Genomic DNA, 115,343 nt, shown 5'->3' with positions numbered 1-115,343 from the left:
AACAACGCTGTTTACAACGCTTCTGCTACTGGCACAATTAGCAAGATTGCCAAAGAAGAAGATGGAGACGGTAACGTTAAATATCTAGTCAACATCCAACCTGAATCTGGTGATGTTGTCGTTGATACGATTCCTTTAGGGCCAGAACTGATTGTTTCCGAAGGGCAAGCGGTTAAGACTGGTGAAGCTTTGACCAGCAACCCGAATGTCGGTGGATTCGGTCAACATGATGCAGAAATCGTATTGCAAGACGCTTCTAGAGTTCAATGGTTGATTGCGTTCATCGCTCTTGTAATGTTAGCTCAAGTTATGCTGGTGCTGAAGAAGAAGCAGGTTGAGAAAGTCCAAGCTGCTGAGATGAATTTCTAAATTCTTTGCTAAATCATTATTTGTAGGACAGGCATCTTGCCTGTCTTTTTTATATGTTATTTACACGAACCCTAGAATTTTGGGACTTAACTGCTAGTAAACTTTGAGCGTAAATGCTTTAAAATCACAAACAAAATAGACCTTTGTCAAAAATAATTTATAGGATAATAAGTGTTTATAAAAAAATCTGTTGATAAGTCAATGTAATTTGCCAACTAACTATGGACGCTAGGGAACTAATTCAACGTTATGCTGCTGGTGAAAGAGACTTCACAGGAATTAGCATCGAAGGAAACGATCTAGAAAATTCTGATTTACCAGGAATTATTCTCAGGGATGCTATGCTATACACCATCAATCTACGGAATGCCAATTTAGAAGGTGCTGTTCTAGATGGTGCGCGATTGGATCTCGCTGATTTAGAAGGGATTAATCTTGAGGGTGCTAGTTTAGTTAAAGTTGATTTGGGTGAAACAATTCTGTCAGGAGCAAATTTATGTAATGCCGATTTGAGGGGTGCAGGATTACTGGAAGCCAGTTTGAACGATGCTGATTTGAGAGAAGCCAATCTTGAAGGTGCAACAGCTTTCTCTGCTTTGTTTAGTCATGCAAACCTCCGAGGGGCAAACATGAAGGGGATTAATCTCACATCGGGGTCTTTGGAGAGAGCTACGCTCAGAGGAGCCGACCTAAGTCAAGCTGATCTGAGCTATGTGACATTGAATGGGTGTATCTATGACTCAGAGACAATATTCGACAATTGTATTTTTCCACCAGATCCAGTACAGTCTCCAAGAACTTTGTCTAGCGATGAGATTTACCCAATATTAGTAGCTCAAGGAGCTATACAGATTGCTGCTGGCGCTCAACTGCAAGGGTTGGATCTAAGAAATACTGATTTAAGCGATGCCGATTTGAGTACAGCAAACTTAAGCCAAGCTAATTTGAATGGTGCTGACCTCAGTGGTGCGTCCCTCTTTCAAGCCAATCTCGAAGGTGCAGATTTAGATTATGCGGATTTGACCGACGCAGACGTTGAGCAAGCTAGCCTAATTGACGCCCAGACGAGAATGGCTATTTTTTGTAATACCACTATGCCTGATGGGACTATACGCGATGATAGTTGTGCGGAAGAAGAGGTTGAAGACGAAGAAACTATGCATGAAACTTAGATATTTATATCCAAATTACCTTTGGCAGGATATGTACTTAGTCAAAAATATTTATATTAACTTATGGAAGTCCCTAATAGACATCTCCGAAAAAGAATGTAGAGACGTAGCAGTGCTACGTCTCTACAAGGGTTCTGGGTAACGCATATTTAATTTATGGAGATGTCTAATGTTTATGAAGCTAATGAAGATGAAGGCATTATCATGAGCCTTTTTCTTGACTTTCTATTGCTCTTGTGATGTTAGCTCAAGTTATGCTGGTGCTGAAGAAGAAGCAGGTTGAGAAAGTCCAAGCTGCTGAGATGAATTTCTAAATTCTTTGCTAAATCATTACTTGTAGGACAGGCTTGTTGCCTGTCTTTTTTAATGTTAGTTACACAAAACCTAGAAAATTGGGGCTTAACTGCTAGTATTTGAGCGTAAATGCTTTAAAAACACAAACAAAATAGACCTTTTTCAAAAATATTTTATGGAAGAATAAGTGTTTAAATAAAATCTATTAATAAGTAATCTACTAGTGTTTTAAACATCCTGATGTATGTCAATTAACATTCTGCATATATTCCAGCCAGCAGCTTTTTTGGGCGACTTTCCCAAGCAATTTTATCCAGAATTTTTCCGTTTAATATTCTCTCTAAGGATGTTGTACATAAAAATAAAATTCTGCATAACACCAAAGATTATATGGAATTTTTCCCTATAATCACCCTCTAAAGAGTAGTTATATGGAAAAATTTTGTACAATATCCAAATCTGCATGTAACATATAGCAGTCCTAAAGGATTCGTGAACTTCTTTCCTTCTTCTCTTGGCGCTCTTCTCTACGAGAGGCTGCGCTGTTTACCTAGTGTCTCGAAGAGAAGGCGGCTTCTCTTCGAGACGCGAAGCACGAAGGCGGTTCGATAATTTTTACAACTTCAATAGGATTGCTATAGAAAATTTCCGTACTGGAGACACGACATGGATGGAACAGCCTTAGTTGTGGGCGCGAGCGGCATCATCGGCAGCAATCTTGCCAGAGAACTGATCGCCAATGGATGGACGACCTATGGGTTGGCCCGAAATCTTAAAAAAGGGGTGGAAGGGTTACGTCCTGTTGCTGCCGATCTGCTCGATCTAGCTAGCCTGAAAACTGCGCTGTCAGACATTGCCCCGACGCACATCTTCATCACGACGTGGATGCGTAATGCGACCGAGGCCGAGAACGTCAGGGTCAACGGCACGATGGTTCGCAATATACTGGATGTTCTGTCACCGAAGGACTCAGTGCAGCACGTCGCCCTCGTCACCGGCCTCAAGCACTATCTCGGGCCATTCGATGCATACGCCAGGGGCGGATCGCTGCCAGAAACTCCATTGCGCGAGGAGCATCCCCGGCTCGACATCGAAAATTTCTATTATGCTCAGGAAGATGAGGTCTATGCCGCCGCCGCCCGTGACGGTTTCACCTGGAGCATTCATCGCCCTCACACTGTGATTGGAAAGGCGGTCGGCAATTTGATGAACCTCGGCACGACGCTGGCCGTGTATGCCGCGATCTGCAAGGAAACCGGGCGCCCGTTCCGTTGGCCAGGTTCTGAAGCGCAGTGGAAGGGCATCTCCGACATGACCGACGCGCGGGTGCTGGCGAAGCATCTAGTATGGGCGGCGAAGACCGAAGCGGCCCACAACGAGGCGTTTAACGTCGTCAATGGCGACATCTTCCGCTGGATATGGTTGTGGGGGCGGCTGGCTGACTGGTTCGGCATCGATCCCATCGGGTTCGACGGCACAACCCACCCGCTCGAAGCCGAAATGGCGAATGAAGATGCTCTCTGGCGCGAGATCGCAAAGCAGCATGACCTCGCCGAGCCGGATCTGAGCCGTCTGTCGTCTGCATGGCACACCGATCTTGATCTTGGGCGTCCGATTGAGGTCATGACCGACATGTCGAAGAGCCGCAAACTCGGCTTCTCCATATACCAGAAAACGGACGAGTCGTTTTTTGACCTGTTCGAGCAACTACGCGCAGATCGGTTGATTCCGTAGAACCTCGGTGGATGGCACTGGTAGCGTTTTATGGGTGCCGAACGACAGGAACTCCGACTAACCAGCGGTTGCAGCGAACCTGCCGCGCGGGCCGCTGAACCTCGAATTCAAGAACTAATGCCGCCAGGAACCTCAGAAGTCAGACATTATCACCAGCGATGTCTACGACGGGCGTAGCTGCGGCACCAGTTTTTCTTTATCTTGTCTGGAAAGGCAACCTTAGAAATCGATGGTTCCCGCCAAGTGCTTTCCCAACACGAAGGTGTAGAAGTTCCACCTAATGTTCCTCATCAGATGCTCAATGAAGGAGAATCTAATTTAGAATTTCTAGTGATTTCACAACCTCCCAGTTATGGCGACAGGATTTTGAGCGATAGTATTAAATCTAGCCCTAGTTGAGTTGAGGTATTAGCCCGTGACAGTCTCAATAGAGTATATCCCCGTTACCCCGATTGAGTACCCACATGAGGACGGTAAGCCAATGGCTGAAGGTGATTTACAGCGCAAGTGTCTCGTATACGCTACCACTGTGCTGGAAATTTATTTTCAAAATCACCCAGATGTATACGTCGCTGGTAATCTATTTATTTACTACGAAAAAGGTTATCCAGAATCGGTTGTCGCACCAGATGTATTTGTAGTCTTTGGCGTAGAAAACCGTGACAGACGCTCTTACAAAACCTGGGAAGAAAATAATCAAACCCCAGATTTTGTTTTAGAGATTACCTCAAAAACCACCCGCAGCAAAGACCAAGGTGCAAAGAAAGGAATTTACGCCTTTCTGGGAGTGCGTGAATATTTTCAATATGACCCCACAGGCGATTATCTCAATCCCCAACTCCAGGGTTTACACTTGGTCGATGGGAATTATTTCCCAGTAGCAGCCAATACCCTGCCAAATGGTACTGTATCCCTACTCAGTCAAGTTTTGGGGTTAGAGTTACGCCTGGAAGCGGGAAAACTCCGTTTTTACAATCCAGCTACGAGTCAAATACTCTTAACCCATGAAGAGGAAGCAGCTGCACGACAAGCCGCAGAAGAGAAAGCGCAAAGATTAGCTGCTAAACTTCGAGAATTAAATATTGATCCAGATAACCTTTAGCTAACCGACAGTGTTAATAAAATAATCGGGTGAGTATGATTTACCCACCCTAATTATGATTACTGAAGTTAGACAATAATCTCAAAGCTCTTTGTTAATCTTGCGCCTGATGATTTGCATCTGAGCTTGCATATCAGCTTCTGTTAAAGGCATTGAATAGCCTTTAGAATTAGGGTCACGTTTGCTCATCAAAAAACGTAGAGCTTCGATGTCTTCGTGGTTTTCCACAACGTAAGCTCTCAACTCTGTAAAACTCATTTGCTGATAATTCTGGTTCATGGACAAACTTCCATTCGCCATTCGGGATAAACAATAATTTGCAGTTCTTCCGCAGATAGAATCTAAACTTCTCCGGTTTTGCCGTCAAATCGAAATAAGCAGATAGCTAAACTGTTCAGAGAAATTTTAAAGCAAGATCAGTATCTTTGCTGTATCAGTGTTTAAGAGCAATAAAGTATAAATGAAGTAACAACTTTTATTCTACTAATCAGTATTTTTTATGAAATTCTCGTATAAAGTTTTGGCAGTTTTAACTTCTTCTTTAGGTTTATTTTCAATCAATTTTGCTGTTTCTCTGCCTGCTCAAGCGTCAGTTGTATGTGAAGCTGGGACAATTAGTAATTATGAAAATGGTTCGTTGGCAAGTTGCATTCTTGGCCAAGATATGAACGTACAGGTTTCCAGCCCCAGTTCCGGGTCATCTAATTTTGAGTGCCAAGCCGAAAAAGGTATATCTTTTGATGATAAAGCACAGTTTACAAGTTGCCAGCTTTCACAGGAAATCAAACTTATAAAAGGTAACTCAATTGAAATATGCCCAGCAGAATATAAAGTAAATGTTTCAGTTTCAACTAATGGTATTCAATCCATTAGTTGTAGTCGTTAAGAGTATATTTTAAAATTGTGGGGTTATGGGGTACTCATTTAACCCCTATAAGGTGGGCATTGCCCACCCTACTTTTTGTGAAACTATAACGGACGGTAGACGCGATAGTTGATTTCCGGGAAGATATTGTCCATTAACTCGACTTTTTCTAGCCAACCACTGTCAATTTTGCCGATTTTAACGTCTTCGTAGAGCTTATTGAACCGCATCAGGTGCGATCGCGTCCGTCTAACTGCATAGGGTACCATTGTTCCCGTCCGCATAATAAATGCCCAGTCAGAAGATTGTGCTAATAACAATTCCCGCGCCGCTTGGTTCAATGCTCTCCACCCCAATTCATCCTCTGGTTCCAGGTGCGAGATTTCAATCATGCGTTCTGCGGCTTTGTGCAAATGGGGGTAAATCCACGCATTCGTTTCATTCAACCAATATTCGTGGAAACCCTTGAAACCCCAACTCGACTGCGAAGGACGACAGACTTGCTGATTTGGCTGCTCTCGCAAATAGTCTGCTAAATGGGTCATTGCATAGGTTCCTTGGTCATACCACGACTTGCGGAATAGGTAATCGATGAACCAAGGGCCTTCATACCACCAATGTCCAAATAACTCTGCGTCGTAAGGCGAAACGATAATTGGCGATCGCCCCATTAAAGCATGGAGATGCTCAGATTGCTGCTCTCGGTTATACATAAAGTTAGCAGCGTGTTCTGCTGCCTTTTCCTTAGCCCAATAAGGATCGTAGAGTGCCTTATCTGACAGTCCTAAGCCGCGTCCAGTAATTTTGTGATACTTAATGCCCGTATTTTTTCGCTGGCCATTGGGCATGATGTAGGGTTTGATGTACTCATATTCTGCTTCCCAGCCCAAATCTTTGTAAAATTCCCGATATTCCGCCGCCCCAGGATAGCCCACCTCAGAAGACCATACCTGTTGGGAAGATTCATGATCTCGACCAAAGACAGCAACACCAGTTTCTGTATAAATTGGGGCATAAGTGCCAAAGCGCGGACGCGGACGGGCGTAAAGGATGCCATGCCCATCAGTGAGGAAGTAGCGTAACCCAGCATCAGCTAGCATCCGGTCTAGACCTTCATAGTAGGCGCATTCAGGCAACCAAATGCCTCTGGGTGCTTGTCCAAAATTCTGCTCGTAATGTTCGCAAGCTACCTGAATTTGCGCCCACACTGCTTCTGGATACATTTTCATCAACGGCAAATAGCCGTGGGTAGCGCCGCAAGTGATGATTTCCAGGTTGTTACTGTCTTGGAACTGCTTAAAAGCTGTCACCAAATCACCTTTGTAGCGTTCCCATAGCTGACGCGCTTCCTTAAACTCAGTAGCGTAATGTTCGGCTAAATAACGAAGATGTCCGTTATTGACATTATGTTCTGCTTCTAGTTGTATAAGTTGTTCTAGTTGAGCTAAGTGTGCGTCATAGCGTTCTTGCAGCAGAGGGTCACGAAGCATCGACACTAGAGGTGGTGTCATACTCATCGTGATTTTAAAGTCGATACCGTCTCGCTTTAAGCCTTCAAATACTTTCAATAGGGGGATGTAGGTTTCTGTGATGGCTTCATAGAGCCATTCTTCCTCCAGCACGTAGTCACTTTCCGGGTGACGAACGAAGGGCAGATGTGCGTGGAGTACAAGCGCGACGTAGCCGATAGCCATAGTGATTTTGGGGTGATACTTGTAAGTTGAAGGTCGAGAGGTTGGGCAGAAATTAACAATATTTTAAGACTTTATGGGGATCGTGAAGATACGAGTGTCAACTTTTCACATGAAAGGAACGCTTAAGCTGCTGCTTCATGTTAACTGTTCATCTCTAACCAAATCAATTTGTAGATTTGACCCTTTTATCTCTATGTTGATCAAGTTCATTTCGTGACGTCTATGATTACCCCTACTATTTTTTGATCAGCGATGCCTACGGCGGGCTACGCCTACGCCAGAATTATCCAAAAAAATGCTGAACTCGAACGCCAAAACCTGGTAACAGTGGTGATGTGATTTCGTCATCAGCCAGCAAGGTTGCAATCAGTTTTAATTGGGCAGCTTCTCTGCGATAAATTTCTAGCTGCTGTAATTGCCAATTTGCAATCCAATATTCTTGCACTCCTGTGGATGAGTATAGTTTAAGCTTGGCTTCTCGGTCTCGACGTTCGTTGGTTGTCCCAGGAGAAAGCACTTCTACAATCAGTTCTGGCGCTCCTCTCAAATGCCCTTCATCATCTAGCAATTGTGCTAAACGCTCATGACTAATCCAAACTACATCGGGTATGACATTATCGGCATCTGTAAAAATTATGCCGGGAGTTGTAATAGGTTCACCTAATTTACTGGAACGAGACCAAATTTCTAATTCTAAATGAATATTACCAGCAGTTCGCTGATGTTTCCAGTGAGGCGCTCTAGTCACAAATAGTTCTCCATCAATAATTTCATAGCGCTTCCATTCGTCAGTTTGGAGTAGTTCTAAGTCTGAGGTTGTCCAACGGACTTTATCGGATATTGTTTGGTTCATAGCACTATTTTTTCATGCCTAGTTTAGAGATAAAATTCTATTTTTCAGAATATTTGCTCAGGATCAATACCTGCGGCTCGCAAGCGTTCTGCCAATATTGCAGCCCGTTGACGTTCTTGTTCGAGTTGTTGATTTGCTTGCTGTAACTGTTGATTTGTTTGCTGTAACTGTTGATTTGCTTGTTGCAACTGTTGGTTTGCTTCTTCTTCTGGCAAGATTACCAGATGCCCATCTGGGGTAAAAAAACGTAATTTACCAGATTCAACTCCTAAATACAAATCTAGCTGCTGACTCCACAACCAACCTGACTCAGTGGGTACAAGTTCTTGGTATTGCCCATCAACTATGTGAAATCCCTGTAATTCTAGGTTATTTGGGTCAAACCAGAAATAATCTGGAGTGCGAAATGTATTCTGGTAAATTTGCTTTTTCAAACCTTTATCAACCGAGGCAGTGGAATCAGATAACATCTCAATAATCACATTGGGATATTTGCCGTCTTCTTGCCACACAACCCAGCTTTTGCGGTCTTTTTTTTCTGTATCTAAAACCACAAAGAAATCAGGGCCTCGAAATTCTTCTGATTTTTTCTGGTTAGGGAGGCAGCGCTGTGCGGGGGTTCCCCCCGTTGAGGCGACTGCCGTACTGAAATAAATAGTCAGGTTGCCGGTAGCATAAAAATCCTGACGATCGCGCCACCACCACTTAATCAAGCGGATAAGTAAATCAATTTGTTCGCGGTGTAAGTCAGATTCCAACGGGGGTTCGTCACTATAGATATCACCTGGTGGGAAAATTATACTCTCAGTGACAGCTTGTAAACTAGGGGTGGTAGCAAGGGGCTGAGACATAGAAGATAGTTTTTCTATTTGTATCCATGCTATCGTGACCTACTTCTTGTGGGGTGGGCCGAAAAGCCCGCCCATAGTCAAAGGCGGACAAGATGTCCACCCCACAAGATTAGATAATTTATTTGTTGGAAATCCCTTATTCTTCATCCCGATATAATTCCTGCAAGTCCTGTAACTGAGTCTTTCGGGAAATCCGGCGATATTTTTTACTTTCTAACTTGGGTTCGTATTGACTCTGCCCTTTGCCTTTGCTTTTGCTTTTTAACTTCATGGTAGATTCAGGATCAGCTTGTTGGTGCAGCTGGGTTTGATGAGCGATCGCAGCGTCCAAAAATTCTAAATAATGTTCATATCGTTCCCAGTCTCCCCGCACCACACACTCAGGCTCGTCTCGATGCAGACAATCACTAAACCGACAGCTAGCAACTGCTAGCCGCTTTCTTGCTTCTGGGAAATAATGGATTAATTCTTCTGGGTTACAATCCATGTCAGGCTGATTAAAACCGGGGGTGTCTGCAAGCAAACCACCGCTAGGTAACTCAAATAATTCTATATGGCGAGTGGTATGACGACCACGAGCCAGTTTGCCAGAAACTTCTCCCACTCGCAGCTTGGCAGAATCAATCAGCGAATTGATCAAGCTGGATTTGCCAACGCCGGAAGGCCCAGCGATTACGGTAATTTTATTGCTCAAATATCTGGCTGCTTGGTCGGTATTTATACCATCTTTGACGCTGATAAATATCGGTTCATAGCCCCAACCAAGTAGGCGATCGCTAACTTGTTGCTGTTCTTGCGGTGAAATTAAATCACTTTTATTCAAGCATAAAAGTACATCCAAGCCAGTAGACTCAGCTTTAATTAGAAACCGACTCAGTTGATAAGGTTCTAAAGGCGGATCGGCAACAGCAAATACTAAGAGGATTTGGTTGACATTAGCGATCGCTGGACGATCTAATTCACTTTGGCGGGGTAAAACTTCAGAGATCGCTCCGCGTCCCCCAGCCCAATCTGGCTCTTCTACCACAACGCGATCGCCTACCATCACCTGTTGCCCGATTTTTTTCAGGCGTGTTCTCCGGGTACAAAGCAGGAGGGGGGGATAAGGAAGATGAGGAGGATTTTGCTCCCCCATCTCCCTTATCTCCCCATCCTCTTGATCCAGCTGTACTCGGTAAAAATTAGCCTGTACAGCAACTACCGTACCCAATAACTGTCCAGTTGCGGCAAAATTTTCCCCTGTCATTGGTCAGCAACTGGACGGCGCACTAACAGAGAAAAATAACTAGTGCAGTCTGTAATTTGTTCCACCTGATAACCTGCCATTGTCAGACTATCAGGAACTTGCTCAATTGGCTCACCTGGGTCTAGCCAAACTTCTAGCAAACCTCCCAATGGCATTTTCTCCAGACGTAGTTTTGTCCGCACGAAATTAATTGGGCAAGGGGTGCCGCGTAAATCCAGTTGAGCATCAGGAGTTAAAACAGAAGAGGGCTTCATCACTTAAATAGATTTCCCAAGAATCCTTCTAGACCACCTTTACCAGTGCGATCTCCCTTAATTTTAGCCAGCTTCTCCAACAGTTCCCTCTCCTCTGGGGTGACTTTGTTAGGAATATCAATTAATACGTTCAGCATATGATCCCCACGACTGACGGGATTACCCAAACGGGGTACGCCGCGATTTTCCAACTTCATCACCGTATTGGGCTGGGTTCCAGCTGGAATAATCAGTTCCACCGGCCCATCTACCGTATCTACCTCTAACCGACAACCTAAAATCGCTTGCAGGTAGCTAACTTTGATTTCCGAGAGAATATTAATACCATCCCGTTGGAATTCCTCGTCCTCATTCACAAACAAGTAAACGTACAAATCCCCAGGAGGGCCACTACGTTGACCAGCATCTCCTTCACTAGAAATCCGTAAGCGAGTGCCATTATCCACTCCAGCCGGAATGGTAATTTTGAGTTTCTTGGTGACTTGATTTGCGCCCTTACCATCACACGCGTCACACTTATCTTCAATTACCATCCCTGTTCCATTACAGGTGGGACAAGTCGAGACTTGAGTGAAACTGCCAAAGGGTGTTCTAGTGACACGGCGTACTTGACCCGATCCGGTACAAGTCGAACAAGTCCGAGGGCGGGTTCCAGGTTTAGCACCAGAACCGCTACAGACTTCACAATTTTCTAGATGGGAAATGCGAATTTCTTTTTCACCGCCAAATACCGCTTCCCGAAAGTCTAACTTCAGGTCTAACCGCAGGTCATCGCCTCTGGCAGGCCCACTGCGCCGTCTTTGCTGCGTGGGACTTCCCATACCGCCAGCAAAGCCACTAAAAATGCTTTCAAAGATATCGGCAAAACCGCCCATATCGCCGACATCTTGGAAGCCCGCGCCAGCAGCACCTGACACACCCTCTGGCCCAAAGCGATCGTAACGAGCGCGAGTTTCTGGTTCCGAGAGTACCTCATAAGCGCGGTTAATTTCTTTAAAGCGATCCTCCGCCCCCGGTTCTTTGTTCACATCTGGGTGATACTTCCGGGCTAAACGGCGATAGGCTTGTTTGATTTCTTCTTTGTCGGTGTCACGAGAGACACCCAGGATTTCATAATAGTCGCGGGCCATATAGCAAAGGTAAAAGTTAGAAGGAAGAAAGCAGAAGGCAGTAGAACGCTACTCACGGTCACTTGCTACCCTACGGGAAGGCGTTATGCCTAAAGCTCTGGAAGAGCAACGCAGTGTCCTTCAGAGGGCGGCTTGCCGGAGGTCAGGCAGAAGATAAAATTAATTTTTGTTAATAACTGATTTTACCCTTTACCTTTTACAAAAATCACCAACCAATCTTGAGCAACAGCTGCTTTCCTCGTGCAAGACGACAAAAGCTATAGAAGTTAGGAGCTGGTTGTAAGCCTCTGCTCAGACTTCTCACTGCCGAGTCGGCTGTCTCTTTTACAATTGTGCTACGTAGCAGAGGAAAACCCCGCCCATCAACCAGAGGGGCTAGCCGCACCATTAGGTGTGGAAAACCACCCATATGCAATGGAAGTGCATTTGAACTGGCACACTGCCTAGCCCAAAGTAATTTGCTTCTACAATCTAGCAAACCGCCGGGGTCTTGTGAAACTTCGCAAAATTTCTAATCAATATATTTATATTAGATGGGGAGTGAAAAGTGGGGAAGGTGGGGCCCCCCTATGGGGATAAGGGAAGGTGGGGCCCCCTCTGGGGATAAGGGATAAGGGGTAATGGGGAGTAAGAATTTTAGATTTTAGATTTTGGATTAAAGAATTGAAATTTAATCCAAAATCTAAAATCCAAAATCCTTGCATTGAATTGCCCAATCCCTAATCTATCGCCTCATAATCAGCCTGTGCAGTACTTTCTTCGTCAAAATCAAAGTTGAATTGTGGTATTAGTGTGCCATTCATTGGTGAGTCCATTTCTGGGGTCAAGAGATTAGCTGAAGCCTCCTCAATCTCATCACTTTGGCTGTTAGCTCGATTGTAGACATCAGCACCAATTGCAAGCAGGGTTTGTTGGAAGTCGTCTAAGCGCTGCTTAAATTCCACTGTGGAAATACTGGAGTCAATCATGGCAGCTTGGAGTTGTGAAACTTTTTCACTGGCCAAGGTTTTCATCTGCTCGCCGATAAAGCTGCCATTCTCCTTGATGGTGGATTCGTAACTAAACAACAGATTATCTGCTTGATTTTTGATATCAACCAATTCTTTACGTTTCCTATCTTCTTCGGCAAACAGTTCGGCCTCTTGGCGCATCCGTTCGACTTCGTTGGTACTCAAGCCACCTGTATTGGTAATTCGGATACTCTGTTCTCTACCTGTACCTTTGTCTTGGGCAGAAACCTTCAGGATGCCGTTGACATCGATTTCAAAGGATACTTCAATTTGCGGTACACCACGGGGAGATGGGGGAATTCCTGCTAGCAGAAACTTGCCGAGACTCTTGTTATCTCGTGACATTGCCCGTTCACCTTGGAGGATGTGAATTTCCACTGAGGTTTGCCCATCAACTGCTGTGGAAAAAACTTGTGACCTACTGGTAGGAATTGTGGTGTTGCGTTCAATGATTTTGGTGAACACTTCACCCAAGGTTTCAATTCCCAAGGACAAAGGGGTGACATCCAATAGTAAGAGATTATCGACTTCGCCACCCAACACACCTGCTTGGATAGCTGCTCCCAATGCTACGGCTTCGTCAGGGTTGATGGAGCGATCGGGGGCTTTGCCATTAAAAAACTTAATTAGCGCGTTTTGAACTGCGGGAATACGGGTAGAACCACCTACCAAAATAATCCGATCTATGGCTGGTGGTTTGAGATCCGCATCTTTGAGCGCTTGAATCATTGGTTCGATGGTCGCTTCAATTAGTTTCCCTGCGAGTTCTTCAAATTTAGAGCGGCTGAGTTCCATCTCTAGATGCTTTGGGCCGGTGTCATCAGCCGTGATAAACGGCAAGTTGATGGAGGTATTCACCATGCTAGAGAGTTCGATTTTTGCCTTTTCTGCTGCTTCCCGCAGGCGTTGCAGTGCCATCTTATCTTGGGAAAGGCTGATTTTTTCCTCTTGCTGGAAGCGTTCCATCATCCAAAGCACGATCGCATTATCAAAGTCGTCTCCACCCAAATGGTTGTTACCACAAGTCGCCTTAACTTCAAAAACGCCATCCCCAAGTTGCAGGATCGATACGTCGAAGGTACCGCCTCCCAAGTCAAATACTAAAATTAGCTGCTCTTGGTCTTGCTTTTCCAATCCGAAAGCTAAAGCCGCAGCTGTTGGTTCGTTGATGATTCGCAGGACTTCTAGTCCAGCAATCGTGCCAGCATCTTTAGTTGCTTGTCTTTGGGCATCTGTGAAATATGCTGGTACGGTGATCACTGCCTGAGTGACTTCCTCACCCAAGAAGTTTTCCGCATCCTGCTTGAGCTTTTGCAGGATCATCGCGGATAGTTCTTGTGGCGTGTAATTCTTTGAGCGAATTTGGACATCAACAGTATCATCTCGTCCTTTGACACAGTTGTAGGGAACACGATCGCGTTCTGTTTCAGTGTCTTCCCAACGCCGCCCGATGAATCGTTTAATACTGTAAATTGTGTTTTCGGCATTGGTTACGGCTTGGCGCTTTGCCAATTGACCAACCAAGCGATCGCCACTCTTCCCAAATCCCACAATACTTGGAGTAGTTCGTCCACCTTCGGAACTGGCGATCACAAGTGGTTGACCGCCTTCCAAAACTGCGACGCAACTGTTAGTAGTGCCTAAGTCGATCCCAATAACTTTTCCCATATTTAGCAGTATTTTTACTGAGTCTTTCTACTGTAATGTATCGCGGGCTAACTTTTTTGCTATGAACCAAGGCTAGGGGATAACCTCTGTGGAACCCCTGTTGCTGGTAGCAACGTCAGAAGTTGAAACACAGAGAGTGTTGTTGTTACCCAAAGCCTTGTCCAAGTTTTAGGTACGCGATGCTCGTCCTTGCTAGAACCCAGGCACTTTGGGTCAGCGAGGCGAGCGACTACAGCTTAACTGAAGGCTTGACTCGACTGATCTTCTGGTGCAGTAGGGCTATCTTCCTTGGGAGCAGCTACTTTGACCATTGCATGGCGCAGCACGCGATCGCCCAAGTAATATCCGCGCACTAACTCTTCTAACACTCTTCCTTCAGGATGTTCATCCGTAGGTTCCCGCATTACTGCTTCGTGCAGGTTAGGATCAAATTCTTCACCTTCAGGACGCATTGGTGATACACCCAAGCGCTTCAGGCTATCTACTAGTTGTTTGTAAACGCCTTGGTAACTTTTGTGCATTGTCATTTCGCCATCAGATTGCGGTTTGAGGTGCGCTCGCGCCCGCTCAAAATTATCGACCACTGGCAGCAATTCCAAAATCGTGTTCCGCTTCATCTGCGCCTCTAGCTCTTCTTTTTCTTTGCTAGTGCGTTTCCGGTAATTCTCAAAATCAGCGGCAATCCGCATATATTGAGTACTACGCTCTTCTAGTTGCGTTTTTAGGGATTCGATTTGTTGAGTCAGTTCTGCCAAAGCTGCGGTTTTCTCGGTTGCAGCGACGCTATTTTCGGAATTGAAAGTAGCCGTATCTCCCGATACATTTGTTTGGGCTGCCACTTGCTCTGTAACCTCGCTACCAGATTCATTGAAATTAATTTGGGCTGGGGAGTCACTCTTCATTGCTTGCTTTACCTCTGTTGGTTCACCCAATTGCTGGCTTGTATTGTTTATCTGTTTATTTTCATTCATCATTGTCCACTCATTCCAGATGCTATTTATGGCAGTGTATCTCCACAGCTTGCAACCGTCGTCATCCACGACTTGCCACTGAGGCTGATTTTTTGCCGACAAGCTCCTGGAAGTCATGTCACCGTCTTCTTATTGTGACAAATGGTGAACACGTTAGCCCAGACGCAACTAAGGTGGGAACCCGAACAGTTACGCCCACTTGTGTTGAAACAATTCACCGGGGTATTTCCGGCTCTGAGTGGGTACTATTTGAAAACAGTTTACATATGCCTCATTTGGAAGAGACAGAACGATTCTTACAAATCTTGGGCGAATTTTTGAATCGTGTCGAAACAGCCCGCTACCGCTAACAGCATTGTTTCGATAAAGGTGAGACTGTACATTAATTCTCAATACACTTGGGTTAAGAATATTTTAGGACTTACGCATTGACAAGAAATACCAAATATGAATCAAGGTTAAAAACCATATCTTTCGTAAGGGCACAGCAATGCTGTGCCCCTACAGCATGATCTATTTACGTAGTTTACCGCCGTAGGCATCGCAGGATAATTAAGAAAAGCCTGAAAACTTCCTCAAGATCGTTAATTCACATCACGATGCATTTGTACAGTGCGTAAGTCCTAGTTTTGAGCATGAAGTTTTAAGTTCTAAAGACAAAGTTCTGAGTTCTGAAGCTCAAGTTCCGAGTTTTTAGCACGAAGTTCCGAGTTCTGAAGCTCAAGTTCCGAGTTCTGAACACGAAGTTTCAAGTTTTTAGCACGAAGTTCCAAGTTTTTAGCACGAAGTTCCGAGTTCTGAAGCTCAAGTTCCGAGTTCTGAACACGAAGTTTCAAGTTTTTAGCACGAAGTTCCAAGTTTTTAGCACGAAGTTCCGAGTTCTGAAGCTCAAGTTCCGAGTTCTGAACACGAAGTTCCGAGTTTTTAGCAGGAAGTTCCGAGTTCAGAACACGAAGTACGATAAATAATCATGCACTACTCATCGCTACAGCCGGGTTAGTGCGAGATTAAGCGGAGGTTTAGTAGTGTTTGAAATCAACAGGCGGCGGAGTAACCCCAGGTGGAACATTACAGAAGACTTGGCTGGGTATATGTTCATGATGCCCACCATTCTGGTTTTGGGAACTTTTGTAGTCTTACCCATTCTCTACGCCATTTTTCTTTCCTTGCAAAAAGTTCAACTCCTTGGCGGTATTGAGTACGAGTTCATCGGTTTTCGGAACTTCACGCGATTAGCTGAAGATGAACGGGTTTGGATTGCTTTGAGAAACACAGCAGAATATGTAGCCATTGTTGTGCCAACTCAAACTGTCCTAGCTTTAATTCTGGCGGTAACTCTGAATTCTGGGATTGGCGGTAAAAACTGGTGGCGCATCCTTTATTTTTTGCCCACAGTCACTTCTTCAGCAGTGCTGACGCTGATCTTCATGTGGATTTATAACACCGATGGGTTACTAAACGATTTTCTCGCTTTTGTGGGGCTACCTACTTATAACTGGTTGGGTGATCCAGCAGTTGCGCTCAAAGGCATTATGATCATGAACATTTGGTCAACCGCGCCGTTTTTCATGGTGATTTATTTGGCGGCGTTGCAAGATATACCCCAAACACTTTATGAGGCGGCACAACTCGATGGCGCAAATGGGTGGCAGCAATTTATCCACATTACTGTTCCCTTGCTGAAGCCTGTAACCTTCTTTGTGGTAGCAGTGGGGGTGATTGGGACTTTTCAACTTTTTGACCAGTCTTACATCTTCTCTGGCGGTACTGGCGGGCCAAACAACGCTACCTTAACTTTGGTGCTGCTAATTTACCAAGCTGTGTTTCGGAATTTACAAATGGGATATGCAGCTGCGATCGCATTTTTGTTAGCAGCAGTGATCATTGCCATCACTTTGATTCAGCAACGACTTTTTGGAGGCGAACGGATTTGACTAACATCTCTGGCTTATCCTGGCTCAAAGTCTTGTTATACGTCTTGCTGACACTGTATGCGATCGTCACCCTAATTCCCTTTCTCTGGGCACTTTCAGCATCATTTAAGCCGCTAACAGAGATTGTCAGCGCTCAACCCAATTTTCTCCCCAAGAATTTTACTCTCGATAACTACAGGCAAATCTTTCTCCAAGAACCGCTATTTTGGCGCTGGTTGTTCAACAGTGTGGTGATTGCCGTCAGCGTTACGCTTTTAAACTTGTTGTTAAATTCAATGGCTGGTTATGCTTTGGCGAGACTGCGTTTTCTGGGCAAACGCTTTTGGTTCTTCCTAATCTTGGCTGTGCTGGCAGTACCGACGCAAATCACCCTAATTCCGACATTTTTGATTTTAAAAGCGATCGGCTGGCTGAATTCTTACCAAGGCATGATTGTTCCTAGCATGGTCAATGCCACTTTCATCTTCATGATGCGGCAGTTTTTTGTTAATTTTCCTAAAGAACTAGAGGAAGCAGCTCAACTCGATGGCTTAAATCCCTTTGGGATATTCCGGCATATTGTCTTACCTTTGGCGAAACCAGCACTAGCAGCGCAGGCGGTTTTTATATTTATGGGGAGTTGGAATAATTTTTTATTGCCTATAGTTATCCTCTTTGACCCAGAAATGTTTACTCTCCCTTTGGGGCTGAACACCTTCAAAGGTCAATACATCAGCTATTGGAACTACATTATGGCGGCTTCTATGGTCTTTACCCTGCCAGCTTTAGGCATTTACGCCTTTTTTAATCGTTACTTTATTCAAAGCGTCACCTTTACCGGAGGAAAGGGTTAATAAGCATTGGGCATTGGGCATTGGGCATTGGGCATTGATTATTCTTCTTATCTCCCTTATCTCCCTCATCCCCCCACTCCCCACTCCCCACTCCCCACTCCCCTCCTAATTTGGGCAACAAATTGCACTCCTAACGTGATATTGGTATTACAGCGACTCAATCTCTATCTATCAGTTAATAAGCATTATGGGTTTTGCAGACCTATCGATCGCAGAGATAGCAGCCGACTACAGCATTCCTGTAGAAAAAGTGTTTTCTCTGTGCAACCAACTGGGAATCGCCTACAAACACCAAAAGACCCGTTTGGCGTTAGAAGATGCAAAGGCAATTATTTCCCAAATATCGTCTGAAACACGCCCAAAAAGTACTAGCGACTTGGAGGGTGATTACGAGGTCATCTGAACGGTGATCTCGGAGCTTTGGCTAATCACTGATAGCTAATGACAAAAAACAATGAGTCATTAGCAATTAGCAGCTTGGAGATTGAGAATCGCTTTCTTAGCTGTGTTGAGCGTCATAAATTTTTAAGGGGAAACATGTTTAGAAGACTAATTGGCGTTGTTGTGGCTACTGTTTTACTCTCGTTTCAGTTGATTGTCGGTAGCGCGACAGCAGTGGAACTGGACGAAGCTACCCGAACAGTGCCATTAAATACTCAAGGTGATACCGTCGTACTCAGCCTTAAACAAGTCAAAGAAGGCAAACGCTTATTTAATTACGCTTGCGCCCAATGTCATGCTGGTGGAGTTACCAAGACAAACCAGAACGTGGGACTCACTCCAGAGGATCTGGCACTGGCAACACCCAACCGTAACAACGTTGAAGGCTTAGTGGATTACCTGAAAAATCCCACTACTTACGACGGGGAAGAAGAGATTTCCGAAATTCACCCCAGTATCAAAAGCGCAGATATTTTCACAGCAGTGCGAAATCTGACGGATGATGATTTGGAGGCGATCGCTGGTCATATTCTCTTACAACCCAAAATCGTTGGCACTAAGTGGGGAGGCGGAAAAATCTATTACTAAATCCTTGAGTTAGTACTGGTCATTGGGAATAGGGCATAGGGAATAGGGCATAGGGAATAGGGCATAGGTAAAAATCCATTCCCGATTCCCGATTCCCGATTCCCCATACCCCATTCCCCATCTTCTAATTATTTGCGCCTACTTACCTACTCAATTTATGGCAATCTACTACAGCAGGTCGTAAATAAACCACCGATTCCAAATCAATGAAACGCTTACGGTGCATTAATTTGGAATTTTGAATGCAATAATTTTGAATTCCGCCTTGCGGTACTAGTATTTTTTACTTGATTGCACACCTTTTTGCAATAAATTGCTCCCCATTATTAAAAAAAAAATGTATCTATGACAGATTGTCATATTTGGTGTTGATTTTATTTAAAATGAGAAAGGAAAATAAAATTGTTTGTTAGGAGAGAGCCATGAAATTGATTTCGGCAAGCTGGCGACGCCTTAGTTTAGCTGTGTTGACAATCCTTTTAGTTGTTAGCAGCTTTACTGTTTTTACTCCCAGCGCTTCGGCTGAAACCTACAAGGTGAAATTGGGTAGTGATAAAGGACTGCTAGCATTTGAACCGAAAAAGTTGACAATTAAACCAGGTGACACAATTGAATGGGTGAACAATAAAGTTCCTCCCCACAATGTTGTCTTTGATGCTGCTAAAAACCCCACTAAGAGCGCTGATTTAGCAAAATCTCTGTCTCATAAGAAGTTGCTTATGAGTCCTGGTCAAAAGGAAACAACCACCTTCGCCGCAGACGCACCTGCTGGTGACTACACCTTCTACTGTGAACCTCATCGTGGTGCTGGCATGATTGGTACAATCACTGTCGAAGGCTAGAAACACCGTTGTTTGGCACAAGATGATTTCTCAGTGAAATTAAGCTCATATCAACACGCCACACTCCTAGAGTGACAAACACAATGGATAAATGGCGGTAATGAGTCCTATCCTCGCCTAACACGCTAAGTAACCTGTAGCGATGGAGGGGTGAACTCGTTACCGCCAATTTGGATCAAATTTGACTTAATCAGGGATTAATCGCGTTTATACTCTTGCTGGAGGCTTGTTGCGAGGAAATTTTCTTGAGAATACTTTTATTAATCGTACTGTTAGCGATCGCCCTATTCAAATTGACATTCATTAGTCCAGCACTAGCTGCCGAAACATCCAACGGTGCTAAAATTTTCGAGGCTAACTGCGCTTCTTGCCATATAGGTGGCGGTAACATCCTGGTTATCCAGAAAACTTTGAAAAAGGAAGCATTGTCAAAGTACCTCGAAAATTATGATCGCGAATCAATTGAGGCAATTATCCACCAAGTGCAAAATGGTAAAAATGCTATGCCTGCCTTTAAAAGCAAGTTAAGTTCTGAGGAGATTCTGGAGGTAGCTGCTTACGTTTTTCAGAATGCAGAACAAGGCTGGTAAAGTAGCTATACCGTCTACACAACATTGGAGAATTTCTGTGTTGGAAAAACCTAAGTGTATTTACTAGGTATAACTTTCTAGCAAACATAGAAGTTTGCTATACGTATGACGAACTAGCGATCGCCAGTTCGTCATCTGTAAAAATGATATTTTAAAAATGAATGATAAATTCACAATTTTTATCATTCATCGCTTTTAGTTTGTTTCTTAATCCCAAATCACCAGTGGGTGATTAGTTTTCGGAATTAGACTTTTGTCTGTTTTCCTTCACTTGGCGCAACTGTTCTACTAATTTTTGCCCCGATTCAGCAGAGGGCGTAGGCTGACTATTATTGACTTTCGGCAGCAATAAGACTTCGGAAGTAGTAGCTGTCGATGAAGGCGTGAACTGCTTATTTCTGATTTGCAGATCAGGTAATGGTTTAAAACTAGTTGCTGGTGAGGGCGTAAGCTGATTGCTATTGATTCTTGGTGTAGATAATAACGAGGGCTTTTGCTCTTGAGTAGTCCCAGTGGTGTTGCTAATGTTGTTTTGGAAACGTAGGTTAAATGGATAGGAACTAATCTGTTTATCTCCCTTGGGGGATTGCTTATTGAAGTATTCCCTTGCTTTAACAAGTAATTCAGGAGAAACTAACTTGTTTTGAAACTTAATATCTAAGACCTTACCATCACGATCTACCACTAATACACCCAAAACAGCACCTTCAAGATTCGGCTTATCCGTGGGTAATGTTTGGCGGATGACTGGTTTTTGTTCAGCGTTAGGGTATTGTTGCTGGACTTCCTTTCTCAGGTTTGCGTAGGAGTCTAGCTGTGCGTAGACGCTCTGCGGCTTGTCGTTAGACATCGCCAGTTCAGTTCCTTTTCCAGATAAACCGGGTGTCTTCAGCGTGCTTCCCCTAGTTAGGCTTAAGCTATCCCCAGAACTTGGAGCTTGTTTTAGAGAATTTATCAGCCGGTTTTGAGAAATTATAGGCGCATCATTACCCGGTTGCGTCATCTGTAGAGTCCTATTTCCCTGTGCTGTTGCAATCGGGGTAGTGTTAGATAAGTTTGATTGGGTATTTTGCAGAATATCATCAGGTATTTTCTGCGACTGCAATTGTGGCAACCTATTCTGCGCCTGCAATTGTGACAACCTATTCTCCGACTGCAATTGTGGCAACCTATTCTCCGACTGCAATTGTGGCAACCTATTTAGAGCCAGTGGCTTAGGTGGCTCGTATTTGCTAACACTTTCATTCACACGAGGAACTGATGGAGAGAATTTGGGGCTGCTATTGAATTTAGAACTGTCAAATTTCGAGGTGTCAAATCGCAAATTTTCACTAGGAATCATCCGCAAAGACTGCCTTGTAGGCAAGGAAGAAACCCGATAGCTATTCGATGATGGGGGTAGCGGAGGCAGTACTAGCTGACTGGATGGCGCTGGTGCCAATGGGGGCAACCCAGTTTGGGCGCTAAAGTTCGGAGGAGAAAGTGGCGCTACTGGAGGAAATTGTTGTAAACCAACTTGGGGTGTGCTTTGAGGCAAACGGTTTTGGTCGGCTTGGCTCAATTCCAAAAGTCCGACTGTTTTGGATGATGCTGTTTGTTTGGGTTTGCTAGAATCCATAGGCATCAATGGCACAATCATCGCGATCGCACCGTGGATGCCAAGAGAGGCTATCGCTGCTATCCCAATTGGCTGGCTTAAGATTTCTGGTATATTTTTCAGCAGGGAGACGTAAGACATAACTGTTATCGTTCACTCGGCTCAGTTGCAGTTGACTAGCGATTTTCTCTTTATTGCAAGATATTGCAATAGATGCATCCCTCTAAGGAAATAATAATTTCCTCTGCTGGCAATCAAAACGCCAAAATTGCCATTTATTCAAGTTTTTAATTTTTCAATGACGCTGTATCATATCTTCAAATTTCAGCTTGCTAAAAATTACTACTTTTGATTTTTTATTGTTATGACGTACACCATTAAAATTAATATCTGGGATATTTATAAACTTTAAGTGAACGCACAAGTTTGACTACATCAAAATATCTGCTGAAGTTGCCTTGTTTTTTCTAGTCTTTTTCAGTCAACTAGGCTTCTGTGGCAGATGGCGCACTTCCTTGTCCAAAACTAGGCCATATGTGAAAATACTACCACATCAGCGGCCTCTAAAACTGTTGCAAATTGTACCGTTTGATTGACGTTCTAGCCTTAAACCCCACCAAAGCTATTTGGGTTTTTATAAAAGGAGTCAGTCAGACAATCGCAATTCTAGCTTTTGAATCATGACTATTTCTTTGTGAAAAAAGTTCAAACCCTCAATCATTGCATCCCAAATTTAAAATGCCGTTACCGACAGTTATTTTGCCTGGATATTTAGAAAGCGCGATCGCTTACCGTCAACTAGAACAATCCCTACAAGAGTTAGATTTTCCCACCGTTACAGTACCACTGCGACGGCGTGACTGGCTACCCACTCTGGGAGGAACACCAGTAACACTGATTTTGCAACAACTCGATCGCACGATCAAGCATACATTGCAGCAACATAATGCTACTCAAGTTAACTTGATTGCTCACTCAGCCGGAGGCTGGATATCCCGCATCTACATGGGAGAAAAGCCCTATTTAGCACGCGGCGGTGTCAAACCATTTCTCTGGGAAGGGCATCCCTTGGTTGCTACTCTCATCACCTTGGGTACACCCCATATTAGTCAAGAACGCTGGACACGCTCCAATCTAGATTTTGTCACGAATAACTACCCAGGAGCTTTTTACAAAAACGTTCGTTACGTTTGTGTAGCTGGCAAAACTATCTTTGGGGAAAGGCGGCGTGGTAGTTGGTTAGCTTACAGTAGTTATCAATTAACCTGTGGTAAGGGTAACACCTGGGGAGATGGAATCACACCCATCGAAGCTGCTCACCTAGAAGGGGCAGAAAATCTGGTGATTGAAGGTGTGAGGCATTCTCCCAGAAGTCCTGGAATTTGGTATGGTTCACCAGAACCCTTAAAAGCTTGGGTGCAATATTTGATTTGACTGATATCTTGCACTAGTACAACACGGCGTAAATAAACCACTGATTCCAAATCAACGAAACTCTTACACTGTATACCTGTTTGAATGCGTGAATGCGTGACTTCCGGCTTGCGGTACTAGTCTCATCGAAAATGGTACAAAATATCAGATTAAAAAAACTTTATTTTTCTTTGAAAAATGCAACATTTATTAATTATTAGCTAAAATTGGAATAGGAATAAATACTTAATTAAGAACAGGAGGGGTGAGCCATGCAAAGCACCCAGTTCGATCAGATTTTGCGGCGAGTAGCGACGATATTATCAGTCGTGATTTTGACTCTGTGTTTAATTTATGTATCTACTGGAGTAATGCTGTCTTTTTACTATGAACCGACAGCAGGCGGAGCTTATAACTCATTGAAAATGATTAATACACAACTGCCATACGGGTGGTTGTTTCGGAGAGCGCATGATATTGCTGGCAATGGGGTAATTGCGATCGCTCTAATTCAAATTGTGGTGATGTTTTTAGGTCGGCAATTTCGCAAGAGTTGGCTGGCTGCTTGGATTAGTGGGATTTTGTTGACCCTAAGTGCGATCGGGCTGGATTGGACAGCGATGATCCTAGATTGGACTCAGGAAGGATACTGGCGTTTTAACATTGAACTAGGAACCATCGAAGCTATTCCTTTTATTGGTGGACAACTGCGCGACATCCTGACTGGGGGTGGAGCGATAAACACAGTTACTGTCGAACACCTTTACACAATACATAGTTATCTGATTTCGGTGGCGACGCTAATTCTTGCCATAGTAAATTTATCGGCTTTAGTGTGGCAGGAATGGCAAATGTATCAGGATGAGTTAGGAGTTAGGAGTTAGGAGTCATTCAATGCAAGGATTTTAGATTTTTCCTTCAATCTAAAATCCAAAATTCAAAATCTAAAATTGGGCCAGGGATAGGTCTTCAACCTCCGGCAACTTTTCTAGAGAGAGGGGAGTGGATTGGGTAGCACCAGATAAGCGTTTTAAAAGGCTAGGTCTGGGGTCATGCAACAGGTAAATGATGCGATCGCCAATTTCCCAATCTTGGTTAGCTGGCATTACCTGTAAACGTTCTTCTCGTTCTACCAATAGTGGTATCAACACCCCAGTCCGAATTTTTTCTTGGATGTGATCATATTGAGTGGAAAATTCCGACTCATTCAGCGTGGTTGTTCCCAACTTGACTCGCCCATCATTGAGATATTCATTCCAAGTTTTAATCGCTAAGTCTGGGATAAAAGCTTGATTAACTTTATTATTAGCCGAGGTATTCGCTTGCGGATCACGGGGGAAAACAGCTAAGACACGCGGCGGCTTAAATTCCTCAGCTGCTCGTTGAGCCAAAACAAAATTCACTTCGCCATTACTTGTCATAGCCAAAAAAGTACCCATAGAGGCAAGTCCTGCCTCTTCCAAAACAGCAGCATCCAGCGCACTGCTGGCAATCACCCGCAGATTTTGCGCCTCAGCTTGTACAAGACATTCCGGGTCAGTATCAATCATGACCACGTTTTCTCCGCGTTCTTGAAAGAACCGGGCAATCAAAAGACTCAAGGGATTACAACCCACAATCACTGCCCCAGTTACGTCTTTGGAGGTGATTTGCAGCCATTTAGCAATCCAGCCAGCTGTTAGCCCTTGGCAGACAACAGTCATGATAATTGTCAGGAATACTAGAGCTTTGATGGAATCACCGCCGTTAATGCCGCGTTGTGTCAGCGAAATCGCAAAAAAAGAAGCTACGGAAGCGGCAACAATTCCTCTAGGAGCAACCCAGCTTAAAAACAGTTTCTGTCGCCAGTTTAGGTCACTATTCCACGTACACAACAGGATATTAATCGGGCGAACGACAAACATTAATACCAAAACAGTGAATAAACTACCCCAACCCAAAGCAAACACACTGGCAATGGATAGGTCAGCAGCTAATAAGATGAATAGCACCGAAACGCTGAGAATTGTCAGTTGACCTTTAAAGCTCCGTAACAGACGTTCTTCTGGGACTGAGGAGTTAGCAAAGACTGCTCCTGCAACTACTGTTGTCATTACTCCCGATTCACTGCGGATGATTTGCGATAAGGTAAACAGACCCCAAAGTATCGCCAACACCACTAAGTTTTTTAGCTCGAATGACAGAAAATTGGCGCGTTTGAAAATCAAGCTCATCAGATAACCGCCAGCACCACCAACTGCCGCGCCAACACCCAGCCGCATAAGTAAACCGACGATCGCATTGATCGGGCCAGCATCGCCGTTTAAAATCGTATCGAGGACAACGAAGGCGAGGATCGCCCCTACAGGGTCAATTAAAACCCCTTCTCCTTCCAAAAGTGTTGCCACTTGCCGATCTACATTGATTTGTTTGAGCAAAGGGCCAACAACGGTAGGGCCTGTCACCACGATTATGGAAGCATAGAGAAAAGCTATGTTCCAGGGAAATTCACCCAGCCAGTGGGCTGCCATACTCCCACCAAGCAATGTGATCAGCGTTCCTAGAGTAACAAGCAATTGCAGACTGACTGAAACTCTGCCTAACTCTCGCAGATCCAAGTTAAGTCCGCCTTCAAACAAAATTATTGCCGTTGCGAGGGCGACAATAACTTCCAGCCCACTGCCTAGCAAATGGGGATGCAACAGCCCTAGACCATCAGAACCAAAGAGGATGCCCAACAGCAATAACAAGACGATGCTGGGTAAACGAAGGTATGCAGCCAGCACTTGGGCGCTAATGCCTGCAAAGACAGCGATCGCCATCTGTAGGGTGATTTCAAAAGATGCTTCCATGTTGTAGATTTTGAGCGATTTATTTCAAAATCTTTTGTAAAAAACCGTAGATATTAACTCTACAGGGTACAAGATCATACCTTTTGTCCCTTGCTGAATTCAGCGTTTTTTCTCTCTGAGCGTCTCTGGAAGTTCCCAAATTCGGACGCTGACGCACCCTGCGGCTTCTCCCAGAAGCGTCTACGGAATTCTTTTTGTGTCTCCATGTCTTTGTATCCTCTTCAAGCTTTTTCCTCCACCCAGTTTAGCTGCCATAAACTTTTTTTGGCAAAAGCTGTTGACAAAAGCCAGGAAATTCGTTACCTTATAAAAGGTCTGAGTCCGATGCCCCCATCGTCTAGAGGCCTAGGACACCTCCCTTTCACGGAGGTAACGGGGATTCGAATTCCCCTGGGGGTACTTAAAAACAATAAAAGCAAAAGCTTTTTTGCTCTAAATCTAGTAACCAAAACTATCATTCAGGATTCTTCCTGAATGATAATCCAACTAGATATTAGGTTCTTTCCTGGCTAACTCTTCTACACGTTGGTGAATAGCCAGAAGGTTTAACCGCAAATCTTTGCTGAGGCGATTTTCAATGATTCCCACTGGCATACTGAGTTTAGGCCAAACTTGAATTGTGTAGCAAAGATTTGTTCCTAGATACTCACCGAGGGAATAAGGCTCTAAACACCAGCTACCAGAAAAGCCTTTAAAATCTCCCTCTACCATTTTGAAATTAATTTCTTTAGGGAAGTATTCTTCCAAATCCAGAACTACCCGCGCACTAAAGTTAAAATTCAGTAAGCGCTGGGAGCCTACTTGCTCAAGTCTAATTCCACCATTGGGATGCTCGATTAGACGACTCTTGGCGAGGTTGGGGAGAAAGTCAGGTAAGGCTTCATAATCTGTCAGAACCTTCCATATCTGTTCCACTGAGTGGGGAATTTGGACTTTAGCACTAATTTGCCGATGTCGCTGTCCTATTTTCTCAATTTCAATTTCTACCTTAACCAACAAAGCAAGTGGATGAGTAGATAAATCCCCTTCTAGGTTGGTGTCATCAGTGGGAGATTGGAAATCAAGGTTCTCTGTTGTGTTCTGTTTTTTAGTCACTTTCAGAATTATGGTTTGCTTTCGTCAGAAAATTGGGGCAGAGTCAGGGTGAAGCAAATTTCGCTCTGTTCAGAATCCGAGATTTGGACACTTTCAACAGCGATCGCTCCATTCAGATGCTGCACTAAAGACTTGACTAAAGCAAGTCCCAAGCCAGTTCCTGGAGTCCAGCGCCCTTTTCCGCGACGGAACTTGTCAAAGATGTAGGTGGCTTCTTCTTCGGAGATGGCATGTCCTGTATTCGTCACCTTTATGATAACTTGATCAATTTGTTGATCAACTCGGTGAGCAGCTTCCAAGTGGACAATGGTATTATGCTGTGAGTATTTACAGGCATTAGTTAACAACTCTTGGAGAATGCGGTCAAAACTCTCCAGTTCAGTTTGCAGTTTTAGCGAATCCTCTGGTAAATCTACAGAAATCTTTAATCCCTTCTCGGCGAGTTTTTTCTCAAAAGATGCTGCTATATCCTGGATTCTAGTATTTAAATCTATAGGTTCTAATTGTGGAGCTTCGTGAGGCGACTCTAGTTTCTGGAGTGTCAACAAGTCATTAATCAAGTTGATTTCCTTTGTACATTCCTCCTCTAGGATATCCATATATCTAACTTGACGCTCCGGTGCTATTCCTGGCAAACGTAAGTTACGAATTGACATCAGCATGTTTGTCAGGGGATAACGCAAGCGATCGCTCATGTTACTCAAAAATTCATCTTTGAGTTCGTTAAGTTTCCGTAGCTGCTCAACATACTGCCGTGTTCTTTCATGCAATTTCGCCTGGAGTTCCAGACTACTCTGGAGTTTGGCCGTCCGCTCATCTACCAAAGTTTGCACTTGGCGCAATGTCTGTGACTGAATTATGGCGTTACTCACTTGAGCACAAACCATTTCTACAAGATTTAATTCTGCTTGTTGCCAACTACGAATCACAGATTGCTGTAGTATCAAGAATCCTAAGATTTTACCTTGAGTCTCTAATGGTATTAATAGTACCGCAGGCAATTCTTCTACTGCAAATAATCCAGCAGCTGGCGAAGTATCGTTTTGGTCTGTATAGTCATCAAAGATTACTGCTTTTCCAGAATCCATGAAGGCACGCTGGCATAAACCACAGTCTGAAAGCAAGAAAGACTCATTTAAGGTTTTTGGTTTACTAGTGCCTTTACTTTGTGTTTCCCTAGCCCATTCACCAATCACGGTAGCTTTCGCTTTCGGAATTTGTTTTTTAGCTTGAGTCCTAAATAGTGGATCTGTATATTTTAGTAATATAAGCAAACCCCGATCTGCCTGGAGAGATTCCGCAGTCGAGGCGATAACTAACTGGAGCATTTGATTAAGCTCCAAGTTGCTACGACTCAGTATAGTTAATTGCTTGATTAAGCTTTGATGCTGATTACTCTTTTGCTGGTACTGCTGTTGATGAGCAATTAGTTGAGCTTGTGCCACTCCCGAAAAAGCGATCGCGCAGACTGACTCGACTTCTTTGAGCAATTGTTTTTCTGATTCACTCCAATCATAAGGTTGGAATTTAATCAGACTAATCACCCCATTATTATTGCCACCAAATCGGGTGGGAATTGCCAAAACTGCTTTTATCGGTAGTGGCAAATATTGACAACCAATTACCAGACTGTTGTGAATCAGGGAAATGTCTTCAATATTCAATGGCTGGGCAGCACATTGCAGCACTGGCGAGTGCATAAGCAACTGTTCCATTGAAAACATCTCTTCTGGGTACGGCAACCCTAGATACTTATCTGCACACCAATTACTACTAGTGGCTTCGTCGGATGCCTCACCCGTTACTGAAACCAAGCAGCAACAATCTACTTGAAAGACAACTCCTAGCAATTGGGCAATCTCTTGCAGCACCAATGCCGTCGCCGAGCTATTGGCAATGATTTGGTTAATCTTTTGTACCAACTGGCGGGCAGATTCTTCCTGATGTTGCATCAGCTCCCCTTGGTAAGGTTGTAGTCGATCTGTGTGATCAAGGTAATGTGGCGGCGACGATAAACGCTTTTTCATTCTTAGTACGCCCTTGGATAATAACACCATTGTTTTTGCACCCAACCTCTTCGCATATTCTTCACCGTTAGTTGTGTTGCTACACCTTGATAATTGACAAATCTTCTATAAATACTTTCTCTCACCTGTTATAGCCCTTTTCTATCTCAGATAGTCAAATCACCACATAAAACAAATTGCTACAGTATTGCGTAAGTAATAGAATACTTCAGATATCCGATAAATGCTTCATTCAGCTTATTTTTGACTACTGTATGTTGGAATAATTTATTAACTTTATCCGATCTATTAAGTATACATAAACCGTAATTCCTCTGGAATCCCAGCAAAAATTCTCTTAATTTCACGTAAAACTACTTAAAATTATCTAATTTAATTTATAAATTTTTGTTACATTTTTTTTCAAATACAGTAGGTTTAACAGGCTACTATTTGATCTCCGTAACTCTCAGTAAGATATCAATGAAACTAAATTTTGAATGCAGCCCAATTATTTTTACCTTACTGAGTGATGAGTAAAGTAAAAGTACTCAGTCCTGATGTACTTGGGTTTTAGCCTCGCCCTTTGTGGAGCCACTGTGGTCTTTTTGATTTCCACAGAGGAGTAACTGAGGTGGCGGCCTTTTAACTCAGCAGTCTTGATTAATAACTGGGCTGCATTGCCTGAATATACTATCCAGCCAAACTCTCGACACTCAGAGGAACCATATCGCCATTCCTCGTCAGTCCTAGCAACATCGGTTGTTGGGGTTGAATTAGTTGACCTGTGAGTACACAGCGTTCTTCTTGCCAAGCTGTGGCAGCGATGCTAGCTCGAATGTCGGATCGCGAAAATCGAGGCTTCCACTCACCTGATTTTTGCTGGACATAATTCCAAAGGATATCTCGGATCAGAGCTTGATATCCCTGATTCCCAGCTATTTCTTTGAGTTTATCTTTGAGTTCCCGCTCTAGGCGGATGCTGGTAACTTCCATATCGGTGGTTGGGGTGCGAGCGATCGTATGCATCACTATTTCTCCTTAAAGGTATAGACAGGATAGTAATACAAGTGTAGTATGTTTAAAGGAATGTTCAATAGGTGAAATTTTCTGTGAAATCCATTTACCCCATCTCTACTTCTTTGGGCGCTACCAATTGCCGAGCCGGTTGGGAATCAGCTGCTATGGGAGTGGAGTATTTATTTATGGGCGATGGTAGCCGAAATCATGGGCAAATCACAGAGGGTAATTATGATTTTAGACATCTCAGCATTAGTGCGCTGATTGCAAAACCACAACTAGACGAAGAAAGCGGGGCGTACAGGCGAAGAAATACTGTACCGATATGAGACCAGAAAATTTTCCGGTCAATTCTAACCCCCGCTTCACCCAAAGGAAGCGGGGGTTTTTTTATAAGGAGTTAAGCTGTGACGATATCTTCCATGCGCGGCGCGATCGCAATGCAAGTGTTAGAGCAATCTGTGGTGGTGTTTTCGCAAAATTACTTGCCACTGTGTCGGATCAATATCAAGCGGGCGATTGTGCTGTTAGTAACCAACAAAGCCCAACCGTTAGGTTTTACCACAGAAGGCGGATGGCGAGTTCACTCACCCAGTTTGGTAATTGATGTGCCAAAACACATTCGCTTGACAATCACTTCCAATGAGCGGATGTGGAAAGTTCCGCCAGTGAATCGGCGGGAAGTTTTGCGACGAGATCATCACAGTTGCCAGTATTGCGGTAGCGGCAAACGTCTAACGCTAGATCATGTGATGCCGCGATCAAAAGGCGGCTCTCACACTTGGGATAACGTAGTCGCAGCTTGTGAAAGATGTAACTCCCGTAAAGGCGATCGCACCCTGTTTGAGGCTGGTATGCAACTGCGTACCAAACCAAAACCGCCAATGCACCCCGCGATTTCTTTTGCTGAACAGTTTTGGATAGATATGCAAGGAAGCCTGGAATAACAGGAGAGCATAAGGAATGCTGAAATTAACTTACACTGAAAGTAGCTTTGATTTGGAATGTGTCACTCTGTCGCTAGAAGAATGGGTAGCACAGCGAGTGATTTTAGCCCTGCGAGTTGGGCAAGGTTTATGCATTGAATCCAGTACCGCTTCCTTTTTGCTTCCTATTGATTTGCCAGGAGTAGAAGTACTCAGGGCTGAGGTAAAAAGAGATGACAGAGGAATCATTGCCCTCTGTGCCTGCGATGCTGAATATATGGAAGTCACCCTGCGGGGTTCTTGGCTATCTGATAGTTATAAGGATGCTGTAGGTGTGTTTGTCACCACTATCAGCGATCGCGCTGAGTTCTTTTTGCACAAACTTTGGCAGGAAGCTCAAGAGAGCAGTGCTTCTGTCATGAGCGAATAAACAAAAACAAATAGTAGGGTGGCTCAATTTTGGATTTTGGATTTTGGATTTTAGATTTGTTCTCACGTTGAAGTTCGGGAGCAACTCCTGGAGAAACTGCCAGAACAGACCTTTCTGGATTTTGGATTATTCAATCCAAAATCCAAAATTTCAAATCTAAAATTCGGGGAGTAAAATTTCTCACCGTTTATTGCGCCATTTTTAACAATTCGGGAATTGTCACAAATCGGTAGCCTTGCTGTTTGAGTCCACTGATGATTTGTGGCAAAGCTTGTACAGTTCTTTGGCGATCGCCGCCACCATCATGCATTAAAACAATAGAACCAGGTTTCGCGCCTTTGAGGACATTATTTACAAATGCCTGCGGTTTGGCGTGAGGGTCAGTATCGGCTGAAGTTAGTGACCACATAATTACAGCGTCCTTCTGGCTTTTGGCGTAAGCGGCTAGTCCGTTATTTAAAAAGCCTCCAGGAGGACGAAACAGAGCAGTTTTGACTCCTGTAGTTTTGTATATCAGGTCAGCTGTGCGATCAATTTCACTCTTGGCTGTGGCTTCATCCATTCGCCGATACCAATGATGCCAAGTATGGTTGCCAATGGCGTGTCCCTCGGCTACCTCTTGCTTGGCTAGGTCGGGATTTGCTTGTAAGGCTTGTCCTACCCAAAAGAATGTCACCTTAACATCATTTTGCTTCAGGATGTCCAGCATTTCTAGGGTTGTCTTTGGCCAAGGCCCATCATCAATGCCTAGAGCAATAACCTTCTCGTTGTTCCTGGGATGCACCTGATAAACTGTTTTTCCCTGATATTTAGCTGGGACTGTAAATGTAGGGTTTTCTACTTTAGCTGATGGCGGTAGTTGGACATTAGTTTGTCCCTTTCCCAGAGGATCTTGAACTTGTGCAGCATGGATTTTGCTTAAAGGCTGGTTCAACCCCAATTGTGGGGAGGTGCCTGGGGCAATACTACAAGCTGTAATCGTAGAGGCGATCGCAACAACACTAATTATCTGTTGTCGCTTGAAGTAGTTGTCTGTCACGTCAGGCTTTTAAATATTCACCCAATCATAAGCTGTAGTTTGACTTTTGAGAGGGTTTAGCACGTTGAAATCTAAGTGCAGCAGCTTTTATAGACAATTTCAAAAAAACTTTCTGAAACCCCTTGACACCTCTTGTAGTATTTTGTAGTATATATGTAGTGAAGCAAAAGACAAGCTTCCCAAGAGTCAAAGTTATGTTCTACATACAACTAAAGGACAGGTGTTGGAATCAACCAGAGTCCTTAGTAAACAAAGCTGCTCCTACTTGCAAATCATCGGCAGTAGAAGCAAGAAACGAAAAAAGTTCTAAGTTTGCACTCATCAAAACCACTGAATACATCCGTAATATACAACAGGCTTGCTACCTAGAGTTTCGGTTGTTTTCCTAACAGTTTCTAACAGTTAAAAGTAATTTTTCTGAACCTTGAAAACTAAATAAGAAATGGGCAAGTTCACCAACAAAATCTGTGCCTAAAAACCTAAAAGTTTAGGCACATATTCCCAAAAATCGGGGTGTAGCTCAATTGGCTAGAGCGTTCCGTTGTCTGCGGAAATGTTGCGGGTTCGAGTCCCGTCACCCTGGTTGTAGTCCTGTAGGCGAATAGTTTAAGCCGTCAGCCTCTCAAGCTGAAGATTACGAGTGCGAATCTCGTCGGGACTCCCAAATGGCTGAGTAGCCAAGTGGTCGAAGGCGTCGGTCTGCAAAACCGATATCGTGAGTTCAAATCTCACCTCAGCCTTTGGTGCGATCGCAGCGTAGCTTAATTAGCAAAGCCCCAGGTTCATACCCTGGTATATGCGGGTGCAAATCCCGCCACTGCCACCAAATGCAGGGATGGTGTAACGGTAACACCTCGTGACTCCAAATCCGATGTTCTAGGTTCAAATCCTAGTCCCTGCGTCAGACAATTTTGGATTTTGGATTTTAGATCAAAAAATTTAAAATTCTGTAAATTATGCCCTCGTGGACGAATGGTTAAGTCAGTGTTCTTTCAAAGCACAGATGCGAGTTCAATTCTCGTCGAGGGAATGATTATGGGTCGGTGGCCGAGTCTGGCTGAAGGCGACAGTCTGTAAAACTGTTCTTTTTTGCACGCAGGTTCAAATCCTGCTCGACCCATTATGGAGAGGTGGCTGAGTGGCCCAAAGCGTCCTCCTGCTAAGAGGAAACGGGTAGTTAATATCCGTCGCAGGTTCAAATCCTGTCTTCTCCGCCTTGAGAGTGTGGTGTAACTGGATAACATCTCAGTCTACGAAACTGAAGATTTGAGGGTTCAAATCCCTCCGCTCTCGTTGCATGATCTCTTATTTTATCCCCCGGTAGCTCAGTTGGTAGTTAGCGCCTGTCTGAAGAACAGGAGGTCGTCGGTTCGATTCCGACCTGGGGGGCTTCGTTGCCTCATAGCTCAATGGTAGAGCAAGCGGCTGTTAACCGCGCGGTTGTAGGTTCGAGTCCTACTGAGGCAGCCATTCATTGCCGGGTGGACGAATTGGTAAGTCGCATCGCTCTGAACGATGAGGTTGCAGGTTCAAACCCTGCCCTGGCAATAAAGCCCTGTGGTGTAATTGGCAACATAGCGCCCTTTGAAGGCGAAATAACCTGAACATCGGCAGGTTCAATTCCTGCCCCCGTCACCAAAATTAGTGCTGGTGTAGCTCAATTGGCAGAGCAACTGATTTGTAATCAGTAGGTTACAGGTTCAATTCCTGTTACCAGCTTGACTAATGCGGGTGTGATGTAACGGCAGCATGAGACGCTTCCAACGTCTTCGTGCGAGTTCAAATCTCGCCGTCCGCTCTGAACTTGCGGGTGTGATGTAATCGGTAGCATCTGAGTACGCCATACTCAGTGCGTGGGTCAAGTCCCTCCACTCGCTTGCGTAGTCCTGTAGCTCAATTGGTAGAGTGTCTTTCTTACAAGAAGAATGTTGCGGGTTCGATTCCTGCCAGGACTACCAAATATTGGGAGTGTAGCTCAATGGAATAGAGCTTCGAGCTTCTACCTCGAAAGTTGTGGGTTCGAGTCCTACCACTCCCGCCTAAACAAGTCAAAAGTCAAAAGTCAAAAGTTAAAAGTCAAAAATCAAAAGAATGAATTTAATTATTTCTCTTTCTTTTTAGTTTTACTTTGCTCTTTTTACTTATTTGATGGGGTCATAGCTCAAATGGATAGAGCGCCTGCCTTGCAAGCAGGAGGTTATGGGTTCAAGTCCCATTGATTCCACTGATGGTATCTGAAGCCAAAGTGGTCGAGGCGCTGGTTTGTGGAACCAGTCATAGCGGGTTCAAGCCCCGTCAGATACCCCTGAATGGAAGATGCTGCTGAATGGACGGCAACCAAGCTTGAACCTTGGAGTACGGGCAACTGTAGGGGTACCCTACGGGAAGCAAGCTACGATTCCTCCATCTTCCTCTTTTTCCACCTGAAGCCGAAAAGCGAGGCGCTGTGCTGATAACACAGAAATAGGAGGGGCAGTACCTCCCTGGTGGATTTATATCTGTTGTTGGTGTTACAAAGCTTGCGATGTAATACGATCGCACTTGCTCATTTCTTTTTCAAATTAACAAGGGTGGTTGGCATAACGGCTGTGCATCGGGCTTTTAACCCGCAGAAATAGGTTCGACCCCTATACCACCCACTAAACAATTCAAAATTCAAAATTCAAAATTCAAAATTACGGAATGCAATTTTAGCTATTAGCTAATATGCAACTTGAATGCGTGTTGGGTTATGAATAGGAACTAGCGATCGCTAGTTGAGCATGTTGCAATAATATCTCTTTATCCAGAGCATGTATGGGATATTGCGGTGTTACTGCCAGTAGTTTCTCAATTCTTTCTCTAGCTGCCTCCACTACTGATTCGTCTAAGCTACCATTAGTTAGAGAATCGGCAAAATCTTCAGCAATCTGATAAGTTCTTTCTATAGATGAAGAATTAATATTGCGCGAGATAATAAACAGGTCGCAGCCTGCATGAAGTGACCGCGCCACAGTACCAGCTTTCATAAACATTTCTGAGATAGCTTTCATATCTAAGTCGTCAGACACAACCACTCCCTCAAAGCCAAGTTCCTCTCTAAGTATGGTTTTGAGGATAGCCTGGGAAAGCGTTGCAGGTACATCAGGATCTATCTTGGGAAATAAAATATGGACAGTCATAATCAAAGGAATCTGTACTTCGATTAAAGCTCTGAAAGGTATAAGTTCTCGAAGTCGCAGGTCTTCTAGAGTTAAATTTAGTATTGGTAGCTCAATGTGAGAGTCGTTGCTGGTGTCTCCATGTCCGGGGAAGTGTTTGGCGCATCCAATAATTCCTGACTCTTGCAATCCAAAGTAGTAGTCACGGGCACCTTGAGTAACAGTTTCGGGAGTGTTACCAAAGGCGCGAGGCCCAATCACCGGGTTATTGGGATGGGAAAAAATATCTGCTACGGGTGCCCAGGATAAGTTTATGCCCAGTGATTTTAGTTCTACTGCTGTGGCTTTTGCTACTTCACGGGCGTGCGATCGCAGCAACAAGGCATGAGGAAAGCGGGTAATTGGCAGTGGTGTACGAATTACACGACCTCCTTCATGATCGAGGCTAATGAACATTGAATCACGTTCAGTATATTTTCGTATCTGGCTGTTCAAATCCTTGAAGCTTTCTAGCCAAACCTGATATGGAGTGCCATCCAGAAAGTTCTTCGCAAAAAAGATCACCCCAATTGGTTTCAATTCAGTGAGTGCGCGTTTATCATCATCGCTTAATGTAGTACCTGAAATACCTAGAATCAGATGATGTCCAAAGCGCCTTAGCTCCTGCGATACACCCATAATCTTTTACCTATAAGTTGTGCGTTAAACAACTGAGTTGTTCAACCTAGAGGACATAAACCTTTATCGTATATCCTTATGGGGAATGGCGAGCTTTCAAAGGTAGGTTTTTATTCTCGTTCCCATGCTCAGTATGGGAATATATAGGGGCTGCTGCCTAAGAGAATTAAGCCAAAATTTTCAGCATAATTACTGACGCTGCCAGAGATTAGTTTTCCCGCAAAAGTATTTTTGCGATCGCATTCGGCTATTTTAATAGGTCAAAATTATTCTCAATAGCTGCTGAATAATTAATAGTTAAAATACTAAAAAAAATATAACTGGTCTTTATTTTTACATTATCGATATATTCCCTGAAAGAAAATATCTCCCAAATCAACTAGCAGTTTTTAACCAATAGCCCAGACATTTCCAAGAGATCAAATACACGGATTAGCAAAGAAATCAACTACTTTAAGTCCACATTTGGGATTACCTATTTTCAGTTAGAGGATATACTTTTGTTTGCCTAAATCACCTGGAGTAAATCTAGATGAAATACTCGCCGCAAACCTATTGCCAATAATGGTATTGGCAATTTGCTTGGGCAGGTGCGCGTAGGTAAAATTTCCTTTGGGAAAAGTTTTTTGGGGAAGCGATCCCACAATAACTGCCAAATGTAACGGATTGCAACGTATAATGAGAACGACAAAACCATTAAGAAATATTGAAGGGTATTAGGGTTAAATGCGAGTAGCGATCGCGGGTGCTGGTCTAGCAGGACTTTCCTGCGCGAAATATCTCACGGACGCAGGTCATACTCCCATTGTCTTGGAAAGCCGGGACGTACTGGGTGGTCTGGTTGCGGCGTGGAAAGACTCTGACGGCGACTGGTACGAAACCGGGTTACACGCCTTTTTTGGGGCATACCCCAACATGCTTCAATTGCTCAAGGAGTTGGGCATTGAAGACAGACTTCAGTGGAAAGAGCATACGCTGATTTTCAATCAACCGGATAAGCCAGGGACACTATCACGTTTTGATGTTCCAGATATTCCATCTCCTTTCAACGTGATTGCGTCGATTCTTCGCAACAAAGACATGTTGACTTGGGAGCAGAAGATTCGATTTGCAATTGGCCTACTTCCAGCAGTGGTTCGGGGTCAAAAGTATGTTGAAGACATGGACAAGTACAGCTTTTTAGAGTGGTTGAAAAGGCAAGGTGTTGACGAGCGGGTAACTAGTGACGTTTTTATCGCCGCATGTAAAGCGCTCACCTTTATCAATCCTGATGAAGTTTCGGCAACGATCCTATTAACTGCACTGAATCGATTTTTGCAAGAACGATATGGTTCCAAAATTGCATTTTTGGATGGTTCTCCCACAGAACGTCTATGCAGCCCTATCGTAGATTACATCACAGAACGCGGTGGGGAAGTGCGTTTGAATGCCCCCTTGAAGGAGATTTTGCTCAACGCCGATGGTACGGTGAAAGGATACTTGATTCGAGGGTTAAATGGGGCAGAAGATGAAGTTTTGATAGCGGATTTGTATGTATCTGCTATGTCGGTTGATCCTTTGAAAGTCATGTTGCCTAAGCCTTGGAAGCAAATGGAGTTTTTCAAGAAGCTAGAAGGCTTGGAAGGCGTACCAGTGATTAACCTGCATCTATGGTTTGATCGAAAACTTACAGAAATTGATCACTTGCTATTTTCGCGATCGCCCCTCCTGAGCGTTTATGCTGATATGAGCAATACCTGCCGTGAATACGCCAACCCCAATCGCTCGATGCTGGAATTAGTTCTAGCCCCGGCAAAAGATTGGATTGCCAAATCCGATGAGGAGATTGTGGCTGCAACGATTGCCGAGCTAGAAAAACTCTTCCCCGACCACTTTGGGGGAGACAATCCAGCCACATTGCTGAAATCTCATGTGGTGAAAACGCCGCGTTCAGTTTACAAAGCGACCCCTGGTCGTCAACAGTACCGTCCCGCACAAGTTACGCCCATTGCCAACTTCTATCTCGCCGGAAGTTATACCATGCAACGCTACTTAGGCAGTATGGAAGGTGCCGTACTTTCTGGTAAGCTGACAGCGCAGGCGATTTCTGAGGCTCTCCCGGTAGCAAATTCCTCAAACCTGCAAACGCTCACCCGACCGCCCGCAACGAATGCTGCAACTGCCTGAATCCCCCGCGCGCATGAAAACGCTGGTCTCTGTAGACGAGTCCTACAAACTTTGTCGGCATCTCACAGCAAAGTATGCCAAGACTTTTTACCTGGGTACTTTGCTGATGAGTCCGGTAAAACGTCAATCTATTTGGTCAATTTACGCTTGGTGTCGCCGTACAGATGAATTGGTGGATGGGCCCGCATCTGCTATTACCACGCCAGAAACCCTAGACCTATGGGAAGAGCAGCTGGAATCGATTTTTGCGGGATGCCCATTAGAAAATTACGATGTCGCTTTAGCTGATACCCTCCAGCGCTTTCCGATGGACATTCAGCCCTTTCGGGATATGATTGCTGGTCAGCGCATGGACTTATATCGCAGTCGTTATGAAACCTTTGAGGAGTTATACCTCTACTGTTACCGCGTTGCTGGCACTGTTGGCTTAATGTCAACAGCAGTTATGGGTGTGGATAGCACCATGTACACAGCACCGTGGCGGCAGAACAAACAACCTTATGTTCCCACAGAAGAAGCGATCGCTCTGGGAATTGCCAATCAACTCACCAACATCCTGCGGGATGTGGGAGAAGATGCCAAACGGGGACGGATCTACATTCCCCTTGAGGACTTGGCAAAATTCAACTATACCGAGCAAGACTTCTTCAAAGGTGTGGTAGATGATCGTTGGCGAGCATTGATGCGCTTTCAAATTGACCGAGCGCGTCAATTTTATACCACATCTGACCAGGGAATTACTTATTTAGCATCCGATGCCCGTTGGCCTGTGTGGGCAGCATCAATGCTGTACGGTCAAATTTTGGAGGTGATTGAACGCAACGATTACGATGTATTCAGTCAGCGTGCTTACGTTCCCCAGTGGAAAAAGTTACGCACTTTGCCCGTAGCTTGGATGCGATCGCAAGTCCTTTAAAAAAAATTAGTCATTTGTCCCTAGTCCTTAGTCCTTAGTCTTTTATAGATAACAAATGACCAATGACTAATGACCAATGACAAATGACTATTGACTCTTAAGAGCAAGTCTGGTAACATTGATATTCGTGAGTCATGGAGAGGTGGCTGAGTGGTCGAAAGCGGCAGATTGCTAATCTGTTGTACGGCAGGTAACTCCGTACCGAGGGTTCGAATCCCTCCCTCTCCGTTTTCCAGCTTTTTCTACACAGAGTATATTCTGTGTAGAAAAATAATACTAATGTAGGAGTAAATATTTCTACTCCCAAAGATGGATGATATGATTTATCCTTTGGAGTCTTGATAAGATCCAGCTAAGTTAGAAATCTAGTTTGAATCTTACTTTTAGGCTCCTAAGCATCTGAGGAGTAAAAATTACTTATGAGAAAAATTAGCGCCGCTTTAACCTTCAGTATAGCTACCCTAGCAATTGGGTTCCTAGTTGGGGCTTGTGGTGATACTAATACCCCCAATGGCACAGCTAACACCGGAAGTACCGCTACCCCAGCAGCAAACTCAACTACCGTAAGCACTGCTCAAGGACTAAAAATTGGTTCCCTGCTACCGACAACAGGTGATTTGGCTTCTGTTGGACAGCAGATGCTAGGTTCTGTCCCTTTACTCGTCGATACCGTAAACGCTTGCGGTGGGGTGAATGGCGAACCAGTGAACTTGGTGCAAGTAGACGACCAAACCGATCCCAGAGCTGGTGCTGCCGGTATGACCAAACTAGCAACTTTAGATAAAGTAGCAGGTGTAGTTGGCTCCTTTGCCAGTAGCGTTTCTAGTGCAGCAGTCTCCATTGCCACGCCGAATAAAGTCATGCTGGTTTCCCCTGGTAGTACCAGTCCCGTCTTTACCGAAAAGGCCCAAAAAGGCGACTTTAAAGGCTTTTGGGCGCGTACTGCTCCCCCCGATACCTACCAAGCACTAGCCTTAGCCCAACTTGCTAATAAAAAAGGTTTTAAGCGAGTTTCTACAGTCGTGATTAATAACGACTATGGCGTTGGCTTTGAAAAAGCATTTGTGCAAACTTTTGAAAAATTGGGTGGAACCATTGTTAATAAAGATAAACCTGTCCGTTACGACCCGAAAGCCCAGACATTTGATACAGAAGCGGCTGCTGCTTTTGCTGGGAAGCCAGATGCAGTCCTAGCTGTACTGTACGCTGAAACTGGTAGTCTGTTCCTGAAAGCCGCCTATCAGCAAGGTGTGGCTAAGGGTGTACAGATTTTGCTTACAGATGGGGTAAAATCACCTACTTTCCCAGAACAAGTTGGCAAAGGCAGTGATGGTAAATATATTTTAACTGGAGCGATCGGTACAGTACCCGGTTCCAATGGTAAAGCACTAGAAGCTTTCAACAAGCTGTGGAAGGATAAAAAGGGTGGTGCGCCAGGAGAATACGCTCCTCAAGCTTGGGATGCGGCTGCCTTATTGACATTGGCGGCACAAGCCGCTAAAGAAAATACAGGTGTTGGCATAGCCAGCAAAATCCGTGAAGTGGCTGATGGGCCTGGCACAGAAGTTACCGATGTCTGCGAGGGACTGAAGTTACTTAAAGATGGTAAGAAGATTAACTACCAAGGAGCCAGTGGCAACGTAGATGTTGATGCTAACGGCGATGTCGTCGGTGTTTACGATGTTTGGACAGTAGGAGACGATGGCAAAATCAAGGTAATTGATAAAGTTACCCCCAAGTAGAAAGTTAGGAGTTAGGAGTTAAGAGTTATGAATGAAACATTACTAACTCACGGGATGTGCAAATTATTCGTGAAACCCCTTTGCAAACCTTTCCTTCAGTCCTAAGAAGCTTTGATTCTTACTCCCGTTCCTACAAGGGTTGGGGCTGGAGGTTAGGTTTGAGAGAAAGTTGCACACGGCGTTAATATCAAGTTGGGGTTATTACTTATAATAAAATCTATCAATGTAGGTTGGGTTGTAGCTTGCTTGTATTGTAGGGGTACGGCAGTGAAACCCAACATGAACATGGATCAATTTTGGGTTACCCTGCGGGAAGCAAGTTACGTTCCTCAAACGCAACATGCTTCTCCTGTCGGAGACGCTACGCGAACAAGTCGGCAGAGCCGCCCAACGCAGTGGCTCCCCAACCTACAGATATTATAAGTGTTTAACCGAACCTGATATAACTCCTAACTCCTAAGTTTTAAAACCCAGTGAAATTGTAACCAACTCCTAACAACAAGCCCACATCAGTTTTATCGAAAAATCCTGCATTCACAGCAGCTGTTGCAGTAAATTGAGGAGTTAGAGGCACATCAATGCCACCAGATACTAAAAAGGCAAATTGCGAATCATCACCAGTTTTGTAAGCTCCACCCACTCCGACGTAAGGTGCGATCGCTAACGGTTCGCTAAAAGCATCTGCTGACTTGAAGGAAAAATCGTAGGTGATCGGAACTAGAATTGTGGTGTTGTCACCAAATACGGCTGAGGGTCGTACCGATATAGCATTTGTCAGCCCGATTTTGCTGACTACCGCGAAGTTACCGTCGGCCAAAGAGGAGTCCGCATCACCACTCAAACCAATGTTAGCAGCGACGCCAATATAGCTGCTGCCACCCCGGGTAGTTGTACCTAAATTAATATCCGATTGCGCCACTCTGGGAGCAGATGGTTGAGAAGTAGTTTGAGAAGTAGTTTGAGAAGTAGTTTGAGAAGTAGGTTGTACAAACTCAGAGGTAAGCGTCGCAGATGAGGTTACCACTGTGCCTGGAACGGGTGTGGTTGTTACACTGGCGTTTTGCTGTATCGGAGTGTCGGGCAACTGCTGTACTTTAGTTAAATTTGTAACTGTAAATGTTTCAGTTGTTTGTGTAGAGAGATTTTGGCTTGCAGTGTCTAGTTCTGTACTAAACTCGTTGGGAGAGGCTACGGTTGCGGAAGGCTCGGTTAATGGCTGACTGCTCACCTTGTCCACTGTCTGGCCACTTGCAGATAAGCCGCTACTCAGGACTGCAAGAGCAGCTATACTTGGCAACCAAAAAACACCTTTACGAAGAAAAATAGTATCCACATTCACTCCTAAAACAATATTGCCACGAAAAATAAAGAGTTTTGTTGAGTTAATTCAACAAATTCGGGCAATACTCAAAATTTAACATCAATAAATCGGTTTTTGCATCCTGAGTTTGCTGGATTTATCTACTTAATATTTACCAGCAAAAAATTAAATACTATATTATTGTGAATATCCGAAATTTGACAGATGACAAAAATTCTCTTGGCTTTAAGCAAAGAGTCTATTTGTTGAGGAGGTCAACTGCTGGGGCTAGTTAAGAGGATCGCATCTAGAGGGCGATTATATTAATTGGAACGACAGAATTATAACTCTATCGTCTCAAAAAAGGAGAGAGGTCAGAATATGAAGTTGCACATTGCCTCAGCTAGTATTGTTTCTCTATGAAACGCTGTGCGACCGAGCGTCAGCATTAGGGGCATAGGAGCGTTATCGGTATCCCTGCTCTGAAAACTTGCTACACAGCCGCGGCGACTACAGAACAACGGCTTCCGGTAGGATATGGTTGGTCTATTTACGCCATACTGTAATAGGAATTGTGCTTTGTAACAAAAAAGCTTGATTGTAAAGTGATATTACAAAGCTTGCAAAAATATTTAGAAATTCTCTAGAAGGCAAACATGGTTCTAACGTAGAACCTATTAGGAGAGACTTGAGGCAAATGTGATGAACGAAAATGATATTCAAAAGTATCGGTTTGTCTGTACCCTGACTTTCGGTGATATCTACGGTCAAATAATTGTTTGGTTAATTACAATTACCCTAAGTTTGGCCTCAGCCTTGGCACTAATGGGTGCCAAGCGACCCGTGTACGCTTTAGCAACTGCGGGTCTCGTCGTTCTGCTATCGCTACCTTTCTTGTTGTTTGCGTTTGTCACTACCTTATTAAATCATATTGAAGTTATGCCTATAGGGCCTGGAACCAAAATGGAACCCATGCCAGGTAATGTGTCTCAGCAACAACCTGTACAAGCAACTAGCTAAAGAGTTAGGAGTTATGAGTTAGGAGTTATGAGTTAGGAGTTAGGAGTTATGAGTTAGGAGTTAAGAGTTATGAGTCACTCAATCTGTCCCATAACTCTTGATTTTTAACTTTTAACTCCTAATTTCAAAATTTGTAATCAGATCCCTGTCTATAGGCAGGGAATTTTTTTGTAGAGAGTCCACAGCAACGATCGCAACGCACCGCCTCATTAATCACAATCACATCTCTACAATAGAACAGCAGTGGTTTGCAGTCGGGGGCTAATTATGCTGGAACATGATGTGATTATTGTCGGGGGTGGATTAGCAGGATGTCGCGCTGCTGTGGAAATTGCCCGTATTGACCCCAGTTTAAATATTGCTGTGGTTGCGAAAACCCACCCAATTCGTTCCCACTCGGTTGCGGCTCAAGGTGGTATGGCTGCATCGCTGAAAAATGTTGATTCCGAAGATAGTTGGGAAGCACATGCTTTTGATACTGTCAAGGGTTCTGATTACTTGGCAGACCAAGATGCTGTGGCAATCCTCGCCCAAGAAGCGCCAGATGTGGTGATTGACTTGGAACACATGGGCGTTTTGTTCTCTCGTTTACCCGATGGTCGCATTGCTCAACGAGCTTTTGGGGGACATTCCCACAACCGCACTTGCTATGCCGCCGATAAGACCGGTCACGCGATTTTGCACGAATTGGTTAACAACCTGCGGCGTTATGGGGTGCAAGTTTATGAAGAATGGTATGTGATGCGTCTCATTTTAGAAGAAAATGAGGCCAAGGGTGTGGTAATGTTCAATCTTTTGGATGGACATATAGAGGTGGTGCGAGCCAAGGCGGTGATGTTTGCCACAGGGGGCTATGGTCGCGTTTATAATACCACCTCTAATGATTACGCTTCTTCTGGTGATGGTTTGGCAATGACTGCGATCGCAGGTTTGCCCCTTGAAGATATGGAATTTGTCCAATTTCATCCCACTGGTTTATATCCGGTAGGGGTACTAATTTCAGAAGCGGTACGGGGAGAAGGGGCGTATCTGATAAATAGTGAAGGCGATCGCTTTATGGCGAACTATGCACCTAGTCGCATGGAACTAGCTCCTCGTGATATTACCTCACGAGCGATCGCTTACGAAATTCGCGCCGGTCGTGGTGTTCATCTCGATGGTAGTGCTGGTGGTCCCTTTGTGTATCTGGATTTACGCCACATGGGCAAAGAAAAAATTATGAGTCGCGTTCCCTTCTGCTGGGAAGAAGCACACCGTCTAGTAGGCGTTGACGCTGTGACTCAACCGATGCCAGTCCGTCCGACAATTCACTATTGTATGGGTGGTATCCCAGTTAATACTGATGGGCAAGTCCGTAGTAGTGGCGATGGTTTAGTTGATGCTTTCTTTGCTGCTGGCGAAACATCTTGTGTTTCCGTACATGGGGCGAATCGCTTGGGGAGTAATTCACTACTGGAATGTGTCGTTTATGGCAAGAGAACTGGAGCTGCGATCGCAAAATTTGTCCAAAAACGTAAGTTGCCTTCTGTAGATGAGCAACGGTATATAACGGAAGCCCAGCAACAAATTCAAGCTTTGCTAGAACAACCAGGGCAGTATCGCATTAACCATGTCCGTCAAGCCTTCCAGGATTGTATGACTGAGTACTGTGGCGTTTTCCGCACTGAGGCATTAATGAGTGAAGGGTTGCACAAACTAGAAGAAATACAACAGCGATATCCTCAAATTTATTTAGATGACAAAGGTAGTTGCTGGAATACCGAACTTGTGGAAGCCTTAGAATTGCGAAGTTTGATGGTAGTGGGACAAACTATTTTGGCATCAGCCCTGAATCGCCAAGAAAGTCGTGGCGCTCATTTCCGCGAAGATTATTCCCAGCGAGATGATAGCAACTTTCTGAAACACACAATGGCTTACTATTCACCAGCAGGAATTGATATTCAATATCGACCGGTGGCAATTACTATGTTTGAGCCAAAAGAGCGGAAGTATTAGCCAAAAGTAAATTTATGCGAGAAATCGAGGTGACTACAAAAATTTTGTCCGCCTCGATTAAGAATAACGTAATTATAAATATTTTTAAAGTCTTAAAACTAGTTCAAACGTATTAAAATAACGGTCAATATCTCTATATAAAAGCCTAGATATGCAATTCAGTGAGGATGAAATTCTGTTCATCAAGTTATGTAAAGGACTTGTGCAGATTTGCGATCGCATCAACCGAGGTGAGCCAGCTTATCTAGTCGAGGACTCACAACCCTTTCCACAGCCATTATATGAAGCATTTCAAGGATTGAGCTTGAAATGGATACTGCGGGATGAGGAAATGCGACATCCAGCTATATTGTGTATGGTTGAGGGGGCCAGAGAGTCAGTAGAGGCAGTTGAGCCAGATTTTTCCGAGTTCGTCGATTATCCTGAAGACCCATTAATTGGAAATATGACGCGCCCCTCAGAGGAATGCGAAGCTTGGGCTAGCAGATACGCACTAAATTTGGAACGAGAGCAGAATCAAAGCTACATTCCACGCCTAATGGCAGAAATTGAGCGACTTAGCTTACCCCACAGTACCTACACACTTTTCCGTCGATTTATTGCTGAGAACCCATTTCCTTCGGATTTAATAATTGCCTTATTTCGCTCTAATAATCCTGATATCGATCCAGTTTTAGACCTATTGATGCAAGCATATCGGGATGCACCACCGCAATCTGAGTCAATGCCATTATGCAAGACTTGCGGTGGATATTTGGATTGTGCCGCACGAGATATCGAAGGCTGTTGTGAACCATTAGAAGGGCGAGTAGATAGAGCACCGATAGAAGATACCGTCATCTGCCTAATTAGACCTTCCCTCATAGAATTGCGTTTAGCTCGAACTCTCGAAAAAATGGGATTGCAAGTAGAACTATGGCCAGAACTAGACAAGGCTGATTTGAAAGTGACACTACCGACTGGAGATATTTGGGCAATTGACGCGAAAGATTGGGGAAGCGCCACCATGTTAGCTAGAGAATTAAATCAAGATACGATTCCAAATATTGGCCAATCTCAATCATTCTTTGTAATCCCAGATTACCGATGGACAAATTTAGCATACCAAGCAGCTTTTAAAAGTCGGTATAAGGGAAATTTGCCTGTTTTTTCAGAGTCAGAATTAATTAAGCGTGTCAAGGGAGTTTTGAAGTGAGAGATAGCAGTACTTTGAATGAGGCGCTAAAAAAGGCAATGGGAGGTGAATCACCACCGATTGAGATGAAATTTTCCGATTTCGCCCGTACAGAATTAATGCTTCATACTCTGTGGACTCATTTCCCTGACCAAGCTATTCGGAAAGCACATTTACTGATGCAAGGCTACCGAGAGCCAGGTACGACAGATGCACAGTGGGATATCTTAAAGCATCTACGCCATTTAGCGGCAGAATTCCGTAGTTCAATTAGCTGGGAAATTGCTCTCCGTAGCTATGATGACGTTGCCAAAAGTTCGGCTTCTGGTTGGCTAGGTTTTGACATCGACTACCCAAGCAACAAAATTACGCCAACTAAAAAGATGGCATTGGCTCGGTATGAACTATATGAAAGGCTGCTGACTCAAGAGCCATTGAAGTTTCGGCAAACGAAATACAGACCAGCCCCGGCTGGTGACTACGAGTTCAACATTAATCCACAGCAGACGCGCACAATCAGAATTTCAGAAGAAATTGCCAATACTGGTGTAAAGTATGCCACTCAAATTCCCAGCATTAATCTTTCCAAGGATCGTCAGTCCATCAAAATCCCCCTAGCTGATTTGATTAATAAAGGAACTGAATTGAAACCTATTTTAGGATACGACGCAGGGCAAATACTTAATCAGTCAACCTATTGGGATATTCAACAGGATCAAGAAGCTAGAGAGATTTATATTGATGGAGAAGGTCATATTTTAGGCCCGACTGGAAGCGGCAAATCCACCCTCATTGATTGCCTAGTTGCACTCTTAGTAGATAGCAATAAAAGAGTTGCGATTGCTACAAATAGTGTAGGTGAAGTACAGAACTGGCTTGAATTTGCTCAAAAAGTTGGGATCAGGGCAGTTCCGATTATTGGAGAATCGGAACGACATAAGCACCTTAGCCGATTAAATCAGGCTGTAATGTTCAGTAACAAACAGCAGCCTTTCACCCATCCTGGTTTTAAATGGCTGTCACAATCCTGCCCATTGTATAGCTTGGCACAGCCTCAGATTCCACAAACATCAAATGGTCAGCGCAGCAGACCGCCATGCTTCGGCAAGCTACAAGATGTTAATGATCCGAATAAGGTTTACAGTTGTCCCATAGCTCCTGTCTGTCCCAGACATATTAAAGCTACTACATTAGAAAATGCCCAACTCATAATTGGAACTTTACAAGGGTTTATTCAGAAGAAAGTTGCCCCACACAATTTGACTGAAAATATTACCATTCTTGAATATTTGGCACTAACAACAGATTTGTTCATTATTGATGAAGTTGATCTTGCTCAACCCAAGCTAGATGAAATTTTCTATCCTACAGAGACACTTGCATCTTTCGAGTTGTTGCAAGATACATGGACAAGAACTGAATCTTATCAACATGTACATGGTCTGATGGAAGGCGAAGTGGTTGTGCCAGGGAGATACCGCGATCCTTATTTAGAACAGTCAGAAGATCAACGACATTTAGCCAACCGAGGAATTGGGGCTTTAATGTATTTGATCAGAAATATTACAAACACAATTAAAGGTAAAAGTTCCCGTCAAGAAATTGAAAAACTGTTAAAAGCATATACCCAGGAAGGAAGATTGTTTACAGCTTGGACATTTTTTGATAAATTGGCTGAACAACTTTCAGGATTAGCACATGTTCAAAGTAGTGCCAACAAAGTCCGAAAACAAACTTTATCTAAGTATCAGCGTAACTACGATCGCTACCGTGAAATCTTTAAGCGAATACAAAATAATCTTGTTAGTCCTGACACCATTGGTCTTAACTCTAGTGACACAGTAATTGCAGAACGTTTAGCATTAGTTTCTGGAGCATTGTTAGCAGGAGACTTGCTCACTACAGTACCCCATCCTAACTGCAAAAAGTTTATTCAAACAACGCGATGGGATATTAAATTTGAACAACTAGAATGTGATGTCGAGCGCTTCATAGACAACCTTGCTAAATTACTGCAACTAGCCATTTATGCAGCCCATGTATTAGGTGCATTAAGTAAGCACGTATCGGCTAGAGGTTACGCTAGCGTTGACCTGGAATCTACCTTACCAATAACCCCTCCCAGTGACTTTGAAAGCTTGTTACCTAATTCTCCTGTTGGTTCCGTAACTAGCGCTCAATTCCTCAACAGACAACTTAGGATATTTCGTGGGATTGCCTTGGGTAGGTCACTTCTAAGCCAATGGAATTCTATCTTCAGCATAGATGGGCTGACTCCAGCAAATTTGTTAGTTACATCAGCAACTAGTTACTCAGGAGATACTGAACAATCATATCCTTTTCATGTGCAATTAAAGCCAACTTTGTTAATCGAACCGCCTCCTGAGAAGTCTAAAGCGGTAGCGCATGACAGTGAATTCTTTTATTGCCCCGTTGTCGATGATGCAGGAAATCCTGTCTTTATCTCCGGTAGTCAAGGAGATGATCGGCAGGACAACATTAGCCGGATGATTGCAGGACTTTGCCGTAAAAGCAAACAAGGCAAGCCGCTACTTGAGCAATTTCAAGATTATTTAGCAGCAAACGTCGGTAGCGATCGCAAAAATCTGCTAATTGTGACAAATAGCTATGCAGAAGCTAAGGCGTTTTACAATTCTCTAAAAAATCCCTATCTTGATAGGGCATCTTATGTTGTTCAAGATGGTCGCTGGGTTTCAGACGATCAGGTTTCCCGGTCTAAACTCACTGAGTTTCCAGGTCGTGGTAAGGAGTTTTTAATTGCGCCAATGGGTGCTATATCTCGTGCTATTAACATGATGCATCCCCTGACTGGAGAACCATACTTTGGTGGTATGGTGATTGCTGTTAGACAGCACCCTAGTCCAGATGATAATCAAACAGTTATCAGTGGGGTTAATAAGGAAACGATAGATATCATCGACAAACTATCCGTCGAGGTTATTCAGAGACATGCTCGATATGCACGAGACACTTTTCTGACAATCCCGCAAATTTTCTCTCGATTACCTGATAGAATCGCTAAAATTGCGCTCAAAACGCCGCTTATCTGGACGCTAACGGTTAATTTAACTCAATTAATTGGACGTAGCACTCGCGGTGGTCGCAAAACAGTTATCTGGTTTGTCGATGCCGCGTTTATGCCAGAAACCGCAAAGGGAAATTCATCTGGGGATTCGGAGCAAAACTCTATTTTGTTGGCTGCCCGCAAGCTCTTGGGCAGCGCCATCAATAAAGGTGGTGCTTCTGGAAGGCTGATCAAAACCCTGTATGGGCCAGTTTATTACCCGCTAACTCGACTAACCCATTTCATTCATGGAGTGAAACTTTGAGTATTAATTACTATCAGCCTATCTACCTTGAGTTTAAAGAGGCACTGGTCAGGGATATCACTGGTTTTGTGATGCCGTTTCCCAATTTAAAAAAATTTAATACCCATTATGGAGAACCTGAAGAAAACGCCCCAACAACTTCATTACTTAATACGATCCGATTATTACTGCCACAGATTCGGGTCATCAACAGTTTGACGGTTAATGGCGAACCAAACCCCGCTACTTTTCTGGCTTATGAAGAAGTTGACCCAGAGATTCTAGCTCTTATATTCAAGAGATGGGTTGAAGTATGTTACCCAGAATCAGAACATGAAGCGTTAAAACCGTATTGCAGTGTAGATCAGTTTCATTGGACTCAAGTAGCACCTAATCATCTCGAATTTTGGGCACCTTCTTGGGCGATCGCTTGGGAACTAAGTAAGCACGAGTATCAACTAGGAGAAAATTCATTCAAGTTTTTATTTGGCCCAGGAAGAAGCGGAAATACAGTTGAACTTGTATCTTGGCCGCCATTTCCAAATGCACATGGTCATCGAGCATCTGTGGCGCTTGTTATATCAACTCAAAGTGATATAGATCCTAAAAAAATCAACCTTCACTTTCAGATGAAGCGTTGGATAGTTAAACAAGGAAAGGACTCAGATATTCGGTTAGAGAAGCGTACTACAAGATGCTATGTTCGCAGATTACGATCTTGGCTAGGAGACTACAACCTACTACAGCCAAATGCTTTCACGGTTCTGGAAGCAAATTACCGTCGGGAAGGAAGTGAGTATGTTCCCCAATGGAAAAACCGACAGGTCAACCAAATTTTAGAACGTTTATCAGTGGAAATTCCAAACATAACGGATGTCTTGGCAAACCCATTAAATTTTCTTGAAACAGACCAAACAGATATTCTGGTTCCGGCGCGAGTTTACCAGAAGGCAGGATGGGGAACAGGATTTACTTTTGAGGATGAGAGAACATTACTCGAACAAATCAAAGATATTTTGCCACCTAGCGTAGTAATTTCTGCTCCCTGGAAAAAGATTTCCGTTGATGGGGATTTGAAAAAATCTATTAAGCAACGATTTAAGGACACGCCAAACATTTCTAGACCTAAATCTTCTAAAAATGAACTTCCTAATATTGAAAAGGAATTAAAAGTCTTCCTAACTGAGCGAGCAAATAACTTAACTATTCAAGTACGTTACCGCACAGAAGAAGTCCGAGATGCTCTTGCATTAGTTGCCAAGCATTACTTTGGGGACAGTCTCAATCTAGAGTTTTATACATCCGAAGGTTTAGCCGATCCTCTAGTAGAGATAGAAAGAAACGGTCGAACAGTTATCATTGACCGTCATATTCGAGAATTTGGGCAGCAGAATCAACCCGAACATCCAATGCCGATGATCGTAGAAATTCTATCTCCAGACCATCCTAGATATCGTGGTAATCAAGATCCAAAACCTTATCTAAAATCTATTTTACCTAAATATAATTTTATTCCTCAGTGCATCTTGTCCACAGAGAAGGCAGATAATAATGAAACTGGGGAAGCCAGAACAGACGAAGATTTGCAACAGAATCTTTATAATCGTGCTCTTGCTGCAATTTTGGATGCGATTTTGCCATTTGACCTAAATTATCCTTTATCAACTCCTGACGATAACACCGTCTACGCTGCTTTGTATGTAAGTCGGCGGAACCAGAGAACAGCAAGCCAAAGTTTTAATGAGCCAATTGTGGTGGCAATTTATAAGAATGAAGTCAGAGTGTTATTACCTCAGAGGGATCTGCATTTTAGAACCATGCCTGATACAATTTGCGAATTAGCAAAGCACAGAACATCTAAGCTTAATTGGGATCAAGTTATCAGTAATATGCTGACTACATTGAGCCAGACATACTCTGCTGCTGACGATATATATCTATTTGTTCACGGTCAAAATGCTCGGAGCTATTGGACTTGGTTACAAGACAGCAAGTTCGAGCCAGATAAACCACCGACAAACAAAATTCACATTATTCGTATACGTGACAATATGAACAATGAAGTTCCACAGGGATATGGACTGGCGACAAAACAGGAAACATTCATAAAAGGTGCAGCTTCTTTTACAAAAGGAATTTTCATTCCACAAAATTGCGATGTAACTGGGTTTACTCAAACTATCCTAAGCATTGCTGAAAAGTCTGATACTAATAAATTAGCTAAGGAGATGAGCCGTTATCAAGCTTGGATATCGAGAACATACGAAAAAGAAACTAACAAAGATGGTAAATTAATAAACAAACGTGATGCAAAAACAGGCAAATGCATTATCAAAAATAATGCTCACAATCCATCTCCAAGAAAAGATTGGAAAGCTCCGCAGCCACGCGCTCACAATATCCTAGCAACGCCATCACCAGATAAATTTCAACTTCATCATGTAATTACACACTATCTCAGATCCCGTCATTGGTGGACTTCTGCTGAATGTGAGTATCCTTTACCTCTCTCATTAGCTGAAAAGCACAAGGAGTGGTGTTTTAACGATGCCGAATTAGAAAATTAAGAACAATCTTCACAAACAAGAACAGCGATCGCCTACCTAAAAGTTATCTGTGAGCATTGAGTATCAAGATGAATATGAGCTTAATATTTCGCAAACAAGTTATCTAGAAACCTTGATTTAAATGCTTATTTATTACCAAATATTAAACTTATATTTACAAAAATAAATATTGGTACAACTCAGTGATGTAAAATCCTGAAGATAGGAAAAGGCGATTAACAGAGTCTGAATAGAATGGTACAGGATAGGAAGTCAACGGTTGTAATTACGGGTACATCGTCGGGGGTGGGTTTGTATGCTGCGAAAGCGCTTGCTGAAAAGGGATGGTATGTAGTGCTGGCCTGTCGGGATTTAGCGAAGGCGCAAAAAGCTGCCCAAGCTGTGGAAATACCCTACAACAGTTATACTAGTATGCATATTGACCTTGGCTCCTTGGAAAGCGTTCGACAGTTTGTGAAGAACTTCCGAGCAAGTGGAAAGTCCCTAGATGCTTTGGTGTGCAACGCCGCAATTTATATGCCTTTGTTAAAAGAGCCACTGCGAAGCCCAGAAGGATTTGAGTTAAGTGTTGCTACAAATCACCTGGGACATTTCCTTTTGTGCAACCTTTTGCTAGAGGATCTCAAGAAGTCATCTTCAGAGCCAAGGCTGGTAATTTTGGGAACTGTCACCCACAATCCAGATGAACTGGGTGGGAAGATTCCGCCGCGTCCAGATTTGGGCGATTTGCAAGGTTTTGCAGAAGGATTTAAAGAGCCAATCTCGATGATTGATGGCAAGAAATTTGAACCCGTCAAAGCTTACAAGGACAGCAAAGTTTGCAACGTGCTGACTATGCGGGAACTGCATCGGCGCTATCACGAATCAACCGGTGTCATCTTCAATTCTCTCTATCCGGGATGTGTTGCAGAAACGCCGCTATTTAGAAACCACTATCCCCTATTTCAGAAAATCTTCCCATTATTCCAGAAGTACATCACTGGGGGATACGTGTCTCAGGAGTTGGCAGGAGAACGGGTTGCTGCGGTAGTTGCCGATCCTGAGTACAATCAATCTGGTGCTTATTGGAGTTGGGGAAATCGCCAGAAGAAAGATGGCAAGTCCTTTGTTCAAAAAGTCTCTCCTCAAGCCCGCGATGATGAAAAAGGCGATCGCATGTGGGAATTAAGCGCAAAGTTGGTTGGACTTGCATAATGGAAAAAAATGCAATAATTTCATTTTTACTTAATAAATGATTTAGAAAAGTGAGGTGAGTGATGGCAAAGGAAAAACGCTCTGGTGGAAAAGGTTTTGGCAAACCACCTAAGCCATCTGATATTGATGATTCGTTTGAATTTGAAGAACTTGTTAACGGCAAACAAATCTTAGTAGCCAACGCAATTACAGATCCAGTTAAAGGGATTGGAGATATGTTTAGGCTCCTAACCTACAATGATTTGAATGACGAATTCTCAAATTTTAGAGTCGCTATTGGCGCTGCATTTGAATCATCTTTAGTGAACTTAGCAAGAAGAAGGAGGCTTGAAGAAGGTAAAGGTTTGTTAACTTTAACCCCGAAAAGCTATCGGCAAAAATGGAAACTTGCTGATAAAAGTGACGGTGATATGGTTTTCAATTGGTGGACTCTCTCTGAGTTAAAAGTTGCTCAAGAGCGTAGCTATATTTTTGGAGGGACTGGAATTATTGCTAGATTAGCGGAACCTTTAATTCGGCATAGCAAAGATAGGTTTCCAGTCATTTGTCATGCTGTTCCTTTCACGGAAGCAGAGGAAGAGACAAACTATGCTCATCTAGTGTTCACCGTTCCACTCGATGCTGAAGAATCAACAGAACATCGCAAAATTTACATACTAGAACGCGAGACTACACCTCTGACAAAATTAATACCTTCCAATTCCTAGAATCCGTTAGGTGCGTTACACTCTGTTAACGCACCGATGTTAATCGTAAAGATATGCGAGAAATTATCTAACCATTTCTTATGGAAACTGCCATGTCTTCCCTAAAGGCGCATTCCCAAACGCTATATAACACGGATTACCTGCAATGGATAGAAACGACTGTGGAAAAATTGCAAAGTCACGACTACCCAAACGTGGACTGGGAAAACCTCATCGAAGAAATTGCCGACATGGGAAGGAGTGAGCGTCGGAGTCTCAAGAGTAATCTGATTGTAATTCTGGTGCATTTGCTCAAATGGCAGTTTCAGCCTGAAAAGAGAAGTGGTAGCTGGGAAGGAAGCATCATTGAACATCGTAGACGTGTCAAAGAAGCTCTAGATGATTCGCCTAGTCTCAAATCCTATCTTGAGAGCGTCTTTGCCCAGTGTTATGCACAAGCGGTTAAGCAAGCAAAAGCTGAAACTGGTTTGTTCGTGGAATCCTTTCCTCTGGTGTGTCCATATCAGCTACCAGAAGTTACAGATGATGAGTTTTTACCTCAGTAAGCACTGAATCGGACTGTATGTTTCGCTTCATTCTCTGTACAGTTATACCTCTCCGTTCCCTACTCTTGACTTATAGCTGTAAAAGATGTATGTTCAAGATCGCGTAGAAGGGGAGTAGCTGCTGGCAAAAAAATAAAAAGCCAGTACATCTGAATCAACATACTGGCGATGAGCCTGGTTCAGGTGGCAAATAATCAATATTTGAAAGCGAGACCTTCACTAAGTTCACACCGAAAAGTGTAAACTTGGTGAGGTCTTTTGGCTCTCATCAAGCTTCACATCGGTAAACGATTCTTCAGGAGCTTGAGAGAGTGTTAACAGCTTTTACCGCAGCTTTATTACTAATTACAGTTTCAGAACTAGGCGATAAAACATTTTTTATTGCTGTGATTTTGGCAATGCACCACCCGCGGCGGCTGGTATTTACAGGTGTGACAGCTGCTTTAGCTGCGATGACAATCCTTTCGGTGTTATTTGGACAAGCGGTATCTTTATTACCAAAAATTTATATTCATTACGCCGAAATAGCTTTATTTATTGCCTTTGGTATCAAGCTGCTGTATGACGCTAGTAAGATGTCTGCTGCTTGTGATACAGAAGTTGTAGAAGAAGCCGAAGCTGCGGTGAAAAAAGCAGATTTGCAGCTACCAAAGCAAAAGACTTCCTTAGCAATTATAATAGAAGCCTTTGTGTTGACATTTATGGCAGAGTGGGGCGATCGCACGCAAATTGCCACCATTGCCCTAGCAGCAGGTAATAATCCAATTGGAGTCACAATAGGTGCAATTCTAGGACATGCCATTTGTGCTGCGATCGCTGTTATCGGCGGCAAAATGATTGCCGGACGCATTTCTGAGCGTCAACTCACCCTGATTGGCGGCTGCCTGTTTTTGGTCTTTGGTGTCGTTGCTGCCATTGAAGGAGCGTGAGGGGAAGAAGCAGGGGGAGTAAGAATTTTAGATTTTAGATTTTGGATTTTAAATTGAAATTTAATCCAAAATCCTCAATCCCTTCGGGTTCAGCAGTCGCTCATGGGGGAAACCCCCAAGACCGCGCTGCTTCACCAAAATCTAAAATTGAATTGCCCAATGCCCATTACTTAGGCGTACTTTCCAATGAAGGCGTGGGAGATGCAGCAGGATTAGGAATCGGGGAAAACGTCGCTGCCTTGTTAATTTCGTCTTTGTATTGAGCAGGTGCTAAAGCTGCGGCATGATCAAAGAAAGGTTTTGCATCTGCGTCTTTACCCTGTTGTTTCAGGAGCATCGCTTTTGCCACAACGGGGCGAAAATCCTTGGGATCTTTCTTAATTGCCTGGTCATATGCAGAGCTAGCTTGAGCATAGCGTTTCTGGGAAGCGTGAACAGAACCTAACAGCACCTGCACGGCTACTGTATCTAGACTTCCAGGCTGAATTTTATTTATTTGGGCTGCGTTAGAAAGGGTTTCTTGCAACAAACCAATGGCCGCCTCAGGGCGTTGCTGTCTGATCAACAGAGCCACCATTCCTTGCAAAGCTTTCAAATCACCAGGTTTTGTGGACAAAATCGAGCGATAAGCTTCAGCAGCTCCTTCGCGATCGCCAATTTGCTCTTTGGCTTGAGATAGTAGCACTGAATATTCTGACTGTTCGGGATTCAGCTTCGCTAGCTTTTCTAAGGGTTCAATGACAACTTGGATATCAGCTGGCTTAACCTCACTTTTTTCTTTTTGGCTCAGTAATTCTAGCCGCCCCCGCAATAAGCCCTTAAGCGCAGTCTGATTTTCTGGTTCCCTTTGCAAAACCTGTTCGTAACCCCGTACTTCGTCTTCCAGTTTTGATTTTTGGTCAGCAGAGGACAAACTGCCTCTGGTGCTAACGCTATTCTGGTTTGACGGTGGCGTATTATTAAATGCTCCAATTATGGGAATCACCGAAACACCCACAAAAGCAAGAATTGCCAGCGCCAAGACGACTTGAACTATCCAACGATTGCGCGGTTGAGACACAGTTTTGTCTTTCTCCTGAACTTTAATGACATTATCATTTACACAAATCCTAAAGCTAAAAATTTCCAAAACTTTGCGGAATACCGCCAATTGCCTGTGAATTTTATAACAATTAACTATCCACACTGCTAAAGTAAGTGATGACTTTAGGAGGAGCCGTCAGAATTGTAGCTATGATATGCTTCCGAAACTAGTGTTAACGCGCTAAATTACACATTTAGTGTATATACACTAAATTTAGCGCCTTTAGGATTGTCTAGAGCACTCTGGTGTGAATTTGTTAAAAGTAAATATACTTTCATCAGTCGCACAAATGCTCTTTCCAGCTGCCTTTGTAAAATCCCACAATGGGATGTGTCTCCGCCGCAAGGAGTTTTTATGAATTCCGACCTGATGCCGTTGCCTGAATCCTCCAATTCTTCTGCCTCTAACCAGGGCCCAACTAATGTAGAGGCAGCCGCTAATATTCATATAGCAGCCCAGTCCTCTCAAAAAGAAAATTCGCCTGTCAACCCCATTGAGACTGACTCAAATGGAAACTTAGTCAATCGACAGCAACCGATTCCGCCTCCCAGTGAGCCGATGCAATATCGAGCGATCGGGTTAGTCCGGGGCCGCTATCATGCTAGCAGCGAACAATTTACCCAGGGTACGCTGCTGACCGCAGATGGTGTAGAACTCAATGCCGTCCTCCTAGGCCGGATTATGAGCTTAGTCAAGAATCACCTAGACTTAGAAAAAGAACACTTGTGGGTAGTATATCCACGAACAAGACAAGAAAATGATACCTTGCACATCCAAATCGTCGGAGTTTGGGAGCCAGAAAATCTGGCTAAAAACTCAACAGATGAGGACGAGTCAGATTTGGAGTTGCAAGAGTTACAGACACCCGATGATGGCTTATCCGAAAACTCTGAATTAAGTACAACTGCCCTGATACCCTCATCAGAAGTTGTAGATGGTGGTTTTTCTGTTCGTGGTGAAGTAGTATACCAGTCTTTTGATGCTAAAAGCTTGGTAGTTAAAATTAGGCAGGCTCCACGGAAATCAACTGACAAACCCAAGTATTTTAAGTTGAAATTGAGGGGTGTGCTGACCACCAAAGCAGTGGGAAAATTTTGGGACTTCCAAGCCAAGCGGGAAGCTGACGTTTTGGTAGTAGAAAAAGCTGAGGCGATCGCTGACTTGCCCAAAAAACGCAAACCACCATTCAAAGGCGCCCCTCGTGCTGGTGGCCCTGGTGGTGCTGGTGGTAGAAAACCATTCCCCCCCAGACGCAGTAGTGGCGAAACCCCTCGTCCCATCAAGAAAACAGGCGCAGGCGGCGACCCCTCTGTGGTGTCGAAGCCTATACCAAAAACACCCGCTCCTAAGCCGATCAAGCGACCAAAACCGACTCAAGATTAGGGCATGGGGCAATTCAATTTTGGATTTTGGATTTTAGATTTTGGATTAAATTTCAATCTAAAATCCAAAATCTAAAATCTAAAATTCTTACTCCCCACTCCCCAGTATCAAAAATCCGTCCGACGATCTTGGGGTAGAAAAGATCGCTCCATCGGAATTGGGGAAACTGCTTCTGTGAGGGTAAAGGTACCTGCTTCGATCCACTTTTTCAACTCTAGGGCGACTTGCCTAGAAAAAAACAAACTCGCTAAGGGGGCAGAGCGTACTGCTTTGCCCTCAATGGTGATCCGCCCAGATTTGAGTTGGGCGTAACTCACCAAACCAAAGGTGGGACGGACGCGCCGGGGAATGGAAAAATCCACTATTGGGGCTACTAAGTCTTGATCTTGCACAGCACAGTGTTCAACTACTTGTTCATTCAATACAGGGAGTGGTACACCAACGCCTAACATCAATGAGGGGCCATAACTTTTGAAGTAACACCCCCGCACCCAATGAGCATCCATTTGCTTGGCATCACCAATTAAAGCTAAAGTGGCGGAAGGCCCAATCGGTGTACGATTAGCCAAACGCTTTTGTAAGGGGAAGTGCTGAGTGCCTTCCCAGGCGACATAGCCAACACCACCGCCTAAAAAAATTCGAGTACCTATACCAACAAGTTGCAAATCTGGGTCGTTGAGTAAGGGGGAAATAGCGCCGGGGTTAGAGTAAACGGCATTCCCCAGACGCGGTTGTAAAGGGCCCAGATAGGTGAAGAGGGGGCGATCGCCACCATTTACACCAACAATAAAATTTTGATAAAGATTGCGCGGATTGAATAGATAAAACTGATTAATTGTGTCACTGGTAATTGTAGTTTCAAAATTTGCTCTGGGGTAACAATCTGTTACTTGTCCTTGCGCTTTTACGTGTATAGGTTTACCAGCGATCAAATCTTCGATTACATGACCGCCGCCGCGTTCTCGGACTTCTTCCCCGTCCATCGCTTCCATCGCAGAACTCGCACCCAAATATAAATCTACTGCTCCAAAACCAGAGTATGCTGGCACGCCATCTAACCAGCAACGGCGAATTTTTATCGGGGGGTCAGTGTGTCCCAGATTGATAATTGCACCACTTGATTCCATCGGCTCAAAGGTGCCAGTGGTAATTACATCAACTTCTTTAGCAGCTTTAGTAACACCGATTTCTACAACTCGTGCTTTTAATTCTTCAGTTGTCAATACTACCGCACGTTGGCGGCTGATTTTATCGTTAATTTCTGCAATTGTTCGCATTTTATCAGTGCTAGGGCTTCCTGCTATCTTCCTCTTTGAAGGATATCTTGATAATAGGGAATGGGGAGTAGGGAGTGGGGAGTAGGGAAAAGAAATTTTTATTGCTCCTTGTGAGCGCAGATCATGGAGTCTCTTGTATAATTTTCTCTCGAAATAGTTAACAATTTAGTAGTACTTAGTACTACTGCCCAATAGATTTGGCACGATTTTTGCATAAGAGTATTGTTACCTCAGCCCAATATTCTTGGGCGTATTGTTCCATAGCTGACCAAATATCACTAAAGACTTATGCAAAAACAGCGAAGACCAAGTAAGAAGAGTTTGCGATCGCTTGATTACTTGAATGTGTTTCTCGCAGATGTGCGCGATGGTGTTGGGCCATATCTGAGCATTTATCTGAAAGCTTCAGAAAATTGGAACCCAGCCCAGATTGGAATGGCGATGTCAGTTTCAACAATTGCCACAGTTATTGTCCAAACACCAGCTGGTGCATTGGTTGACAGGGTACGTCAGAAACGGATGTTGATTGTACTGGCGGCTGTGTTTGTTTCTATCGGCTGTATTGCTATAGGCTTGTTCCCCAATTTGCCTGTTGTCATCGGCTCTCAGATCATGATCGGGATTGCAGCAGCAATTTTCCCACCTGCGATTACTGCTATTACTCTGGGACTGGTAGGACATGAGAGATTAGATCGGCGGGTAGGTCGTAATGAAACATTTAACCATGCAGGTAATCTGCTAGCTGCTGTTCTCGCTGGTTTAGCAGGTTACTTTATTGCACGCAAGGCAATATTTTTCCTAGTTGCAGCTATGGCTGTGGGCAGTATTATTTCGGTGAGAATGATTCGTGAAAGAGAGATTGACCACGAACTAGCGCGTGGAGATGGAGAAGAGGGCGAACAGGAAGATAAAGAAAAACATCAACAGCGCTATGAAGGCATATTGCAATTATTAAGCGATCGCAAAATCCTTTTTTTTACTGTTGCAGTAGTTCTGTTTCACTTTGCCAATGCTGCTATGTTACCGCTAGTTGGTCAAGAATTGGCCCAGGGTAAAGGGACAAGTGACACAGTTTATATGTCTGCTTGTATCATTGTCGCTCAGTTAGTGATGATTCCAGTGTCCAACTTGGCTGGGCGTTTCGCACATGCAGCCCGAAAACCCATATTTCTGCTTGGCTTTGCCGTCTTACCGATTCGCGGAGTGCTGTATACGCTTTCGGACAATCCCTATTTTCTCGTTTCTGTGCAAATTCTGGATGGTATTGGAGCCGGGATTTTTGGTGTGCTTTCCGTGTTGATGGTAGCTGATTTGACTAAAGGGACAGGGCGCTTTAATGTTACCCAAGGGATGCTCAACACTGCCATTGGCGTTGGTGCTGGTTTGAGCAATGTATTAGCTGGGTTTGTGGTTAAAAATGCTGGTTACAATGTTGGTTTTTTGATTTTAGCAGCGATCGCAGTTGTAGCTTTAGGAGTTTTTTGGTTCTGTGTACCTGAAACAAAAACAGGAGTTAATAGAAAGGCATCACCTTAAAAGAATCTAGCGAAATCATGATTGTTTTCAGATACATCATCATTGGGCTGACTTATATAGGTTTGGGTTTAGGATATCTACCTGGTTTGCGGATGAACCGAGCCAGTATTACTTTAGTTGGTGCATCTTTGCTGATGGCATTCGGGGTATTAGACCTCAAAGAAGCATGGGAAGCCATAGATTATAAAACGCTGATTTTCCTGTTTGGCATGATGATAATCAGCACAAACTTAGCTTACGCTGGTTTTTTTCAACTAACCCTTGACACAGTTACACACTTTACCCGCAGCCCTTTGGGTTTGCTGATTGTTTTAACTTTTGGCAGTGGGATTCTCTCCGCTTTTTTTCTGAATGATACCATCGCTCTAATTTTGACTCCTTTGGTTCTCGGCTTAACCCAAACTTTGAACCTCAATCCTATTCCTTACTTACTTGCCTTGGCGGGAGCAACTAATCTGGGTTCAGTGGCTACCTTAAGTGGTAATCCGCAAAATATTCTGATTGGTTCCTTCTCTGGTATCAGCTATCTCGATTTTGCTAAAGCATTGACTCCCATCGCATTAGTAAGTTTGTTGATACAAGTTGGGTTACTGTGGTGGCTTTATCCTGATGTCCGTTCTACTAAGTCTTGTCCGAGTGTAATCCCCGTGCGTTACCGCATATTTAAACCGTTACTTACTAAAAGCCTATTGATAACCGGAGGACTATTAATTGCATTCTTAATTGGAATGCCCCCAGCCCAAGCAACACTTGTAGCTGCTAGTTTACTGTTTATTACTAGGCGAATAAAACCGCAACGAGTTTTAAATAAAGTAGATTGGGATTTACTGGTGATGTTTTCTGGACTATTTATTGTGACTGCTGGAGTGCAAAAATTAGGAATATTGAATTTATTTGGCGGTTTAGTTCATACTCCCCTGAGCATATTAGGAGTTACTGCTCTGCTTTCAAATTTAGTTTCTAATGTTCCAGCAGTATTGTTATTACAACATTTACTTCCCCATCCAGACACAAAAACCTGGTTATTATTAGCAGCAGGTTCTACTTTGGCAGGTAATCTAACTTTGTTAGGTTCCGTTGCTAATTTAATTGTTGCTGAGGCTGTTGCAAAACTTGGTTATCAGTTGTCATTCTGGGAACATTTACGTTTTGGTCTACCGCTAACTGTGCTGACTCTCATCCTGGCTTATTATTGGATTTAGTCATTAGTTAGAAAGTAGGAGTTAGCAGTTATTAATATTCTGATTTAAATTTAGTATAGCTTTCCTAATAAGAGCGATGTACAGCTTAACCTCACCCCAATAAAGCTGTGCTTTATCTTCCCTCTCCTTAATAAGGAGAGGGGCTGGTGGTCAGACAATGCAAGGATTTTGGATTGAAGAATTAAAGAATTGAAAAGAGCAATCAAGTTAGGGGCAAGTCATTTAATTTTAGATTTTGCGGAAAGTTGCGTGGGCGGCTCTGCCGACTTGAGCAAACTTTCCAAGACGGATTAAAGAATTATTCTCGCGTTTAAATTCGGGGGCAACTCTTCTCTACGAGAGGCTGCGCCAAGGAGACGCTCTCGCGTTCAGACTTTTTTAAATAATGGAACGCAAGAATCTTCTCTTCTTAGGCAACGCCCAACAATTCCATTTTCCAAAATTTAAAATCTAAAATTCGGTGAGGTTTTTATATGTACTTCATGTACTTGAGAACCGCTATATATCTCAACAAACTATTAAGATTCAAATCTTTTCTAGATACTTAACTGGCACATGATCCACTAACCAAACACCATTATCGGAACAATAGAAAATGTAACCTACCTGATACATTGCCGCAGCATATACAGTAAAAATCACTGGTTTTCCATGTCTTGCGCCTACAGTTTGTGCTGTAGGAATATCCGTAGATAAATGGACATGGTGTCGGGACATTTTGCAAAGTCCTGTTTGCATAATTGACTCTACAGATTTGTGTCCCGTGCCGTGATAAAGCACATCTGGGGGGACAGCAGGCTCCAATTGTAAATCAACTTTTACACTATGTCCTTGGTTAGCACGAATAAGAGTACCTGTAGAGTCAAAAGAAAAGCGTTGTTTGTCGTTGTATTCAACTACCACCTGTAATTCCTGACGGGCGATCGGAAATTTGTTTTTAGCACAAGCGGTAAGTAGTTCATCAACAGCAACCCAACCACCCGGAGCAAGTTTAATTCCAATTGCATCTGGTGTGTGTCGCAGATATTTGCTGAGATATTTGCTGATTTTAAGGAGGCGAGAATCATTCATTTGATTGTGGTTAGCACTCTGTATTAATTAAATTACTTTTATATTACATTTGAATTTTTATTGGTAGTTTTACTTTTCGATATTCAGTCGGCTAGCAAAAAATGAGGGCATAGCTAACTTGTCAAGTTGCCAATACCCTCACGTAGATAAATTAAGTTTTTGCACTAACGTATAAGTCTAAGTTACTGCCTGAGCAACTACTGCCGAAAGTGATTCCTTTACCGCTTGCTTCAACAATTCGGCTTTATCGGTCTGTTCCCAAGGCAAGTCTAAATCAGCCCGCCCAAAATGACCATAAGCCGCGACGTCCTGATAAAAACGTCCGCCACGTTCACTTGGCAAGTTGCGTAAGTTGAAGGTATGGATAATCCCCGCCGGACGCAGTTCAAAATACTGGTTGATTAATTCCAGTAAGGTTTCTTCATCCACTTTGCCAGTGCCAAAGGTATCCACCAGAATGCTTGTTGGTCGCGCTACGCCAATAGCATAGGATAGCTGGATTTCAACTTTTTCTGCCAACCCGGCGGCGACAATATTTTTCGCCACATAGCGAGCCGCATAGGCAGCAGAACGGTCTACCTTCGTGGGGTCTTTGCCGGAAAAAGCGCCGCCACCATGCCGTGAATAACCACCGTAGGTGTCAACAATTATTTTCCGTCCTGTCAAACCAGAGTCTCCCTGAGGGCCACCAACGACAAATTTGCCAGTGGGGTTGACTAAAAAACGTGTCTCCCCATTAGGCTTAATTTCAATGTCGCCAAAAACAGGTTCGACCACTGCTGACCAGAGGTCTTGTTTAATCTTGGCTTGTACCGCCGCCTCATCCGTAATTTCCCCAATAGTCGCTGTATGCTGGGTGGAAATTAGAATAGTATCAATGCCTACGGGGCGTCCATCTTCGTAGACCACAGTTACTTGGGTTTTACCGTCAGGACGCAGGTATGGTAGTTCACCCGTTTTGCGGACTGCTGCCAATCGGCGGGCAATGCGGTGGGCGAGACTGATGGGTAAGGGCATCAGTTCTGGTGTTTCGTTGCTAGCAAAACCGAACATTATACCTTGATCGCCCGCACCAATTTTGTCGAATTGTTCATCACTATCTTGCTCGCGGGTTTCTTGAGCGGTGTTAACGCCTTGGGCAATATCGGGTGATTGTTCGTCTAAAGCCAGCAGAACGCTGGTGCTGTTAGCAGAAAAGCCATTATCGGCATTGGTATAGCCAATTTCGGCAATTTTTTTGCGGGCGAGATTGACGAAATTCACATTGGCTTTGGTGGTTATTTCACCAGTGATTAGCACCAAACCAGTATTAACTACTACTTCAGCGGCGACACGGCTGCTGGGGTCTTGTGTCAGTAGGGCATCTAGAATGGTATCAGAAATCTGATCGCAGATTTTATCTGGATGACCTTCGGTTACTGACTCGGAGGTAAATAAATATCGACGAGACAAAGGAAATTCCTCCTTTATTGAGTTTTTTCGCTGACTAAATGTTGGTATTTAGTTCAACTATCTAATTTATGAAATCATAACAATATTTATACCTCAGTAGTAGTATCTTCTTGATATTGATAAAAACCACTAACTATAAGCTAAGTATGTGTAAATAAGATAAATATATGCTAATTATTTTGTAGCTACAATGTATATAATAATACAAAAAATGGGGACACCCTGAAGCGCCCCCATAAGCTTTGACACAAACACTGCTGCTTTAGCTTTAAACCTGAACTGCTAACTTTGCTTCCGTAGCTGTCAACCGCTCATAGGCAGCACGCATTTTCAAACCTGTAAGCACTTGGAAGAAACCAGTACCATTATTGGAACCTGGATACTCGCGGTGCTGGAGTAACAAGTGAGTCAATTCACCCTGATATTTAGTGGATGTATTGCTGAGATGGGTTTCGATATAAATTACTTCTTCCAAGTTGTCAAATTGACCATCTACCTCTAGTACTGAGACATAGCGACCATAGTAAACATCTGAACCGTAGTACAGTTGCATCCCAGGGTAAGAACAGGTCAGCTTGCGTCCACAGGGAGTCCAATTAATTGTTGAACCTTCATCAAATAGGTAGGTTGGCTCAAAGCCTTGTTTACCTTCGCGCTGGAGCATACGTACCCTTAAGACTCTACGCTCCGTGTCGTTTTTGATCAAGTTTGTGGGCAATACCTGGAGAACCACATCGGCAAATTCTCTTTGTGGTTCGATAAACTTTTCAAAGTCAGGTTTGCGGGAATTGATTTGCGCTAAGACATCTTCGTAGCGATGACCGCGTTCAGCCATATCTCGCTGGATTTTCCAGGCAATTTTGACTTCATCGCTAATGTCAAAATAAACACTGAAGTCGATTAGCGATCGCACCCGCTCATCATATAAAGGATGCAGCCCTTCAACAACTATAATCCGATTCGGCTCCACCCGCTCTGGCGGATCAAGCAAGCCGGTTTCGTGGTTGTAAATCGGCTTATCAATGCCTTGACCACTTTTGAGCGCTTTAATTTGCTCATACATCAGGTCAAAATTGTTCGCCCTCGGGTCTAGTGCCGTTATCCCAGTTTCTTTGCGCTGTTTGCGATCGAGGGAGTGATAATCATCTAAGCAGATGACTGTCATTAAATCTTCACCAAACAAATCTATCAAACGACGCAAAAACGTAGATTTCCCGCACCCAGAGTCTCCGGCTACTCCAATCAGTACCACGCGTTCCGGCTTATTTGTCATAAATCTCCTCTAAAATACTAAAATTGTGTCAATAATTTTTCACACAGCAGATTTTGAAGCCAGGAGTTTACCCCTTTGGTTTATCCTGTGTTCTTGCTACCCAGCACTGCTATAAGACACCAAACGGGTAGGCAACAAAGTAATTAAGTTGCTACTCGTCGGACTAGCCTGAATGTTGGTGCCGGTAAGTATTTAATCCTAGTGGTATATTTGATTTTAACAGAAGGGGGTATCCCATACAAGATTGCTGTCAAGAAGAATTAGCTTGGTTCATCAATGATTTTGCTGATTTAGTTGTTAATTTAAAAATGGGGATCAGTATCGCCCATAAGTGTTGCAGCGCTGTCATTCTCCTAGTTGTGACTCTATATAATCAAGTCTATAAGGTATAATTTATTCTGGCAGCGAATTCTTTGACCTATCCTAAATTGTAATTCCTGCTCGACAATGCTTCAGATATTTAAAGCTAAAATCTATCTAACGAATGAGTAAAGAACTTGCATTAGTCAAATTATTGGCTGTAGATTTATGGATATGCCCAAATAGAAGTGTAGGCGTTATGGGAAGCTACTGATAGAGGTTGACAGATTTTTCACCTCAAGTAAAACTGATTACAGTTGCTTAAATCACCCATAGACAGGTCATGAATATAGCTAAAAAGATTCTCAAAGAGTAGCAGATTTGGAAAAGTAAAACCAATCGCAAGAAAACCTTCCTTTCCTTGGCATTCTCCGGTTTAAACCGTTGGAGTAGGCAAGCACAACGGCAACTGTTGGAGGGAAACTAAGCGGTAGCTTCCACCAATCAAAGCAGCCCTCCAACAATATCTGCTATTGTGAGTTGCTCGTTGAGTAGTAAGGTAAAAAGCTATCTCCCTGATGGGGGTGGTAGTTAACGAAAAAAAGATTAAATTGACTCATTATTAACATTCTCTACAAGACTTATCCTTTACTTTAGAAGGTGAACAGGTGTGTTTTTTGCTGTGCCTGCATGTCTTTGGTGAGTGTACTTAGCAAGGCATTAATTTAATGATGCCGTTTTTCCTTCTTTCTCCAGTTTTGTGAAACGAAAATCCGCTAAACTAAAGCTGGCAAGGTAGGGGAACAGTTTTTTTTTGAAAAACGGTTAAGTAAATTATCGGAGTGGTAGAACGAATGTACAATCAAGGTGCTGTTGAGGGTGCTGCCAACACAGAATTAGGTAGCCGCATCTTCCTTTATGAAGTGGTGGGTTTGCGTCAGAGCGAAGAAACTGACCAAACTAACTACCCAATTCGGAAAAGTGGCAGTGTGTTCATCAGAGTGCCTTACAACCGGATGAATCAAGAAATGCGACGTATCACTCGTCTAGGCGGCACAATTGTTAGCATCCAGCCTATAACTGCTCTAGAGCCAGTTAATGGTAAAGCCTCATTTGGGAATGCTACAAGCGTTGTCAGTGAGTTAGCTACATCTGAGGAAACTGCTAACAGTGAAGGGAATGGTAAAGCCACACCTGTAAATGCTGATAGTGAAGCCAAAGGCTTGGCTCAATCATCAGCTGAAGAACAGCTCAAGAACAAGGACAAGAAAGGCAACACCATGACTCAAGCGAAAGCCAAAAAAGACCACGGTGACATTCCTGTTAACACTTACCGTCCCAATGCTCCGTTTATTGGCAAGGTAATATCTAATGAACCGCTAGTCAAAGAAGGTGGTATTGGTATTGTTCAACACCTCAAATTTGATATTTCCGCCGGGGATTTGAAGTATATAGAAGGTCAAAGTATTGGCATTATTCCGCCAGGATTAGACAAGAACGGCAAGCCGGAAAAACTTAGACTATATTCCATCGCCTCAACTCGTCATGGCGATGATGTGGATGATAAGACAGTATCACTCTGCGTCCGCCAGTTGGAGTACAAGCACCCGGAAACTGGCGAAACAGTCTACGGTGTTTGCTCTACACACCTGTGTTTCCTAGAACCGGGGGCAGATATAAAAATTACAGGGCCTGTGGGTAAGGAAATGTTGTTACCCCAAGACCCCGATGCTAATGTGATCATGTTGGCAACCGGAACAGGTATTGCCCCAATGCGGGCTTATCTGTGGCGGCAGTTTAAAGATGCGGAAAGAGCAGCTAACACAGAATACCAATTTAAAGGATTCTCTTGGCTAATATTTGGCGTACCGACAACTCCAAACCTTTTATATAAGGAAGAACTGGAAGAAATTCAACAAAAATATCCTGATAACTTCCGCCTCACTGCTGCCATCAGCCGCGAACAGAAAAATCCCCAAGGCGGTAGAATGTACATCCAAGACCGCGTAGCAGAACATGCGGATGAATTGTGGCAGTTGATTAAAAATGAAAAAACTCACACTTACATCTGCGGTTTGCGGGGTATGGAAGAAGGTATCGATGCAGCGTTAACAACTGCTGCTGCTAAGGAAGGCATAACCTGGAGTGATTACCAGAAGCAACTCAAGAAAGGCGGTCGCTGGCACGTAGAAACTTACTAAAATTAGTCATTAGTCATTGGTTCACCGGTGCGGTCTTCTCCCAAAGGGAGAGGCTAGCGCCAACGCGAAGGAGCGTCTCCAAGAGTTGGGGGTTTCCCCCCATGAGTAACTGGCGTTAGCGTCCCTTGCGCGTCTCGTAGAGAGGCAGGAGCGTCACCCGAAGGGTGATTAGTCATTAGTTTTAGACAAAGGACGAAGGGCGAAGGACAAATGACAAAGGAAGCAGGATAATCAGTAGGTAGGGCAAACGCTCTACCTACAATTGTTATTGGTGAAATTGGGTGCAAAATGGGTGTGAAACTAGGAATACTGGGATTAGGCACCGTGGGAACGGGAACAGTGCAGTTGTTGCAAGATAGCGCTGGGCGTCACCCATTGTTGCAAGAGATAGAAATCTATCGGGTGGGAGTGCGATCGCTAGATAAACCCCGTGCAGTAGAATTGTCTACGGAAGTCTTAACTACAGATTTAGAAGCTATTGTCAACGATCCGGCGGTAGATATAATTGTCGAGGTGATGGGTGGACTGGAGCCGGCGCGATCGCTCATTCTCAAAGCTTTAAGTAATGGTAAACACGTAGTTACCGCCAATAAAGCAGCGATCGCCCGCTTTGGGGCGGAAATTTTCACAACTGCCAATCAAGCCGGCGTATACGTCATGCTAGAAGCCTCTGTGGGTGGTGGGATTCCGGTGATTCAACCCCTAAAGCAGTCTTTAAGTGTTAACCGTATTCACACTGTAACGGGCATCGTTAACGGTACAACTAACTACATTCTGACGCGGATGCAAACAGAAGGCAGCAACTTCAGCGATGTCTTAGCTGATGCCCAACGTCTGGGTTATGCTGAGGCTGACCCGACAGCTGATGTTGAAGGCTTAGACGCAGCCGATAAAATTGCCATCCTCGCATCATTAAGCTTTGGTGGACGGATCAACCTGCAAGATGTTTATACTGAGGGGATTCGGCAAGTAAGCAAGACAGATATTGCCTACGCCGAAAAATTGGGATTTGTGATTAAATTGTTAGCGATCGCTAAACGTGATACTCCCTCATCTCCCCTCTCCGTCAGAGTTCATCCTACCTTAGTGCCTCAAGCCCACCCTTTGGCTAGCATCAACGGCGTTTACAATGCCATTCTTGTAGAAGGAGAACCCATCGGTCAGGTAATGTTTTTTGGCCCCGGTGCTGGTGCTGGTGCAACCGCCAGTGCTGTGACATCGGATATTTTGAATTTAGTTGCTGTCCTTAAAACCAATACAGCAGTACCAAATCCATTATTAGCTTGTGGACATCAGCAATACTGCGAAATTGCGCCGATGGCAGAATTGATAACTCGGTTTTACGCCCGTTTCCTCACCAATGACCAACCGGGAGTTATCGGTAAATTGGGTACTTGCTTTGGTAACTATGGCGTTAGCTTAGAGTCAATTGTCCAAACTGGCTTTCAAGGGGAACTGGCAGAGATTGTGGTTGTTACCCATGATGTGCGGGAAGGTAATTTTCGGCAAGCTTTGGCAGAAATTCGGAATTTGTCAGCGATCGAAAGCATTCCTAGCATACTGCGTGTACTTTGAGATTACTCCAAAGTGCGATCGCTTGGTGTTGAACCAGAAGCCTAATGTTTTTGGACGATTTCCTTTGAAAGTCAACACCCTAGTACAGCAGGGCGTAAATCAAGCTACCATTTTAAAACTTGCAAAAGCCTTGATATACAAAACTTTTGACTTTTGACTTTTGACTTTTGACTTCCGCCTTGCGGTACTGGGGGGTTAGGTTTCGCGTTAGCATTGACTCATGACTTGACCAAGCAAAATTGGCTAATGACTATAAAATTTGCAGAACAACTAGTGTCATATCATCAGTGTTTTGCTTATCAGCACCGATGAATTGCTGAACTTGGTCAAATAGGTAATCCACAATCTCCTGTGGCCCATTGCAGTACTTGCAAGCCGTATTGAAGCCAGCGACAAAATTATCTTCATCGAAGCGATCGCCACCAGCAGCAGCAGCATCGGTCAAGCCATCTGTATAGTAAATAATTGTATCCCCAGGCTCTAACTGTACCTGGGCATCTTCATATTGGCTGTTAGCATCCAAACCGATTAACATTCCTAGAGTATCTAAACGGCTGACAGTTTTTGTCGCTGCGTGCCACCACAAAGGAGGATTGTGTGCCGCATTGCTATAAGACAAAATTCGGTTATGGGGATTATATTCTGAGTAAAATAGCGTTATAAAGCGGTGGGAATTTTCCAAATCCGCATACATAACTCTATTTAAGTTTTGCAGAATTCCGGCTGGGGAATTACCATGTAGCACTTCTCCCCGTAGCATTCCCCGCATCATTGTCATAATTAGCCCAGCCGGGACACCTTTGCCCATGACGTCTCCAATAACCAAACCCCAGCGACTAGTTTCCGTGCCGCCTTTGGTCTTGGGCTGAATCTTATTATGATTGGTAGCAATAAAGTCGTAGTAGTCTCCGCCGACGCGATTGGCAGGTTTACAGCGTGCCGCCAACACTACACCAGGGATTATCGGGCATTGACGTGGTAGAAGTCGCCGTTGAATTTCTGCGCCAATTTCTAGTTCTTGGTCTAGGCGTTCTTTTTTTCTTAGTTCTACAGCTAGTTCATCGTTTTCGATCGCTACTGCTGTTTGGTCTGCTACTAACCTAACTAACTTTTGCCTAGTTTCTGTCCAACTATATTCTGGATCGCGACTCAAGACGTAAAGCCATCCCCGTTCTGTATGCTTCACCAGAATCGCCGTACCAAAGATTTGCACATCTGGCCCTAAATAGCGATGCATCTGGTCATCCAAAATCCCCGTAGCATTCGCTAGAGGGGCACTATTGGGTATAAGCGTGATTTGACTGCTGGCTATTTCTAGCGCTTTGCGGATATTTTTTCGCTGGCGACTATCTTGCCAATGTAACTGCTCTAACCTGACTTGACCATGTTTGTAGAGAAACAGGGCGCTGCCGTCTGCATCTGTCACTCTTGTTGCCATCAAGGGGATTAGTTCCAAAAACTGATTCAAATTATTGAAACTTCTCAGGGCAAATCCTAAAGAACTTAGCAAATCTTGAATTTTGTTCTGTTCCCGGTGCAACCTTGCTACAAGTTCTTTGAGTGCCACGACTGGTGTGACATCCGTCGCGGCACTACTATTGTTTTCAGTGGGTTGAGAGGGCAGTTGAGACACAGGCACAGTATTGCACTTTATATTGGCAGATTTTAGATTACTTATAAATCTTTTTGCTTTGGCATTGCTAAACCATATTTAGACAAGACTTGTCATTTTAGCAAGAGTATAAAGACGTAACAGGCAAATTTTATAAGTATTTTATTTGCTTATTCTATTTCTAATGGAATATTAGTAATTTCAAATCATCTATTTTTACTCCAAACCCAACCCGTAAAAATTACTAGTTTTGGTGATAGTTAAGAAAGCTTTTCATTTTTTCATAACTTAATTCCCAAAGCATATCTCTAAAGTCATAAAAATACTCTACTCAAAGAATAATTCATCACGCTTTCAGAGTGCCTGTTTAGGCAGAGGCAAGTAGGAGACTAGAAGTTTTTTGAGTGAAAACCTCTAGAAGCACTCAAATCGAGCTTGGTTTGGTAAAAACCAGACTTAAACTCATTCCCAAACCTGAGAATATGTAAATAAGTCTTCAAATACTTAATTTGTATACCATAATTGCCGGGATAATCGCCAAGATTGAGCTTTTCGATTTTGAATTTCTCATTTTGCGAATTTTGAGTTGCTGAAGATGCAAAACTTAAACCCATTGAAAGGGCATAAAAATGAGATAACCCTATCTTTTGAGTCAGAGATAACAGACTTAAACCATTAGCCTGTAATTGATTTTAGGTGGGAGTCATTTGGTAAGTGTAAGATATGAATAGAAAAGATGACACTAAATCTAGAAAAAATATCCTCCAAGAACTTTAAGTCAAAAGCTAGAAAGAGTCTTGTCGTTTAACCATCAAAGTTCAAACCTCTCGATTTCCTAGATAAAATATTTCTAGATACTTTCGCAAATAGGAGTTGAGAATACACCTGCGAGTGTTGAACCAGCTTACTTACACCAATTCATTTTTTGAGTCCACTGTGGACGATTCTCCGAAGTCCTGATGGTTCCAATCCCTCCTTCTCTTGAGGTAGGCGCTGGGCAAACAGCTGAGGTTCATACCCCTACTACTTTGTCAAGCTACTAATAAAGGGCTTATAAAATAAGCACTAAAGTCCTTACTACGAACTTCGCGCTGGTTCGCCAATGCACTGCTGACTGCTTAGACTGCTCTCCATCCCACAATAGTTGTATTTGTGGGGGTGAGCATCTCACCTGCCCTTTAAATTGCTGCAAGATGCGAGTTGACGGCCTTTTGGATGTCGCAACTAAATGCCCGTGCTGCTACATTTAAAAAGCCTATTCCGGGTATGAAAAAGGGCATTAGCTTGAAATTTTAGCAAAAGCCACGCATTGATTATGACAAATTCATGATTTTAGGAGTTGATTTGTTTGCAGTATTTTGTTTGTAATTAGTTCAAGTGATGATAGCAGATCAGTCAGCACTAAATTCATCAGTTTGTCAAGAAAAATTTTTAACCCCAAATTTTTCAACTAGCCACTCAAGAGAGCTTCGACAAACTCATAGCTAGAAAAGGGGCGCAGGTCTTCAATTCCTTCGCCAGCACCAATAAAGCGAATGGGTAAACCTAGCTGTTGCACAACGGCAAGGGCAACGCCGCCTTTAGCGGTGCCATCTAGCTTGGTTAAGACAACGCCACTTAGTTGGGCAGCTTGGGAGAAAACTTCGGCTTGTCGCAGTCCATTTTGACCTAAAGTGGCATCTAGAACTAAGAGTGATTCTACTTTGGCATTTGGGGCTTTTTTGTCAATAATTCGCCGGATTTTGCTGAGTTCGTCCATTAAATTTTTCTTGTTTTGCAGTCGCCCAGCTGTATCTACCAGAAGTAATTCTGTTTGACGTGCTTGGGCGGCAGCGATCGCATCAAATACAACTGCTGCCGGATCTGTATTCTTTCCAGGATTGGCAATTACTTCCACACCACTTCTACTACCCCAAACCTTTACCTGTTCCACGGCGGCGGCGCGGAAGGTATCTGCTGCCCCAATCAAGCATTTATAGCCAGATTTTTGTCCCAAGTGGGCAATTTTGCCGATGGTGGTGGTTTTACCGGCACCATTCACCCCAGTGATTAACCAAATGTTTAAGGTTTCTTTTTCTGGAGTAAAGTTAGTTTTGTGGGATGTTTTGCTTGGGGCATCCAGCATATCCCGGAGGATTTTTTTCAGGTAAGCGATCGCTTCTTCTGGTGCGGTAACTTCTTCTCGAAGTTTTTTCTGTAGAGCATTGATAATAAAGTCTGTCGCCTCTACACCCACATCAGCTTGCAGCAGCAATGCCTCAATTTCGGTAACAGCAGCAAGGTTTAGCGGCCCTTGACCAACGATCGCTTTGAGTTGGTTGAGAATACTACGGCGAGTTTTGTCTAACCCTTGTCGGAGCTTTTTCAGCCAGGTAATTTCTTCCATAGAAACGTCTTCTGGACTTCTACCTTGAGCTGCTAGGACTTTCACCGACCAGACAAATCCATCATCAAATATCAGTTCGGGAATTTCCTCTCCTGTCTCTGAGGTTGCAGCTATGGGCTGTGCTGCCTCCGGTTCTGGGACTTCAATGGCGGTGGCTACTAGTTGTTCCAGCTTGGCTTGCCGTTCTGCCTTTGCCCGTTCTAAGAAGGATAATGTGACTGGTGCTGTTGCCTCTGGCGTAGCTAGTGGTTCGGTGGGTGTTGGTTCAACTTCATTTGCGGTTACTTCTGGGCTTTTAACATCTGGCTGTTTAGCAATTGCTGCCACTGAGGAATCTTCTGTAATTTCTGACTCAGTAGCAGCTTGGATAACTTCTGGCTGTGCTGTTTCTAAGGTTGTACTAACAGGTTCCTCAATTGTTTCTGGTTCAGTGATTTGGGCAATTGCGGTTTCAGGTTGTGCTGATGGTGCTGGGGTATCTGCTGAATCAGGCGGGGTTTCTACTACCTCAGCTTGTTGTTTTTGCTGAATGTTTTTGTAGGCAGCTTTAGCAAACGCCAACAAGTCTGCCGTTGTTTCTGGCGCACTTTCAGCAGTTGGTGTTGACGTTTCGGCTGGCTCTGGTTGGGGTTCTGGTGCAGGAGAAGTTTCTTCCTGTTTCTGATCAGAGGGAGTGCTAGAGGAATCGTTATATTGACGACGGAACCAATTAAAAACCATTGCAGCAATATTGGTTATATGAGTTATAAGTTATAAGCTATGAGTTTAATTTAACTTGGGGTATTGGCCAAACAGGGGGTTATTCTCCTTGTCTCCCATCCTGCGGTCAGCTAAAGCTACATCCCCCTCATCTCCCTCATCCTCCTCACTAGGGAGATAAGTATAAAATACTATGCACTTTTCTTCTGGTCACTGACTCGGCGCAAAACACCGTTAATAAACCGATGACCATCGTCTCCACTGTAGCGTTTGGCTAGCTCCACAGCTTCGTTGATGGCGATACTGTCTGGAACTCCTAAGAACTTCATTTCTGCCACAGCGATTTGGAGGATATCGCGGTCAATTTGAGCCAGGCGAGTTACTTGCCAATCTACTAAGGCACTAGAAATGAGTTCATCTATAATGTGTCGATTTTCGTTGACGGTAATCACAAGCTCTTTAGCGTAATTACGGACTCCCTTATCCTGATTAGCTAACTGAATCAATACTGGGAAATCAACTGCCGTACCCAACTGATTGATTGCTGTCTGGGTGCAGGTGATCGCTTCTTGCAGCATTGTTCTGGCAGTATTGATGTCGGAAGCCCGAGTTTGGCTACTTAAGAGGCGATCGTTACTGCGTTGCAGTTCACCTGCGGCATTATCAAGGGTATCTTGCACTTCTGAGGTTAGAGTGCGTACTGCTCCTAGCACCAACTTGGATACTAATTGATCGTCTTCCAATTTATCTAATTTTTTTGGGTTGACTGGTAATTGGCTAAGGCTTAAAAGCGCCAATTCACGAGCAATTTGCTGGGGTTTACGAGGTTGCATAAAACTGAGGGGTGATTGTGCGAGAACTGATTAACTAGGCGGGCCAAACTTACAATTATATCAATTTTTGCACAGTCAAACAACAACATTACGCATTTGCTTATGACTTTGCCAGATTGATTCGGGGGAGGCAGGAGGCAGAAGGAATCCTATATATATGTCTTGTATGTCTTGTCGCAACCAGAGCTTTTCTTGGAGTTTAAGTCAAGAGCGTTAAAATCTCCGAGTTGATGGCTTGGAATTAGATGGGGTGTGAAGCCGCTATCTTTATTCCAAACTCCAGCATAGCTGCCTTCTTCACGTTTCTTCAACGGGAATAACCTCCTGCTTGATTTCGTCGTATTTCACTTCCCGTGTGGACTCTTTGGCGAAAACCAAGGACGTATTGGGGGCAACAATGCCACCTGATACAACTATTTTAAAAGCGTCTTCAATGGACATGGAGAGATTTACCACCTCGTCTTCAGGAACGACTGCGTACCATCCAGTAGTCGGATTCGGGGTGGTGGGGATAAAAACACTTAGCACGGGGCGAGACATCTGGGCTTGGATATCACTGCTGATTGCACCAGTGACAAAGGCGATCGCCCAAATTCCTCGGCGGGGATACTCTACCAAAATTACACGGCGAAACTTCCCATTAGAATCTTTTAGGATTGTTTCTAAAAGCTGTTTGAGAGTTTTGTATACTTGTCCCGCTAAGGGAATTGCCTGTAATAATCGCTCACCAAAATCTAACAACCACCGCCCTGCGATATTCCGAGCCATCAATCCCATTAATAGTATACTTAGTAGTGGTACAGCTAATCCTACTAATAAATTCAGTATATTTACTAAAATTGGGTTTAACCCATCAAAGGGATTTAGTTGTTTGGGAATTTGGGTAAGGAAGTTGATTACCCAAGTAGCAATGGTAATTGTCAGCCAGATAGTGGTTGCTAGGGGAATTACTACCAACAAACCAGCAATCAGGTCGTTTTTTAAGTCCTGTTTTAGGCGATCGATTACCAAGCCTCGATTCTCCTGTTTTAAGCTAGAGGAACTTTTGTTATTGGTTATGTATACCAGCAGATTCGTCAAATTCCGAAGACTTTAACTTTGGCAGCTTCTGCTGTAAGTAACTGTCTAAAAGGCTAGCAAGTTGGCTGCTGCCACAAAAACACGTACTTGTTGCTGGAAATCAGCTATTTTCTTACAGCATACACATAGACATCAACTAATCCGATGGCGACTGGTTTTTCTCAGAGCATATTACTTTTTTTGTAAGACTTGTAATTGACACTCTCAGCACGCTTGGTAACTGAGATTCTTAAGAGATAAAACCCTAGTGGATCTTGATTCGTAACGGCTGTGCCAAACAGCCTCTAGACAGTCCGGTAAAACCATTCTGCTTACTTTTTCTTCCGATATTCGCAGCCCCATTTGAATCCGCATTAACCAGATGTCCATATGCAGTCCGATACAACCCCCTTTTTACTCGCCTACCAGAAAACTCGTATGTAGCAGGTTTATCAGCGTTGTAAACGGGCAACTCGTCACTATCCAAAGCACTAGCCTTGCTGGTGTAAGATTCCTCTTGCTCTTGATAAATCAAACCGTATCGCACGCATTGAGCTTTAAGCTTGCCTCTCAAACTGTAAAAAGGAATTTGAACAAAGTTCTGGTTGTTGCGACTGCCGATATTGATTTGCTGTTTCATGCCAAGATTGAATCCGACGATAACTCGCTCAATCTTGTTCTCAATGCAGTGGGCAATAATCAGCCGTGCCGACTTGTTGAGATAATCCCTAACTTGATTCCCACGATTGATAAAAAGTCTGCATTGACGCTCAGTAAGACATTCAATCTTCTGTTTATCTTTAATAGATTGCAATCTGGCATTTTCCTTGTTGAACCATTGGTTAATAGATTTGAGTTTGCGACCATCCACAATGAAGGATGCCCCATTGGTATCAATACAAGTTGCCAGATTGTCCAGTCCAAAATCAATGGCAATGGCACTATCTGGAACAGTTTCTACACGTTCGACTTCAACTTTAGAGACGAACTCAACTTCAAAGAATCGAGCATCATATCTTGGGTGAATCCTAACCTCTTTGACTGCTTTGCTGTCAAGCCTGTCAGGGAATGCAATGGAAACCTCGCCAAACTGCTTTTTGAAAGCAGCAGACATTGGAATCTTAAACTTCCTATCTTTTACTTTCAACCGAGGAATTATGAGAACAAAATAGCTGTCTTTAGGCAAGTACTGAGGAAGTTTCACCTGCTGCTGATAACTCCCAGACTTGACGGCTTTAATCAACCCAAAGAAACTGTGAAACGTCCTGTCTACCACTTTCAGCGTTTGCTGGGCAATATCGGTGTTGAGAAATTGATAGTTCTCATTTCCTTTGCACAAGTGGTAAACAGACTCATAGCGTAAGTGCTTGCGTTCCTGAAAATAGTATTGCCGAACTGTGTAAAGCCCTACGTTGTAGAGATTTTTACTCAGCCGGCACAGTTCTCGCAGAGCCAGAAACTCAGTCTTATTCAGATCACGAATTTGGTTCTTTTGAGTCAGGTACATAAAAACCTTTTCGCTGTACATCTAATTGTATAGCGAAAAGAACTTATATTCCAGGTTGTTTCTAGTTGACACTGATGATTGTGAAAGTACCACCGGGTAAACTGAGGAATTATTTTATCTGGTCAGTCACTCACATTTGAGCCAAGATCCCCGACTTCTCAAAGAAGGTGGGGATCTGTCTAGCACATCTATGCGCCCGTACTGATTTTGCGATCGCCTACCCGCCCGATCGCTGCTTTTTGATTTTACTGGGAATCGTTCTAATCTCCAGTTCCCTTTACGCCACATCAGCCTGTGTAGTTTCAGAATCCACGCACTGCAACTGTTGGATACTCTCCTGTGCCAGAATTGCTGTTGCGTCTAAATTAGGTTTTGGTAGATACTTCATTTCCCAAACTTTGAGCAAAATCAGATATTCGTAGAATGCCTGCAATGTACACCAAGCAAGTCCAGCGCGTCCATCTAAACAGCCGCCTAAGATAAAATACATGTATATAAACCGTAGGAACGGTCTGGCGGGTAAACGCAAAGACAAATCTTTCAGGGCGCGGCGTTTTTCGATTTCCGATTTGCCAAAGAATAAATCTCCCCAGTTAACCTTTCCTTGCTCTAATTGATACAATGTTTCTTGAGCTTCATCTGTAGAATAACGGTTGTGCTTTTCAATCCAACGGCTCAAGCCTTTGCTACAAGTGTAGTGTGGGTATGTTTCTTTTAAAAAGCTAGTTGCACCCTCACAAACTTCCCGCTCAGTATGACCGTAGTCTGTAAACCACACTTTACCGTGGCGGAAGAGTCGCATTTGGTAACGGGGATACTGTGTGCTGTAGCGAATCCAACGATTCATGAACATCACACGTTCAGCCACGTAGTAACCGATGTAGCCTGGATTCTGACTTGCTTTTTCGCATTCCGCGAACAGTTCTGGTGTCATGCGCTCGTCAGCTTCGAGAATGTAAACCCATTTATGCTTCGGGGGGATAGACTCTAACATCCAGGTGCGTTGGCGTCCGTGGCTTTCAAAAGCGTGTTGGACGACGCGGATGGGATAGCGACTAGCGATTTCCATAGTGCGATCGCTACTGCATGAATCCACAACAATGATGTCATCCGATAGCATCGCCGATTCGATACAAGCAGCAATATCTAGTTCTTCGTTATATGTCAGTATGTAAATTGAGAACATTAGCCAAGTTTTATAGTGATTTTACTCAGTGATAATTGCCTTTTTACTCTTATTGGGCGCATGGCAGTATCAGCCGTCAACAATTATTGGATATGCCCTACTGCCATGCCAATAGTGAATTAGCGTGCGGTAGCTCTAGGTTTACCACCTTGTACAGCACCTCTACCTCTTAAGCCTGTCCAGCCAATGATAATGTAACCAATGGACAACAGCAAACTGCTAATCCCAATCCGTAATCCAGACTTCCAAGCAGTATCTTTAGCTTGTTGTTGTGCTTCGTCTCTGCGCTGACGAACTTGGCTCAGTTGTTGAGTTTGCAGCGTCTGAATATCTGTTTGTTGTTCGATAGCTTTGTCAAGTACTTGGGGATTTGTTTTAGCCTTCTTCAGTAACTCTTTGATATTTGCGGGAATTTGAGGGCTTTCAAGGGCTTGCTTATATTTTTGATCATCTTTGAGGATTTCACTAAACTGAGCTTTGGTTTGGTTTCGCAGCTGCTCTAGTTGAGCTTTTCCTTGCTCAGTAGTCAGTTGTGCTTGCAATTGCGATAACCGAGTGTTCAGTTGATTTTCTGCCTGATCTGCTTCTTGGGTGATGCGGTTGACTGTTTGAGTTTTAGCTTGATTGACGTTATTGAGGTGCAGGGGAAAAATCAGTAAGAACATCAACCCTAAAATACTTGAGATGATCACAGCAGGAAATCTTAAATCCATACCTTCGGGGCGATCGCTTCCGGCATCAGCACTATCAATCCAATAGGCAGCAAACAGAAGCCCCAAACCTACTAAAGGAACAATTCCCCGATCAACTAGCGCTGTTGCCAAGTTGATTTGCCATACCCGATCAGTAGGTTGAAAGGGTAACAATAGAATCAAAAAGTCAACGAAAAAGGACAAAATGCAGATTATTCCAACTACCTTAAGTGTGAGGGCAGTACTCACGGAAGTAAAACGGTTAACCATAGTTTTTCAAACTGGCGGTGAATACGAGTGATTTTCATATTTCAAGCTACTTGAATATTGTGCCCATGAGCGTAACATTTGTGTAGAAACACAAAGCAGATTCAATACTGGTAAAGGCTATCTGCCTCTTGGTTTTCAACTAGGCCACAGTAACATTTGTTATCTACAGTGTCTTCAGGAAAATATTAGTGTTTTAAAATACTACTTTAATACGGTGCTGTAAGAAAAAACTCATTAGTTACTCGATTTCACTTATTACAGTTCTCAATCGGTCGTAATACAGTCCTTTTGTAGGGCTGCACAAATGTGCATTGGTGTCAACTTAACGTGAAAACGTTAGTTGACAAAAATATCAGATCCCCCAACCCCCTTTTTAAGGGGGGTTAGGGGGGATCAAAAGTTTAGTGTACTAGGACGAACCCCAAAGACTTATGCTGTAGGGTCATAACCTTAAGTTCACACCAATGACAGATGCTGCGCCTCTAGTCTGTCTTGCATTTATAGAAAAATTGTTAGGGACTTCCAAGAAATAAATTACCCAAATAAACGTAGACGCGGAGCGGTGAAGCAGCGCGGGAACAGGGGGTTTCCCCCATGAGCGACTGCTGTTAGCGAAGCGTTAGCGTAGGAGCGTCACCCGTTCGCGTAGGGTCTCCGACAGGAGAAGGGCTTGCCGTAGGCTACCACAGAGGCACAGAGAACACAGAGGAATAAAGAGGAGAGAGTTTTTTCGCCAGTTTTTTGGGTATTTTTTTATTTGTCAGTCCCTTATATCTCCCTCATTTTTCCATCTCCCCTGCAAGCGCTTGTTCCCAAATCGGCAGATCCTCTGGTCGGTCAACATCAGCTAAAGGCGACAAGTTGACATGTGATAAATTCAGTTTGTCGGCAATATCCACGGTTTTCTGGAATACTTGAGCAGTTCCCCACTCGATGTTAACGAATAACTCCGGGATGGGTTGGCGCAAACCAATTAAGTAATATCCACCATCGATCGCAGGGCCAAGTACGAGGTCAAAGGCGTGTAACTTCTCAAAGGCTGTTGCTAGAATCTGGGCATTCACTCCCGGACAATCTGTACCGATGATAATTGCATTTTCTGCACCAGATTGAAAAGCATTTCCAAGCGATCGCGCCATCCGCAAACCTAGATCGCCTTCACCTTGAGACTGGTAAACGAAATCCAACCCCAGCCAGTCTTGCATGAGTTGCGAATCGCCACCTGCAAAGCGCACTTCCACAGATATGGCAATGGCTTTTTGCAATTCTTGAATCTGAAATATTGTATATTCAGTCATCTGGCGTTGAAGATTAGCAGCGCCAACGCTTCCCAAAGCAGGTATCAATCGAGTTTTTGTCTTACCTGGTTCTGGATAGCGAGTGAAAATAATCAAGTGCTGTTTTGGGTTTGCTGGTAAGTTCAGCACACAATACCTTGTCTAATTAACTCAACAAAAAATATTTTAATAGCAATACTTGTCGTCATCAGTTGTAGTATGCTCCTTTGCTGTTCGCATTGTTCCTAAAATCGTCGAAACAAAAATGCAACGTTTAGCTTTACCACCAGACTTGCTAGATAGTGTTATTCGTCCTAGCGGTGGTTGCTTAACATTACCTCTGTAATCAAATTGGATTTGCCTGATGCCATTTGTTTCTTGTAGGGTTGTTTCCGCATCTAAACGCACATTAGAATGTAGATTATTCCAGTTAGCATCAGATGGGTTGACTGTAACAGGATGAACCGCCCATTGAACAATACCGTTTTGTTCACGAAAACTAGCTTGCCAAGTCAATTTTTCTTTGGCAGCTTGGCTTTGGGCTTGGCGCATAGCAAGGTGAACTTCGCTTCGGGCAGTGTTAAGGCGTTGAGTGTCCACAAAAGCTAGCCAGTTGGGTATTCCCAGCGTAGCTAATATACCAATTAATACAATAACTATTAACATCTCTGGTAAGGTAAAACCACTGTTAGAGTGCTTATTCAAGAGATTTTTTGCATTAAATAGAGACGGTAGATGCACTTGAATATCCATTTTTGTTTTCTGGTCGTTTTTCAGCTACCCATCTGTTGAGCAATCTTTCCGGTTCTGGGTTTCTTGCTTTGCGTTGGTTAGTAATACTGGAGAGCAAAGAGGGTAAGGTAAAAATTATGACAATTTTCAATAACATTTTTAAGGTGAAATTTATATTCTGAAATCTTGAAGAGTCGTTAAGAAAATACTTCCATATAAATTTTGCAGCAGTTAAACCTTTTTGTCGATTAAACGGCGTTTGTAGGGCTTTGCAGGTCAGATATTTGTATAAATTTGCTAGGCTGATATTCCAAGTATTCTTAAGTGTGGAAGGTCTTTCCTTGTACGCTCTCTCAAGCACTTGCAGGCACGATTTTTCCTGCCTGAGAAGATTGCAAGAAACTGAATTAGGACTTATGCGATATAAAATTTGTACAGATGGTACACAGATAAAATCAAACTTAGAAGCTAATCGCAGCCACATATCCCAATCCTGAGCCGCAGTTAAAAATTCGTCAAAGCCACCTAATGTAATTAAAGCTTTTCTACAAATTAAGGGATTAGAACCATTCTCTAGAAAGTTATTTAGTAATAAATTCTCATAAATATTTCCATTTACATTAATGCGCTTACCTGAAAATAGAAATTGACCCTTTGTGTCAATATAATCAGTCCAACTATAAGCAACTTTCGCAGTAACGTTTTCTTGCAGAGCTTTTAACTGAGACTGAAGTTTATCAGGTGTCCAAAGATCATCTGCATCTAAGAAACTAACAAATTCGCCAACTGCACGGTGTAGCCCTCGGTTACGGCTGACGTTTCCGCCAGCATTAGAATAGGAAAATACTTTTATTCGTGAGTCTTGGATTTGTGTAACAAGTTCTAAAGTTGAGTCTTTTGAACCATCATTAATTACAATTAATTCAAAGTCAGTAAAAGTTTGGTTCAAAACAGATTGAATTGTTTCTTTAATAGTTTTTTCGCTATTATAAGCTGGTATAACTACAGAAACTATGGGCAACCTTTTGTTGTTTTTAATCATTTAATAGGACTGGTTTCTTTTTTGAGCCTCTGCCTAGATTACATTTTAAGTAGTAAAAAGGACTCATCATACTAGCCAAGTAAAACTCCATCTCAAAAAGTGCAATTAGATTAGTTTTCAATTGCCCTCTATACTGAATGAGGTGCTGTAATACTCGGCGTAGATTCCCCAAAATAGTTTTCACAAACACTATTGGTTTTTGCCAATTTTTAGTATTTATCAAACGTAACTGGAAAATACACAAGCCACAGCCGCGTGCCAAAGTTAGGAGGTAATCTCTCTCAAGTCGCCAATGTGGTATTTGATGATAAGTATGCATAGTAGGGTTATACCAAATTTGCCAACCTGCATAATGTATGTAAAGCAATGGTTCATAATCATCACCCTGCACTAAAATACCAGGCAACTTCCCACTTAAAGTAGGTCGTTGTGGTACATTATCACACCATACTTGTTTGCGAACAACAAGCGCCGCACCAGGAGGAAGTCTTAGATTATCTGCATCAAACAAATGTGGATTTGAACCATGTTCTCTGATAGCTAAAAAAGCTTGAATTCTTTCAAAATTTTCTGGTGGTTTTACTTCAAAATCACCATGAATCTGTCCACTCCAAGCACCTGCTTGAGGATGCTCCAATCCAAAGGTATATGCTTGGGCTAACCAATCAGAAGCAGGTAAGTTATCATCATCTAAAAATGCGATTAGCTGGCCTCTGGCTTCACGTACTGCTCGCAGTCGTGCAAAAGCGGCTCCCTGTTCGGTTTCTAAAAAATATCTTAAATGACAACTTTCATCATATATTTTTTGGTAATTCTGGATGATTTCAGATGTGTTATCAGAACTATTGTTATCCACAATAATAATTTCCCAGTTAAGTTGTTCTACTCCTGTCTGGGTTAATAGCTTATCCAAAATTTTAGGTAAACGGGTTGCTCCATTATATGCAGGAATGGCTACGCTCACATCTAAATTTTCAACTAATAATTCACTCATACATAATACCTAAATTTTTAATAATTTATTTTTTGAAATATCCGTTTTTCCAAAGATAAAAAGGACTAATGAAACTACTTAAAAAAAGTTCCATTTCGCAAGCAACTACCAAATCATGTTTTAGTTTTGTTCGATATTTGAGTAAGTGTAAAGTAATTTTACGTAAATCATTTATCATATAAGATAAAAGAGCAACTGGTCTATACACCTGTTTTATATTAACCATTCTAGTTACATAACGGCTAAGTCCGATACCTCGAAAAAACGGAATTAAATAGTCTTTTTGTAAACGAAACTTGGGTATTCTGTGAAAAATTTCCATTTCTGGGTTATACCAAATTTCCCATCCTGATTTTTGGATGTAAGACAACATTTCTAAGTCTTCACTGGTAAGCATATTGCCTTGAACTCTCCCAGTTAAAATAAACTTATCTGGGACACTTTCTAACCACGCTTGTTTGCGAATAACAAGTCCAGCAGAGGGGGGTAGTAATTTTCTGGCTGCTTCATATAATAGCGGTAAATTACCTCGCTCTGTAATTGCCAAAAATGGAGCAATTCGAGCAAAATTTTCTGGTGGTTCTACTTCCCAGTCAGGGTGAATTTGGCTGCCATAAGCTCCCGCCTTGGGATATTTTTCACCAAAAGCATAAGCTGCGGCTACCCAATTTGATAGTGGGTAGTTGTCATCATCTAGAAAACCGATGAATCTACCTTTAGCTTCTGCAACTGCTCTTTTTCGGGCATAAGCTGCTCCCTGTCGCGCTTCAAAGCAATACCTTAAAGGGTAAGGACACTGCCAATTTTGTTGATAGCTTTGGACAACTTTAGCTGTGTTATCAGTGCTATTGTTGTCTACAACTATAATTTCCCATCGCAAAGCGTGTTGCAGACAAGATAAATTTTCGGTGTGAAGTTGGTTTTGTAGTCGTTCTAGTAGTTCAGGCAAACGACTTTCACCGTTATAAGTTGGGATAGCTACAGTAAAGTCAAGGTTTTCAGTCATTTGACAAAAGTTACATTTTGAGGTTTTGATTAGGACGCTTTTTATATGTTCAGCCAATGGCTAATTTATCAGTGGTTTTTAAATAAATCTATCAAACATTAAAACTGCACATGATGTTTCAATTTTGCTATCAATGTGCAGTTTTATATACAGTATTATTACGTATTTTTATAAAATTTTGCTATAAAAACTCCTTAATTGCATTGGGAGTCTTTTGCTGTTACCATTGTTCCCAAGAGAGTTTCCACAATCACGCATCGCTGCACAGTACTAGGCAATGTTGTAGAGTTTGCAGAGCTTGGTACAGCTACCACTATTTTTAAGCCAGGTGGATCTGTCGAAGGGGCTATAGGTGTTCCAAAGTTTGGAGCTGATGGAGATGTTGAAGTTGCTAAAGCTCCCGTAGAATCAAAGGTAATCGTTGCTGATGGACTTGAAGTTGTTAACACACTTGAACCAGGGTTGGATACTTTAGAAGTAGAATTGACAATATTTGTACTACTGAGATTTGCGCCCAGCAGTAATTGATTAGAATTGGCTCCCACATCTGCCCCTAAAAGTTTCCATGTGCTGATGCTGCTGATTCCAGCATTAGTACTATAAATAGCAACGTATATACCTTGATCTGCGCTATTTTTCTGAAAACTGACACTGTAGCTAAGTTTAGTTTTCTTAGCTTGGCTCTGTGCTTCTTGCATTGCGGCGAAAACAGCGTCATTAACCTTATTTACCCGTTGCCGATTTACAAAGGCAAGCCAACTAGGAGCTGCGATCGCTGATAAAATTCCAATCATCAGTATTACTACTACTAATTCTATCAAGGTAAATCCGGCATCTTGTTGAGTATAAAATTGCTCCTTGGTGTCTTTATTACACATCTTAGCGTGGAATAACTTTAAAGTTAGATTGCCCATAATGCCCCATCATTAGTTGTGCTGTGTATTATCAAGTTTATTTACTAAATAAATATCCATGTCCCTGCACGCGGACATTTGCTGTTGGAAAGTAAGTTTGGTTATTTGAAGAGTAATCAAAATTGCTAGTTTGCAACCGCGCTAGTGCATTACCTCGTAAAAACACCTGTGCTGTCGTGTTGGGAACATCAACGCAAGTATAAAAGCCCATAAAAGTACCTGAGCTAAGTGTTGGAGTTATGGCTGAGTTAAGTACTGCCGTCGGGCAAGTAAGAGTTGCTGAACCAATAGAGGTTTGATCGATATAATCAATTAGTACTAAAGGTTGTTGACCGTAAGCTGTTGAGGCTGTTTTCCATGAATTCATTTTCTGAGTTAGACCTGTGGCACTTGCTAGATTCAGGTTAAAACGCTGAAAACCTGCATCGGGGCAGTGGCTGGTGTCAATATATTTGTCATTGGGATAGTCAGTACCACAATTCCCAGCAGTACCAGTAGTAGTACCACTAGCAGCCAGGACTCCATCGCTAATTTCAAATCTGGCAATACGAGCCGCTTTTGACCAAGTAGTACTACTATCTTTGATTAAATAGTAGGCAACTAATGAGTAAACAAAAGTGTCATCTATTTTGTTTGCTGTAGTGCTGCCTGTAGTACTGCTGGAAAGTGTAATTGCACCTGAGAGAAACTTGCGTTTCCAAAACACCAGAATTGGTTGACAACTAACAGTAGTATTAGAAGAATCACAAATACCAGCTTTTTTAACAGGGGGTATTTGGTCTTGAATTCCTGAGCTTGCTGGGGTAGTGTTTGAATTGGTAGTCAGTGCAGCTCCATTATATATGTAGACAGCTTGTTGTAAATCATTGGCAATGTAATCAACTGCTGTCTGGATTTCTTGTTCAGAATTTGCCTTTGCTTGCTCTTTCTGATCTGTACTGAGAATATTAACCATGAATCCTAGCAGTGGTGTCAGCACGAGGAATGCTATCAATAAGCCTACCAAAAGTTCTATCAGGGTAAAACCATTAACTTGCTGAACAAACTTAGAGCGTTTCAGCTGAATGCTGAGAATAAATTTGAGTACATTCTTCATAACTTCGGTCTGCCCCTTAGAGGATATTTTAAAAGTATTGGGCGAATATAATTCATTACTACATAACTAAAGTCCACACTTCGACAAGCTCAGTGACCGCCTCCGTGGACTAATACAAATTCAAGGGTTTGTTAACCTGCGGAGGCAGGTTTTGTCTGTGTAGCCGCGACTTCTAGTCGCCCAGGCGAATTATATTCACTACTACATATCTGGAAAACCTCTCTCCAAACCTCTCTCCTAAAAGGAGAGAGGCTTTGAATTTTCCCCATTCCCTTGTAGGGAAGGGGGCTAGGGGGTTAGGTTTCGCGTTGGTTTTTCCACATAACCTGAAAAGTCAGCTTTCAACCTGACTGCATAGGATTAATTACAAGTGGTGTTACTAGTAACAGGATTGGTGGGAGGAATAGCAAGACGCTGACACAGAGCATTGAAGGAAGTGTTTTTAGAAGCAATTACAGTGGTCATTTCCACTAGTGGGGATTGGGTATTGCCTAAAGTCCCAGTAAAAGTGTTTTGTCTTTTATTGTTACTACTGTCGCTAGCGTTGACAGTTTTAGTAAAGTCAATATCTGATCGATAAACTCGAATTCCTAAACCGTAACCATCGATTGGTAGACCTGTTGTGGTATCAATTGGGGTACTTCCTGCTCCTATAATTTTTACAGCCTGAATGTAAAATAGGTTGCTTGTACAGTTTGGGGGACTAATAGTTAGGTTGTTGTTTACGTCTTTTGTCACGCAATATAACGATGTTGATGCTGTAGGAACTGGCATATTTCCGGTGGCACCGGTGGTAAGTAAATTATCAGCTAAACTCCTGGTTGCATCGGTTGATTGAAGCAATGTAATAGTGGTAGCAGGGGTTGTCACTGCTCCGGTTTTCACACCATCAATGAAAGTTCTGACAGCTTGTGTGGCTAGTTCCACGCGTTTTGATTGGACGCGAGTTGCTGTTGCAATCACAATTGTAGGCGCGATCGCTGCCAGTAAAATAGCAACTACGATTATTGCTACCAGTGACTCAATAATCGTGAAACCAGACTCATCAGATGGTTGACTTACTTGCTGTTGTTTGTGCTTAATCATAGTTACTCACCAGTTTCTAAGAATTAAAGATTAACTACAGCCAGAGGGAGGACGTTGATCGGCATCGACGGCATAAGTACTGTCTGAGGCTTTTTTGGCACATAACAACGTTTGCACCCATGTATCATCTCGACCAACTTCCCGGAAGTACTCATTGGGTTTGTTAGTTGGCGTTATCGCTAACTTTTGTGAAAATGCGTCTGGTGATTGTGACAGCAAGGCGACATCATAACCCCACTGTCGTTTAGGAGCTATGTAAAAAGGTACTTGACCACTAGAATTAGAGATTGGATATTGTGCGAGAGATGAGCCATTTAAGTATGCTACAAGTGGTGCAGTAGCATAGGCACTACGAGTTCTTTGGATAAAAGAGCCGTTAATTATAGCTGGAAAAGCATCGTTTGACCCTCCAGTTGGGTTCCAATTTTCTAAGAGGCGGACAAAGTTGTGTAAACCACCATTATCTTCTGTAGGACGAGCTGGGGTGTCTCCCCCTGCTGCGACTAAGTTAAAGGTGGTACCATTAGTTGGTGCATTTTGCATCCAGTAACTACCCTGTTGACCGCCAGCACCGACTTTGCCAGCGTCATAAGATATATTTTGATTAGTGCCGAAAGCCACTTGAATTTGTAACATTGGCAATAAAGCTGGTTGGTTTGTTGTACCTGTAGTTGTTGGTAAAAATATTGGGGGAAAATTATCATTGGTAGTAGAATCATCGGTTGATGAAGTTGTTAAAAACCATAGAGCATCAGCTCTAGAATCTGGCCTACTGGTATCAAAAGTACTCAGTGGGAATTGAGTTATTTTCCCACCTTTGATACCTATAATGATTGGTTTAGTATTAGCATCAGGCATGAGTTGTCCATATGTAGCTCCAGATGTTGTACTACGGAGAAAGGCAACACGGCGAGGATAGTTCAGATAACTGGCATTGGGTGAAACTGCTGTTGTACCAGCCTTGTGCTTAGTAATGTCAAATGTAAGGCCGAGAGAGTTAGTAGCATCCGAGGCTTTTACACCTAATGGATATGTAGCATCACCAGGTAGTGTTACCCACCAATCATTACCCGAATTGCAAGCTGAAACAGGTAGTTTCTGACAGACTTCCATTAAATACTCTGGGGCTGATCTCCTTCGCTGGATGGGTGTAACAAGGTTATTGAGGTAAGAACTGTTTTTAGTGGAAAGGGGCAAGTCACTATTAGCGCTGTCATACCAGAGAGCATTGACGACATTACTGTTGTTGGTAGTAACGACAGTATTACTATTGACAAAAGCAAACCCATTGTTCTTAAATGCGGTAATAGAAGTGTTATCCCCCAAGTTATTATTCAGGTCATAGTCTCCATCGCTGCGATAACCCGTCTTGTAGGTAGTAGAAAGAAGTGTGATCGCATCTGACAATACGCTGGCAGGTCGCCATGCGTCCCCAGTGGTGCAAGATGTGATTAGTCTAGGATCACCAGTACGACAAGCAAAGTTTGGATTAAGGTCTGAGCGAGAGTAAAAATTGCCCAAATCAACAGCTAGACCTGTTATAAACTCTTCTTGGGTATGTTTATTAAAGTTGCCTAGAACATATACAGGCAAGTTAGAAGCTAGAACCAAGCCTTTTTCTGCATCTGTGTAAGCCTGAACACGCCAGATGCTTCCGTTGGGGTTGTTGGTGGGGTCGCCGTTGATCAACATAATGGCGTTGGGACGGCGAGTTGGGTCAAGTTTATAATCTACTGGGCTTTGTGATTTTTGAGTATCTTTTTTTGTTTGTATTTGTGTTGCTGTATCTGCTGCTACAATTCCAGCAGCATAACTCAAATCTGGCAGTGCATCATCACGAGTAGCGTAGATAATACCGCTATTGGGAATTAAGTATTCTTGTGGTGTTGCTGTGCCATATGGTTTTTTCCGCAGCGCATTATAGTCTAATACAGTGGCGCGAATTTCCAGAGGTTGGCGGGTTTCTTTGGCGAGTTCATAGTCTGGAGCCGTGGAACCAGTAGATGGATTTGGTACGTTTGCTGGTGTCCCAGTTGCAATAGTACAGGGATATTGAAAGTAACAAAGCGTTGATGTCCCAGTTCCATTTCCATTTACACCATCAGCGTTGGTGAATGTTTCTACACCAGTTGATACATCTTTATGAATTGCCTTAATCTGTCTCGCATCTAAAAAAGCGTTTTCGGAAATTGCGCCGTGAGGGATGACGCTAATACTTGGAGAACCGATAGTACCATCTAATATTTGGATGGCACAAATAGAAGCATCAATAGCAGACTGCTCTGAGATTGTGAGTGTCCCAGAGGCAGCGACTAGCCCCATAGCGGTGTTCAGTGTTGGATTTACCAACCGCCCATTGGGATACATTAAATTAGCTTGGTATTTTAGTAAAGCTGAATAGTCAGAAACAGCCTTTGTTGGAGCTGCGTAGACAATACCATTATGGGAGTTGCCACCCGTACTGCCGTTATATGGAAGAGTTGCAAGGTTCTTAGCTGTAGTGCTATTTGTAGGGTCGTAGAAGCTACTTATACAAGCAATAGGTTTAGGGTTTATCGCACTGTAGCCACTCGCTTGGTAGTGATAAACAGCTGTAGCCCGCATCCGTAAATACGGCGTATAAAGAAGATTGGGTAATACTATATTAGTGTTGTAAGTATCTGGATTAATGCCACTAGCAAGAGTATTAGGCACGGGCATCATATCTGACCAAATTCTATTTGTAGCTGCCGCCGCAAGGTTCAAAGCAGCTTGGGTACTACTAACAGTAAAAAGTGGAGGTAAATAAATCCCTGCACCAGTGACTACCCGTAAACCACCCACAGGAGCGCCGACAGTAGTTGGTACTGTGGCTGCTGCTGATTCCCAATCTCCATCTCGGTCAACAGTTCCTAAATCAGCTAGTTGCTGTACACGACTGCTGCGAGTGCGAGTTCCACTTCCACTATCCCAGTTAACATCTTTAATATTTTGGGTATCTGTAGTAGTATCCCCACCAACAAATGTCGTTCCGTTCCACCACAATGCAGGTAGGTTATTGCCAAGCAAAATGCGATCGCCGACGAATGTTTCTTTACCATCTGTTTGCTGCTTAGTTGGTTGTGTAGCACCAGGTAGCAGCTTAGAACTACTAATGTTAAGTGTTAACTTGGAATAATTAGTTTTAGTTTTACCATCACTAGCAAGAAACGGATAAACCCAAGTGTCTTGTGGACGCAGTGACTGACCACTTCCTTGTAAGACTGTAGTAGTCGTATAATCTATACTAGTTGTAGGATTTATTATTGCATCTCCACCAAAACCAACTTCACCATAGGGTACACGGCGGGTACGTTGTTGAAAGTAAAGTACTAACTGGTTATTACGGACAGTGGATAGTTGCGCTGCACTGGCAGTAGCTGTAGTTAGATTTAATAGTTGTAGTTGCTGTGTAATGGCATCTTGAACTTCCTGTGGGTCAGTAGATGCAGCCTTAGCCGTTTGTGCTAGCACCAAAAGATTGATACGCTGTGCATAAGCTAGGCTATTGTAGGCAATATTATTCGATCCCTCAGTGACTGATGTGTTAGCGCTAGTATTACCATTTTGACTAGGAGTAACTCCTTGTCCTTTGAATAAATCCACTAGAGTACCGTTACTTCCAGTACCGTTACCTCCAGTACTAGTGAAACCACCAGCTCCTAAATTGCCACCTACAATAATTTTGGCATTGTCCTCATTATAGAAACAGGAATTTACACTACTAACCTGATAAAGTCTCACATTATTGTCACCAGTCAGCAAGTTACTATTAGTCAAGATCCGTCCATTTAGGTTAAATGCGGGACCAGGGGTAATGTCTATATCATCGTTATAAACCACCGCATTGTTAACTAGCGGTACTTGTACACGGTCTTGTTGATACTCTAAACTTGAAAAACCTTTATTCCCTTTAAAAGTTTCGTAATTATTACCTGGATCATTAGCAGTGGTTGGTTGAATAGTGATAGGAACATTAGCAGTATAGACAAAAAAGCTTTTTTGGAGCTGACTAGCAATACTAACCCAGCCCGTACTCCCCACCAAAGCAGCACTTGTCGCCACAATATTTTTACAACTGCTGCTTACACTACCAGAAGTCATGGGCGGAGTTCTTGCCTCTAGAGGATTTCTAGGGCGGCTGTATGTGCCACTAGTTATAGGCGGAGTTCGGAAGTAAATTCCATAAAGAGTATAGGAGTCAAATTTCCCATTGTTATTTGTATCAATGGGGAACATCCATGCAGTTGCCATATCTGCTGGCTGACTTTCTCCTGTTGGTACAGTTGTATAGTTATAATGTACTTTTAATGGAGTTTCGTCTCCAAAAGTAAATTCAGGTAAATTAGCAGTATTACTTAAGGTATCCTCTAAAACTTTATCTGAAGGTACGGCTCGTGGTAGTCGGCTGTCAGCAAATAGCTTGTCTAATTTTGCTCTTGCTCTGTCAAGGGCTGGTGCTGCGGCGTTAAGTACAGCCTGATTCACGCGGACATTACTAGCATTTTTTGAGCGCTCAAAAGACCGAAATAAAATCGCAGTTGTTAACAGAACAACAACTAAAGATACCATCGCCACTGTCGGCAACAAAAACCCAGCATTTCCGCTACCACGTCTTCTATTTGTGGTAAAAATGGTTTTTAGTAGCCAAACCATTTGCTTTTTTATTATAGATAAAAACTGGTATGTAAGTTTTTTAAAATAAAATCTTACTGCCTTGAATAACTTGCGTTTTATAGACATAGAAGCTTCCCTGTCAAATGTTTGTTTCCAGATTTGAAGATATTGGTTTTATAGTTGACTCAGCCTATTATGTAGATTTTAATTAAAGGTGAGACTTTTGACTTTCATAAAAATCAACCTCTGTGAACATTGTTAAAAATGCAGTAGTACATTAATAAATCTGATCTATTAAATTTATATCATGGGTTCATTTTTAGTAAATACCGAAGAATACTGAAATTTTAAAAATCCTTTAATTTCTGCTTGCTTATGAAATAAAAATTTATCCTTCTATAGAAGACTTATGTCACAGAAACAAAACCTGCATTCACAGGCGAATTAAGCTCTCTTTCATAGAGAAATAGTATGATTTAAAACTAAAATTGTAGAAATCTATTTCATCCAAAGATAGCTTTATGAACATATTGTCAGCATACTAAAGTTATAGTACCCACCTGTTAAAGCAAAAATATCAGTTATGGGCAAAATAATATGAAAACTTTAAAATCTAGCTGTAGTGAGGAGGCGGCAGAGTAAATATTTTGAATATCAAGCAAATACGCACTAATTAAGTTTAATAGTCAATAGCTGAATTACACAGTCGTTTGTACAGACTATCTATTAGGATATTGATTTGACAACATAGAAGTTGGCTTGAAAAAAATTTCATACGGTACGAGAAATCGCCGCAGGAAACCAGGCTTTAGTACAGCAGAAGTTTCAGCATCAATAGGTAAGCACTGAGAACGATAGGCTTCAAGCGCCTCCATCTTCTTACTTTGAACAGAATGGATAGATATACGGTAAGCAGATGCTAATTCACCTAGTTTCAGGTCACGGAAGAGTAAAGATTTCCAGAGAATCCAAATAGGGTACTGGAAAATATCAACCTCTATTTCAGAGTATTGAATCGCCGCTAGCAGTAATTCATAAGTTACTTCGTGGTCTTTAATGCGGTCTTGGCGGTGAGTCACATAAACCTCCCCAGGCTGGAAGGATTTCAAGAGTTGAGCAAGTTGTTCAATTGTTTGTTGGCGCTTGCTTGCATCTAGATATTGAAGCTGACTATCTGGTTTGTCGAGAAAGTAAATTTGGCTCTTGTCTACACCTAAGATGCTTAAAGCACAAAGCGCTTCCTGCTTACGAATTGGAACTATTTCACCAGATTGAAATTTGGGATGTTTGCCATGACTTGCTGCTCCATCCGTGACAAAAACAATCTGGACTGGCACATTTTGTTCTCGCTTGAGTCTAATCAAACCACCACACCCCAAAACTTCATCATCCTGGTGTGGTGCAATTATCATTGCAGATTTCTGATTAACTTTCATTGGCTTACTACCAATATGCAATAGCCAAAGAAACTGCACGCTACTCAGAAACTCTGGCAATTTATGATTGTATAGTCGCCAAATCTTGTTTTGTACTCGATGAAGGAAATGTTTGACGTTCAGCATTCTCTTCATTCCTTTATTGCATCTCTGAAAATCGGTTTCATTCATCTCTACAATATTGACTCGTGAGTTATATTTTATTCTGATTTATCTACCTAGAAAAAGAAACTACCGTTGTAGGTTTTTATATATGGCTGCTAACTCTGCTGCCTGCATATTTACTGTACGAACAGGTTTAATACCTTGGCGCAATTTCCACAGTAAATTAGTATCAGTTGCTAATCTCTCAAGAGCTTCACTCCAAGCTTTAGTATCGTTAGCAGTCACTAACCAACCATCAATGCCATGTCTAACAAGTTCAGCAATACCCCCCAAGTTAGAGCCGATAACAGGTACAGATAGAGAGTGGGCTTCTAATACAACCAAAGGCCCAGTTTCCAAGCATTGGGAAGGTACAGCCAGTAAGTCATAGTTAGCTAGAGTTTGGGGGAGTTCTTCTCTTGGTAGTTGTTTATTCACACGAATCCGAGGATCGTTTGCTATCAAATTAAAGATTTTTTGGCGATATCGTTCATCCTGCGTTATTCCATAAATGACCAACTCAATCTTGACAAGAGGCGGTAAATCTTTAACTGCCTGTACTAAAATTTCGATACCCTTATATATATCCCAGCGTCCTAAAAAAACTACTTTTAAAGGGTCTGATTGCTGTTTTGTCTGTGGTAATTTTTCTTGTGCAGTATAAGAAATTCCATGTCGAGAGAGAATGAGTTTTTCTTCAGGTATGCCGTTGATGAGTAGAGCTTTATAAAGCCAATCACACACTGTCACAATGCGGTCAGCATATTTTGCCATTTTTAGCAAGCTTTTTTTTCGGGCAGCAACATAACCAGGCACGACAAAAGGACGGACAAACCTTCCCAGATTACCATCGTCTACTGAGGCTGGAAGATAGGCACTTACAGGCAATTGCACTCTCCCTAAAAGATCCAAGGGCAAATGACTCAAACTATTGACCATTGCAGCAGGTAGCTTTTTGCTCAAAGTATCAGCACACTGGGAACAACGCACCACATCTATTTTGCCATCACAAGCCTGTTGTCCATTGAACATCAAAGTAGTTCGCTGGCAAATGGGTATGGCATAGTGTACTGTCAACACTGTTGCCATGCCTAATTCTTTAGCTAATCGCAAATGAGGCAAACCACAATATACTTCCCAATGGTGCTGATGATATATGTCTGCTTTTTGGTTAGTTAACCAATTAGCGAAATACTCAAATTTACCATGCGGGAATTGTCCATGATTTGGTTCTGTTTTGGGTGCAGGAAATACAGGATATCGATAAACTTCTACGTCGTTATATTTATAAGTTTCTTCTTTTTGGGAACCGTTACTAGCTGCTGCTATCTGGATATCAATATCATGCGTAGGCTCCGCCAAAGCTAAGAGCGATGGCTCCGCCCGCCATAGGCATCGCAATTCTGGCAGTAACTCGGTGAGGTTTACTTGAATACCACCACATTTATCTGGGAAATAACGAGCAAGAGCTTGAATTACTTTCATAATAGGAGTCTCCAAGACAGTAAATCTGCTCTTGCTATTTTACGCGCTGTATTATGAATTACCCAATAATAGCTATGCTTCAGTAAGAACCATAGAGGTTCTCAATTGGGTTAAATACAGTCGCTTCTTAGTGGGGCACAGCTAGAGCGCCAGTCCAGTAGAAGTAGTTGACAAGATGTATAGTTTTTGCAGAGGCTAATTTATAGGAGAATAAGGTATGAGGAGTGCAAGCTATGCGTCCATTGATCTGGGAACCTCCAATAGAACTGTCAAGCAAAGAAGAAAAAGTAGCGAAACGTATACGCAAAGCTAAGTTGTTTGTATTTTTGAGGCTAGTACGACACGAATTATTTGACCCAGACTTTCAAAGGGAGTTAGCAACGGTATTCAAGGATAGTACTGTTGGTTTACCCCTCTCCTTATTAAGAAGAGGGGATATGGATTAAGTACTAACAGCTCTCTTTATTAAGGAGAGGAGATATAGATTAAGCACTAAAGTATTTTGCTAACGGGTGGTAAGCAATAATTGCAGTGGTAGATTGTTCTGGATAAAGTTGTTCACTTTCATCCATATACAAGTTAATTCTGTCAGTCTGCAATAACTCCAGTTGCTTATACTGGTCTTGGATATTCGGGCAAGCTGGATACCCAAAACTATACCGTGAGCCACGATAGCGTTGTGCCAATATATCCCGAATATTGTCGGGTTCTTCAGCAGTGAAACCTAACTCCCGGCGAATTCTGGCGTGTGTCCACTCAGCGATCGCCTCCGCTACCTGCACTGCCATACCGTGGAAATACAGATAATCGGTGTATTGATTGGCAGCAAACAGCTTTTGGGCGAACTCTGTGGCAATTTCACCCACAGTCACCGCCTGCATTGGGAAGACATCAATAATTCCCGATTCCTTCGGTGCAAAGTAATCTGCTATGCACAGCCGCCTTAAAGACTTTTGTCTAGGAAACTCAAAAGTTGCAACCTGTTGTGATTGGTTCTCTGAGTCATATATATGTAGAGAATTCCCCTCAGCTTGACAAGGGAAATAACCATAAATCACCTGCGGATGCAACAGATTCTCTTCAATAATTCGCTGTTTCCAAGTTTCCAAAACTGGGTAAACTTTCTCAGCTAAGAAAGCCTGATATTCTTCCTTAGATTGTTCCTTTGGTTTGCGGAATTGCCACTGTCCAGCAATTAAAGCTTGTAAATCCAAGTGCCAAAATATTTCCTCGATGGGAATATCAATAGGCTGCAATAACTTGGTTCCCCAGAAAGGCGGTGTTGGGCGTTCAATATCTATCGCTACTGCATCCGAACGTCTTGTATCTACTTCTTTTGGTTCAGCAGATACTGTTTTTTCGGCAGTTGTAGTTACTGATTCTTTGTGACCATTTGTCGAAACTTCAGCAGTTTCGACTTCGTTCAAAAATCCCTGCAAATCTTCCCAGTTACCAGTAGCTTTTGCTGGCATTAATTTATCCATGAAGTGCAAGTCAGAAAAGGCATCTTTGCCATAAACAACTTTACCTTTGTAGGTTTTTTGGCAATCTTCATGCACAAATTTGGGAGTCAGCGCTGCACCACCTAATATCACAGGTACACTAATTCCCTTTTCGTTGAATATCTCCAAGTTCTCTTTCATGAAAGCGGTGGATTTCACCAGCAAACCACTCATGGCTATACAATCAGCTTTGTGCTGTTCGTAAGCTTTGATGATGTTTTCCACTGGCTGTTTAATTCCCAGATTAATCACCTTGTAGCCGTTGTTGGACAAGATGATATCCACCAAATTTTTACCAATGTCGTGGACATCACCTTTGACTGTGGCAATGATAAAGGTTCCCTTACCATTGTTGCCAGATTCTGATTTTTCCATGAACGGTTCTAAATACGCCACCGCCGCTTTCATGGTTTCCGCAGATTGCAAGACGAAGGGTAGCTGCATTTGTCCAGAACCGAATAATTCCCCGACAACTTTCATGCCATCTAGCAGGAAGGTGTTGATAATTTCTAAGGGGGGATATTCTTCTAAGGCTTTTGTGAGATGTTCTTCTAAGCCAATGCGTTCGCCGTCGATGATATGGCGTTTGAGACGTTCTGGGATGGGGAGACTTTCATCTAAGGAGCGATCGCGCTTAGTTGTCACCCCAGCAAATACTGTGGTAAGCTCTCCCAAGGGATCATACACGCAGACGTTACCATCAAACTTCCGCTCGTCATAAATCAACTGGCGACAAATTTCTTGATGGCGCTCCTCAATCTTGGAGAGCGGTAAAATCTTGTTAGCGCTGACAATGGCTGCATCCATTCCCGCCGTCGTCGCCTCGTGCAAAAACACTGAGTTCAGCACCATCCGCGAGGCTGGATTCAAGCCAAAGGAAATATTGGAAACACCCAAAATTACATGACATCCAGGCAATTCTTGACGAATTCGCCGGATGGATTCAATTGTCGCCTTGCCGTTTTCTCGGTCTTCTTCAATCCCGGTGGAAATCGGTAACGCGAGGGTATCAAAAAATATTTCTGTGGGAGTTATGCCATATTCTACAGCTTGACGGTATGCGCGTTGTGCGATCGCAAACTTTTTGTCTGCTGTCCGCGCCATCCCATCTTCATCAATAGTACCAATGACTACACCAGCACCGTACTTCTTCGCTAACTCCAGCACCTTCAAAAAGCGCGGTTCTCCATCTTCGTAGTTGGTGGAGTTCAGCAAACACTTACCACCGGCAACTTTTAAACCTGCCTCCATTTTTTCCCATTCGGTGGAGTCAAGCATTAAAGGCAGTGTCACATTATTCACAATGCGCGAAACTAATTCGTGCATATCCCGCACGCCGTCGCGTCCGACATAATCGACATTGACATCAAGGATGTGTGCGCCTTCTTTTACTTGCGCCCTCGCCATTGAAACGAGTCCATCCCAATCTTCTGCATTTAGCAAATCACGGCACTTCTTGGAACCACTGGCGTTGAGACGTTCACCAACAATCAAGAAGGAATTATCTTGATCGTAAGGCTGAGTGGTGTAAATTGATGCTGCTGCTGGTTCTAAGCTAGGATGTCTAACTTTTGGCTTCAAGTCTTTAGCAAGTTCTGCCAATTGTTGAATGTGTTCTGGACGCGTCCCACAGCAACCCCCGATCACTTGGACACCCAAATCTTCAACAAAATGCATCAATGACATCCGTAATTCTAACGGTGTCAGGCGGTAGTGCGCTTGACCACCGACGTTTTCAGGTAAACCCGCGTTGGGAATACAGGAAACGATGAAAGGTGAATGTTCTGCCAGATACTTGATATGTGGTTTCATCAAGTCTGGGCCTGTAGCGCAGTTTAGACCGAGAATATCTATTGGGTAATGTTCCAGAATTGTCACCACCGCGCTGATTTCTGAACCTACCAACATTGTGCCCATGCTTTCCATTGTCACAGACACCATCAACGGCCGGCGATCGCCTTTTTTGGCAAACACTTCTTCAATTCCATTTAGCGCCGCTTTAATTTGCAGCACATCTTGGCAAGTTTCCACCAGAAATAAATCGACACCACCATCCCACAGCGCTTCTGCTTGTTCAGCAAAAGTAGCTTTCATGGTATCAAAGTCAATATGTCCCAAGGTAGGAAGTTTCGTTGTGGGGCCGATGGAACCAGCCACAAACCGGGGTTTTTCTGGCGTGGAAAATTCCGCAGCCACACGCTTGGCCAATTCTGCGGCTGTCTTGCTGAGGTAGTAGGCTTGGTCTGCCAAGTCATATTCTGCCAGCACCAGGGACGTACTGCCAAAGGTATCGGTTTCAATCACATCTGCACCAGCAGCGAGAAAGTCACGGTGAACCTTAGCAACAGCTTCGGGTTTCGTGTGGACTAAGTATTCGTTACAGCCTTCATACTGTGGGCCGCCGAAGTCTTCAGCAGTCAAGTTTTGCGTTTGTAAGTTGGTTCCCATTGCCCCGTCGAAGACGAGGACTGGTCTATCTGGACTACGTAGGCGTTCAAGGAAAGAATGAGTCATATTTTCCTAGAAGAAATGAGGATATCAAGTGAGTCATGTGATACTCGACTTACTTTATTATTTTCCAAAATTATGATATTTTTGGCACCTTTTAATAAAGTCTGTTTTGCTGAAACTCACCATTGGCTCATTTTGACCTGATTTATCAAGATTGGCGATGATAGAATTATGCAAAAGCGTCCTCATGTCGTGTCGCTTGATTGGTTATTAAACTCGAAGAACCCCAAAGAGCCAAAGCTGCGCTTTATTTCCCCTCCCCGCAAGCCTACGGTTTACACACAAGTCTGAAATAGCTGATTAAACAAGGTTTTACCCCACCCTAACCCGGACCTTATAAAGGGGAGGGAACAAAATTTTCTATTTCCCCCCTTTATAAGGGGGGATTAAGGGGGGTAATTCACTGAGGAACGAAACGCAACCTACTTTGGAGTTATTTTTTAGGCAAAACCTACGCAGTATTGACACAGGTGGGGTTTCACTGATTCTACACATAGTCAGATGAAATATTTTCGCCAAGTTTCTTATCTTAGGATCACAGCTTAGAGTTGTTACTCCGTTCAGCTCAAAGATGGAAAAAACACCAGGAGTATAACTTGAGTCTTACTATGGATTTAAATTCTTTGTTCAATCTAAATACATTTATTGAATTATTACTGGGGATTAGTTTGAGCGCGGCGGCTGGCTTTCGAGTATTTGTACCACTGCTAACATTGAGTGTGGCTTCAGTTTTTGGACATTTAGATTTGCCGACTAACTTTGATTGGCTGGAAACACCTCAAGCTGTAATTGTATTTGCAGTCGCTTGTTTACTAGAAATTATCGGTTATTACATTCCTTGGTTGGATCATCTGCTGGATATTGTTGCCACACCTGCGGCATTTATCACTGGGACAATCGTAACAGCATCTGTTGCTCCAGAGATGAATCCATTGGCGCAATGGACGTTAGCTTTAATTGCTGGTGGTGGAACCGCAGGATTAACTCAGGGATTAACGAATATATTGCGGATAAGTTCTACAGGCGTTTCAGGTGGATTAACCAATCCAGTTGTGTCAACCATTGAGTTGGCGATCGCAATCGGACTATCTGTGCTGGCGCTAGCTTTACCAGTGTTAGCAGGAGTGATTGTGATTGGTTTTCTAATAATAGCTATTCCAAGACTCTGGAATTTCTTCTTGAATAAACCATCTTCTCAAACTAACGAAACCGTCTCTCCATCAAGAGAATTGGGGTAAGTTCATCAGCAAATACTTCGTCGTAAATATCATTTTCAGGGCTTACCCAATCCTGATAAGCCTGAGATTCAACAGCAGAATTAACCGGTTTTTCGCCATTCTTGAAAGAAAGAGCTAAATCAAGCAATGCTGATAACTGCTCATCATTCAGTTGTTCAATCAAACTTAGAAGTTCTTGACGAATATTCATCGAATTGCCGACTGCTAACTATATTCAATGTATCTCATCAGAGACGATCGCTATTAAGCGTTGGTGGTGGCGTAGCCCGTCGTAGACATCGCTATTATAGGTTGTAGTCGTAGCGACTCTCAAAGATAAAAACCTCAGCGATACGATCGCTGAGGCTCTAGAAAACTGGCTCAATAAATCGAAGAAATTCAAAAGGGCGGCAATTCTTTAAGAATCGTAAACCGAATATGATTAATTGCCAAATCACCGATGGGGATATCTTCTTTGGTTAGCCGCGCACCTTGACTTGTCACGGTTTCAAAGGTGATACCTTTGCCAATTTCAATGTGATACCAGCATAAGCCCATAAAAAAGCGCGTCGGATAAGGCCCACCTTCAGCCACATCGTCAGGATTTGATTCCATTGGCAACCAGCCAAAATTCGGGACGTAGAACTCCAGCCAAACATGATTAAAGTCGGGTTGTAGCGGCACACCTTGTAAGTCACTATGGGCAGGACATTTGTACCTACCTACGGTGCGACAGGGGATACCATTTAAACGGGATAGGGCAAGTAAGACGCCGACATATTCGCCACAGGAACCAACGCCCCGTTCTAAAACTATATCTGGCGTGTCAATGTAAGGTTTAATACCGTATGATAACTGATCGTAGACGTAGTTGCGGATGCTGTGCATTTTTCGCAGCACATTGGTTTCAGAACCAATCCCTTCTCTGGCGGCACGGCGAACAATGGTAGTATCCATTGCTAAATCGTCGTCATCCACTAGGTAGCGTGTTTCTAATTCTCTTGACAGTTCAGGGATATTTTCTACATCTCTGGGTGTGATGCGATACTTAATCCCGCGAACTTCCAAAAGTGCTTTCCAGCCAAATATATGCCGTTCTCCTGGGGCAAGAGAATCAAATTTAAAGACTGCTACACGTTGCCCCTCAATCACTTCTTCGGTAAAGGGTATACCAATGGGTTCAACGTGTTTCACCTTTTGACGCTCAGTTTCGGATGGTAGGGCGATGCGCCATTCAACCTCAGGTAAATAAACCTCGTCTAAGGGAGCGATTTCCTCAGCATAGGACATTTCAATCAGATAGCCATTAGAAAGGGCGTAGCGCTTATCTGGCTGGTAATGATAATACAAAGGGTGAATAAAAGTGCGATCGCGGAATGTTAGCTCATGACTCGGATCAGCATTTGGGTTGTCCCGAATATAAGCCTCCTCTGAGGCGTAAGCGACGTAAATACTTTCTTTGCCTGTTTCGCCATTTTTATGTATCGCTATGCCTGTGGGACATTCAAAGGGTGTCAGGACACTGAATTGAACTTCTCCTGTCGCCCTATCCATCGCGTAAACTGATTGTTCGGTGCGATCGCAAATCCACAGCATTTCTTGACTCACTGCCAAATTCTCTATCCCAACTCCAGGGGCATAAAATTTGGTAATCTCTTTTCGGGTTTCGCGATCAAAAACCAGAATGTAGCCCAGCCTTTGGCAACTGACATAAACTGTTGTTTCCCAAACAGCAACGCCATCAGCAGGATAAGGCAATGTCACAAAATGTTCCAGATCCAAAGCATTGAGCTTGCACAAGTAAACACTATTTTCTCGGCTCACCCACAGGCTATCTGACCACGCCGCTAGACCAGTGGCATCGGTAAATTCTTTAACTTGATGGGGATTGAGAATTTTGCTGTTGTCAGAGGTGGGATCAATCTCCAGTAGATGCCCTTTAATACTGTCAATGGCAATCAGTTTATCTTTAATGAAAGCAATGCCACACAGGGTAGCAGCAGTAAGCGGTCGAATTGTTTTTTGCCCAAACATATGGCTTGCGGTCGTGGGGAGTGCAAAACTCATAGAACCTTGTGGGAAGTGTAAAAAACCCTCACGTTGAGGTAAGGGAGGAAGAAAGATGACTCAAGCGAGCGGTTTTAACCACCGTCACGCCAATTGCTTGATCCGGAATCGCCACGTTTAAAGCGGGGTACTGACAATTATCGGTAAAATTTGTTCCGAAAAACTCTTTCGTGATAAATAACAATAACACTATCTCAAAAGAGGAGGAATTTACAAATCTTAAAAATAATATTTACATTCATCCAACTGGGCGATTGCCTTAATCTAACTTTAAAAGATGGAATTCCTGCCATCACTAAATTATGATCGAATTTTGTAACCATTTGCTGTGACCTACACGATGTCTGCTAATTCTCTGCCTGAAGCTGCCGCCGTTTGGCATAGTTTAGAAGTTGATAAAGCGCTAGACCTGCTTGATAGTAATGCAAACACTGGCTTAACACCCCAAGAAATTCAACAGAGGTTGCAAAAATACGGCCCCAATGAATTACAAGAAACTGCTGGCCGTAGTACTTGGGAAATTCTCCTAGATCAGTTCAAGAACATTATGTTGTTGATGCTGATTGGCGTAGCTCTGATTTCTGGGTTTTTAGACCTGATGCGTTTGCAGTCAGGGCATTTGAAGCCTGGTGAAGTGCCATTCAAAGATACAATCGCTATTCTAGCAATTGTCATCCTCAATGGCATACTCGGCTACGTCCAAGAAAGCCGTGCCGAAAAAGCCTTGGCAGCCCTGAAAAAAATGACCTCTCCCATAGTGCGAGTGATCCGCGACACCAGACAGGTGGAGATAGCAGCCAAGGAACTAGTTCCAGGGGATGTTATGCTGCTGGAAGCTGGGATGCAGATCGCCGCAGATGGCCGCTTGATAGAACAATCGAATTTACAAGTGCGTGAGTCGGCCTTGACTGGTGAAGCCGAAGCGGTAAATAAACAGGCATCACTACAATTGCCAGCAGAAACAGATTTAGGCGATCGCCTAAATGTCGTGTATCAAGGAACTGAAGTAGTCCAAGGACGGGCGAAGGTTCTGGTGACTAACATCGGCATGACAACAGAACTAGGCAAAATTGCCACCATGTTGCAGGCGGTAGAAAGTGAGCCTACGCCTTTACAGCAGCGAATGACTCAACTGGGTAATGTCCTGGTTACGGGTTCTTTGATTCTCGTGGCGATCGTCGTCGTCGGTGGTGTAATCAAGGACGGAGGTTTTAAAAACATCCAAGAACTCTTGGAAGTTTCCTTGAGTATGGCGGTTGCTGTGGTGCCAGAAGGTTTACCAGCTGTAATTACTGTCACCCTGGCACTGGGAACCCAGCGAATGGTGCGCCAGAATGCCTTGATTCGCAAATTGCCCGCAGTGGAAACATTGGGTTCTGTAACTACTATCTGTTCTGATAAAACCGGCACCCTGACTCAAAATAAAATGGTGGTGCAATCGGTTTACACGAATAACAAAACTTTTCGCGTCACCGGCGAAGGTTATGCTCCCACAGGGGACTTTCAGTTAAATGGTGAAAAAATTTCCCTAGAGGAGTCTCCAGAAATCTCGGCGTTGTCAGTCGCCTGTGCCCTTTGTAATGATTCAGTGTTGCAAAAAGAACAAGGTGAATGGGCGATTTTGGGAGATACCACAGAGGGGGCATTGTTAACACTGGCGGCAAAAGCTGGAATCGAAAAAGACCAGTGGAACAGTAAGTTACCTCGCGTTGGGGAGTTCCCCTTTTCCTCGGAACGCAAGCGGATGAGCGTGATTTTTCAGGTGCAGAAAGTTGCAACTCTTGAAGCGGCTTCGAGAGGCGTTGACCCAGCGATCGCTAGTTTATTACAATCTGAACCTTACTTAATGTTTACCAAAGGTTCTCCAGAGTTAATTTTGGCACGTTCGACTCAGATTCATTTGGGTAATGACACAGCCCCCTTGACCGAACAACAACGCCAGAAAATTTTGGCAGAAAATGACCAAATGGCGAGTAAAGGTTTGCGGGTGCTAGGTTTTGCCTACAAACCCCTGGCGCAGAACCCACCGGAACGTTCCGATGAAACATCCGAACAAGGCTTGGTGTGGCTGGGATTGGTAGGAATGCTAGATGCACCACGCCCAGAGGTAAGGTTAGCAGTCCAAGAGTGCCGGGATGCAGGTATTCGCCCAGTAATGATTACTGGCGACCACCAATTAACAGCACGAGCGATCGCTACCGATTTGGGAATTGCCCAAGAAGGCGATCGCGTCCTCACAGGTCAAGAATTGCAACGGATGAGTGACCAGGAATTAGAGGAAAATGTTGATTTGGTCAGCATCTATGCCAGGGTTTCCCCAGAACACAAATTGCGAATTGTCCAAGCACTCCAACGCCGAGGTCGATTTGTAGCGATGACAGGCGATGGTGTCAACGATGCCCCAGCCCTCAAACAAGCTGATATCGGGATTGCAATGGGCATTACTGGCACTGATGTCAGTAAAGAAGCCAGCGACATGGTGTTACTTGATGATAACTTCGCCACCATTGTCAGCGCCACCAAAGAAGGCAGAGTTGTTTACACCAATATCCGCCGCTTTATCAAATACATCTTGGGCAGTAACATTGGGGAAGTTCTCACAATTGCCGCCGCACCCCTAATTGGTTTGGGAGGCGTTCCCTTGACTCCCTTACAAATTCTCTGGATGAACTTGGTGACAGACGGTTTACCAGCCTTGGCATTAGCTGTGGAACCTCCAGAACCAGATGTGATGCAACGTCCGCCTTTTAGTCCCCGCGAAAGTATTTTCGCTAGGGGATTGGGTTCTTATATGATTCGCATTGGGATAATATTTGCGATTATCACCATTGCCTTGATGTGGTGGGCTTATCAACATACCCATGCCCCAGAATATCAGGGCGATCGCGATACTTGGAAAACAATGGTATTTACTACCTTGTGTATTGCCCAAATGGGTCATGCGATCGCGATTCGCTCCAACAACCGACTGACTATCGAGATGAATCCCTTCTCCAATATATTTGTACTAGCGGCTGTTGTTGTCACCACGATTTTGCAGTTGATGCTAGTTTACGTCCCGCCCCTGCGAGATTTCTTTGGTACTCATTACCTGAATATGCAAGAGTTGGGGGTTTGTATTGGCTTCAGTGCCTTAATGTTTGTCTGGATTGAAGCGGAGAAGATATTTTTGCGGATTATGGGCAAGAAGGCCGTGTGAAAAGGAAATTTTAGATTTTAGATTTTAGATTTTAGATTTATCTAGAACTAGCCCTTTCAAGTTGACTCGTAAAATCCCTTTTTCTCTCAGCGCTCTCTGCGGTTTAAAAGTAATTTATTCAACCTTATTAGGCGCAGAGAACACAGAGTAAAGAGATTAAAGAGCAATTTCTTAACCAAAATTTTTACCCACCTTGAAAAGGTTAGTCCTATTATCTTCAATCCAAAATCCAAAATTTAAAATCCAAAATTGACTTATGTACCTCAAAACTCTAAACCTCCGACAATTTCGCAATTATCAAGACCAAAAGGTTGAGTTTACTGCTGCCAAAACGATTTTGGTAGGTAATAACGCTCAGGGAAAGTCGAATTTGTTGGAGGCGGTAGAGTTGCTGGCGACATTGCGATCGCACCGAATGGGGCGCGATCGCGATTTAGTTCAAGAAGGGGAAGTCATAGCCCAAATTCATGCTACCCTTGAGCGACAAACAGGCGTTAGTGACCTGACCTTAACGCTACGCCGCAATGGTCGCCGTAGTGTTGCTCTCAATGGTGAATCTATCCGCCGTCAAATGGATTTTCTCGGCGTTCTCAATGCAGTACAGTTTTCCAGCTTGGATTTAGAATTAGTACGCGGCGGCCCGGAAGGTCGCCGTAACTGGTTAGATACACTCTTAATTCAACTCGAACCAGTTTATGCTCACATTTTGCAGCAGTATAACCATGTGTTACGCCAGCGCAATGCTTTTTTGAAGCGCCATGTAGAGACGTTAAATGCAACGTCTCTAGGCTCAGAACTAGCGGTGTGGGATGCACAGTTAGCTACCATAGGAACCAGGGTAATTAGACGACGCGATCGCGCTATCCAAAGACTAGCTCCCATTGCTAATGCTTGGCACAGCAGTATCAGTGGCAGTACAGAAATTCTGCAAATTAAGTACTTGCCTAATATTCCTTTAGAGGATAACCATCCAGAAGAAGTGCAGCAAGCTTTTTTAGCAAAAATTCAGCAGCGAGCGATCGCTGAAATGCACCAAGGCACTACCCTTGTCGGCCCTCATCGAGACGAAATAGAATTAACTATTAACCAAACACCCGCTCGTCAATATGGTTCTCAAGGTCAACAACGAACGCTGGTTCTAGCCTTAAAATTAGCAGAATTACAATTAATTGAAGAAGTCGTCAAAGAGCCACCGTTGCTATTACTTGATGATGTTCTTGCCGAACTTGATCTATCCCGCCAAAATCAATTACTGGATGCGATTCAAGACCGCTTTCAAACCCTGATTACTACCACTCACTTGGGTTCTTTTGATTCCCAGTGGTTGAAGTCTTCCCAAATTCTGTTTGTGAAAGCAGGAGAAATAATTCGAGATTTATCATAATTTCGGTTGAAAATCTGCTGCTTTTCCTCCAGGTGCTTGGGCGCTAATACAAACAATTCCTGTTTGGAGGCTGTAACCACTATTATTTCCTTGACAGGTTGCTTACATGAGAATAGAATTTTTTGGGAGTATTAAATAATACAAACTATTCTGTCGCACGGTCAAGGAGCAAAGATTTGTGGAAAAATCCTTAACATCTTCGCCTGAAACTAATCTACAGGCTTCGTTGGGTGTAAATGCACACTCAAAGATGTATATACCATCCCTTGATGGAATGAGAATTCTTGCTTTCATAGTTGTTTTTTTATCCCATACAGGACTTGCGAAGGCTTTTCCGGGAAGTTTCGGCGTAACGGTATTTTTCTTTCTCAGTGGTTACTTAATTACAACTCTTCTCAGGCAAGAGTACGATCGCTATGAGACTATTGATTTTAAATTCTTCTATCTAAGACGAATCCTGCGTATTTGGCCGTCATTTTATCTAGTTTTGGGGTTAGGAGCTGGCTTAACTATCTTAGGATTACTTCCGGGAAAAAGTCTCCTACCAGCCTTCTTGGCTCAGTCTTTGCACTATACCAACTACTATGGAATTTTTTTTGGCCATGGATTTGTCGCCGGTAGTTGGGTATATTGGTCTCTCGCTGTTGAAGAACACTTCTATTTACTTTTTCCACTGCTTTATCTAGCTCTACGTAAACTGCGCGTGAGTTCACGCAGACAAATGCTAATTTTTTGGGGATTATGTTTAGCTGTCTTACTTTGGCGGTGTATTCTAGTTTATGGTTTTGAAGTACCTGAACTACGTGTATTTTGTTCAACAGATACCCGGATAGATAGTATTCTCTTTGGTTGTGCATTGGCAGTCAATAATAATCCAATGCTGGATACACAACAACATTACTCTAATAAACTCTGGAAGTATTTCTTTCTGCCTGCCGGAATAATCTTGATTCTTTTTTCATGCCTATCTCGCTCACCTGAGTTTCGACAAACTATTCGTTATACTATACAGGGAATTGCCTTATACCCAGTCTTTATTACCGCTATTCGCTTTCCCAGTTGGGGATTATTCGCAGTGCTAAATTTAAAGTGGATGCGTTTTCTTGGTGCGCTATCTTACTCTTTGTACCTTGTCCATTACACTGTTCTTTTCGCTGTTTGGAAGCATTTACCCCAATTAGATAAAGTTCTCCAAGCAGGAATTTCTCTATTAATTTCTTTTGGATTAGCCTTTATGATTCACAAGTTTATAGAGTTGCCATTGGGAAGGCTACGCAAAAAGTTTTCCCAAGCATAATATGGTACAAAAGACAGCCTTTGCTGAGAGCAGGGCTATTTAATTCCCTAAAAAGGTGCCGATTTACAAGCGTTATTAGCAAAAAAATCAGGGGATTAAAAATTTATGTATTAACCTAAAACTTTAATCGCCTGTTATTGACCGAATTTTAGACTTTCCTGCGGAACGCTACGCGTAGCTTGCTTCCCCGGAGGGGTACGGCGTGAGCGCTCAGTCGAACGCTTTGAAGTTTTGGATAATGAAATTGTTGGCGGAGCCTAAGAAGAGAAGATTCAAAATCCCAAATCTAAAATTAAATAACAGAGCTAGTGACTTGATTAGTCTTTCCAATCTAAAACCCTTGCATTGTGTGACTAATCACGTTTTTCTAACCTTTGAAAAACGTTGAGAACCAGAAAAGTCAGCAGAGTACCAATTAATCCTAACTGCCACAAACCACAGCCGGCAGCAATTCCCAAAGCAGCCGAAACCCAAATAGCTGCTGCTGATGTTAGTCCGTGAATTTTAAGCTGCTGTGATTCTTGGGTAGATTGGCGCACAATTTCTCCAGCACCGAGAAATCCCACACCGGCAGCAATCCCCTGAATCACGCGGCTGAGTGCATCATGACTCGACTGTGGCCCACCTGTTTGGATAATTATGAGAGTAAACATGGCTGAACCTAAACTCACGAGCATATGAGTTCTTAAACCTGCTGGTTTGCCCCTAATTTGGCGTTCTAAGCCGATAATTGCTCCAATAACCAATGCAAGGCATAGCCTGAGGCTGATATTTAGCCAATCATTAGTTGCAAGGTAGTAAGTGTTTGGCAATGCTTAATCTGGTATAGATAATTTTATATAGTAGTACACTGTGTACACAGTGTACTAAATTAGTAATATTTTTATAAAAATAGTGCAAAAATATTTTAATCTTTTATTGATGGAGTCTAATTTAACGGGTGTAATTTAATAGCCGAGATCATATTTGAGGTTTTTATGATTTTCCCAGAAGATATTATTTTGACGAATAATAAATTAAGGTTTGCATTCTTAAATTATGACAATAATCATAATCTGGGCAAACGACATGACTTTTAACTTTATTAAATAGTTTTTTGGCTATTTAAAATCACTTAAACTATAATATTTTACCTGAAATTGCTAGATTTAAGCCATAGACTCAATAATTAAATTATGATACCGCCATCTACAATCTCGTAAAAGAACTAAACCCCCGGTTTCAGTGAAGGAGGCGAATGAAGGAAAAAATTAGATTTATAAACGAGTCGAATTACAGCAATACATCGTGTAATTAGCAATTTAAATGTAAATGCTGGAAACTCCTCTTAAGGGGATTGACGACTGATAACCTATCACGAGGAAATAGCTGTGGCTACAAATAGACAACTGACACTAACAAATTGAGTGGACAAATACTGGCTACACCAAATTAAACTACAAGACCGCGCCAAAGTAGGTGACAAAGCGTTTTACTTGAGCAGAATCATGCAGCGTGGCTATCCGGTCGTGCCTGGTTTTGTCGTTTCGGCAGATATTTTGCGACAATTTCTCGAAAATCTGAATAGTTCAGAGTCATTAGTGGCTGACTTACCCTATTCTTCGTTACACCTGAATGTAGCTAATTGGCGTCAACTTCAGCAGGTAGCTGGTCGCTTGCGCCAAGAAATTCTGACTGCGGCTGTGCCACAGCAGTGGGTGAGTACAATTTTCCAAGCAGCTAGAGAATGGCAAACTGGCTGTTTGATTCTTCGACCTACCTTAGCAGTTGATACTGCTAAGGTAGGGATGAAGAATATATCTGGTTTGCTGGAGTCGGTGTTTTGCGAGTGCGAACCCGAAGCGATCGCACTGGCATTAAAGCGTACCTGGAGCCAGATATTTCGTGCTAGAAGTCTACTATATTGGCAGCGAGCCGGAATTGACCTGCAACAAATAAATCTCGCAGTTTTGGTGCAACCTGTTGAGAATGCGATCGCCAGTGGTTTGCTGAAAGCCAACTCCTCTGGGTGGGAAATTCAAGCTACTTGGGGATTAGGAATTGCGATCGCTCTTGGCGAAGTCCAGCCAGATGTCTACTACATTCAACAGGAAACTGGGGTTGTGCTTGAGCAACAGCTGGGCAATAAAATGCTGGCTTATGGTGTTGATCATGCCGCACCTGAAGCTTTTTCGCAAGCTCTGCCGAACTCAGTGCTAACACCAGATCACAGTTGTCTGAGTACTTACCTAATTGAGCCAGCCCAACAAAAACAGTACGCTTTACAAGAAGAATACTTACAACAAATAATTGCTCTGGGAACTCAACTGGTGAGTGAACTAGGTAAAACTTTTACCTTTAAATGGACTATCGCCGGGAAAACTACATCTGACAAGCTGTACATCACACAAGTTAGTTCTCCCCAATCTCTAATTCCCCACGGGCACTTGATCAGGGGACTAGGGGCAGCCGGGGGACGTGTTGTAGCTACTGCCCTGGTAATTATTAATCCGCAACAGAAACCCGAACAATTACCCAAGGGAGTGATTTTAGTAGTAACAGCGATCGCCCCTGATTGGCTACCATTACTGCACCAACTTGGTGGTATTATTACTGAACAAGGCGGATTAACCAGCCACGCTGCAATTCTTGCCAGAGAATTAGGTATCGCAGCAGTAGTAAACGCAACATCTGCTACAAGCTTAATCAAAACTGGCGAACGACTGCTGCTCGATGGCGACAGAGGAGAAGTTTATCGGATCAAAGGAGACTCAAAGGAGGAGATGGAAAAAGGGGGAGAAAAAAATCTTCTTTCCCCCCATCGCCCCAACCCGAAAGCGTCCCATCCTCCTGTTACCTCTCATCTACCGATGATTGCTACCCAACTGCTGGTTAACTTGAGTCAGTCCAGTTTAATAGAACAAGTGCAAAGCTTCCCTGTAGATGGGGTGGGATTGTTGCGCTCAGAATTGATGGTACTAAATATATTGTCTGGGCAACATCCCAATAGTTGGATTTTAGGCGGACGTCAGGCAGAATTGTTAGAGCTATGGTCTGAGCAGATTATGCAGTTTGCCCGTGCTTTTGCACCAAGACCAGTTTTTTATCGTTCTTTAGATTGGCCGCAAGATTTAACATCATTGAGTGATAGTTTACAATCTTCAACACAATCGATGTTGGGTGAACGCGGCACTTTTAGCTATTTACAAAATCCCGCAGTATTTGAGTTGGAACTGAAAGCTTTAGCGAGTGTGCAGCAAGCTGGTTACAGCAATGTCAACCTACTGTTGCCTTTTGTGCGGACTGTGGAAGAATTTGTCTTTTGCCGTCGCAAAGTTGAGCAAGCTCTTTTAACTGAGGTGTCACAGTTTCAATTATGGATGATGGCAGAAGTGCCAAGTGTACTGTTTTTACTGCCAGAATATGTTAAGGCAGGTGCAGCTGGAATTTCTATTGGTACAAATGACTTGACCCAATTACTGCTAGGAGTGGATCGAGAACAAGGACAGTTAGCAAAAGTATTTAATGAACGTCATCCGGCAGTTATGAGTGCGATCGCTCAACTCATCCAAATGGCTAAAAGTGCCGGCATACCTTGTTCAATCTGCGGTCAAGCACCAGCCCTCTATCCCGAAATCATCGATAAGTTAGTGGAATGGGGCATAACTTCTATTTCTGTTGAACCGGAAGCAGTCGAGCGGACATATCAGGCGATCGCTCGTGCTGAACAACGCTTAATTTTAGAAGCTGCACGACGTAAATTAAAAGAGGAAAAAAGTAATTTTATTTAACCGAGTACCGTGGGTTTAAGTCCCCCGGTTCAATAACCGGTAAGTTTTGGGTCGGGGTCTAAATCCCCGTCACAAAACTTAATTACGAATTACGAATTACGAATTACAAATTATTTAATGTAGCCAGTTTCGCGCAAAAACTTCCGTAAATCTGCGAAATATTTGGTGCGATCGCGAAGCGTCTCCGAAGGAGATTCGCTGTTTTTGTAAGCTTGCTGCACTCGCTTCCAACCATCTTGTCCTTGCTCCATCAGATATTTATCTGCCAAATAAGCTGCTAAAAAGCCCTTGCCATCATCGCCTTGTTGCCGTACCTGGGTATAAGTTTGCCATAGCTCTGAGGCATGATTGGAGATTAATTTAGGATAGCGACGAGTCACATCAACCATTTTCCCTTGGCGATAATGCCAAATTTGCAGGGGGTAGCCAGAACCAGCATAAGCTGTAAAAGCATAGGCAAAGCGATCGTCTTGACTATCAAACTCTGGCAGTCCATCTTTGTCTAAATCTCTGAGCCGATAGCCACCATTGCCCCATTCATGACGAATTTTAATATACTTTTGGGATTTATTGTCATAGTGATAAATCAATGAATAAGTACAACAGTGCGCTCCACCTGTATAGAAATCGGCAATTATTTCTGGTTCTTTGTTACCGTCCAAGTCTTGCACTGGTAAGTTATTTTCTTGTCCAGATATGTTCCCCACAGGTCTGTCATATTCATTTTCTTGCGGCAGTTTTTGATCCAAAACAGTTTTACCCGCCCGGATAATTTTCAGCCGCACATTTTTATACTGATATTCTTTTGGTTTTTCGTAGGATATTTCTGCTCGGACATTCCCCGATTGCCCAGTTATTGTTTCTGCTGTTGCAGTCTGGGTAAATACAGCCGTTGCACTCAAAAGAGTTAAACCGATTAGAGATTGACTGATAAAGGAGCGAATATTAATCATCGTTGGTGTTGTATATAGCAATGTTAACTTTATACAACACCATCAAAATGTCAATATCGGTAAATTGCCGCAACGGCTGTACTATATGGAATCTCTTCAAAGGGAACAGCGTAAACCGTGCCACCGTTTAATAAAGTATGAGCAGCAACAAAATCCAACAAATCCTCATCACCAGTTTCTTTTTCTGGGTGCAAATAAACCGTTTCTGAGGTTGGATCGAATAAACCCCACTGTTGCTGACCAACTGCAACTAGTAATGAATCCACTCGTTGGTAATAAGCGGCTGAGACAACTTCTTCGAGCTTGTTAGATGCTTTACCAGTATCACCACCAAACAATTCGTGAAATTGCTCCAAAACTGCTTGCTGTGACTTTTGGAAATCAGCCTCGACAATCGGCCAAGCTTGGTCATGTAACTCTTGGGCGCTGAGAATTTCTGGATTCCCGGTGATAGCTTCATCCATCAAATGCTGGTAAGTATTTGCTTGTCTATACACAGGTAAGAGATACTCTACCCCAGCCAGCACCAAAGGCGCTTTTTGCAATTTCAGTTTGTCGTGTAATGCGCGATCGACAGTTTGAAAGAATTGGAGGATGTCTTCTTGGTGTTTATCCCTGTCAGGGCTTCCCTGTCCGTGAAACGTACCTGGCTGTGAAAAAGTATTGGAGGTTCCCCCTTTTGATGTTGCGATGCGAAACTGACCTTCTTTAGCAGTATCGTCTCTTTGCAGAGCTTCATCTAGTAGTCTGCCAAGCTAACTTTGCTAGGTTAAATTCGGGTATAAACGCTGCATTTTT

The 115,343-nt window shown here is 43.2% G+C and carries 91 protein-coding genes, 21 tRNA genes and 2 pseudogenes (1 of these 114 running past the window's edge); 65 read left to right on the top strand and 49 right to left on the bottom strand.

The window, feature by feature from the left end; translation table 11 throughout:
• The 7 genes and pseudogenes from petA to HWQ23_RS01575 form a co-directional block, all read left to right on the top strand.
• On the top strand, positions 1–369 hold the 3' end of the coding sequence (petA, locus tag HWQ23_RS01600; RefSeq protein ID WP_292823008.1) for a cytochrome f. The gene continues 633 nt to the left of window position 1, outside the view; the window shows 369 of its 1,002 coding nt (coding positions 634–1,002); its start codon lies off the left edge, out of view; its stop codon occupies positions 367–369.
• Positions 370–590: 221 nt separating this feature from the next.
• Complete coding sequence (locus HWQ23_RS01595; protein ID WP_292823007.1) at positions 591–1,541, top strand: pentapeptide repeat-containing protein; 951 nt, start codon at positions 591–593, stop codon at positions 1,539–1,541.
• Positions 1,542–1,768: 227 nt separating this feature from the next.
• Positions 1,769–1,855: pseudogene (locus tag HWQ23_RS33340) on the top strand (hypothetical protein); the annotation flags it as partial.
• A 646-nt stretch (positions 1,856–2,501) separates the two neighbouring features.
• Positions 2,502–3,569: an SDR family oxidoreductase gene (locus tag HWQ23_RS01590; RefSeq protein WP_292823006.1), complete on the top strand. Its 1,068-nt coding sequence runs from the start codon at positions 2,502–2,504 to the stop codon at positions 3,567–3,569.
• Positions 3,570–3,599: 30 nt separating this feature from the next.
• A complete protein-coding gene (locus HWQ23_RS01585) occupies positions 3,600–3,746 on the top strand; it encodes a hypothetical protein (protein WP_292823005.1) in 147 nt (48 codons plus the stop codon).
• Positions 3,747–3,968 carry a cupin domain-containing protein gene (locus HWQ23_RS01580; protein WP_292823041.1) on the top strand — a complete coding sequence of 74 codons (222 nt, stop codon included), beginning with the start codon at positions 3,747–3,749 and terminating at the stop codon, positions 3,966–3,968. It abuts the gene before it with no gap.
• A gap of 16 nt (positions 3,969–3,984) precedes the next feature.
• Positions 3,985–4,671: a Uma2 family endonuclease gene (locus tag HWQ23_RS01575; protein ID WP_292823004.1), complete on the top strand. Its 687-nt coding sequence runs from the start codon at positions 3,985–3,987 to the stop codon at positions 4,669–4,671.
• 81 nt (positions 4,672–4,752) lie between these two features.
• Here the strand turns inward: HWQ23_RS01575 and HWQ23_RS01570 are convergent, their stop codons facing one another.
• Positions 4,753–4,950: a DUF6887 family protein gene (locus tag HWQ23_RS01570; RefSeq protein ID WP_292823003.1), complete on the bottom strand. Its 198-nt coding sequence runs from the start codon at positions 4,948–4,950 to the stop codon at positions 4,753–4,755.
• Positions 4,951–5,170: 220 nt separating this feature from the next.
• Between HWQ23_RS01570 and HWQ23_RS01565 the strand changes: the two genes are divergently transcribed.
• Positions 5,171–5,557: a hypothetical protein gene (locus HWQ23_RS01565; RefSeq protein ID WP_292823002.1), complete on the top strand. Its 387-nt coding sequence runs from the start codon at positions 5,171–5,173 to the stop codon at positions 5,555–5,557.
• An 83-nt stretch (positions 5,558–5,640) separates the two neighbouring features.
• Here the strand turns inward: HWQ23_RS01565 and HWQ23_RS01560 are convergent, their stop codons facing one another.
• From HWQ23_RS01560 to grpE, 9 genes are all read right to left on the bottom strand, one after another.
• The gene (locus HWQ23_RS01560; protein ID WP_292823001.1) at positions 5,641–7,230 is read right to left on the bottom strand and encodes a glycoside hydrolase family 57 protein; all 1,590 of its coding nucleotides are present in this window, start codon (positions 7,228–7,230) and stop codon (positions 5,641–5,643) included.
• 283 nt (positions 7,231–7,513) lie between these two features.
• The gene (locus HWQ23_RS01555) at positions 7,514–8,083 is read right to left on the bottom strand and encodes a Uma2 family endonuclease (protein WP_292823000.1); all 570 of its coding nucleotides are present in this window, start codon (positions 8,081–8,083) and stop codon (positions 7,514–7,516) included.
• Between the two features lie 44 nt (positions 8,084–8,127).
• Positions 8,128–8,934 (bottom strand): Uma2 family endonuclease, encoded by an 807-nt coding sequence (locus HWQ23_RS01550; RefSeq protein ID WP_292822999.1) that lies wholly within the window; start codon positions 8,932–8,934, stop codon positions 8,128–8,130.
• A 136-nt stretch (positions 8,935–9,070) separates the two neighbouring features.
• Entirely contained in the window at positions 9,071–10,180 is a 1,110-nt protein-coding gene (gene rsgA, locus HWQ23_RS01545; RefSeq protein WP_292822998.1) for a small ribosomal subunit biogenesis GTPase RsgA, read from the bottom strand.
• Positions 10,177–10,434, bottom strand: a complete 258-nt coding sequence (locus HWQ23_RS01540; RefSeq protein ID WP_292822997.1) for a sulfurtransferase TusA family protein — start codon at positions 10,432–10,434, stop codon at positions 10,177–10,179. Before HWQ23_RS01540 ends, rsgA begins: the two co-directional genes overlap by 4 nt.
• Positions 10,434–11,564 (bottom strand): molecular chaperone DnaJ, encoded by a 1,131-nt coding sequence (dnaJ, locus tag HWQ23_RS01535; RefSeq protein WP_292822996.1) that lies wholly within the window; start codon positions 11,562–11,564, stop codon positions 10,434–10,436. The genes HWQ23_RS01540 and dnaJ overlap by 1 nt, the downstream gene beginning before the upstream one ends.
• Before the next feature lie 205 nt (positions 11,565–11,769).
• Entirely contained in the window at positions 11,770–11,973 is a 204-nt protein-coding gene (locus HWQ23_RS01530) for a hypothetical protein (protein ID WP_292822995.1), read from the bottom strand.
• 310 nt (positions 11,974–12,283) lie between these two features.
• Positions 12,284–14,242, bottom strand: a complete 1,959-nt coding sequence (dnaK, locus tag HWQ23_RS01525; protein ID WP_292822994.1) for a molecular chaperone DnaK — start codon at positions 14,240–14,242, stop codon at positions 12,284–12,286.
• Between the two features lie 236 nt (positions 14,243–14,478).
• Positions 14,479–15,216, bottom strand: coding sequence for a nucleotide exchange factor GrpE (grpE, locus tag HWQ23_RS01520; RefSeq protein WP_292823040.1), 738 nt, complete (start codon positions 15,214–15,216; stop codon positions 14,479–14,481).
• Positions 15,217–15,347: 131 nt separating this feature from the next.
• Here grpE and HWQ23_RS01515 point away from each other — a divergent pair, with 131 nt between their 5' ends.
• Positions 15,348–15,563 (top strand): alpha/beta fold hydrolase, encoded by a 216-nt coding sequence (locus tag HWQ23_RS01515; RefSeq protein WP_292822993.1) that lies wholly within the window; start codon positions 15,348–15,350, stop codon positions 15,561–15,563.
• A 300-nt stretch (positions 15,564–15,863) separates the two neighbouring features.
• Here HWQ23_RS01515 and HWQ23_RS01510 read toward each other — a convergent pair whose 3' ends face one another.
• A complete protein-coding gene (locus tag HWQ23_RS01510) occupies positions 15,864–16,049 on the bottom strand; it encodes a hypothetical protein (protein ID WP_292822992.1) in 186 nt (61 codons plus the stop codon).
• A 189-nt stretch (positions 16,050–16,238) separates the two neighbouring features.
• Here HWQ23_RS01510 and HWQ23_RS01505 point away from each other — a divergent pair, with 189 nt between their 5' ends.
• The 6 genes from HWQ23_RS01505 to petJ all read left to right on the top strand — a co-directional run bounded on the left by HWQ23_RS01505 (position 16,239) and on the right by petJ (position 20,441).
• A complete protein-coding gene (locus HWQ23_RS01505) occupies positions 16,239–17,147 on the top strand; it encodes a carbohydrate ABC transporter permease (RefSeq protein WP_292822991.1) in 909 nt (302 codons plus the stop codon).
• Positions 17,144–17,980 (top strand): carbohydrate ABC transporter permease, encoded by an 837-nt coding sequence (locus tag HWQ23_RS01500; protein WP_292822990.1) that lies wholly within the window; start codon positions 17,144–17,146, stop codon positions 17,978–17,980. The genes HWQ23_RS01505 and HWQ23_RS01500 overlap by 4 nt, the downstream gene beginning before the upstream one ends.
• A 187-nt stretch (positions 17,981–18,167) precedes the next feature.
• Positions 18,168–18,383, top strand: a complete 216-nt coding sequence (locus HWQ23_RS01495; RefSeq protein WP_292822989.1) for a hypothetical protein — start codon at positions 18,168–18,170, stop codon at positions 18,381–18,383.
• A gap of 134 nt (positions 18,384–18,517) precedes the next feature.
• Positions 18,518–19,009 (top strand): photosystem II cytochrome c-550, encoded by a 492-nt coding sequence (gene psbV, locus HWQ23_RS01490; RefSeq protein ID WP_292823039.1) that lies wholly within the window; start codon positions 18,518–18,520, stop codon positions 19,007–19,009.
• Positions 19,010–19,431: 422 nt separating this feature from the next.
• Positions 19,432–19,851 (top strand): plastocyanin, encoded by a 420-nt coding sequence (petE, locus tag HWQ23_RS01485; protein WP_292822988.1) that lies wholly within the window; start codon positions 19,432–19,434, stop codon positions 19,849–19,851.
• A 245-nt stretch (positions 19,852–20,096) separates the two neighbouring features.
• Positions 20,097–20,441, top strand: coding sequence for a cytochrome c6 PetJ (gene petJ / locus HWQ23_RS01480; RefSeq protein WP_292822987.1), 345 nt, complete (start codon positions 20,097–20,099; stop codon positions 20,439–20,441).
• Positions 20,442–20,673: 232 nt separating this feature from the next.
• On the opposite strand, the gene HWQ23_RS01475 is transcribed toward petJ, so the two are convergent.
• Positions 20,674–22,179, bottom strand: a complete 1,506-nt coding sequence (locus tag HWQ23_RS01475) for a hypothetical protein (RefSeq protein WP_292822986.1) — start codon at positions 22,177–22,179, stop codon at positions 20,674–20,676.
• A gap of 597 nt (positions 22,180–22,776) precedes the next feature.
• On the opposite strand from HWQ23_RS01475, the gene HWQ23_RS01470 reads away from it, so the two are divergent.
• On the top strand, positions 22,777–23,472 hold the full coding sequence (locus tag HWQ23_RS01470) for an esterase/lipase family protein (RefSeq protein WP_292822985.1): 696 nt from the start codon (positions 22,777–22,779) through the stop codon (positions 23,470–23,472).
• Between the two features lie 251 nt (positions 23,473–23,723).
• A complete protein-coding gene (locus tag HWQ23_RS01465) occupies positions 23,724–24,335 on the top strand; it encodes a cytochrome b N-terminal domain-containing protein (protein ID WP_292822984.1) in 612 nt (203 codons plus the stop codon).
• Positions 24,336–24,395: 60 nt separating this feature from the next.
• Here HWQ23_RS01465 and HWQ23_RS01460 read toward each other — a convergent pair whose 3' ends face one another.
• Entirely contained in the window at positions 24,396–26,282 is a 1,887-nt protein-coding gene (locus tag HWQ23_RS01460) for a cation:proton antiporter (protein ID WP_292822983.1), read from the bottom strand.
• 326 nt (positions 26,283–26,608) lie between these two features.
• On the opposite strand from HWQ23_RS01460, the gene HWQ23_RS01455 reads away from it, so the two are divergent.
• Positions 26,609–26,681 (top strand) — tRNA-Glu (locus HWQ23_RS01455).
• Positions 26,682–26,768: 87 nt separating this feature from the next.
• Here HWQ23_RS01455 and HWQ23_RS01450 read toward each other — a convergent pair.
• The 3 genes from HWQ23_RS01450 to HWQ23_RS01440 all read right to left on the bottom strand — a co-directional run bounded on the left by HWQ23_RS01450 (position 26,769) and on the right by HWQ23_RS01440 (position 30,412).
• On the bottom strand, positions 26,769–27,377 hold the full coding sequence (locus HWQ23_RS01450) for an SRPBCC family protein (protein WP_292822982.1): 609 nt from the start codon (positions 27,375–27,377) through the stop codon (positions 26,769–26,771).
• Between the two features lie 8 nt (positions 27,378–27,385).
• Positions 27,386–29,404 (bottom strand): sensor histidine kinase, encoded by a 2,019-nt coding sequence (locus tag HWQ23_RS01445; protein WP_292822981.1) that lies wholly within the window; start codon positions 29,402–29,404, stop codon positions 27,386–27,388.
• A 672-nt stretch (positions 29,405–30,076) separates the two neighbouring features.
• Complete coding sequence (locus HWQ23_RS01440; RefSeq protein ID WP_292822980.1) at positions 30,077–30,412, bottom strand: ribbon-helix-helix domain-containing protein; 336 nt, start codon at positions 30,410–30,412, stop codon at positions 30,077–30,079.
• Positions 30,413–30,483: 71 nt separating this feature from the next.
• Here HWQ23_RS01440 and HWQ23_RS01435 point away from each other — a divergent pair, with 71 nt between their 5' ends.
• The 3 genes from HWQ23_RS01435 to HWQ23_RS01425 all read left to right on the top strand — a co-directional run bounded on the left by HWQ23_RS01435 (position 30,484) and on the right by HWQ23_RS01425 (position 31,759).
• Positions 30,484–30,732, top strand: a complete 249-nt coding sequence (locus HWQ23_RS01435; RefSeq protein WP_292822979.1) for a hypothetical protein — start codon at positions 30,484–30,486, stop codon at positions 30,730–30,732.
• Positions 30,733–30,843: 111 nt separating this feature from the next.
• Positions 30,844–31,350 carry an HNH endonuclease gene (locus tag HWQ23_RS01430; RefSeq protein WP_375466550.1) on the top strand — a complete coding sequence of 169 codons (507 nt, stop codon included), beginning with the start codon at positions 30,844–30,846 and terminating at the stop codon, positions 31,348–31,350.
• A gap of 16 nt (positions 31,351–31,366) precedes the next feature.
• The gene (locus HWQ23_RS01425) at positions 31,367–31,759 is read left to right on the top strand and encodes an alr0857 family protein (RefSeq protein WP_292822978.1); all 393 of its coding nucleotides are present in this window, start codon (positions 31,367–31,369) and stop codon (positions 31,757–31,759) included.
• A 187-nt stretch (positions 31,760–31,946) separates the two neighbouring features.
• Here HWQ23_RS01425 and HWQ23_RS01420 read toward each other — a convergent pair whose 3' ends face one another.
• Positions 31,947–32,798, bottom strand: a complete 852-nt coding sequence (locus HWQ23_RS01420; RefSeq protein WP_292822977.1) for a polysaccharide deacetylase family protein — start codon at positions 32,796–32,798, stop codon at positions 31,947–31,949.
• Positions 32,799–32,992: 194 nt separating this feature from the next.
• On the opposite strand from HWQ23_RS01420, the gene HWQ23_RS01415 reads away from it, so the two are divergent.
• The 20 genes from HWQ23_RS01415 to HWQ23_RS01320 all read left to right on the top strand — a co-directional run bounded on the left by HWQ23_RS01415 (position 32,993) and on the right by HWQ23_RS01320 (position 35,437).
• Entirely contained in the window at positions 32,993–33,187 is a 195-nt protein-coding gene (locus tag HWQ23_RS01415) for a hypothetical protein (protein ID WP_292822976.1), read from the top strand.
• Positions 33,188–33,307: 120 nt separating this feature from the next.
• A tRNA-Asp gene (locus HWQ23_RS01410) sits at positions 33,308–33,381 on the top strand.
• 4 nt (positions 33,382–33,385) lie between these two features.
• Positions 33,386–33,462 (top strand) — tRNA-Glu (locus HWQ23_RS01405).
• A 3-nt stretch (positions 33,463–33,465) separates the two neighbouring features.
• A tRNA-Cys gene (locus HWQ23_RS01400) sits at positions 33,466–33,538 on the top strand.
• Between the two features lie 10 nt (positions 33,539–33,548).
• Positions 33,549–33,624: transfer RNA gene (locus HWQ23_RS01395), tRNA-Met, on the top strand.
• Positions 33,625–33,627: 3 nt separating this feature from the next.
• A tRNA-Trp gene (locus HWQ23_RS01390) sits at positions 33,628–33,699 on the top strand.
• A 58-nt stretch (positions 33,700–33,757) separates the two neighbouring features.
• Positions 33,758–33,828, top strand: a tRNA-Glu gene (locus HWQ23_RS01385).
• A 7-nt stretch (positions 33,829–33,835) separates the two neighbouring features.
• A tRNA-Tyr gene (locus HWQ23_RS01380) sits at positions 33,836–33,918 on the top strand.
• Between the two features lie 4 nt (positions 33,919–33,922).
• Positions 33,923–34,012, top strand: a tRNA-Ser gene (locus tag HWQ23_RS01375).
• A gap of 4 nt (positions 34,013–34,016) precedes the next feature.
• A tRNA-Arg gene (locus tag HWQ23_RS01370) sits at positions 34,017–34,091 on the top strand.
• A gap of 21 nt (positions 34,092–34,112) precedes the next feature.
• A tRNA-Phe gene (locus HWQ23_RS01365) sits at positions 34,113–34,187 on the top strand.
• 6 nt (positions 34,188–34,193) lie between these two features.
• Positions 34,194–34,268, top strand: a tRNA-Asn gene (locus HWQ23_RS01360).
• A gap of 5 nt (positions 34,269–34,273) precedes the next feature.
• Positions 34,274–34,346: transfer RNA gene (locus tag HWQ23_RS01355), tRNA-Gln, on the top strand.
• Positions 34,347–34,444: 98 nt separating this feature from the next.
• Positions 34,445–34,517 (top strand) — tRNA-Thr (locus HWQ23_RS01350).
• 8 nt (positions 34,518–34,525) lie between these two features.
• Positions 34,526–34,596, top strand: a tRNA-Gly gene (locus tag HWQ23_RS01345).
• Between the two features lie 84 nt (positions 34,597–34,680).
• Positions 34,681–34,756 (top strand) — tRNA-Val (locus HWQ23_RS01340).
• A 6-nt stretch (positions 34,757–34,762) separates the two neighbouring features.
• A tRNA-Arg gene (locus tag HWQ23_RS01335) sits at positions 34,763–34,836 on the top strand.
• Positions 34,837–34,948: 112 nt separating this feature from the next.
• A tRNA-Ala gene (locus HWQ23_RS01330) sits at positions 34,949–35,022 on the top strand.
• A gap of 6 nt (positions 35,023–35,028) precedes the next feature.
• A tRNA-His gene (locus tag HWQ23_RS01325) sits at positions 35,029–35,102 on the top strand.
• Positions 35,103–35,366: 264 nt separating this feature from the next.
• Positions 35,367–35,437 (top strand) — tRNA-Lys (locus tag HWQ23_RS01320).
• A gap of 90 nt (positions 35,438–35,527) precedes the next feature.
• Here HWQ23_RS01320 and nagZ read toward each other — a convergent pair.
• Positions 35,528–36,616 carry a beta-N-acetylhexosaminidase gene (gene nagZ / locus HWQ23_RS01315; RefSeq protein WP_292822975.1) on the bottom strand — a complete coding sequence of 363 codons (1,089 nt, stop codon included), beginning with the start codon at positions 36,614–36,616 and terminating at the stop codon, positions 35,528–35,530.
• A gap of 726 nt (positions 36,617–37,342) precedes the next feature.
• Between nagZ and pds the strand changes: the two genes are divergently transcribed.
• The 4 genes from pds to HWQ23_RS01295 all read left to right on the top strand — a co-directional run bounded on the left by pds (position 37,343) and on the right by HWQ23_RS01295 (position 41,440).
• The gene (gene pds / locus HWQ23_RS01310; protein WP_292822974.1) at positions 37,343–38,782 is read left to right on the top strand and encodes a 15-cis-phytoene desaturase; all 1,440 of its coding nucleotides are present in this window, start codon (positions 37,343–37,345) and stop codon (positions 38,780–38,782) included.
• A complete protein-coding gene (crtB, locus tag HWQ23_RS01305) occupies positions 38,766–39,698 on the top strand; it encodes a 15-cis-phytoene synthase CrtB (protein WP_292822973.1) in 933 nt (310 codons plus the stop codon). The genes pds and crtB overlap by 17 nt, the downstream gene beginning before the upstream one ends.
• Before the next feature lie 136 nt (positions 39,699–39,834).
• A tRNA-Ser gene (locus HWQ23_RS01300) sits at positions 39,835–39,926 on the top strand.
• 191 nt (positions 39,927–40,117) lie between these two features.
• Positions 40,118–41,440 carry an ABC transporter substrate-binding protein gene (locus HWQ23_RS01295; RefSeq protein ID WP_292822972.1) on the top strand — a complete coding sequence of 441 codons (1,323 nt, stop codon included), beginning with the start codon at positions 40,118–40,120 and terminating at the stop codon, positions 41,438–41,440.
• Between the two features lie 463 nt (positions 41,441–41,903).
• Here HWQ23_RS01295 and HWQ23_RS01290 read toward each other — a convergent pair whose 3' ends face one another.
• Positions 41,904–42,773: a hypothetical protein gene (locus tag HWQ23_RS01290; protein WP_292822971.1), complete on the bottom strand. Its 870-nt coding sequence runs from the start codon at positions 42,771–42,773 to the stop codon at positions 41,904–41,906.
• A gap of 669 nt (positions 42,774–43,442) precedes the next feature.
• On the opposite strand from HWQ23_RS01290, the gene HWQ23_RS01285 reads away from it, so the two are divergent.
• The 9 genes from HWQ23_RS01285 (at position 43,443) to HWQ23_RS01245 (ending at position 56,200) form a co-directional block, all read left to right on the top strand.
• The gene (locus HWQ23_RS01285) at positions 43,443–43,760 is read left to right on the top strand and encodes a hypothetical protein (RefSeq protein ID WP_292822970.1); all 318 of its coding nucleotides are present in this window, start codon (positions 43,443–43,445) and stop codon (positions 43,758–43,760) included.
• A gap of 267 nt (positions 43,761–44,027) precedes the next feature.
• Complete coding sequence (locus HWQ23_RS01280) at positions 44,028–45,755, top strand: succinate dehydrogenase/fumarate reductase flavoprotein subunit (protein WP_292822969.1); 1,728 nt, start codon at positions 44,028–44,030, stop codon at positions 45,753–45,755.
• Between the two features lie 151 nt (positions 45,756–45,906).
• Complete coding sequence (locus HWQ23_RS01275; protein WP_292822968.1) at positions 45,907–46,950, top strand: restriction endonuclease-related protein; 1,044 nt, start codon at positions 45,907–45,909, stop codon at positions 46,948–46,950.
• Positions 46,947–50,279, top strand: a complete 3,333-nt coding sequence (locus HWQ23_RS01270) for a pPIWI_RE_Z domain-containing protein (RefSeq protein ID WP_292822967.1) — start codon at positions 46,947–46,949, stop codon at positions 50,277–50,279. The genes HWQ23_RS01275 and HWQ23_RS01270 overlap by 4 nt, the downstream gene beginning before the upstream one ends.
• The gene (locus HWQ23_RS01265) at positions 50,276–52,825 is read left to right on the top strand and encodes a pPIWI_RE module domain-containing protein (RefSeq protein ID WP_292822966.1); all 2,550 of its coding nucleotides are present in this window, start codon (positions 50,276–50,278) and stop codon (positions 52,823–52,825) included. The genes HWQ23_RS01270 and HWQ23_RS01265 overlap by 4 nt, the downstream gene beginning before the upstream one ends.
• A 234-nt stretch (positions 52,826–53,059) precedes the next feature.
• The gene (locus tag HWQ23_RS01260; protein WP_292822965.1) at positions 53,060–54,019 is read left to right on the top strand and encodes a protochlorophyllide reductase; all 960 of its coding nucleotides are present in this window, start codon (positions 53,060–53,062) and stop codon (positions 54,017–54,019) included.
• A gap of 62 nt (positions 54,020–54,081) precedes the next feature.
• Positions 54,082–54,726 (top strand): hypothetical protein, encoded by a 645-nt coding sequence (locus tag HWQ23_RS01255; RefSeq protein WP_292822964.1) that lies wholly within the window; start codon positions 54,082–54,084, stop codon positions 54,724–54,726.
• 80 nt (positions 54,727–54,806) lie between these two features.
• Complete coding sequence (locus tag HWQ23_RS01250) at positions 54,807–55,271, top strand: DUF29 domain-containing protein (protein WP_292822963.1); 465 nt, start codon at positions 54,807–54,809, stop codon at positions 55,269–55,271.
• 311 nt (positions 55,272–55,582) lie between these two features.
• Positions 55,583–56,200: a TMEM165/GDT1 family protein gene (locus HWQ23_RS01245; RefSeq protein WP_292822962.1), complete on the top strand. Its 618-nt coding sequence runs from the start codon at positions 55,583–55,585 to the stop codon at positions 56,198–56,200.
• A 166-nt stretch (positions 56,201–56,366) separates the two neighbouring features.
• On the opposite strand, the gene HWQ23_RS01240 is transcribed toward HWQ23_RS01245, so the two are convergent.
• On the bottom strand, positions 56,367–57,260 hold the full coding sequence (locus HWQ23_RS01240) for a tetratricopeptide repeat protein (RefSeq protein WP_292822961.1): 894 nt from the start codon (positions 57,258–57,260) through the stop codon (positions 56,367–56,369).
• Positions 57,261–57,638: 378 nt separating this feature from the next.
• On the opposite strand from HWQ23_RS01240, the gene HWQ23_RS01235 reads away from it, so the two are divergent.
• Positions 57,639–58,667, top strand: a complete 1,029-nt coding sequence (locus HWQ23_RS01235) for a hypothetical protein (protein ID WP_292822960.1) — start codon at positions 57,639–57,641, stop codon at positions 58,665–58,667.
• A 107-nt stretch (positions 58,668–58,774) separates the two neighbouring features.
• Here the strand turns inward: HWQ23_RS01235 and HWQ23_RS01230 are convergent, their stop codons facing one another.
• Positions 58,775–59,944 carry a homocysteine biosynthesis protein gene (locus HWQ23_RS01230; protein ID WP_292822959.1) on the bottom strand — a complete coding sequence of 390 codons (1,170 nt, stop codon included), beginning with the start codon at positions 59,942–59,944 and terminating at the stop codon, positions 58,775–58,777.
• A 288-nt stretch (positions 59,945–60,232) separates the two neighbouring features.
• Here HWQ23_RS01230 and HWQ23_RS01225 point away from each other — a divergent pair, with 288 nt between their 5' ends.
• Positions 60,233–61,480, top strand: a complete 1,248-nt coding sequence (locus HWQ23_RS01225) for an MFS transporter (RefSeq protein ID WP_292822958.1) — start codon at positions 60,233–60,235, stop codon at positions 61,478–61,480.
• A 17-nt stretch (positions 61,481–61,497) separates the two neighbouring features.
• Entirely contained in the window at positions 61,498–62,682 is a 1,185-nt protein-coding gene (locus HWQ23_RS01220) for an anion transporter (RefSeq protein WP_292822957.1), read from the top strand.
• 525 nt (positions 62,683–63,207) lie between these two features.
• On the opposite strand, the gene HWQ23_RS01215 is transcribed toward HWQ23_RS01220, so the two are convergent.
• The 3 genes from HWQ23_RS01215 to HWQ23_RS01205 form a co-directional block, all read right to left on the bottom strand.
• The gene (locus HWQ23_RS01215) at positions 63,208–63,753 is read right to left on the bottom strand and encodes an RNA 2'-phosphotransferase (protein WP_292822956.1); all 546 of its coding nucleotides are present in this window, start codon (positions 63,751–63,753) and stop codon (positions 63,208–63,210) included.
• A gap of 177 nt (positions 63,754–63,930) precedes the next feature.
• Complete coding sequence (gene metK / locus HWQ23_RS01210) at positions 63,931–65,205, bottom strand: methionine adenosyltransferase (protein WP_292822955.1); 1,275 nt, start codon at positions 65,203–65,205, stop codon at positions 63,931–63,933.
• 268 nt (positions 65,206–65,473) lie between these two features.
• The gene (locus tag HWQ23_RS01205) at positions 65,474–66,478 is read right to left on the bottom strand and encodes a phosphoribulokinase (protein ID WP_292822954.1); all 1,005 of its coding nucleotides are present in this window, start codon (positions 66,476–66,478) and stop codon (positions 65,474–65,476) included.
• 1,154 nt (positions 66,479–67,632) lie between these two features.
• Here HWQ23_RS01205 and petH point away from each other — a divergent pair.
• Positions 67,633–68,979: a ferredoxin--NADP reductase gene (gene petH / locus HWQ23_RS01200; RefSeq protein ID WP_292823037.1), complete on the top strand. Its 1,347-nt coding sequence runs from the start codon at positions 67,633–67,635 to the stop codon at positions 68,977–68,979.
• Between the two features lie 288 nt (positions 68,980–69,267).
• Positions 69,268–70,554 (top strand): homoserine dehydrogenase, encoded by a 1,287-nt coding sequence (locus HWQ23_RS01195; RefSeq protein WP_292822953.1) that lies wholly within the window; start codon positions 69,268–69,270, stop codon positions 70,552–70,554.
• Positions 70,555–70,804: 250 nt separating this feature from the next.
• On the opposite strand, the gene HWQ23_RS01190 is transcribed toward HWQ23_RS01195, so the two are convergent.
• From HWQ23_RS01190 to HWQ23_RS01105, 18 genes are all read right to left on the bottom strand, one after another.
• The gene (locus HWQ23_RS01190) at positions 70,805–72,193 is read right to left on the bottom strand and encodes a PP2C family protein-serine/threonine phosphatase (protein ID WP_292822952.1); all 1,389 of its coding nucleotides are present in this window, start codon (positions 72,191–72,193) and stop codon (positions 70,805–70,807) included.
• A gap of 1,423 nt (positions 72,194–73,616) precedes the next feature.
• Entirely contained in the window at positions 73,617–75,272 is a 1,656-nt protein-coding gene (ftsY, locus tag HWQ23_RS01185; protein ID WP_292822951.1) for a signal recognition particle-docking protein FtsY, read from the bottom strand.
• A gap of 170 nt (positions 75,273–75,442) precedes the next feature.
• A complete protein-coding gene (nusB, locus tag HWQ23_RS01180) occupies positions 75,443–76,084 on the bottom strand; it encodes a transcription antitermination factor NusB (protein ID WP_292822950.1) in 642 nt (213 codons plus the stop codon).
• A 297-nt stretch (positions 76,085–76,381) separates the two neighbouring features.
• Positions 76,382–77,155 carry a DUF502 domain-containing protein gene (locus tag HWQ23_RS01175; protein WP_292823036.1) on the bottom strand — a complete coding sequence of 258 codons (774 nt, stop codon included), beginning with the start codon at positions 77,153–77,155 and terminating at the stop codon, positions 76,382–76,384.
• A gap of 253 nt (positions 77,156–77,408) precedes the next feature.
• Positions 77,409–78,650, bottom strand: coding sequence for an RNA-guided endonuclease InsQ/TnpB family protein (locus HWQ23_RS01170; RefSeq protein ID WP_292822949.1), 1,242 nt, complete (start codon positions 78,648–78,650; stop codon positions 77,409–77,411).
• A 277-nt stretch (positions 78,651–78,927) separates the two neighbouring features.
• Entirely contained in the window at positions 78,928–79,836 is a 909-nt protein-coding gene (locus tag HWQ23_RS01165; protein WP_292822948.1) for a glycosyltransferase family 2 protein, read from the bottom strand.
• Between the two features lie 119 nt (positions 79,837–79,955).
• Positions 79,956–80,798 carry a hormogonium polysaccharide biosynthesis protein HpsJ gene (gene hpsJ-B, locus HWQ23_RS01160; RefSeq protein ID WP_292822947.1) on the bottom strand — a complete coding sequence of 281 codons (843 nt, stop codon included), beginning with the start codon at positions 80,796–80,798 and terminating at the stop codon, positions 79,956–79,958.
• Positions 80,799–81,577: 779 nt separating this feature from the next.
• On the bottom strand, positions 81,578–82,225 hold the full coding sequence (locus HWQ23_RS01155; protein WP_292822946.1) for a TIGR04282 family arsenosugar biosynthesis glycosyltransferase: 648 nt from the start codon (positions 82,223–82,225) through the stop codon (positions 81,578–81,580).
• 36 nt (positions 82,226–82,261) lie between these two features.
• On the bottom strand, positions 82,262–82,828 hold the full coding sequence (locus HWQ23_RS01150) for a pilus assembly FimT family protein (RefSeq protein ID WP_292822945.1): 567 nt from the start codon (positions 82,826–82,828) through the stop codon (positions 82,262–82,264).
• Complete coding sequence (locus HWQ23_RS01145; RefSeq protein ID WP_292822944.1) at positions 82,794–83,849, bottom strand: glycosyltransferase; 1,056 nt, start codon at positions 83,847–83,849, stop codon at positions 82,794–82,796. The genes HWQ23_RS01150 and HWQ23_RS01145 overlap by 35 nt, the downstream gene beginning before the upstream one ends.
• Positions 83,842–84,843: a hormogonium polysaccharide biosynthesis glycosyltransferase HpsE gene (gene hpsE / locus HWQ23_RS01140; protein WP_292822943.1), complete on the bottom strand. Its 1,002-nt coding sequence runs from the start codon at positions 84,841–84,843 to the stop codon at positions 83,842–83,844. The genes HWQ23_RS01145 and hpsE (HWQ23_RS01140) overlap by 8 nt, the downstream gene beginning before the upstream one ends.
• Before the next feature lie 25 nt (positions 84,844–84,868).
• Entirely contained in the window at positions 84,869–85,849 is a 981-nt protein-coding gene (gene hpsE / locus HWQ23_RS01135; protein ID WP_292822942.1) for a hormogonium polysaccharide biosynthesis glycosyltransferase HpsE, read from the bottom strand.
• A gap of 194 nt (positions 85,850–86,043) precedes the next feature.
• Positions 86,044–86,727 (bottom strand): pilus assembly FimT family protein, encoded by a 684-nt coding sequence (locus HWQ23_RS01130; protein ID WP_292822941.1) that lies wholly within the window; start codon positions 86,725–86,727, stop codon positions 86,044–86,046.
• A 73-nt stretch (positions 86,728–86,800) separates the two neighbouring features.
• Positions 86,801–87,859, bottom strand: coding sequence for a hormogonium polysaccharide secretion pseudopilin HpsC (gene hpsC / locus HWQ23_RS01125; protein ID WP_292822940.1), 1,059 nt, complete (start codon positions 87,857–87,859; stop codon positions 86,801–86,803).
• A 360-nt stretch (positions 87,860–88,219) separates the two neighbouring features.
• Complete coding sequence (gene hpsB / locus HWQ23_RS01120) at positions 88,220–88,945, bottom strand: hormogonium polysaccharide secretion pseudopilin HpsB (protein ID WP_292822939.1); 726 nt, start codon at positions 88,943–88,945, stop codon at positions 88,220–88,222.
• A 30-nt stretch (positions 88,946–88,975) separates the two neighbouring features.
• On the bottom strand, positions 88,976–93,706 hold the full coding sequence (gene hpsA / locus HWQ23_RS01115; protein ID WP_292822938.1) for a hormogonium polysaccharide biosynthesis protein HpsA: 4,731 nt from the start codon (positions 93,704–93,706) through the stop codon (positions 88,976–88,978).
• 593 nt (positions 93,707–94,299) lie between these two features.
• The gene (locus HWQ23_RS01110) at positions 94,300–95,142 is read right to left on the bottom strand and encodes a PIG-L deacetylase family protein (RefSeq protein ID WP_292822937.1); all 843 of its coding nucleotides are present in this window, start codon (positions 95,140–95,142) and stop codon (positions 94,300–94,302) included.
• A 105-nt stretch (positions 95,143–95,247) separates the two neighbouring features.
• Positions 95,248–96,645, bottom strand: coding sequence for a glycosyltransferase (locus HWQ23_RS01105; protein ID WP_292822936.1), 1,398 nt, complete (start codon positions 96,643–96,645; stop codon positions 95,248–95,250).
• A gap of 233 nt (positions 96,646–96,878) precedes the next feature.
• Here HWQ23_RS01105 and HWQ23_RS01100 point away from each other — a divergent pair.
• Positions 96,879–97,055: pseudogene (locus HWQ23_RS01100) on the top strand (IS5/IS1182 family transposase); the annotation flags it as partial.
• 75 nt (positions 97,056–97,130) lie between these two features.
• Here HWQ23_RS01100 and metH read toward each other — a convergent pair.
• Positions 97,131–100,661: a methionine synthase gene (gene metH / locus HWQ23_RS01095; protein ID WP_292822935.1), complete on the bottom strand. Its 3,531-nt coding sequence runs from the start codon at positions 100,659–100,661 to the stop codon at positions 97,131–97,133.
• A 605-nt stretch (positions 100,662–101,266) separates the two neighbouring features.
• Here metH and HWQ23_RS01090 point away from each other — a divergent pair.
• Complete coding sequence (locus tag HWQ23_RS01090; protein WP_292822934.1) at positions 101,267–101,896, top strand: DUF4126 domain-containing protein; 630 nt, start codon at positions 101,267–101,269, stop codon at positions 101,894–101,896.
• On the opposite strand, the gene HWQ23_RS01085 is transcribed toward HWQ23_RS01090, so the two are convergent.
• From HWQ23_RS01085 to HWQ23_RS01075, 3 genes are read right to left on the bottom strand one after another with little or no spacing between them, the layout of a single operon-like run.
• The gene (locus HWQ23_RS01085) at positions 101,859–102,086 is read right to left on the bottom strand and encodes a hypothetical protein (protein WP_292822933.1); all 228 of its coding nucleotides are present in this window, start codon (positions 102,084–102,086) and stop codon (positions 101,859–101,861) included. The genes HWQ23_RS01090 and HWQ23_RS01085 overlap by 38 nt on opposite strands.
• A 24-nt stretch (positions 102,087–102,110) precedes the next feature.
• Positions 102,111–102,278 (bottom strand): hypothetical protein, encoded by a 168-nt coding sequence (locus HWQ23_RS01080; protein WP_292822932.1) that lies wholly within the window; start codon positions 102,276–102,278, stop codon positions 102,111–102,113.
• Positions 102,275–103,942: a transglutaminase-like domain-containing protein gene (locus tag HWQ23_RS01075; RefSeq protein ID WP_292822931.1), complete on the bottom strand. Its 1,668-nt coding sequence runs from the start codon at positions 103,940–103,942 to the stop codon at positions 102,275–102,277. Before HWQ23_RS01075 ends, HWQ23_RS01080 begins: the two co-directional genes overlap by 4 nt.
• A gap of 340 nt (positions 103,943–104,282) precedes the next feature.
• On the opposite strand from HWQ23_RS01075, the gene HWQ23_RS01070 reads away from it, so the two are divergent.
• The 3 genes from HWQ23_RS01070 to HWQ23_RS01060 all read left to right on the top strand — a co-directional run bounded on the left by HWQ23_RS01070 (position 104,283) and on the right by HWQ23_RS01060 (position 109,822).
• Positions 104,283–107,141, top strand: a complete 2,859-nt coding sequence (locus HWQ23_RS01070) for a cation-translocating P-type ATPase (protein ID WP_292823035.1) — start codon at positions 104,283–104,285, stop codon at positions 107,139–107,141.
• 256 nt (positions 107,142–107,397) lie between these two features.
• The gene (gene recF / locus HWQ23_RS01065) at positions 107,398–108,525 is read left to right on the top strand and encodes a DNA replication/repair protein RecF (protein ID WP_292822930.1); all 1,128 of its coding nucleotides are present in this window, start codon (positions 107,398–107,400) and stop codon (positions 108,523–108,525) included.
• Between the two features lie 178 nt (positions 108,526–108,703).
• Positions 108,704–109,822 (top strand): acyltransferase family protein, encoded by a 1,119-nt coding sequence (locus tag HWQ23_RS01060; RefSeq protein WP_292822929.1) that lies wholly within the window; start codon positions 108,704–108,706, stop codon positions 109,820–109,822.
• Positions 109,823–110,175: 353 nt separating this feature from the next.
• On the opposite strand, the gene HWQ23_RS01055 is transcribed toward HWQ23_RS01060, so the two are convergent.
• Positions 110,176–110,634 (bottom strand): MgtC/SapB family protein, encoded by a 459-nt coding sequence (locus HWQ23_RS01055; protein WP_292822928.1) that lies wholly within the window; start codon positions 110,632–110,634, stop codon positions 110,176–110,178.
• Positions 110,635–111,228: 594 nt separating this feature from the next.
• On the opposite strand from HWQ23_RS01055, the gene HWQ23_RS01050 reads away from it, so the two are divergent.
• Positions 111,229–113,592, top strand: coding sequence for a putative PEP-binding protein (locus HWQ23_RS01050; RefSeq protein WP_292822927.1), 2,364 nt, complete (start codon positions 111,229–111,231; stop codon positions 113,590–113,592).
• Between the two features lie 110 nt (positions 113,593–113,702).
• On the opposite strand, the gene HWQ23_RS01045 is transcribed toward HWQ23_RS01050, so the two are convergent.
• Positions 113,703–114,545, bottom strand: coding sequence for a hypothetical protein (locus HWQ23_RS01045; protein WP_292822926.1), 843 nt, complete (start codon positions 114,543–114,545; stop codon positions 113,703–113,705).
• Positions 114,546–114,595: 50 nt separating this feature from the next.
• Complete coding sequence (locus tag HWQ23_RS01040) at positions 114,596–115,276, bottom strand: baeRF3 domain-containing protein (RefSeq protein ID WP_292823034.1); 681 nt, start codon at positions 115,274–115,276, stop codon at positions 114,596–114,598.
• Positions 115,277–115,343 lie beyond the last annotated feature (67 nt).

This window comes from Nostoc sp. JL33 (genome assembly GCF_017114985.1).
Classification (GTDB): domain Bacteria; phylum Cyanobacteriota; class Cyanobacteriia; order Cyanobacteriales; family Nostocaceae; genus Nostoc.
This window is presented reverse-complemented; position numbering and strand designations above follow the sequence as displayed.

Bases quoted from the DNA above. Each gene is read 5' to 3' on its own strand.
- HWQ23_RS01585 (WP_292823005.1), top strand. From the start codon at position 3,600: ATGGGTGCCGAACGACAGGAACTCCGACTAACCAGCGGTTGCAGCGAA.
- HWQ23_RS01225 (WP_292822958.1), top strand. From the start codon at position 60,233: ATGCAAAAACAGCGAAGACCAAGTAAGAAGAGTTTGCGATCGCTTGAT.
- HWQ23_RS01495 (WP_292822989.1), top strand. From the start codon at position 18,168: ATGGGTTTTGCAGACCTATCGATCGCAGAGATAGCAGCCGACTACAGC.
- petE (WP_292822988.1), top strand. From the start codon at position 19,432: ATGAAATTGATTTCGGCAAGCTGGCGACGCCTTAGTTTAGCTGTGTTG.
- HWQ23_RS01195 (WP_292822953.1), top strand. From the start codon at position 69,268: ATGGGTGTGAAACTAGGAATACTGGGATTAGGCACCGTGGGAACGGGA.
- HWQ23_RS01260 (WP_292822965.1), top strand. From the start codon at position 53,060: ATGGTACAGGATAGGAAGTCAACGGTTGTAATTACGGGTACATCGTCG.
- HWQ23_RS01550 (WP_292822999.1), bottom strand. From the start codon at position 8,934: ATGTCTCAGCCCCTTGCTACCACCCCTAGTTTACAAGCTGTCACTGAG.
- psbV (WP_292823039.1), top strand. From the start codon at position 18,518: ATGTTTAGAAGACTAATTGGCGTTGTTGTGGCTACTGTTTTACTCTCG.
- nagZ (WP_292822975.1), bottom strand. From the start codon at position 36,616: ATGGGTGTATCGCAGGAGCTAAGGCGCTTTGGACATCATCTGATTCTA.
- HWQ23_RS01150 (WP_292822945.1), bottom strand. From the start codon at position 82,828: ATGGATATTCAAGTGCATCTACCGTCTCTATTTAATGCAAAAAATCTC.
- HWQ23_RS01165 (WP_292822948.1), bottom strand. From the start codon at position 79,836: ATGTTCTCAATTTACATACTGACATATAACGAAGAACTAGATATTGCT.
- pds (WP_292822974.1), top strand. From the start codon at position 37,343: ATGCGAGTAGCGATCGCGGGTGCTGGTCTAGCAGGACTTTCCTGCGCG.
- HWQ23_RS01460 (WP_292822983.1), bottom strand. From the start codon at position 26,282: ATGGAAGCATCTTTTGAAATCACCCTACAGATGGCGATCGCTGTCTTT.
- HWQ23_RS01275 (WP_292822968.1), top strand. From the start codon at position 45,907: ATGCAATTCAGTGAGGATGAAATTCTGTTCATCAAGTTATGTAAAGGA.
- HWQ23_RS01235 (WP_292822960.1), top strand. From the start codon at position 57,639: ATGAATTCCGACCTGATGCCGTTGCCTGAATCCTCCAATTCTTCTGCC.
- nusB (WP_292822950.1), bottom strand. From the start codon at position 76,084: ATGCAACCTCGTAAACCCCAGCAAATTGCTCGTGAATTGGCGCTTTTA.
- HWQ23_RS01475 (WP_292822986.1), bottom strand. From the start codon at position 22,179: ATGTCTTACGTCTCCCTGCTGAAAAATATACCAGAAATCTTAAGCCAG.
- hpsB (WP_292822939.1), bottom strand. From the start codon at position 88,945: ATGATTAAGCACAAACAACAGCAAGTAAGTCAACCATCTGATGAGTCT.
- HWQ23_RS01110 (WP_292822937.1), bottom strand. From the start codon at position 95,142: ATGCTGAACGTCAAACATTTCCTTCATCGAGTACAAAACAAGATTTGG.
- grpE (WP_292823040.1), bottom strand. From the start codon at position 15,216: ATGATGAATGAAAATAAACAGATAAACAATACAAGCCAGCAATTGGGT.
- HWQ23_RS01075 (WP_292822931.1), bottom strand. From the start codon at position 103,942: ATGAGTTTTGCACTCCCCACGACCGCAAGCCATATGTTTGGGCAAAAA.
- HWQ23_RS01170 (WP_292822949.1), bottom strand. From the start codon at position 78,650: ATGTACCTGACTCAAAAGAACCAAATTCGTGATCTGAATAAGACTGAG.
- HWQ23_RS01295 (WP_292822972.1), top strand. From the start codon at position 40,118: ATGAGAAAAATTAGCGCCGCTTTAACCTTCAGTATAGCTACCCTAGCA.
- HWQ23_RS01255 (WP_292822964.1), top strand. From the start codon at position 54,082: ATGGCAAAGGAAAAACGCTCTGGTGGAAAAGGTTTTGGCAAACCACCT.
- HWQ23_RS01565 (WP_292823002.1), top strand. From the start codon at position 5,171: ATGAAATTCTCGTATAAAGTTTTGGCAGTTTTAACTTCTTCTTTAGGT.
- HWQ23_RS01595 (WP_292823007.1), top strand. From the start codon at position 591: ATGGACGCTAGGGAACTAATTCAACGTTATGCTGCTGGTGAAAGAGAC.
- HWQ23_RS01430 (WP_375466550.1), top strand. From the start codon at position 30,844: ATGCAAGTGTTAGAGCAATCTGTGGTGGTGTTTTCGCAAAATTACTTG.
- HWQ23_RS01440 (WP_292822980.1), bottom strand. From the start codon at position 30,412: ATGCATACGATCGCTCGCACCCCAACCACCGATATGGAAGTTACCAGC.
- HWQ23_RS01285 (WP_292822970.1), top strand. From the start codon at position 43,443: ATGAACGAAAATGATATTCAAAAGTATCGGTTTGTCTGTACCCTGACT.
- HWQ23_RS01415 (WP_292822976.1), top strand. From the start codon at position 32,993: ATGTTCTACATACAACTAAAGGACAGGTGTTGGAATCAACCAGAGTCC.
- HWQ23_RS01105 (WP_292822936.1), bottom strand. From the start codon at position 96,645: ATGAAAGTAATTCAAGCTCTTGCTCGTTATTTCCCAGATAAATGTGGT.
- HWQ23_RS01530 (WP_292822995.1), bottom strand. From the start codon at position 11,973: ATGGGTGGTTTTCCACACCTAATGGTGCGGCTAGCCCCTCTGGTTGAT.
- HWQ23_RS01045 (WP_292822926.1), bottom strand. From the start codon at position 114,545: ATGATTAATATTCGCTCCTTTATCAGTCAATCTCTAATCGGTTTAACT.
- HWQ23_RS01540 (WP_292822997.1), bottom strand. From the start codon at position 10,434: ATGAAGCCCTCTTCTGTTTTAACTCCTGATGCTCAACTGGATTTACGC.
- HWQ23_RS01465 (WP_292822984.1), top strand. From the start codon at position 23,724: ATGCAAAGCACCCAGTTCGATCAGATTTTGCGGCGAGTAGCGACGATA.
- petH (WP_292823037.1), top strand. From the start codon at position 67,633: ATGTACAATCAAGGTGCTGTTGAGGGTGCTGCCAACACAGAATTAGGT.
- ftsY (WP_292822951.1), bottom strand. From the start codon at position 75,272: ATGGTTTTTAATTGGTTCCGTCGTCAATATAACGATTCCTCTAGCACT.
- HWQ23_RS01085 (WP_292822933.1), bottom strand. From the start codon at position 102,086: ATGAATATTCGTCAAGAACTTCTAAGTTTGATTGAACAACTGAATGAT.
- recF (WP_292822930.1), top strand. From the start codon at position 107,398: ATGTACCTCAAAACTCTAAACCTCCGACAATTTCGCAATTATCAAGAC.
- HWQ23_RS01090 (WP_292822934.1), top strand. From the start codon at position 101,267: ATGGATTTAAATTCTTTGTTCAATCTAAATACATTTATTGAATTATTA.
- HWQ23_RS01130 (WP_292822941.1), bottom strand. From the start codon at position 86,727: ATGTGTAATAAAGACACCAAGGAGCAATTTTATACTCAACAAGATGCC.
- HWQ23_RS01145 (WP_292822944.1), bottom strand. From the start codon at position 83,849: ATGATTAAAAACAACAAAAGGTTGCCCATAGTTTCTGTAGTTATACCA.
- hpsJ-B (WP_292822947.1), bottom strand. From the start codon at position 80,798: ATGGTTAACCGTTTTACTTCCGTGAGTACTGCCCTCACACTTAAGGTA.
- HWQ23_RS01570 (WP_292823003.1), bottom strand. From the start codon at position 4,950: ATGAACCAGAATTATCAGCAAATGAGTTTTACAGAGTTGAGAGCTTAC.
- HWQ23_RS01590 (WP_292823006.1), top strand. From the start codon at position 2,502: ATGGATGGAACAGCCTTAGTTGTGGGCGCGAGCGGCATCATCGGCAGC.
- HWQ23_RS01250 (WP_292822963.1), top strand. From the start codon at position 54,807: ATGGAAACTGCCATGTCTTCCCTAAAGGCGCATTCCCAAACGCTATAT.
- HWQ23_RS01470 (WP_292822985.1), top strand. From the start codon at position 22,777: ATGCCGTTACCGACAGTTATTTTGCCTGGATATTTAGAAAGCGCGATC.
- hpsE (WP_292822942.1), bottom strand. From the start codon at position 85,849: ATGACTGAAAACCTTGACTTTACTGTAGCTATCCCAACTTATAACGGT.
- HWQ23_RS01280 (WP_292822969.1), top strand. From the start codon at position 44,028: ATGCTGGAACATGATGTGATTATTGTCGGGGGTGGATTAGCAGGATGT.
- hpsA (WP_292822938.1), bottom strand. From the start codon at position 93,706: ATGTCTATAAAACGCAAGTTATTCAAGGCAGTAAGATTTTATTTTAAA.
- hpsE (WP_292822943.1), bottom strand. From the start codon at position 84,843: ATGAGTGAATTATTAGTTGAAAATTTAGATGTGAGCGTAGCCATTCCT.
- metH (WP_292822935.1), bottom strand. From the start codon at position 100,661: ATGACTCATTCTTTCCTTGAACGCCTACGTAGTCCAGATAGACCAGTC.
- dnaJ (WP_292822996.1), bottom strand. From the start codon at position 11,564: ATGGCCCGCGACTATTATGAAATCCTGGGTGTCTCTCGTGACACCGAC.
- HWQ23_RS01560 (WP_292823001.1), bottom strand. From the start codon at position 7,230: ATGGCTATCGGCTACGTCGCGCTTGTACTCCACGCACATCTGCCCTTC.
- rsgA (WP_292822998.1), bottom strand. From the start codon at position 10,180: ATGACAGGGGAAAATTTTGCCGCAACTGGACAGTTATTGGGTACGGTA.
- HWQ23_RS01070 (WP_292823035.1), top strand. From the start codon at position 104,283: ATGTCTGCTAATTCTCTGCCTGAAGCTGCCGCCGTTTGGCATAGTTTA.
- HWQ23_RS01555 (WP_292823000.1), bottom strand. From the start codon at position 8,083: ATGAACCAAACAATATCCGATAAAGTCCGTTGGACAACCTCAGACTTA.
- HWQ23_RS01230 (WP_292822959.1), bottom strand. From the start codon at position 59,944: ATGCGAACAATTGCAGAAATTAACGATAAAATCAGCCGCCAACGTGCG.
- dnaK (WP_292822994.1), bottom strand. From the start codon at position 14,242: ATGGGAAAAGTTATTGGGATCGACTTAGGCACTACTAACAGTTGCGTC.
- HWQ23_RS01220 (WP_292822957.1), top strand. From the start codon at position 61,498: ATGATTGTTTTCAGATACATCATCATTGGGCTGACTTATATAGGTTTG.
- HWQ23_RS01215 (WP_292822956.1), bottom strand. From the start codon at position 63,753: ATGAATGATTCTCGCCTCCTTAAAATCAGCAAATATCTCAGCAAATAT.
- hpsC (WP_292822940.1), bottom strand. From the start codon at position 87,859: ATGAAGAATGTACTCAAATTTATTCTCAGCATTCAGCTGAAACGCTCT.
- HWQ23_RS01205 (WP_292822954.1), bottom strand. From the start codon at position 66,478: ATGACAAATAAGCCGGAACGCGTGGTACTGATTGGAGTAGCCGGAGAC.
- crtB (WP_292822973.1), top strand. From the start codon at position 38,766: ATGCTGCAACTGCCTGAATCCCCCGCGCGCATGAAAACGCTGGTCTCT.
- HWQ23_RS01425 (WP_292822978.1), top strand. From the start codon at position 31,367: ATGCTGAAATTAACTTACACTGAAAGTAGCTTTGATTTGGAATGTGTC.
- HWQ23_RS01445 (WP_292822981.1), bottom strand. From the start codon at position 29,404: ATGAAAAAGCGTTTATCGTCGCCGCCACATTACCTTGATCACACAGAT.